Below are 113,487 nucleotides of genomic sequence, written 5' to 3' on the forward strand. Positions count from 1 at the left end.
CCAGCATCGCGGTCGACAAGGGCCTGGCCAAACTCGGCAGCGTCGCGGACTTCTATCGGGAGCTCGAGCCGGACAAGCTGGCCGAGCACCTCGCGAGCATCGCCGACGCGCAGATCAAGGACATCGTCGAGGACATCCTGCGCCGCGAGCATCCGCAGCTCTGGTACAACCTGCCCGCCCAGGTGCGCGACATGGTGCACGCCAGGGTGCGCCAGCAACTGCCGGAGATTCTGCGCGAGCTGACCGAGGAATTGGGCGCGAATATCGATCAGCTGCTCGATGTGAAGCAGATGGTGATCCGCTACTTCCAGGCCCGGCCGCATCTGCTCAACACGCTGTTCCAGGTGCTCGGCGCGAAGGAACTGCGTTTCATGCAGAACTTCGGTTTCTACTTCGGCGCGCCGATGGGTGTGCTGCTGGTCGCCATCCTGCATCTGACCGGTTGGTCCAGCCTGGTCGTGCTGCCGATCGGCGGCGTGATCATCGGCTGGGTGGTCAACTGGATCGGCATCAATATGATCTTCGCGCCCGCGTATCCGAAGTGGTGGGTCCCGTGGCGGCAGGGCCTGCTGATCAAACGCAAGTCCGAAATCACCGACGGATACGCGGAATTGGTTTCCAGCCAGGTGATCACGGTGGCGAATATCGGCGACGAGTTGCTCAACGGCCCCCGATCGGACCGCACCATGCAGATGCTGGAGGACACGCTGCGCCCGGCCGCCGACCGCGCGCTCGGTCCCGCGCGTCCCGCGGTCAAGTTCGTGCTCGGCAGCCGCGAATACGACTCGCTGCAATCGACGTTCACCAGCGAAGCCATGGCCATCGCGCCGATCGCGTTCGCCGACCCGGAATTCAACGTCCGCCAGGGCAGGCAGATCAACGAATACATCGCGAGGCAGATGGCGATGTTGTCGCCGCCGGACTTCGTCGACATGCTGCGCGCGGCCATCAAGCAGGATGAATGGCTCCTTTTCGTCCATGGCGGCGTGTTGGGGCTGTTCGCCGGATACGCTCATATCCTGATCTTCGGAACGGGAGTGGCGACATCATGGCTGTAGCGGGTCCGGACGACGGCGATATCCAGGCCGTCGAGCACCTCGACGCGACGGCGGCGAATGCCGAGCCATCGCAGGAGATCGCCCGGCGGCCGGCTTCGGACATCGCGCACACCGACGAATTACCCAGACGGGTAACGGTTCCCCTCGCCACCGTGCGTGCGGCGACAGGCGTCGCGCGGGTCGCGTGGACCGCGGTCACCGGGGTGACGTCCTGGAGCGTCGGCACCGCGGTCGGCGTCACCTCGACCGTCGTACGGCGCAGCATCGAGGGAGCGCCGCCGCGAGAAGTGCTGGCCGAGGCGGAGTCCGAGGTCCGTGACGCGATGCGCAAGGCGCTCGGGATGCCCGCCGCCACGGAACCGTCCACGCAGGAAGCGGTGCCGACGCTGCGTGAGCAGGGAGCCGCGCTGTTGCGGTTGTCGGCCAGCCCGCACGGCGAGGACGACAACCATCCGGCCTTCGCGGGCATGCTCGCCGAGTTGACCCCGGACGAAGCGCGCATCCTGCGCTTCCTGCATCTGGACGGGCCACAGCCCTCGATCGACATCCGCACCGGCCGCCCGCGCGCGCTCGGCTCCGAACGCCTGGGCTCGATGCTCACGCTGATCGGCGAGCACGCGGGCCTGCGCTTTCCGAACCGGATCCAGCAGTACCTGACCAACCTGCGCAGGCTCGGTTTGATCGAGCACGCGCGCGAGCCGGTCGGCAATCCGAACCGGTACCAGCTGCTGGAGGCGCAGTCACCGGTGCGGGAGATGCTGAAGCGCTCCGGCTTCGGCACCAAGGTGATCTACCGCAGCGTGGTGCTCACCGACTTCGGCGCGGACTTCGTGCGCACCTGCCTGCCGGTGGTCGTGCAGGACGGACGCGCCTCGGGCCACTAGGGCCCCCAGCCGCGCAGCGCCATCTCGGCCACCCGCTCCAATTCGGCCCGGCCTGCTCCGTCGCGCGCCGCCTGGGACATGCCCTGCATCACCGTGCCGACGTAGCGGGCCAGCGTGCGCGCGTCGAGGTGGCTCGGCAGGACGCCCGCGTCGATGTCGGCCTGGATGCGCGCGGCGAACGTGTCGATGTTCCGATTGCGCATATCGCGCAGGAGATCGGCGATCTCGGCGCTGGTGGTGTTGACGCCCGCGCTGATCACCAGACAGCCGTGCGGGCATTCCGGCCGGGTATATTCCGTCGCCGCCTCGCGCAGAATCCGCCGTACCGCCGCCTCCGCGGTGTCCTCCTCGGCCAGCGCCCTCGCGACGAATCCGCCGTAGCGGTCGCCGAATTTCGCGACGACCTCGCCGAACAACGTCTTCTTGTCCCCAAACGCCGCGTACAGGCTGGGTGCGCCGATGCCAATGGCCGCGGTCAGGTCCCCGATCGAGGTGGCCTCGTACCCCCGGGCCCAGAACAGCCGCATGGCCTTGTCCAGCGCCGCGTCCCGATCGAAGGATCGCGGCCGCCCTCGGGTCGTCGTGCTCATGGCGCAATTTTATAGCGATCACTAGAGAATGTGCTACCTTTCTTTCTGTAGCGGTCGCTAGAGAAAGGGGCGCGCCATGGGCGCACTGACGGGCAAGACGGCACTGGTCACCGGGAGCAGCCGGGGCATCGGGCGATCGATCGCCGAACGACTGGCGCGTGACGGCGCACGCGTCGCGGTCCACTACAACCGCGACGAACAGGCGGCGAAGGCGACCGTGGCCGCGATCGAGGCTTCGGGCGGCGCGGCGTTCGCGATCCGCGCCGAACTGGGCGTGCCAGGCGACGCCGAGACGCTGTGGGCGGCCTTCGACGCGCACGCCGACGGGCTGGACATCCTGGTGAACAACGCGGGCACCGACGGGATCAGGGAGCCGATCGCCGGAACCGACGAGGCGGCGTTCGACCGGGTCTTCGCGATCAACGCCAAGGCTCCCTTCTTCATCACCCGCCTCGGCTTGGACCGGTTGCGCACAGGCGGGCGGATCGTCAACATCTCCACCGGACTGACCCACGGCGCGTACATGCCGCAACTGATCGCCTACACCATGACCAAGGCCGCGCTCGACAGTTTCACCAGCGTGCTCGCGAAGGAGGTCGGCGCGCGCGGCATCACCGTGAACGCGGTCGGGCCGGGGATCATCGACACCGACATGAACGCGAACTGGCTGCGCAACGCCGAAGCCCAGGCGTCGGTGGCGACGATGTCCCCGCTCCACCGCGTGGCGCAGGCCGACGACGTCGCCGACGTCGTCGGGTTCCTCGCCTCCGACGACGCCCGGTGGGTGACCGGGCAGTGGATCGATGCCACCGGCGGCGCGCTGCTGTAAGCGCCTTTCTCGCGCGCGAGCTGCGGACCCGCATGGCCCGGCCGCTCCCATCAGGCGTACCTCCGCCTTCGCTGCGGCCATGCGCAGGCTGAGGACGGACTCCGCCCGACTGCACCTATTAGGCTTTAGCACCGTGCTGTCAGTTGTGCCGAGTCCCGTCACCGTGCGGGCGCCGTCGAAGGTGAACCTCCATCTCGGAGTGGGCGACCTGCGGGCCGATGGCTACCACGACCTGACCACGGTGTTCCAAGCACTGTCCCTCAGCGACGATCTGGAGATCGCGCCGTCGGCTTCGCTGGCCGTCCGGGTCACGGGTGAGGGCGCCGCGGAGGTGCCGACCGACCGGACGAATCTGGTATGGAAAGCCGCCGTCCGGCTGGCGCACCTCGGCGGCCGCGCTCCCCTGGTGGAAATCGCCATCGCCAAAGGCATTCCGGTGGCAGGGGGCATGGCGGGCGGCAGCGCCGACGCCGCCGCCGCGCTGGTCGGGCTGAACGAACTGTGGGACCTGGGACTGTCCAGGGAGGAACTCACCGCGGTGGCGGCCGAACTCGGCAGCGACGTGCCGTTCGCCCTGCACGGCGGCACCGCGCTGGGCACCGGCCGCGGCGAGCGCCTGTTGCCGGTGCTGTCCCGCAATACATTTCACTGGGTGCTCGCGTTCGCCAAAGGCGGCTTGTCCACTCCCGCGGTGTTCGCCGAACTCGACCGGTTGCGCGAGCACGGCGAACCGCCCCGGCTCGGCGAGCCGCAGCAACTGATGCAGGCGTTGGCCTCCGGCGATGCGCGGCAGCTCGCACCCCTGCTCGGCAACGATCTCCAGGCGGCGGCGGTGTCGCTGAAGCCGGAACTGCGCCGTACGTTGCGCGCGGGCATCACCGCGGGCGCGCTGGCCGGATTGGTCTCCGGTTCCGGGCCCACCTGCGCGTTCCTCTGCGAGAGCGAGGAGTCGGCGATCTCGGTGGCCGCCGAACTCGCGGGCGCGGGCGTCTGCCGCAGCGTGCGGACCGCCAGCGGACCCGTGCCGGGCGCGCGCGTCCTCAGCGGCGACGCACCCGGTAAGCACTGACCGCCATTGGCCGCGACCGGACGCGGCGGCTTGCGGCCGACGCCGCAAGCCGCCGAGCGGGCACTTCAGGCACGGTTCCTGCCGAACCGTCCGTAGCTCCGGCGGGGTGTCCACTGCGAGGTGGTGATGCCGACGACACTGCGGCGAGCACGAAACCCTATGTGGCCTGCCGTACGTGCGGGAACGCTCAGCATGACGGCCCTGCGCGCGACCGTTGCGGTACGCAGGTCGGCGAGCCGATCAAGCGGGAACGCTCGGCATCGCCGCATCCGTGTGACCGATGCGCGGCCTCGCTCAGGGCAGCAGGTCGGCGAGCCGATCGACCTGATCGGCGTCGCGGCCGTAGCAGTAGAACATCACCTCGTCCGCGCCGAGATCGCCGAATTGCGCCATGGCGGTGCGGATCCGCGCGGGCGTGGTGAGCATGCCTTCGAGCATGCCTTCGGCGCGGCCGGTGAACGCGTAGTAGGCGCCCATCGACGCGCGTGCGTCTTCGATGACGTCGTCCGGACCGAGGGCGACGTTGACCTGGGCGACGATCCGCGGCGCGCCCGGTCGGCCGTGGTCGGTCCAGGAACGGCGCACGGTGTCGAACAGCCCGCCCGCCCACGACGGCGGTGCGGCGGCGAGAAAGCCACCGCCCCAACGGCCGACGCGCTCGAGTGCGGCGGGCTGGAAGCCGCCGAACAGGATCTCGGGCCCTTCCGGGCGCAGTGGCGCGGGGCCGATCGGCCCGCACTCGTCGCCGTAGGGCTCACCGGCCCACAGGCGGCGCATGAGCGCGACTTGCTCGTCGAGGCGGCGGCCCCGGGTGCGCAGGTCGGTGCCCGAGGCGAGGTGGTCGTCGGCGCGGCCGCCGACGCCGAGGCCGAGCACCAGCCGCCCGCCGGACATCCGGTCCAGCGTGGCGGCCTGTTTGGCGAGCAGCACCGGGTCGCGCAACGGCGCGAGCAGTACTTCGGTTTGCACTCGGACGCGGCTGGTCGCGCCGGCGATCGTGGCCAGCGCGATCAGCGGTTCGGGATTGTCGTAGACCAGCCGGTCGAGCAGGCCGAGCGTGCGGAACGGGCCCGCGTCGGCGCGCCGAGCCCAGTCGAGCAACGCGGCGGGATCGGAGATGGGCAGGCCGAGGCCGACGTGCATGAGAATCCTCCAGAGAGCATGCGGAATGGGAATAGTGCCGCCCGCCGACGCCTTCGGATAGGAGGCGGGCGTCCCACTCTGCGGCTGTACTTCTGGGGAGCGCCGATTCGGTTGCATGAGGACGAACAGCGTTCGTTCGCGATCAATCTAAACGAACATTGTTCGTACCGCAAGCTCCCCGCCGTTCGCCGGGACGACAGGCGGTCCGCCCACATCGGTACGCTGGCCCGGGGCCCCAGGGCCGCGACAGGTAGGTCTCATCGGACCGCCCCCGCAAGACACGGAAGGATCCATGTCCAACCTGATCAATCTCGAACAGGTCCACAAGAGCTTCGGGATCAAGCCGCTGCTGGACAACGTCTCGCTCGGCGTGCACGCGGGCGAACGGATCGGAGTCGTCGGCCTCAACGGCGGCGGCAAGACCACCCTGCTCGAGGTGCTCACCGGCATCGAGGAACCCGACAGCGGCCGGGTCAGCAGACTCGGCGGCCTGCGCATGGCTGTGGTGACGCAGCGCGGTGTGCTGCCCGCGGGCGCGACGGTCGGATCGGTGGTGCTGGCCGGGCTGGCCGACGACGCCATGACCGACGAGGTCGCCGAACACGAATGGGCCGCCGACCCGCGCATCCGCTCGGTGATGGACGGCATCGGCATCGCCGGCCTCGGCATGGACACCCTGGTGGACAACCTCTCCGGCGGCGAGCGCCGCCGGGTCGCGCTCGCCGCCGCGCTGGTGCGCGAACTCGACCTGCTCGTGCTCGACGAGCCGACCAACCACCTGGATGTCGAGGGTGTGCAGTGGCTGGCCGCGCACCTGCTCGGCCGCCGCAGCGCGCTGGTCGTGGTGACCCACGATCGCTGGTTCCTCGACACCGTCGCCACCAACACCTGGGAAGTGGTCGGCGGCAAGGTCGAAAGCTACGAGGGCGGTTACGGCGACTGGATCTTCGCCCGCGCCGAGCGCGCCCGCCAGGCCGATGCCTCCGAGGCCCGGCGGCGCAATCTGGCCCGCAAGGAACTGGCGTGGCTGCGGCGCGGCCCGCAGGCGCGCACGTCCAAGCCGCGCTACCGGGTCGAGGCCGCCGAAGCCCTGATCGCCGACGTGCCGCCGCCGCGCGACAGCGTCTCGCTGGCCGCCTTCGCGCGCAAACGCCTCGGCCGCGTGGTCGTCGAGCTGGAGGACGTCACGCTCACCACGCCGGACGACCGGGAATTGGTGCGCGACCTGACCTGGCGGCTGGCGCCGGGCGAGCGCGTCGGCCTGGTCGGCGTCAACGGCTCGGGCAAGACGACGCTGCTGCGCGCCCTTGCGGGCGACACCGACGCGACCTTGGCCGCGGGCAAGCGCATCCAAGGCCAGACCGTCCAGATCGGCTGGCTGCGCCAGGAACTCGACGACCTGCCCACCGACCTACGCGTGCTGGAGGCGGTGCAGCAGGTGGCGCAGCGAATCATGCTGGGCGACAAGGAGATCTCGGCGGGACAGCTGGCCGAGCGACTCGGTTTCACCCCCGCCCGCCAGCGCACGCCGGTCGGCGACCTGTCCGGCGGCGAGCGGCGACGCCTGCAGCTGACCCGCATCCTCATGTCCGAACCGAACGTGCTGCTGCTCGACGAGCCGACCAACGACCTGGACATCGACACCCTGCAACAGCTGGAGGACCTGCTCGACAACTGGGCCGGCACGCTGGTCGTGATCAGCCACGACCGGTACCTCATCGAACGGATCTGCGACTCGACCTGGGCGTTGTTCGGCGACGGAAAGCTCACCAACCTTCCGGGCGGCATCGAGGAGTACCTGACCAAGCGCGCGGCCCTCGCGGCGGACCAGACCCGCACCGCCGCACCCGATGCCAAGCCCGCCGACGCCCCGGCCACCGATTCCGCGGCCTACCGCGCGGCCCGCAAGGAGCTGACCCGGTTGGAACGCGCCATCGACAAGCTGTCCGAGCGCGAGCAGCGCTTGCACGTCGCGCTGGCCGACGCCGCCACCGACCCGGACAAGCTGGTCAACCTGGGCGCGGAGCTCAAGCAGGTGCTCGCGGAGAAGGAAACGGCCGAAGAGCGCTGGATGGAACTGGCCGAAGGCGTGTGAGGCCCGGCCGCCTCTTGCGGACATATACCCGGAGGGGGTATCTTTCTGATGTCGGGGTACCCCCCGCCCGTATGAATGATATGGATGCGAAGGAGTCGGACATGCCCACCACCACCTACACCGTCACCGGGATGACCTGCGGGCACTGCGTCAGCTCCGTCAAGACCGAGATCGGCAAGATCGACGGCGTGACCGGCGTCGATGTGGATCTCGCCAGCGGCGCCGTCCGCGTCGACAGCACCGCGCAGATCGCCGACGCCGACATTGTCGCCGCCGTGGACGAAGCAGGCTACGAAGTCGCCGTCTGACCGGTCGCCACCAGTGGTTCCGCGCACCGGCCGACGCCGGTAGCGGAGCCACTGTTCTGTGCGACGCGCTACGCCTGGGCCGCCAGCCGGACGAAGGCGGCGGTGTCGAGGGTTTCGCCGCGAGCGGTGGGAGCGATGCCCGCGGCGAGCAGACGGCGCTCGGCTTCGGCAGGCGAACCGGCCCAGGCGGCGAGGGCGGCGCGCAGCGTTTTGCGCCGCTGCGCGAATGCGGCGTCGACGACTTCGAAGACGCGGCGGCGGTGCTCGTCGTCCATCGGCCACGGCGGCTCGGCGAAGCGGTCGATCCGGACCAGGCCCGACTCGACCCGCGGCACCGGCCAGAACACTTGCGTGCCCACCGCCCCCGCACGCCGGACGGTCCCGAAGAAGCCCGCTTTCACGCTGGGCACGCCATAGATGCGGCCGCCGGGCTCGGCGGCCAAGCGATCGGCCACCTCGGCCTGCACCATCACCAGAGCGACCGCGATGCCGGGCAGTTCGGCGAGCAGATGCAACAGCACCGGGACGGCCACGTTGTACGGGAGATTGGCTACCAGCGCGGTCGGCGCGGCGGGCAGGTCCGCCGCGGTGACGCGCAGCGCGTCCGCCTCCACCACCGACAGGCGCTCCGCGAGTTCCGGAGCCCGGTCCGCGACGGTCACCGGAAGATGGCGCGCCAGCACGGGATCGATTTCGACGGCGACCACCGAGTCCACCACGTCCAGCAGTGCGAGGGTCAGCGAACCGAGACCGGGCCCGACCTCGAGCACCACGTCCCCGCGCCCCACCCCGGCGGCCGCGACGATCCGCCGCACCGTGTTCGCGTCGTGCACGAAGTTCTGCCCGAGCTGCTTGGTCGGCCGGACCCCGAACCGCTCGGCGAGCACCCGCACTTCGGCGGGCCCGAGCAGCGCCGCACTCCCGCGGGCGGAAATATCAGGTTCGGACACCTCGAGAATCTATCAACCGGCATACCCGGCCTGCCGCGACGTCTCCCCCGCGTCAGCTGATGCCGAGGCGACCGGTGCAAGCGGGCCAGGCGCCCCAACCCTGCCGCTGCCGGGTGATCTCCGCGATGGCGATCTGTTCTTCCCTGGTGGCCAGGTCCGCGCGGGGGGCGTACCGCAGCCCGCCCTGCCGCTCCCAAGTGCCTTGGTCGAACTGCACACCGCCGAAGTAGCCGTTGCCGGTGTTGATCGACCAGTTGCCGGTCGACTCACAGCGGGCCAGCGCGTCCCAGATCGCGCCGTCGCGCACCGGGGGCACCTCGGTGCCAGGCTTGGCGCCCTTGCGGACGGTCTTCGGCTTCGCCGCCACGGTGACGGTCGAAGCGACCGGTTTACGGTCCACTTCCTGGCCGTTGACCATGGTGACCGCGAAGGTGACGTTCTGCACGCCGGGAGCGCCGGGCGACTCCACCACCGTGCGGCTCATGTTCATCTCCGGGTCTTCGATGACGTTCTCCGGCGGGTCCAGCGGCATCGTCTCGGTCTGCTGTTCGACCCGCTTGCGCGTCACGGTGACGTGCAAGCCGTTCGTCAGGGGCGTGGCCGCGGCCGGTTCGACGGAGTCCTGCTCGAGCAGCGGGATGCCGGTTACCTCGAGGAATTTGCCGACGGTGGGCGCGGCGGCGCGCACGTCCACCGGATTGCCGATGCCGTCGACCAGCGAGACCACGCGCGGAGTCGCGATGGTCAGCGTCCCGCCCTGCAGCGGGAGCCGCTCCTCGCGGGCGGGCGAGACGTACACCTCTTTCGGGATCTTCAGCTGTTCGAGCGCCTCCCCCGCGGTCACCCCGGTGGTCCAGACCTTCTGCGTCATACCGTCGACCGACAGGTCGACCTCTTTCGCGCGGTTGAGCGTGATGGTCGCGCCGTCGGCGATGTGCGCGGCCAGTGCGGGCGCCACCTTGTCCCGGTCGGTCACCGCGAAGCCCGCGGCCTTCAACACGCCGCGCACGTCGCGCGACATCGTGGTCTGGAAGAGCTTCTCGCCGTCCACGACGACGGTCACCGTCTTGCGATTCACGATCGCGAGACCGGCGCCGACGATCAGCGTCAGCAGCAGTGCGCCGACCGCGATGTACAGCAGCGGCGAACGCGACTGGTTGATCCGCATGAAGGGGGACATGGTCACAGCACGATAACGAGGGGGCAGGGCGCCGACAACAGCAAGCTCCGGAACAGGGCCTTTTCAATATCACGATCGAATATCGACCCCGCAGGTAAATCACAAAACGGAACGCCGAAAGTGACATAGGACACATTTCGCATACAGCGATGCATTCCGGGCATCCGTGACGCCCTCGGGTACGCGCCCCTTGGCGGGCGCCCCCGCTCAGATCCGGTAGACGCGACGCGCGTTGGCGGTGGTGATCTCGGCCAGTTCCAGCGGATCCTGCTCGCGCACCTCGGCCAGTGCCCGCACGGTGTACGGCAGGCAATACGGCTCGTTCGGCGCTCCGCGGAACGGATGCGGGGTCAGATACGGCGCGTCCGTCTCGACCAAAATCTGGTCGTCGGGCACCACCTTGGCCGCCTCGCGCAGTTCGTGCGCGTTCTTGAAGCTCACCGTCCCGGAGAAGCTCAGGATGTAGCCCTCGGCCACGCACGACAGGGCCATGTTCGTGTCCGAGGAGAAGCAGTGGAAGATCACCCGCTCCGGCGGACCCTCGTCCAGCAGCACGGTCAGCAGGTCGTGGTCGGCCTCGCGGTTGTGGATCATCAGCGGCTTGCGCACCCGCTTGGCCAGGTCGATGTGCCAGCGGAAGCCCTCGATCTGGGTCTCGACGTCGGCGCAGCCGTCCAGCTTGCCCGGCCAGTAGTAGTCCAGGCCGGTCTCGCCGACAGCGACCACCCTCGGGTCGTCGGCCAAGCGCTCGAGCTCGGCCTTCGCCTCGTCGTCGAGCGCGTTCGCCCTGGTCGGATGCAGCGCGACGGCGGCGAACACCCGATCGTCCCAGTGCGCGGCCCGCACCGCCCACCGCGCGGCGTCCAGATCGTCGGCGACGGTGACCACCCGGCCGACCCCGACCGAGGCGGCCCGGTCGACGATCGCGACGGTCGACGCCTCATCGGTCGCGCCGCAGGCGTCCAGGTGGGTGTGCGCGTCCACGATCGGCGACAGCGGCTCGGGCAGCTCCGGCGCGGAACGCTTCGCGCTCATCGGCGGCCACCCCGCGGCGCGGACGCGGGAACCCGCGAATCGGCGAGGGGCATATTCACGCGAGCGGAAGAATGCACGCGCATTACAGTAGACACACCATGAGCGAAGTCGACCGCCCCGCCTTCTACATCACCACGGCCATCGCCTATCCGAACGGCGCGCCGCATATCGGGCATGCGTACGAGTACATCTCGGCCGACGCCATCGCCCGTTTCAAGCGCCTCGACGGCTACGACGTCTTCTTCATGACCGGCACCGACGAGCACGGCCAGAAGATGCAGCAGGCCGCGGCCGCCGAGGGCATCCCGGTGGAAGAGCTCGCGGCCCGCAACTCCGACGTGTTCGAGGCGCTGGACAAGACGCTCGACATCTCCTTCGACCGGTTCATCCGCACCACCGACGCCGACCACCAGGCCGCCAGCGTCGCCATCTGGGAGCGGATGCTGGCCAACGGCGACATCTACCTCGGCAACTACTCCGGTTGGTACTCGGTGCGGGACGAGGCGTTCTACACCGACGAGGAGACCACGGTGCTGGAGGACGGCACCCGCATCTCCACCGACTCCAAGACGCCGGTCACCTGGACCGAGGAGTCGAACTACTTCTTCCGGCTGTCGGCCTACCAGGACAAGTTGCTGGCGCTCTACGACGAGCATCCGGAATTCATCGCGCCGGCGACCCGGCGCAACGAGATCGTCAGCTACGTCAAGGCGGGTCTGAAGGACCTGTCCATCTCGCGCACCACCTTCGACTGGGGCGTGCCGGTGCCCGACCATCCCGACCACGTCATGTACGTGTGGGTGGACGCGCTCACCAACTACCTCACCGGCGTCGGCTTCCCGGACACCTCCTCCGCCGCCTTCGGCAAGTATTGGCCCGCCGACGTGCACATCATCGGCAAGGACATCACACGCTTCCACACGGTGTACTGGCCCGCGTTCCTGCTCTCGGCCGGAGTGGAGCTGCCGAAACGCGTATTCGTGCACGGATTCCTGTACAACAAGGGCGAGAAGATGTCCAAGTCGGTCGGCAACGTGGTCGACCCGCTGGAGCTGGTCGACGACTACGGCTTGGACGCGGTGCGGTTCTTCCTGCTGCGTGAGATCTCCTACGGCCAAGACGGCAGCTACAGCCACGAGGCCATCGTGAGCCGGATCAACAGCGACCTGGCCAACGAGTTCGGCAACCTGGTGCAGCGCAGCACCAAGCTGGTCGCGCGCGACTGCGGCGGCGTGGTGCCGACACCCGGCGAGTTCACCGACGACGACCGTGCCCTGCTGGATCTGGCGGGCGGTCTGCTGGAGCGCTGCCGGGCCGAATTCGACGCCCAGCAGATGCATTTGGCGCTGGAGGCGATCTGGCTGACCCTGGGCGAGACGAACCGGTACTTCTCCGCGCAGGCGCCGTGGGCGCTGGCGAAGTCGGGCACCCCGGAGGATCTCGCTCGCGAGGCCACCGTGCTGTACGTGACGCTCGAGGTGCTGCGCATCGTCGCGATCCTGGTGCAGCCGGTGCTGCCGGGGTCGGCGGGCCGCATCCTCGACCAGCTGGGGCAGCGGAGCCGGACGTTCGCGGACATCGCGACGCCGATCGAGCCCGGGTTGGCGTTGCCCGCGCCGGAACCGGTGTTCCCGAAGTACGTCGAACCGAAGGACTGACCGCCTCCGGCCTGCCGTAACGGTAAGGCGCACAACACTTTAGCGGTGTTCCACGGCGACATGCCCACGAGTGGATCCACCTGCCTTCCCGCCGTGGAATGTGTTGTCGGATAATGAAACACCGGTTCGCGGCCTGGCGACGCCCCGGACCGTGTGCGATCGGTACGACGACGTTCCGTTCGGAATCGGTTCCGGCACAGAGAGGGCACACATGGGCCAGCAGCACGCGACGGCATCCGTTCACCGGTCCGGTTTCGCCGAGCGGCATCGGGCGGCACGCGAAGCCGTGCTCACGTCGCAGCGCGGCAGGCTGGTCGAGGCGATGGTGGAGTCCGTCGACAACAAGGGATACCCGGCCACCACCCTCACCGACATCGTTGCCAGGGCGAGGGTTTCGCGGACGACCTTCTACGACCACTTCGCGAACAAAGAGGAGTGCTTCGCCGAGGCGGTGCACACCGGCGTCGACATCATGGCGACCCGGATCGTGGACGAACTCGCCCAGCTGCCGCCGGACGCCGACGCCTACGCGAAGATCGAGTCCATCGTGGTCACCTTCTGCCAGACCGTCGCCACCGAGCCCGATTTCGCCCGATTGGTGCTCGTGGAGTCGTTCAAGGTGAACCAGGAGGCCGTCGGCTACCGCGACTTGGCCGTCGACCGGTTCGCCCAGCTGTACCGGGTGTTCTACGACCAGGCGCGGGCGGCGGACCCGACGCTCCCCGAACTGTCCGACGGGCTGATCGCCCTGATCCCGGACGCGATCGGCGAGCGCACGCGGCGGGTCATCGTCTCGGACGGACCCGCGCGCGTGCCGGATCTGGCGCCGCTGTTCGTCCAGTTCGTCATGAGCGCGCTGGGGCTTCCCGTTCCCTCCTGAAGGCACGGCGACCGTCACCGGGATGGCGTCCTCGCGCTACCCGACGCACCGCCGCCCCACCGGTCACCCGGTGGGGCTCGGGCACCGTCGTCGCGGCGACCGGATACCGCTCACACAGCTGTTCCGCGATGTCACTTCCAGGGGTCGAGCAGGGTATTGATCTCCTTGGTCAGCGCGGCCTGCAGGAACGGACCGAAGGTGATCCGCGCGACGCCCTGGTCGGCGAGGGCGGCCTTGTCGGCCTGATCCGGGAGGACGGTCGCGCTGATCGGCAGCGGCAGCTCGCCGGTCAGGCGGCGCATGTCGGCGTCGGCGTGGCGGCCCACCGGGAACAGCACGTCCGCACCCGCCTCGGCGGCCAGCCGCAGCCGCTCGATGGCGCGGTCCACCCGGTCGGCCTCGTCTCCGTCCTGGCGCAGGAGCAGGTCGGTGCGCGCGTTGATCACCAGGTGCACACCCGTCGCGTCGGCGGCCTTGCGCAGTCCGTGCACGAGGTCGGCGTGTTCCTGGCCCGTGCGCAGGCGCTTGCCCTCGCTGTGCACGGTGTCCTCGATGTTCAGTCCGATCGCCCCTGCCTCGAGCAGGCCCTCGACCAGCCGCGCGGGCTCCTGTCCGTAGCCGGACTCGATGTCGACCGACACCGGGACTTCCACCGCCGCCGTGATCTGCCGTACCCGGGTCAGCGACTCGTCGAACGTCATCCCTTCGCCGTCCGAGCGGCCGATCGAATCGGCCAGCGGATGACTGCCCACCGTCAAGGCCGGAAAGCCCGCCGCCACGGCGACTTTCGCGGACCAGGCATCCCACACCGTCGGGAAGACGCCCGGATCACCCGGCACGTGCAACCCGAGAAACGTCGTGGCCTTGCTCTCCAGAGAAGTCATACCGATGATCATGCCCGCCACCCAGCTTCGGGTCGACCACCCGCGCGGAGCGAACCGCACAGCCGAAGTCGCGGTCGGCTAGGAAGTGCGGCGCGCGGCGAGAACCGCGTCGTAGAGCTCGCGACGCGACACGGCGTGGGCGGCGGCGACCTCGGCGCAGGCGTCTTTGAGGCGCAGGCCCGCCGCGGTTCGGGATTCCACGGCGTCCACCAGGTCCGCTGGATCGGCGGCGGCGGGCTGGGCGCCCGCGAGCACCACGGTGATCTCGCCGCGTGCGCCATCGACGGCCCACTCGGCCAGTTCGGCCAGGGTCCCCCGGATCACTTCCTCGTAGGTCTTGGTCAGCTCCCGGCAGACGGCGGCGCGGCGGTCCGGGCCGAGGATCTCGACCGCGTCGGCCAGGCAGTCGGCGAGCCGATGCGGCGCCTCGAAGAAGACGCAGGCGCGTGGTTCGGTGGCCAAGGTACGCAACCATTCCCGGCGCTGGCCGGATTTGCGCGGCGGGAATCCGTCGAAGCAGAACCGCTCCACCGGCAGGGCCGACAGTGCCAGCGCCGTGGTCACCGCCGAGGGTCCGGGCAGGCAGGTCACCGGCAGATCCCGCTCGACGCACGCCGCCACCATGCGGTAGCCGGGATCGCTCACCGACGGCATGCCCGCGTCGGTCACCAGCAGCACCGTACGGCCGTCGGCGATCTCGTCGAGCAGCATCGGAATCCGGGCGGTCTCGACGTGATCGTAGAAACTCACCACCCGGCCGGAGATCTCGACGCCGAGCGCCTTGGCCAGCGCCCTGGTGCGGCGGGTGTCTTCGGCGGCGACGACATCGGCCGTCGCCAGCGCTTCGCGCAGGCGCTGCGAGGCATCGCCGACATCACCCATCGGCGTCGCCGCGAGCACCAGCCCGCCCGCCGTCTCGTAAGCCACCGCACTCCTGTCCGCATCACGTATCCGGCGACAACCGCCAACCCGCAGCCTATCCACCGACGCCACCGGCCCCAGCAGATACCGGCGGCAACGAGGTTCGGCCGCACCGGCGGAAGCAATCCCGCATGCCTTCGAGACGAATCTCACTCACGCCGGCAGCCGACCGCGAATCCGCCGGGCCCGTTCTCGACACGTACAGCCGATCTCGTGAGCACATGGGTAACTCACCGGGTACGCCCAAAACTACAGCGGCACTCACGCAGGACCTGAACGCGAATCCCGAACCACCCAACTAGTACGGCCTGAAGACCCGGAGAGGCGGAGGAGCATACGATCGGGGCGTGACCCAGGTGACCGACCAGCGCGCGACCGCACGGTTCGGAACCGTGCCATCCTGGTCGAGCCCGGGGCCGCTGCGGCCGCCACGCGACTTCGGGCCGACCGACCGCGCGCGCGGCTGGCTGGTGACCGCGTTCCTCACCGCGATCGCGGCGGTGACGCGCTTCACCATGCTCAACTACCCGACCGACGCGGGCACCCCCGTGTTCGACGAGAAGCACTACGCTCCGCAGGCTTGGCAGATGCTCACCGGCGGCTGGGTGGAGGACAACCCCGGCTACGGGCTGGTGGTGCATCCCCCGGTCGGCAAGCAGTTCATCGCGATCGGCGAGGCGATGTTCGGCTACAACGGCTGGGGCTGGCGTTTCACCGCCGCGCTCGCCGGAACGGTGCTGGTGCTGCTGGTGATCCGGATCACCCGGCGGATGACACGCTCCACCCTGATCGGCGCGATCGCGGGCATCCTGCTGATCGCCGACGGGCTGACCTTCGTCTCCTCGCGCATCGGCATGCTCGACATCTTCATGGCGTTGTTCGTCACCGCCGCCTTCGGCTGCCTGATCGTCGACCGCGACGACGTGCGTGCTCGGTGCGCGCGCGCCGACGCGGAGGGCCGGATCGGCGTGACCGACTGGGGACCGCGCCTCGGGGTGCGCTGGTGGCGCTTCGGCGCGGGCCTGCTGCTCGGGCTGGCCTGCGGAACCAAATGGTCCGGAATCTATTTCATCGCCGCCTTCGGCTTGATGAGCGTCTACTTCGACCTCTCGGCGCGGCGGCTCTACGGGGTACGCCGTCCGTGGCTCGGGGTCGCGCTGCGGGACATCGGGCCCGCGCTGTACGCGCTGGTGCTCGTGCCGCTCGGCATCTATCTGGCCAGCTACTGGGCCTGGTTCGCGAGCGAGACCGGCGTGTACCGGTACATGCCCGGCAATCCGTCCGCGCCGACGGACCCGATCGGCACCGGAGGATTCTGGTCGCATGTGGTGCCGGGCGCGCTGCGTTCGCTCTGGTACTTCAACGCCAGGTCGCTGGAATTCCACACCGAACTGACCAATTCGGCGGGCAACCATCACCCTTGGGAATCCAAGCCGTGGACCTGGCCCATGGGCCTGCGCCCGATGCTGTACTACTACGCAGACAGCGGCGTCACCGGTTGCGGGCAGACCCAGTGCGTGAAGGCCGTGATGCTGATCGGCACGCCCGCCATTTGGTGGGTGGCTTTTCCGGTGCTGGCCTGGATGCTGTGGCGCGCGGTGGTCCGTCGCGACTGGCGCCACGGCGCGGTGCTGGTGGGCTACGGCGCCGCGCTGCTGCCCTGGTTCGCCACCCTCGACCGGCAGATGTACTACTTCTACGCCGTCCCGATGGCTCCGTTCCTGGTGATGGGCGTGGCGCTGGTGCTCGGCGACGTGCTGGGCCCCGCGCACCCCAGCACCATCCCGCGCAGCCCCGCCGGGATCTACCTGCCCACCCCGCCGAACGAACGGCGCAGCCTCGGACTACTCGCGGTCTGCCTCTACCTGGGCCTGGTGATCGCCAACTTCATCTGGCTGTGGCCGATTCTCACCGCGCTACCGATCACCCCGGGCAACTGGCACGACCACCTCTGGCTCCCCAGCTGGAGATAAGAGGTCAGGCCTCGAGTGCCGCCTGCACATAGCGCAGGGCGGTGGCGTCGTCCAAGCCCAATCTGCGCACCGTCGCGACGTAGGCGGTGGCCGCGCGACCTGCCACGTCGCGGGTCGGGTCTCCCGAGGAGGCGATGAACGAACCCTGCCTGCCCCGGGTTTCGACCACGCCGTCCGCCTCCAGCTCGCGGTAGGCGCGTGCCACCGTGTTGGGGGCGAGGCCGAGTTGAGCCGCAAGAGCGCGGACGGTCGGGATCTTGGTTCCTGCGGTCAGTTCGCCGGAACGCACCTGGGCGATGATGCCGAGGCGTAGCTGCTCGTAGGGCGGCACAGTCGAGTCGTGCGAGACGGTGATGGTGAACATGCCCGCGCTCACAACTCGTCGCGGGACAGCGGGCAGGACAGGCAACGCGGGCCGCCCCGGCCGGAGCCGAGTTCGGAGCCGGGGATGCGCAGCACCTCGATGCCTTCGTCCTCCAGCCTGGCGTTGGTCATCTCGTTGCGCTCGTAGGCGACCACCACGCCGGGCGCGAGCGCGAGGGTGTTGTTGCCGTCGTCCCACTGTTCCCGTTCGGCGGTGACGCCGTCCAGGCCCGTGTCGATCACCCGCAGCTTGCCGATGCCCATCGCCTCGGCGGCCGCGGGCAGGAACGGGTCGGGACCGCTGATGCCGACCCGGCCGCTGCCGAGCCGTCCGCCGTAGTCGTCGGCCTTGCGGATGGTGAAGGCGCACAGCGATTCGCGCACCGCCGGATACATCACGACGGCGTCCGCGTCGACCATGGTGCACACCGTGTCCAGGTGCATCGTCGCGCGGGTTTGCGCGATCGGCACGACGAGCACGGTGTGCGCGAGGTCATCGTCGAACAGGCTGCGCGCCAAGGCTTCCGCGCCGGCGGGCGAGGTGCGCTCGCCGACGCCCACCGCGACCACGCCCTCCGAAAGCAGCAGCACGTCGCCCCCTTCGATCGGCGCGGTGTGCGATTCGTACGCCCGGCGCACCCCGAGGAAACGCGGATGGAACGCGTAGATGAGATCGGTCAGCGAGGTCTCCCGGCTGCGGGCGGGCAGCGCGAGGGAGGTGATCGCCACGCGCGGACCGACCCAGAACGAGGAATCCCTGGTGAACAGCAGATTGGGCAGCGGATCGATGACGAAGTCGCCGCCGTGGTGCATGCGGCGCACCAGCGAGGTGGCGTCGGGCCCGAACGGCAACTCGTCGAAGGTCATCCCCGCCATGAGGATGTCGGCCAGTTCCCCTGCGGGCACGCCGCGCAGGAAGGCGGCCAGTTCGTCGGCCAGCGTGTGTCCGAGCCTGCGCGCGTCGACGGCGGCCGAGATGCCCTGGATCCGGGCGGCGCCGCTGACCTGGATGGTCTCGGCGAGCAGGTCCGACAGCAGCAGCACCTCGGTGCCGCGGCCACGCAGCACTTCGGCGAACGCGTCGTGCTCCTGCTGCGCGCGCTCCACCCACGGGATGCCGTCGAACAACAGCTGATCGTTGTTGCGCGGGGTCAGCCTGCGCAGCTCGTTGCCCGGCCGGTGCAGCAGCACCGTACGCAGCGTGCCGACTTCGGACGTCACGGCCAAACGCGCACCCTCCCGCGCGGACACAGCATCTGCTCCCATGATCGAACCGTAGTGCGCCGCGGCCGGAAGAGCACGGAAATCCCGGCTTCGGCGTGCGGATCGGTGCGCGATCGCCGAATCCGGTCCCAGCACACCCTAACCTCAAGTATTGTTGAGGTGATTGGGAGGAGCGTGCATGTCGACAGCAGCCGATTGGCGGGCGAAGGAGCTGACCCCCGGGCAGCTCTCCGAGCGTAGTGGAGTCGCGGTCTCCGCGTTGCACTTCTACGAACGCGAAGGGCTCATCACGAGCAGACGCACCAGCGGGAATCAGCGCAGATATGCCCGCGAGACCTTGCGCCGCGTCGCGTTCATCCGCATCTCCCAGCGCGTCGGCATACCGCTGAGCGAGATCAGGGCGGCCCTCGATCAACTACCGGAAGGCCGCACGCCCACCCGGCGCGATTGGGAGACCTTGTCCACCACGTGGCGCGCCGACCTGGACGACCGGATCACCCAGCTGATCCGATTGCGCGACAGCCTCACCGGCTGCATCGGCTGCGGCTGCCTGTCCCTCGGCACCTGCCGCTTGGTCAACGAGCACGACCGGCTCGGCGCCGAAGGTCCCGGCGCGCGCGTGCTCGACGTGCAGCTCAATTGCCCGTCGAAGCCAGCAGCCTGCTGAACCGGGCACTGGTGCGCCGCATCGCGAACTCGTAGGGAAAGGCGAACTTGCGCTTCCACCAGTAACCGAAGCGGATGTCGAACGAGCTGTAGATCAGGAACCGGTTGCGTTCGATCCCGCGCAGGATCGCCGTCGCCACCCGCTCCGGCGGCACCGCGTGCTCGGTGAACGCGGCGGTGAGCCGCTTGATCTTCGGGTCCTCTTTGTTCACTCCGACCAGCTCGACGCTGCGCACCAGCGGCGTGTTCACCGCGCCGGGCGCCACCAGATGCACCGTGATGCCGTGTTGCGCCAGATCCACCCGCAACACCTCGGATACGCCGCGGATGCCGAATTTGCCCGCGCTGTAAGCCGCGTGCCAGGGCAGCGCGAGCAGGCCCGCCGCCGACGACACGTTCACCAGCGCGCCGCCCTTGCCCGCGCGCACCATGGGCGGCACGAAGGTCTCGATGACGTGGATCGGCCCCATCAGGTTGACCTCCACCATGCGCCGCCAGTGCTGGTGCTCCAGGTTCTCCACGGTCCCCCAGACCGACGTGCCCGCGATGTTCATGACGACGTCCAGGCTGCCGAGTTCGGCGTGCGCCCGGTCGGCGAAGGCGCGCACCGCGTCGTAGTCGGTGATGTCCAGCGCTTGCGCCAGAGCCACACGTCCGCCCGCGGCTCGGATGTCCGTCACCGTGGCGTCCAGGCCCTCGGCATTGACATCGGTGAGCACCAGTTCGGCGCCGTCCGCGGCGGCGGCCAGCGCGGTGGACCGGCCGATGCCGCTCGCCGCGCCCGTGACCAGAACCTTCGCATCGCGCACCGTCGTTCGACCCGCTCGCCCGCGACCTCTACCCAGCACTGCGCATCCCATCTCGAATCGCCGAATCGGTTCCCCGCAGGGTAGTCCAGTCGGCGGCCGCCGACCGGGACGCCGCTAACGACCCAGAACCGCGAGCATGCCCGCGACGGCTCGCGGCCAGGTGAATTGCTCGGCCCGGCTGCGCGCGGCGCTGCGCCTGCGGGCCTGCGGCATGGCCAGCACGTCGCTGACCGCCCGCGCGAACGCGGACGGATGGTCGGCGGCCACCGCGCCGCAGTCGGCGGTCACGATGTCGGCCAGCGCGGAGGATCGGCTCGCCACCACGGGCGTGCCCGCCGCGAGCGCTTCCAGCGCCGCGAGGCCGAAAGTCTCGTGCGGACCGGGCGCCAGCGAGACATCCGCCGTGGCGAGCAGTTTGGCGACCATCGCGCGCTCGGCGATGAAGCCGGTGAAGTGCACGGCGGGCACCCCGCCAGGCAGCGGGGCCAGCGTGCGGGCCCGCCGCTGCAACGCGTCGCGGCGCGGGCCGTCCCCGGCGACGATCAATCGCGCCTCGATACCCGCCGCCCGCAACGCGCCGACCGCCTCGATGCTGCGATCCACCCGCTTCTCGACCGACAACCGGCCGCAGTGCACCAGCAGCGGATGACCCGGCACCCCCAGATCGGCGCGCAGCCTGCGATCGCGCCGGTGCGGGTTGAACAGATCGAGATCGACGCCGAGCGGGACCAGCTCCACGTTCCGCGCGTCGATGCGCAGGAACTCCTCGCGAGCGAAGCTGGTGGTGCACACGACGATGTCGTAGTCGGTGGCGGTGTGCCGGTTGGCCACATCGGCGCAGCGCCGCGCCACCGGGCCGGGCAGTACCTGCCCCAGCAGCCGGTCGAGCCGCTCGTGCGAGATCATCACGCCTGCCACGTCGCGCCGCCGCGCCCAGCGGCCGAATCCGCGCAGCGTCAGCCGGTCGGAGACCTCGAGCACGTCGGGCCGCAATCCGTCCAGGACGTCGGCCACCCGGCGTGGATCCGCGGCACGGTAACCCCCGGTCCACGGAATGGCCAACGCGGGCAGTGTGATCCGTACGACGCCGGTGGGCAGGATCTCCTCGGACCGGCGCGGGCCCGGCACGATCAGTACCACATCGTGTCCCGCGGCGACGTAACCCTCGCCCAGATGGTGCAGCGCCGTGCGCAGCCCACCCGACCGCGGGCCGTAGAAGTTCGCAAGCTGAACTATGCGCACGTGGCCGATCGTGCAGCGGATCGGGTTACCCGCGCCCAACGGTGCGTGAACGGCCGTGAAAGAACCGGATAACCGGCGGCTGTCGCGGTGATCTCAGTGCGCGGGCAGCCCGCGCCCGGCCCGCGGAAGATCGAGATCAAGCGGGATCCGTCCCGCGGTGAGGTGCGTCTCGACCTGCTCGGCGGGCATCGGCTTCGCGATCAGAAAGCCTTGCGCGCGGTAGCAGCCGAGGCCGACCAAGGTGCGCGCGGCGACCGCCGTCTCGACGCCTTCCCCGACGACGCCCAGCCCGAACGAGCCGGCCAGGCCGATGATGGATTTCACGATGGCCAGATCGTCGGTGCTGGCGCCGAGGCGCTGCACGAAACCCCGATCGATCTTCACCGCGTCCACCGGCAGCGCCTTCAGATGCGACAGCGAGCTGTAGCCGGTGCCGAAATCGTCGATGGCGATCTGCACGCCCATCCGCTTGAGTCCGCGCAGCGTGACCTGGGTCCGGGCCAGGTCCTGGACCACGACGTGCTCGGTGATCTCCAGGCACACCGAGCTGCCGTCGATGCCGAACAGGCGCAAAATGTCCTCGATGCGCTCGACGAAATCGAGGCTCACCAACTGCACCGGCGACACGTTGATCCGCATCACGACGTTGCCCGCCAGACCGCGCCTGCGCCATTCGGCGAATTGCGCGCACGCCGACCGGATCACCCAGCGGCCAAGTTCGCCGGCCAGGTTGGTGGCCTCGGCGACGGTGACGAACGCGGCGGGCGGCAGCAATCCCCTGGTCGGGTGCAGCCAGCGAACCAGCGCCTCCAACGCGACGATGCGGCCCGTGCGCAGATCCACCTCGGGTTGGTAGTGCAGCAGCAGCGAGCCGTCCGACACCGCGCCGCGCAGGTTGAGCTCCACGTCGTCTTGGAGTTCGAATTGCGCGCGCATGGTGTCGGTGAACACCGCGACGCCGTTGCCGCCGCCCGATTTCGCCGACAACAACGCGTGATCGGCGCGGCGCAGCACGTCGGCGACCGTCGTCTCACCGGGGAAGCCGAGCGCGACGCCGACGCTGGCGCCCCGGCTGACCGACTCGCCGCCGACGGTGACGCGCCGCGCGATCAACTGCTGGATGCGGTTCGCCTCGTACTCGGCGGCCACCGCGTCCATCGGCTTGGCGGGAACGATGACGAATTCGTCGCCGCCCAGTCGGGCGATCATGTCGTTCGGGTCCAGGTTCTCCCGCAGGCGCGTCGACAAGGTGCGGATGAAGTTGTCCCCTGCGGTGTGACCGAGGAAATCGTTGAGTGCTTTCAAGCGGTCCAGGTCGAGGAAGAAAGCGGCCACCGGGCCGGGGCTTCCCGCGCGTAATCGCTCCTCCATGTGCTCGAGCAGCGCGCGCCGGTTGGCCAGGCCGGTCAAGTCGTCGTGCAGCGCGATGTATCGGAGACGTTCCTCCGCGACCACCCGCGCTTGCAGTTGCGCGAACAGCGCCGCGATGGCTTTGAGCACGTTGAGTTCGCGATTGCTCCACTCCCGATCGCCCGACTTGACGAACCCGAGCACACCGGTCGGCTCGCCACGCGACATCAGCGGTACCGCCGCCGAGGTCACCCCGACGATGCCGGAACCACGGCGCACGGTCTCCTGGTAGTCGGCGAATTCCGGCGTCGGGCGCGCGACCATCGGCTCGGTCGCGTTCTCCAGGGCGCGGAACACCGGGTCGGCGCCGTCGAAGTAGATCACGCCGAGCGGATCGGGATCCGGAATGTTCTGCCGGTGCGGCCACTCGGCGATGAGCACGGTTGCCCGGCGTTCGCGGTCGGTGTGCCGCACGTAGCTGAAATCCACGTCGAAGTACTCGACCAGTTGCGCGAGCACGCGTTCGGTGGCGGCGACCATGGTCGTGGCGTCCACACCCATGAGCTCAGAGGCGACCTGGGTCACCAACGAGTCGAGTGTCCGCCGTGGCACATTGTCTCCGATCGCGCTAACTACTGGTGTCCACACCGAGCACCGGACGCCGCCTGCTGCGTACGGTGGCGGCGGAGGCGTAGCTCAGGCGAAGCACCAACGCCATGGTCTCATGCTCGGGCACTTCCAGCAGGTCCAGGAAACGGCCCTGAAGTGACGTTAGTGTATCCGTGAAGTCGGGGGAAATCGCTGCAAGTTCCGCATGGCGTCGGGCGTAGAGGTATACCGGGGAAATCGGCTGCACGCACAATCCGAGGCGCTCGGCCCGCACCCAAACCCGCGTGACCGCCGCGCCCGCCGCCGCGTAGTCGGTCAATCGAGGGTCGGCCGCGTCGAATGTCACGGCCAGAATGGCGGAGCTGGACCGCACCCGGTCACCGGTGTATTTCCCCAGCGCCGCTCCACCCGACCAGGACCGCAACTGCGCCATGACGTCGGCGCGGGTGGTGATCTGGAATGCCGCCCATTCGTCGTCGGTCAGTTCCAGGCTGCGCGCATCGATTCCGGTCTCCGGCGTGTCGTCCGCCCAACGGACTTCGGCGAGCATTTCCTCGTATAAGCGGGGCGTGAGATAGCGGACCCGATCGGAATCCCCCAGCAACCTCGCAGCTTCCTCAATGTCCTCCCGTTCCACGACGGCGCGCACATGCGCACCGGCTGCTTCGGCGGCCGCCGTGAGCGCGTCGAGTACGCCGTCTGCCAGCGGGGCCCCGGTGCCGACCCTGCGGTTGGTCTCGCGTCGCAGAACGGCGGGATAGTCGGCCGCCAGCTCGGCACTGCGATCGTTCCCCAGCCGCAAGCTGGCGACGAGACGACCGGACCCCGGCGCTCCTTCGACGAACTCGTGCGGGCCGAGGATTCCGTGCGCGGCCGCGGCGACCCGCGCGTTGTAGACGGCCGCGCCGAGTGCGACGGCGCTGCCGCGATAGCCGATGTCCATCGCCGTGCTGCACTCGGGCGCCAGCTCGATGGCGATGTGCTCCGCGCCGGCCCGCAACGACCAAGGCTGCATGTTTCCCCCGGATGGAGCCCGTTGCGCGCAGGCGAGGACGCTTGCGATGGGCCCGGTGACGGGCTCGGGCGGCGCATCGGCCCACACCGGCTCGTCGTTCGGCGGCGGGTCGGCCAGCTCGTCGAGATGCCGTTCCACATCGATCCGGACGCGACCGGAATCCAGCTTCAGCCCCAGTCCGATGCGCCGCACGGCGGCGGCCACGCTCGCGGCGCCGAGGCCGACGTCACCGGCCAGCTGCGGCCAGCTGTTCACCGTCTCGCCGACTTCGACCAGGCTCGCGCCCAGCCGCGGCGACAGCCCGGAGGCGCCGAGCAGCTTCACCACGTACGGCGCCTTCTCCCGCGAGGTCAGTCCCCGCAAATCCCGGGCGCTGACCTCGCCGAGTAATCCGTGGAACGCGGGACGACGGGCTTCGAGATCGAAACGCTCGACGTCCAGCAAACCACGGTCACTGGTTTCCATCAGTACGGGAATGCGATGCCGGGCCGCCGCCTCGCGAATCACGAGTTTCATATCGAGCGAATCGCATTCCTCGACCACGATCGCGAGTCCGTCCAGGAATTCGTCCACCGAATTCTCGTCGACCCCGGCCGCGAAGATCTGCACCGGGAGATAAGGGTCCAACTCGGCGATACGGCGTGCGGTTACCACCGCTTTGTTGACGCCGATGTCGAACAGCGTCCCGGCCACCCGGTTGAGATTCGACAACTCGATATCGTCCAGGTCCGCCAAGCGCAATCCGCCGCAAACGCCCTCCATGGCGAGCAGATGCGCGATCGCGTGCCCGGCGCTTTGTCCCACGATCCCGATCGTGCGTTCGGCCAAAAGGTCCTGTTCGGCTCTGGTCAGTTTGTTCCGATTACGATCCAGCCGGATCATCCGGAAAGTACGCGGCCCCGGCAATCCGACCACCGCGGCGCGCCACGGATAATAGATCCAGCGATCCGCTTCGTGCCCCTCCGGAATATCGGGCGCGGCAACCATTCTGCTGTATTCGGCGCGCAACGACGCACGCAGATCGAGGATTTCGATGCGCGGGTCGGCGCGCAGCGCGGCGAGTATCCGCGCGTCCTCCGGATCGGCGGGGTCGATGATCAGCGGCCGGTGGTCCGCCGCTCGGCTCCGGTCATCGCCCATGTCCGCGCCGGCCCTCCGTCGGCCGCCCGATCCCGCATCGCACATCGGGCGTACGCGCGGTCGACAGGCCGAGCGCGTCCTGTTCGCGCTGGGTCAGGGATCGCTGCGCTTCCTCGGCTGAGGCGGCATAGCTCCGGGTATCCCACCACAGCGGAACCGTTCGGTAGCGCTCGTCCGGATACGGCACCGCGGGAATGCGCTCGGCCGCAACCGCACCGCACGCCTCGTGGCGGGCCACGGTGAAGGAGGCCACCGTCGCGAAGCCGTAGCGGGCGCCGAGCAGGCGCGCGCCGTGCAGCACGGTGCGCGAGATCGCCGCGCTGAGTTCGCCCCGGTTGGCGGCATCGCGAGCGACCCACGCGCCTTTGGCCTCGATCACGCCCTGCGGTATCCGGTCGGCGATCATCTGCCGCAAGTCGTCCGCGCCCGGCTGACCGGCCCATTCGACCAGCGCGTGCGCCTGCCGCGCGTCGGTGTACGGACCTTGCATCCGCACCCCGGCGACCATGTCGCCGTCGGCGTCGAGCGCGGCGAAGAACAGCGCCGATGACGCACCGTCGGCGACCGTTTCGTATTCGAGCGCGTGTTCGACTCCGAAATGCCGGTAAACGGCACACGCCCCGTGCAGATACCGGTCCCAGAGTTCCGGCTGCACGCCCGGTTCGGAGACAAAGAACGCACACTCGGATTGCGCGTCGTAATACCGTCGCACTCCCCGCCCACGGGAGTTCCTCGGCACGACTGCAATCAGATCCACAGTCATGTTGTTCCTACTCCATCGCCGCGCTGCCATGCGCGATAGTCCAGCCCGATGCAGCCCTCCGCGGCCCCGAGCCGAGACGAAGTTGCCCAGGGCAGTATCCGTCATCGGACAGGAATTGACCAGCCGTCCGGTTAATCTTCCGAAAACTCTGTGGTACACGCCATATTTTCGCAGGTCAGAACCGGCGTATTCGAAATCGGAAATAACATGGAGACCAGTCGGTCCGAGGTCAGTTACCGATTAGCAATTTAAACGAGGATTGAAATGAACAACTCGACCGATTCCGGGGCGTGCCAGATCTCGATCTCTTCACGGTAGGCCCGGGTGATCTCGGCGGACGCCGTCGCGTCGTCGACCTGCGCCCAGACGTCCTCTACCGGATCGTGATAGTCGCCGTTCGGCGCGAACCGGGCATAGACGCCTTTCGGGACACGCACCAAGACGTCACCCACCGGCACCGCGTCCGGCGCGGGGTACTCGAAACAGACCACAGCGTTGTAGTTCCCGGCCGGATCCGGCACGTACACCGTGTACATCGGACGGTCCACGCCGTCCCCCCGGTCCCGCAGGCGATCCTTGAGGAACTCGATGAGGTCGCTGTTGCTGACCTTGAAGCTCGGGCGCACGCGCGGGACGACCAGCCCGCCGTAGACCGCCTCGGCACGCACCACGATCGCATAACTCATCGCGCGTCGACCGCCAGGTACAGATCGATCTTGTAGGCGTGCGGGTAGCACTCGAAATCGCCGGTGTAGGTCCGCTTGATCTGGTTGTGTTCCTCGGCGTAGGCGATCTGCGTCCACAGGTCGGTCATCACCTGCGGGAAGTTACCGACCGAGGAGAACCGTGCGTAGGCGCCGCGCGGCAGCCGGGCGACCAGGTGACCGCGGGTGACGTCGGCGAAGGACGCGCACTGATAGCCGACGATCTGGGTGTTGTACGTGCCCAGCTCACCGGTGTAGTCGGTGTAGGCGCTGGCCAACGGGCCGCCGAGTTCCTGGTGCAACACCGCCGCCCAGGCGGCCTCCAGATCCCGGTCACGCAGTTCCCCGAGCGCACGTTTGGGGCTGCGTACCGGCAGCCCGGCAACCCACGTCTCGTCCCGCTCGACGATCTCAAACTGCATGGAAAGACTCTTTCGAAAGAAGCCGGAGGTGAACCACCGCATCCGGTCGGTCGGAACCGCCATGCTACCAACCCCGACCGGGTGGTACCGATCACATATCGCACCCGGCGGCCGCTCGATCACCCCGCTGAACTGGACAGATGTCCGAAGCGGTACCGTCCGGACGGGACCGATCAACGATCGACGGCACCGGCCGGTCGCGTCGGCGCACCGTGGGCACGATCGCCCGGTTCGTCCCTCCCCTGGGACCACCGAAGGGAGTTCTGATGCACGAGACACCGATCTCCGACCGACGCTGCCACGCCCTCGGGCGCCGCACGGTATGGGCGGTCTACGCCACCGCCTCGTACGGCCGGTGCTGACGTGTGCCGGACCATCGCCGAACTCGACGCGGCGGTCGCCGACTGCTTCGCCTGCCCGCGTCTGGTCGCCTGGCGCGAGCTCGTCGCGCGACAGAAACGCGCCGCCTTCCGCGACCAGACGTATTGGGGCCGTCCCGTGCCCGGCTTCGGTCCGGCGGACGCGCGGATGCTGCTCGTCGGACTCGCGCCCGCGGCGCACGGCGGCAACCGGACCGGCCGCATGTTCACCGGCGACCGCAGCGGCGACGTGCTCTTCGCGGCGCTGCACGCGGTCGGTCTGGCCAACCAGCCGACCGCGGTCAGCGTCGACGACGGCCTGCGGCTGCACGGCGTGCGGGTCACCGCTCCCGTGCACTGCGCACCGCCGGACAACAAGCCGACGCCGGAGGAGCGAGATCGCTGCGGACACTGGCTGGCGACCGAACTGCGACTGCTGACGCCCACCGTCCGCTCGGTGGTGGTGCTCGGCGCGTTCGGCTGGCAGGCACTGCTTCCGGTGCTGGCCGAAGCGGGCTGGGCCGTGCCGCGCCCGCGACCGAGATTCGGCCACGGCGCGCACGTCGAACTGGCCGCCGCCGAGGAGGGCCGCGGTCCGCTGCACTTGTTCGGCTGCTACCACGTCAGCCAGCAGAACACCTTCACCGGACGACTCACTCCGGCCATGCTCGAAGCGGTGCTGGCCGAAGCAGCGCGGGTCGCGGGGCTCGAGGTGCGGCGAAGCCACGCGCCGCGCGGGTGATCGGTCGCGCATCGCCGCTCGGCAGCGGGTTCAGACGTGATCGACCAGGGCCGGATGACCCGCTTCGTGGGCGCAATGCGCGCAGCAGAAGTAGTCTCCACGCGCCTCCACACCGTGCCCGACGATCCGGCAGGAACAGTGCGTGCAGGTCGGGGCCATGGCGGTAATCGCGCATTCGAAGCTGTCGAAGGTGGCGGACTGGCCGTCGCGGGTGATGGTGAACGTCTTGTCGTACTCGTTTCCGCACGTATCGCAGGTGGCCATGAGATGTGGTCCTCTCGCGTCGATGGGCTCGAATATCGCAGTTCGCGGTACCCAGCGCCGAGGACGCGAAACGAGCCGGGAGACCTCAGCTCAGCCGCAGCGCCGCGACCGGGCAGCTGTCGACGACGAGCTCGAGCAGCTCCCGGTCGCTCGTGACGGTGTCGGGCGGCACGACGATCCCGTCCGCGCCGACCCGGAACAGGTCGGGCGCCAGCGCTTCGCACATGCCGTGCCCCGCGCAGACGATTCGGTCGGCGATGATCCTCATCGGACGATCCGCTCCAGCCGGATGGGCAAACCATCGGCGGGCACCGGTCCGGTTCCGGCGACCAGGGGCAGCTGGTAGCCGTCCGGCACGCTCCAGCGATACCGCAACAGCATTTGATGCACTACGGCTTTCACGGTCATGCCGCCGAAGTAGAGGCCGATGCACTTGTGCGCCCCGCCACCGAAAGGCGCCCAGGCGAAGCGGTGCGATCTGTCCTCACGACGGTGCTCGGCGAAACGTTCCGGGTCGAAGGTATCGGGATCGTGCCAGTACTCCTCGTTGCGCATCAGCCCGTACGTGCCACAGAGGATGAACGTCCCCTTCGGCAGGTAGTAGCCGAGGATGTCGGCGTCGGCGATGGTTTCGCGGACCTGCTGGGCCACCGGCGAGTAGACCCGCAGCGCTTCCTTGAACGCGAGATCGAGCGAGGGCAGGCGGTCGAGATCGTCGTAGTCCAGCGCCGGCTTGCCCAGCGCGACGGATTCGGCGCGCAGCCGCTCCTGCCATTCGGGGTGCCTGCCGAGTTCGTAGACCAGCATGGACGCGGCGATGGTGCTGGTGTCGTGGGCCGCCATCATCACGAAGATCATGTGCTCGATGACCTCGGCGTCGGTGAAGGTATCGCCGTCGGCGGTGCGGGCCCGGCACAGCACGCTGAACAGATCGCTGCCGCCGCCCGCGCGCTTCGCGGGCAACTCGCGGCGGAAGTGCTCCTCGAGCACCCGGCGGCCGCGCACGCCGCGGGCCCACACACCGCCCGGCACGTTCGCCCGGATCAAGGCGGCCCCGCCGCGCACCGCGTCCTCGAAGGCGCGCTCCAATCGTGCCGAGCCCGCGCCGGATTCGGCGCCCGCGAAGACTTCGGTGGCCTGCTGGAGCAGCAGTTTCTTGATCGACCGGTAGACCGGGAAATCGTCGGCGGGCTCCCACTGCGCGATGCCGCGGGTGATCCGAGGCGTGGTCAGGTCGAGGTACCCGATCAACCGCGGCCGCGTGAAGGCCTGCTGCATCACGCGCCGATGGAAGAGGTGGTCGTCGAAATCGCGCAGTAGCAGACCCCCGCGGAAGAACGGGCCGATCAGCCACTCCCAGCCGCGCTGCGCCGACAACACCTTGTCGCGGTCCAGCATCACCGCCTCGTAGCCCTCCGGACTGCCGAAGGTGACCATGCGCCGACCGAGCATGCCGAACCACTGCACCGGGCCGAAGCGGTCGAAACGCTTCCGCGCGAATTGGATCGGGTCGGCCAACGCGTGCAAGGTGTATCCGATGCCGGGGAGCCCGAAGTCACCGAGCACCGGTTTCAGTCCGCTGCCCGGCGGCGGATCGGCCAGCGGCCGCACCTGCGCCGGGTAATGCGCGACCGCTCGCGCGGCCGCGCGCTGCGCGTGCCACGCCCAGGTGGTCCGCGCCTGGCGGATCGTGCCGGAGATCTCATCGAACGACTGGGGCACAAGCAGACTCATGACCGTCTTCCCTTCGCGACACTGCGATAGTCCGACGATAGAGGAAACCATCGTTTCCGTAAACGGTTGTTTCCCAATTTTGGCTGTGCCAAGCTGGCGGGGTGACCCGTACCGTCAGCGGCACCTACCGCGGAGCCTCCACGGCCGAGCGCCGCGAGGACCGGCGCAGGCGGTTGCTCGACGCCGCCCTCGACATCATCGGCACACAGGGACTGTCGGCGTTGACCGTGCGCGGGGTGTGCGAACAGGCCAAGGTCGGCCCGCGCTTCTTCTACGAGGCGTTCCCCGACCGCGACGCGCTGGCCTCCGGGGTGCTGGTGGAGATCCAGCAGGCGGCGCTGGACCGGGCGAAGGCCGCCATCGCCGAGACCACGGGCACGCCCGCCGACCGGATCCGCGCCGGAGTGGCGGCCCTCATCGTCGAACTCACCGACGATCCGCGACGCGCGAAAGTGGCGTTCGCCCAGACCTACGGCGACGAGGCGCTCATGCGCAGCCGGTTCGCGGGCATGCGCCAGGTCGCCGACGTCATCATCGAGCAGACCCGCCTGGTGCTCGAGCTGCCCGAAGGGCAGGACACCGCGATCGCCGCGACTTCCCAGCTGATCACCGGCGGCGCGGCGGAACTGGTTCTCGTCTGGCTGGACGGGGGGCTCGACGTCGACCGCGACGGGCTGATCACGCTGCTGGCCGATTTCACCGTGGCGATGCTGGATCGGCTGCCCGCGGTCGCCGGACGACTGTCCGGCCGCACACCAGATTCCTGATCAGCGACGACATCAGCGGCTCGCGCAACCCGGCCAGCGCGGCGAAGTCCCCTGCGACGACGCGGTTGGTCGCCAGCGAGACGACCGCGCCGATCACCGCCTCGCCCGCCAGCTGCTGATGCGGGCGCGTCGCGCCGAGCGCCTCGGCGAAACCGTCCACCAAAGCCGCCTGGGTCGCCAACCGCCGCTCCAGCACCGGCCTTCCCGCCGCGTACACCTCCACCAAGAAGACCTTCGCCACCTGTGGTTCTTGCGCGAGGGTGGAGAAGTAGGCGTCGAGTGCCCGATCGATCCGCTCGAGCGACGTGCCGTCAGCGGCGAGCGCGCCCGTGATCCTGGTCATCACGATCTCCACGGCCATGTCGTAGGCGGCGAGGAAGCACGCCTCCTTGTTCGCGAAGTGCTGGTAGAAGGTCATCCTGGACACCTCGGCCCGCTTCAGCACGTCCGCCACCGTCGCCGCCGCGTAGCCCTTGTCCGCGGCCGCTTCGATCATCGCCACCAGCATGCGGGCCCGCTGCGCGGCCACCACCTCTTCCGGCGCGATCCCGTGATTGCCGCCGTGCAGTTTCCCGCCGGCCCGAGCCTTCAGCAACGATCCTCGCTCCACAATCCGATGCTATGCGTGCGTGCGCCGCTCGCGTGCCGGGTCGACACGCGACGCCGTGCCGCGCGATCGAACCGCGAACGCCGACGAACGGGGCACAATGACCGTCCGAGAGTGCTCGATTCGACGAAGAAGGAGCGTGATCGGCAGTGCGAAACAGGCAGTTGGTCGGACGAAGCGCCCTGATCGCGGCGCTGTGCGTCGGCGGGTTCGCGGCGTCGGCGGGTCCCGCGACCGCGGACGAACCCGCATTCGTGAACATCGGAGTCATCCGCACCTTCGGCGACACCTGCTACGGCGAAGGCAGAGCAGGCGTCTCCTCGCCCGCCGGAATGCCCGGGGCGGCCCGTTTCGGCATCAGCTTCGTCAGCGACACGCCGATGGGCATGCCGTGCACCTTCACGGCGTTCGCCAATTGGCGCAACCTCGACACCGGCGCGGCAGGCACGGTGGCCGTGCCCGTCAGCGACAAGACCGCTCGGAATCAGCCGGCCGCGACCGTCTTCGCCGCCTTGCCCACCGGCCCGGGTCGAGTGCGGGTCGACGTGACCACCGACTATCCGCACGTAGCGGCTCCGCCGGTCGAGATACGGATCAGCTGAGCGGCGGTTGCGCCCGCCACGTCCCCGCTTCACCGCCGCGTCCGATATCGCGACAAGATCAGCCTCGGAGCCCTGCACAGCAAGACCCTCGGACTCTGCCGTCTGCCCGGCTGATCATCACCCTGCGCCCGCTTTTCCTGCCTCCATCTTCCGTGAACCGAGGCGGAAGATGCCGATGCGCGGGCGGTGCCCGGCTCCTAGACTGGGGAACTGCGGCACGGTCGACCGTAGAAGCGCCAGGGCGATTCCGCGATCGGCACACCACGAAGTCCCGATCCAGCAAAGGGCCGTCTACTCACGGCCCGTCCCGATGGAGGAGGGCCGCATGTCCGATTCGTTCCACATGCGTGTCTGTCTGCTCGGCCAGGGCTGCGTCTGCCCGACGGTCACCCTGTTCCTCGCCCCGGAGCCACTGATTCCCGGCGGCAACATGCTGCACCTGCTCGAACAAACCCCGATCGCCGAGGACACCGGAACACCGAGCGTCGATCCCGAACTGATCGACGTGGTCGAGAGCGAGCCCGCCGGTCCAGCGCTGCGCGCCGAAGTCCACCGATTCCGCTCCGGCCGCCCCGACCCGCACCGGATCCACGACATCCTGCACGACCACCACATCACCGACGCCGCACCGATGGGCCTGGAAGTCACCGATCCCACCGAACTCACCCGCCTGGAGCTGCTGCCCGAGCACCCGATCGGGTACCGCCGCATCGACGACTTCCAGCAGGAAGCGACCGCCCGCGCCATGCTCGCGGTCTATCGCCTCTTCGAAGTCGATCAGCGAGTGCGCCTGATGTACCACGGTTACGCCGACCCCGGCACGGGATGGTTCGCACTGCGAACCGCCACCGCCTGAGAGGGCAGGCAGGCGCGGGATTCCTCGGCGCCTTCGCCTACGCGAGCGGGCTGCCCGGTATCAGAACCACCTCGACCATGAGCGCGCCTTCTTGGGCGCTTCCCTCGGCCGACTCACGGCGGAAGGTCGTTCGCGCGGCGGGCGGCGGGTCACCAACTGGTCCAAGTCGGCGCTGATCGAGTCGCAGAAGCCGCCGGGCGCGACCGGGTCATACCCGCGATGACCCCGTTCCATCGCCACCACCTGATCGACGGACTCGACTCTGTTGCACGAGGTCAGCATGCCTTCGTTCCACACCGTGAATTCCCAGCCGCGTCCTCGGACAAGTGGTCCCTGGCCGTTTCCAACGACTTCCGCAACACTCCGGCCTGCACGACAACGGTTCCCGCGACGCGATCGACCAGGGAGCGGCGACTCGAACCGAAGACGCACACCGCGTTGATCACCAAGACCACGATCGCGATCAGCCACAGCACGAAGGACAGAAGGAACCGGCCCGCCAATAGCGCGATGCACGCGCACGAGTACAGCCCGACGTCGGTCATCGTGCCCACGAAAGCGCGCCGCGCCGCCTGCCCCCGCCCCAGTCGGTCCTCGCCGCCGCGCACCGACCCCACTCGGAGATCGAGCAGGGCTTTGCCCAAAGTCCGTCCTTGCCAAGCCAATCCAGCGAACTGATAAGCGAACGTTGCCACGATCAACGCGCCGAATGCTTCGATGATGAAGACGAGCACCGTATGCACGACTTCCATACCGAACGTCTTGCCTGCCCCACCCCAGTTCCCATTCGACTGAATCACATCCCACACGCCGGTCCCAGCGAGATCCGCCCAGCCCGAAAGGTAATCGGCGGTCCGATAGTGCGTCACCGCTCCCAACAACACCGCCAACCCCAGCACGAGACCGAAATCCACCCACCAAGCCGCCGCCCGCCGCCCTGCCGGAACCAGGTCCCCAGCCCCCTGCCCGTCGGCCATCCCGAGCACCTCCATCCCGAATCGACACGGCACCCGCTCCGGGGCGACTCCGGCACGAATCGTCGCAGCTCACAACGTTGTTCCGGTATCCATCGTTCGACCGACGGTCAGCGAGCCGCCCCGGTTCGATCGCGTTTCGACCTGCCGCCCATGGGGCCCGACGGCGGCTCCCGACGCACTGCGCATCTCCGAGAACGACAAGCGCCGAACGTTATTCGTGCGCAGACTGTCGGCCGACCTCGGTGAGTGATCTCGACTCCGACGCCGGTGAGACCTGCGGACGACACTTTGTGGAGCGGATCACCAAGGCCCGTCCCGAGTGGTACCCCGACGTACCCCTTGGTAGGTTTCGGCTTGTTCGCGCAGCGTCGCGCACCACCTCCAGCCTTTGACTCGCGGAACCTTCCTTCGATCCACAGTTCGCACGCCTCTTCCGTCATGGAAGGAGGCGGGAATCGTCATCCCCACGGCATCCCGTCATGCCTGCCACCCTGCCCCGCAGGCGTGGCCGTCCGTCCCATCAAGCCTTGGAGCACCGGTGATTACTGCACTACCGCACCAGTCCGTGGAACTCGACGCGGTCATCTTCGACTACAACGGCGTCATCGGCCTGCAGCCCACTGTTCCCATGTGGAGCGAGCTCGCCGAACTCGCCGGATGGCACGCAGACCAGCTCGAGCTCTTCCAAAATGTCTTCTGGAGCGCCCGCGAACCCTACGATTCCGGCGACTTCGACGACGCGGACTTCTGGACCACCGTGCTCGGCCATCGCCCGGACCCGGAACTGCTCACCCGGTTGCGCGCCGTCGACACCGCGCTGTGGACCCGGACCGACGACCGCGTCGTAGCCCTCCTCCACCATGCCCGTCGGGCAGATCTCCCGATGGTGCTGCTCTCCAACGCACCCCACCCGGTCGGCGACGCCCTCGACGCCTCCGACTGGCGCACCCTGATGACCGACGCCCTCTACTCGGCCCGCCTCGGCATGAACAAACCCCACCCCGACACCTACCGAAAGGCCCTCGCCGCGACCGGAGTTCGCGACCCCAGCCGCGTCCTGTTCGTCGACGACCGCGCCGACAACTGCCAAGCCGCCGCAAGCCTCGGCCTACGCACCCTCCACTACACCGGCTCCCCCACCGATATCGCGGCGCACCTCCGCGTCACCACCATCGCCGCGTAGGTCCTGCGGGTTCACACAGCATCGCCGGGATCGGCACAACACCGATGCCGCTCGGTGGTGGACACGAGCCCGGCCAGACGCCACACAGAAACAAAAAGGCGAGTGCTCTGCCCGAGCACTCGCCTTTGGTGGGCCTAATGCTGCACAACCCGACCTGCTGACGGTCGCAGGGCCGGCTATTCGAATCACACCGGTAGGTACTCGGCGAATGTGAGCGGTCGTGTGCCAGGGGCGCGCCGCGGGCCAGGTCGTAGGCGGCAAGAAAGCACGCCATCGACCCATCAGACCTTCACCAACCGCATTCGACGCACGATACCTCGCATCGGCTGCTGCCGATGCGGCGCGGAACGAGTGGCACGAAATCCCCTTGGAAAGTACGCTTCTCGAAGTTGCAGCAATGGTTCGGCGACCGAAAACAGGGATGCGCCGAAGACCGCGTCCCCAAAACAGCACACACGAACATCTGGAGCACCATTCTTGAGTACGCCACGGTCCCGACTGGAAACCCCCGCCTGTCCAGTCGTCCACGGCTCGCCGATGGCTACCGAAGGTCCGAGGGTGTCGCTGTACTCGTCGGAATTCGCCGCGGATCCGCACCGTGTTTACGACGAAATGCGAGCACAATACGGCTCTTTGGCTCCGGTTGAGCTGGCGCCGGGCGTGCCGGCCACGTTGGTGGTCGGGTATGACACCGCGCTGCGGATCCTCAACGATCCCGAGCACTTCCCTGTCGATCCGCGCACCTGGCAGCAGAACATCCCGGCCGACTGCCCCGTCCTGCCGCTTATGGAGTGGCGCCCCACCGGGAGTCGAAGCGACGGAGCGGCCCTACAGCGCTACCGGCAGGCAATCACCACGAGTATCAACGCGGTGGATCTGTACGCTCTCGATGCCACGGTGGAGAAGATCGCCCTCCCGCTGATCAACACCTTTTGCCAGGCCGGTACAGCCGATCTGATCAGTCAGTACGCGTTGCCGCTCGCATTCGCGGTCACCGATGCTCTGCTGGGCTGCCCGCCGGAAATCGGACAGCGGGTCGCCGCGGGCATGGCCGCGATGTTCGAGGGGATCGATGCCGAGGACGGCAACAAGATGATCATCGAGGCGCTGCTGGAACTGCTGGCCCTCAAACGGACCCATCCTGGCAACGACATCACCTCGCTACTACTGCGGCATCCGGCCGAACTCGATGAACTGGAGATGATCCACCAACTGAACAGCGTCTACGGCGCCGGGATCGAACTGCAACAGAACCTGATCGGCAACACCCTGCTGCTGATCCTTACCGACGAACGCTTCGGCGGAAGTGTCGTCGGCGGGAACCTGTCCACCCGAGACGCCTTGGACGAAGTCTTGTTCAAGAACCCGCCGCTGGCGAACCTCCTCACCACCTACCCCCGTCAGCCGATCCTCATCGACGACGTCTGGCTGCCCGCGCACCAGCCGATCCTCATCAGCATGGCCGGCTGCAACAACGACCCCAAGATCCGGACCGAGACTCACACAGGCAATCGCTCCCATCTGGCGTGGGGCATCGGCCCACATGCCTGCCCCGCGCAGTCGGTGGCCTACCTGCTCGCTCAAAACGCCATCGATCAGCTTCTCGATGCGCTGCCCGAGATCCAGCTGGCCATACCGGCCGACGCACCGACCTGGCGGCCTGGCCCCTTCCACCGGTCCTTGGCGGCTCTACCGGTCACCTTTCCCCCCTCTGCTCCGTTGAACGAGTACTGAGAATCTCGCAATCTCCCACGCGCGTCGGAAGCGACTGAGCGACCGTCTCGATGGCCCGCAGTGATACCCGCCGCAGGCCAGCGACCTGAATTCCGTGGAGCGCAGTTGGAAACGACTCGTCCTGCCGCGGCTCGGTGCGGTGATCCACCACTGATCCGTGTGGAGGACGGCCGATGACTGAACCGCCGCAGGGTGTTCGCACAATGCCCAAAAACAGCGAAGCCACAGGCCAATGACCTGCGGCTTCGCCATTCAGTGGAGCTAAGGGGAATCGAACCCCTGACCTTCTCGATGCGAACGAGACGCGCTACCAACTGCGCTATAGCCCCGTGCGGTTCCGGGGAACCGCGCTGTGACACTGTATCAGGCCAGCCCCCTAGACTCCGAATCGGTATCCTGACCTGCGGAAATGCGATGCACTACGCGCCCGCCGCGCGGCGGATGTCGCCGCTGGTGCGGGTGCGCAGGGCGCGGGCGGTGGCCGGGTCGAAGGGGTCGAGGTGGGCGAACATGGGGTCTTCGTCGTCGGGCTCGATCAGGGTGGAGCGGCGACGGATGGCGCGGGCGGTGTCGCGGTCCATGGTGCCGCGCCCGGCGCGGCCCCGGCGCGCGCGTGGATCGGCTTCGTCTTGGTGGCCGCGGTTGAGGCGGGCCGCCCGGTTACGGCGGATCTCCTCCTCCATCCGCACCTGCTTGCGAAGGTAGGCCAGATAGGTCGCCAACACCGTGAGGGCGAGTCCGCAACCCCACCACAGCATGGGGGTGAACACGAACGCGAGGGCGCCGAAGAGGATGGCGGTGAGCAGCAGGCCGAGCACGGCGCGCTGCCGGAAGGTGTAGCGGGCCGCGCGGGCGATGGCGTCGGCCTCGGGATCGTAGCCGCCACGACCACGGCGGCTGGGGACGAAATCCGGCTCGTCCGGGCCCGCGTCGTCGTAGTCGTCGTACTCGTCGTAGTCCACGATGGCGGGCGCGGTGGAGCGCGCAGGCGGGATTCTGGCCGCGACCGGCTCGGGGTGGTGTGCGCCCACGCGGTCATCATCGGTCCCCGCGTCGATCTTCGCAGCGACTTCGGCGGCTTCGTCGTCGTCCGGCTCGTCGTAACGCGTCTCGCGGTCCTCCGCTTCGTCCTCCTCCGGTGTGGCGGAGGCGAAGTCGTCGATCTCGATGTCGTCCGTTTCGGCGGCAGCGATGTCGGATGCCACGGCGTCGTCGGCCGCGGGTGTGTTCTCCTCGTCGGTCTCGGTGACGGGCTCATCGGCCGGTGTCGTCATCCGGTCCTCCGCATCATCGCTGTGGGGATACTCTCTCGGTACGCGGCGTCCATCGTGTCGCCCACGGGGCCGCCAGTTCGGATCGGTTTCGTGCCCGGCGGCCGGGCCTTTCTTGAGACGCCGTTTGCCGCCGCCGCGGTGCAGGACCCTGGTTGCCAGCGCGGCGTCGGTGGTCCGGCGGATTCTGGGGTGACGGTCGGCGAGGATCGGGAACAGGACGAAGACCCAGAGCACGACCAGACCGATCCACAGGATCGAATTCGGCATCGCGTCAACACCTCCGTCCCGCCTGGATTTCCTCCGGCTCGGCCCGCCAGCGGCGCGTCACACGCCCCGCGCTCGGCCGGCCCCCGTCCGACGCGACGGCGCGGACGCCGATCCCCTCGCAGGCTCACTGCCGATGGCACAAGACGCACCATCGACGTCCGTAGGCTAATTCCGGGTAGCACCAAGTTCCGGCAGGCGCGCCGTGCACATCCGCCACACCTGTCACATTCCCACCAATGTCACCGCGATCCGGTGGCCGGTTCTACAGCAGGGTGACGCGCCCCTCTCGCACCAGCCGGTCCAGGACCGTTCCGGCGAGTTCCTCGACGGTCATGCCGACCAGCAGGTGATCCCGCCAGGCGCCGTCCACGTCGAGGTAGCGCCGCAGCAGCCCCTCTTCCCGGAAACCGACATTGCGCAACACCGCCTGGCTGGCCAGATTCTCGGGTCGAACGGTCGCCTCCACCCGATGCAGGCCGACCGGCCCGAAGCAGTGGTCGAGACCGAGCGCCAGCGCCGCCGTCGCGACGCCTTGCCCACTGAGATCCTTGGCCACCCAATAGCCGATCCAGGCCGAGCGCAGTGCGCCGCGCACGATATTGCCAACGGTCAGCTGCCCGCCGAACGCGCCGTCGACTTCGATCACCAACGGGATCATCGCGCCGCGCCTGGCCTCCGCCTTCAGGCTCGACCACAGCGACGGCCAGTTGGAGGCGTGGTTGCGCGCCTCCCACGCCCCGCGGCCGGTGGGCTCCCACGGCTCGAGATGCGCTCTGTCCCGCAACCGGATCCGGCTCCAGGCCGCCGCGTCGCGCAGCCGCACCGGACGCAAGGTCACCTGCCCCGCCGCCACCCGAACCGGGCCGAGTCGCGCGGGCCAACCCGGATGCTGCGTGGCCCGGAAAACGTTCATAGCTTCCACGTCTCAGCCGCGCTGTGCGAGAAAGGCGACCTGGACTTCGTCACCGGTGCGGATGTCGGTGTCGTCCGGGTCTATCACGATCAGGCTGTTCGCTTCGGCGAGCGTGGCGAGCAGGTGCGAGGACGAGTTCCCGTTGCCGAGCGGCTGCACGAGGTATTCGCCGGTGGCTTCGTCTCGCATGAGCTGCGCGCGCAGGTACCCCTTGCGCCCCTCCATGGAACTGATCGGCGTGATGGTTCGCGCGCTGATGATCCGGCGCATGGGATGCCTGCGCCCCAACGCGATTCGGATCAAAGGCCGCACCATCACCTCGAACACCACCAGCGCACCCACCGGGTTGGAGGGCAGCAGGAACGTCGGCACCTCGTCGCGGCCGAGCCGCCCGAAGCCCTGCACCGAGCCGGGATGCATGGCCACGCGGGTGATTTCGAGCTCGCCGAGGCCTTCCAGCGCCTCTCGGACCTGTTCGGAAGCCCAGCCGCCGACCGCGCCCGCGATGACGACCACCTCGGAGCGCACCAGCTGCCCCTCGACCACGTCGCGCAGCCTGCGCGGATCGGAACTCACGATGCCCACACGGTTGACGTCCGCGCCCGCATCCCGCGCGGCCGCGGCCAGCGCGTAGGAGTTCACGTCGTAGACCTGGCCGGGGCCCGGGGTGCGGTCGATATCGATCAGCTCGCCGCCCACGGAGAGCACCGATAGTCGCGGACGCGGGTGCACCAGCACTTTGTCTTGACCGACCGCGGCGAGCAGCCCGACCTGCGCTGCGCCGATGATGGTTCCCGCACGCACCGCCACATCGCCCGGCTGGACGTCGTCACCGATCCGCCGCACGTAGTCGCCGGAGCGCACCGGCTCGTACACCTTGATCCTGGCCCGCCCGCCATCGGTGAAATCCAGCGGGAGCACGGCGTCGGCGAGCGTCGGCATCGGCGCGCCGGTGTCCACCCGGACGGTCTGGCGAGGCTGCAAGCGGATCGGCTGACGTGAACCGGCGACCACCTCGCCGACCACCGGAAGGGTCAGGTCGACGAGTTCGCCTTCTTCGTCCCGAATGTCGGCCCCCGCGGAGGCCACGTCCACACTGCGCACGGCATAACCGTCGATGGCCGCCTGGTCGAAGCCCGGCAACGGCCGTTCGGTGACGACGTCCTCGGCACACAGCAGGCCCTGGGCCTCGGAGATCGCGACCCGGACCGGCCGGGGCGCGACCGCCGCGGCGGTCACCTTGATCTGCTGATCCTCAACCGAGCGCATCCAGCCCTTCCTGATCCTCTCCGCACTCCATCCGATCTCGCCCGCACGCGCGATCCCGCCGCGGCGCAAGCGCATTCGCGCGCACCGCGGTGACCATCATTCGTACCCGACGGTCCACTCTCGGCGAAACCCCCGGCCGGGTCCGTCAGTCGTCGGTCGTCAGCTGCGGATCCCAGTCCGGACCGAGGCGGTGCTGCAGCCACTCCCGCAGAGCGGGGCCGTATTCCTCTCGTTCCAGTGCGAAATCGACCGCAGCACGAAGATAACCGCCCGGGTTGCCCAAATCGTGGCGCGACCCACGGTGCACCACCACATGAACCGGATGCCCCTCGGCGATCAACAGTGCGATGGCGTCGGTGAGTTGCAGTTCGCCGCCGGCGCCGGGCTCGATGCGGCGCAGCGCGTCGAAGATCGCGCGATCGAGCAGGTACCGGCCCGCGGCGGCGAACGTCGACGGCGCGTCGGCGAGCGCGGGCTTCTCCACCATGCCCTTGACGCGCAGCACATTCGGGTTCACCGCGTCGGGCACGGGCGCGACGTCGAAGACACCGTAGGCGCTGACCTCGTCCTTGGGGACGTCGATGGCGCACAGCACCGTTCCACCGCGCTTGCGGCGCACCCGGCACATCACATCCAGCACGCCGCGGGGCAGCACGAGGTCGTCGGGCAGCAGGACGGCGATGACGTCCTCGTCGGCGTCGAGGGCCCGCTCGGCCTGGGCCACGGCGTGCCCGAGCCCGAGCGGCTCCTCCTGCACCACCGAGGTGACATCGAGCAGTCCCGGCGCTTTGCGGACCTTCTCCAGCAGCTTGAACTTGCCGCGCTCCTCCAGCGTGCTCTCCAGCACCAGGTCCTCGACGAAGTGCGCGACGACGCCGTCCTTGCCCGGAGACGTGACGATCACCAGCCGCTCCGCGCCGGAACCGGCCGCCTCGGCGGCGACCAACTCGATGCCGGGTGTGTCCACCACAGGAAGAAGTTCCTTGGGCACCGTCTTGGTCGCGGGCAGGAACCGCGTTCCGAGCCCGGCAGCGGGCACCACGGCCGTGCGGAAGCACGACACCACTGCGGCGTCACCGGGCTGTCCGGCCTTTGCTGTCATACGCATACCCTATCCATCCATCACGCCGCCGGATCGGCGTCGCGCCGACCGGTCCCGGGGTGAGCCTATGGTGATCACTGTGAAGATGCCCGGCGAGCGCGACAAACATGCATGGCGCACCGAACTCCTCGCCCGCCGAGCTGTGATACCTGCCACGGAACGCGAAAAGGAAGCGTTCGCCCTGGCCGCAGCGGTCGAAGCGGTCAGCGCTCGCGGGTGGGTCTGCGCGTATGTACCGGTGGCGGGCGAACCGGGATCGACCGCGATGCTGGACGCGCTGCTGGCCGGTGGTGCGCGGGTACTGCTGCCGGTCACCGGGCCGCCGGGACCGCTGAGCTGGGCCGAATACACCGGAGCGAGCGCCATGCGCCGCGCCCGCTACGGATTGCTGGAACCCACCGGCGCCGTGCTGCCGCCGGAGACCGTCACCCGCGCCGAACTGATCCTCGTCCCCGCTCTCGCCGTGGACCTGCGCGGCGTGCGGCTCGGCCGCGGCGCCGGTTACTACGACCGCACGCTACCCGCCGCACGGCCGGACGCGCGCCTGGTCGCGGTGGTCCGGGACGACGAACTGGTCGACCGATTGCCGGAGGAACCGCACGACCTGCGCATGGGCTGGGCGCTCACGCCGCGCGGTGGCCTGCGCCGGCTGGGCGACGATTACCCTGGGGAATGAAACACCGATTGGCGGTGTTGGCACTGTCGGCTGTAGAGTGCCAGATCGACGAACACCGCGGAGGATCCTGTGCCTACTTACTCGTATGCGTGCACCCAGTGTGACAACCGCTTCGACATCGTTCAGTCGTTCACGGACGAAGCGCTGACCGTGTGCTCGGAGTGCTCCGGGAAGCTGCGCAAGCTGTTCAACTCGGTCGGCATCGTCTTCAAGGGCAGCGGCTTCTACCGCACCGACAGCCGCGGTGGCTCCTCCACCGCCAGCGAGCCCGCCAAGTCCGACAGCAGCTCGAGTTCGTCTTCCACTTCTTCCGACTCCGGCTCGTCGAGCGGGTCGACCGCGTCCACCAGCACGGCCGTAGCCAGCTGATTCGACGGTTTTCCACAGCCGGTCACCTATCCACAGCCCACCTTGATCCTGGCCGGGCGAGCGCACGTCCGGCCATAGGATCCGGCCATGACTCGCGCACTCGCCGATCTCGGCCGCGGCTGGAATGTCTCCGGGTGGCAGCGCCCGCCCTGGGCCGACGCCGTCCTCGCCCGACGATCGCTGGCCGCCGTTCTCGCCGCGCTCGCGGCGTTCCTCTTCCTTCGTGGTGATCCCGGCGCCGAACGCACCACGGTGCTCGTCGCGGGCCGGGACCTCGCGCCAGGACGACTTCTCGAGGCAGATGACCTGCGCGCCGTCCCGCGCGAGGCGGGCACGCTACCGGCGGGCGCGGTCACCGATCCCGGCGCGCTCGTCGGCGCGACGCTGACCGGCGCCATGCGCCGAGGCGAGGTATTCACCGACCTGCGCGTCGTCGGCCCGCGCTTGGCCGCGGCGGCGGCCGGTTCCCGCGAGGCGCGGATCGTGCCCGTCCGCCTCGCCGATACGGCGGTCGCCGACATCTTGCGCGCGGGCGATCGCGTCGACGTGATCGGCGCCGAAGACGCGGGTGGGCCCGGCGCCCGTCCCGCCCGCACGCTCGCCACCGATGCCGCCGTAGTGCTCGTCTCAGGCGCCGGCGCGGGGAGGGGAGCCGCCGAACGCGTGGTCTTGGTCGCGATGGACGCCGAGCACGCCACCGCCGTCGCGGGCGCGTCCCTGCGCACCGCACTCACCGTCGTCTTTCACTGACCCGCCGATCATGCTTCGCCGAATATTCGCCGATGGCTCATTAGCATCGGGCCTACCGGCGCGCGGGTACCGCCGAGCAGGACTGCCCAGCTCCACGGAAAAGAGGAGACACCGGCCATGCTCAAAGAGTTCAGAGATTTTCTGTTCCGCGGGAATGTGATCGACCTGGCGGTCGCCGTGGTCATCGGTACGGCGTTCGTCGCGATCATCACCGCGATCAGCAACGGAATCATCAATCCGCTGCTCGCCGTCATCGGCGGGCCCGGCGATATCGGCCTGGGTTTCCGATTGGTGGCCGACAAGCCGGCGACCTTTGTCCAGGTCGGTCCCATCATCACGGCCGTGATCAATTTCCTGATCATCGCCGCGGTGCTGTTCTTCGTGCTGGTGCTGCCCGCCGCGCGATTGAAGAAGCGCTTCCGGCCCGACGACACCACACTCACCGATTCGGAGGTGCTGATCCAGATCCGCGACCTGCTCGCCGAGGGCCAGACCAGCTCGGGCGGGCGGCACGAATTCTGAGTTCGACTGTGCCGCATGCGAAACGGGCCCGTCGGCGACGGGCCCGTTCGCGTGAGTATCCGCGCTCAGCCGAGGCTGAAGGGCTGCCCCCACAACGTCACCCACGTGATGACATTGTCGGTCTCGACCTCGACGCTGACAAAGGCCCGCGCCTGGGCATAGCCCCCGCAGCCGTTCAAGCCGATGGTCTCATCAGCCCACGTCACCGAACCACTCGTGCCCTTGAAGGCATTACGGGTCTTGTGCGTCTCGTTACCGAAATCGTCGGCCTGCTCCAAATCGAGCACATAGAACGACTTCGCCTGACCCGGACCCAACGACAAGTTGCCACCGGAGTTGGCACCCACGCCACCGGTGACATTCTGGCCGTCGCTCCAGTCCAGATTGCCATCCACACCACCGGTGGCACCGCCACCAGCGATATTCACCTGGCAGCCCACGGTGTAACCCGGGAAGATCTTGCCCCCGGCCGTACCCGACAGGTCCACTTGCGCGCTACCGGACACCCACGCGTTGCGGTGCAACGGCGTCGCGCCCATGGACGGACTGATGTTGGCCGATTCGCCGACCAGACGGATGGTCACAACGGTGCCATCGGACAACGTCTTGGTCAGCTCCCCACCCGGCAGCGGAACGAAGGTGTCGGCATTCGCCGCACCCGTGGAGAGCAGGCCTACCGCGATGGCCGCGGACGCGCACAGCCCGGCCGCGCGTGCCGACATTTTACGATCGAACATGACGGTGATTCCCCTAAAGATTCGAGTTCGCTTCAGCGAAAAGAGATTGATGGATCCGACCGGCGTCAGCCGATGCTGAACGGCATCCCGTAGAGGGTGGTCTTCGAGTAGTGATCGCCGATGATCTCGACGACCGTGTACGAACGCGCCTGCGCGTAACCCGCGCAGCCCTGGATCTGGATCTCGGCATCCTGATACTCCACCGAGTACACACCCGGCTTCAGGATGTCCTTGTAATCGATCTGAACGAACTTGACCTCGCCGGGACCGAGGTTGACGCCGATCGAACCACCCGCGCTCGCGCCGCTGAGATTCACGCTGCCCGACACACCGGCGGAGATCGCGTCGTCGGCGATGCTGACCTGGCAGCCGACGACGTAACCGGTGCTCAACTGCGAGGCACCGTGAGTGGACGAATTATTCGTTCCCGGATTCCCGGTCGGACCGTTGTTCGGCCCGATCGTTCCTTCGGGGGTGACGGCTACATCGGCGATGGCGTTCCCCGAAACCCACACGACACGGCCGGCACCGTTCGCGGCAAGGGATGGGGAGATCAGGGCGCGCTCACCGGTGCGAGCGATGTTCACGCCAGGTCCTGCCTTGTGACCGTCCGGCAACGGCACGAAGGTATCGGCATTGGCAGCGCCGGTCGACAACAGACCGGTAGCTACGGCCGCCACGGCGGCGGCGCCCGCGACGCGGACGCCTCGAGACAGACCGTTGATGCGGTACTTGCTCATGTTTTTCCTCATCAGGTTGCATCCGCCCACCCCAGGGTGTCGAGGCGGGACGTGTCCCTCCAAAGCCGACGGCACGCAGTGGAATGTGTTGTCCACCAGACGTTCCGCCGGCCCATCGCGTCATCGAGCGATCTCGGACGAAACAATGCTATTCGGTATCAACCAGACTTTTCCGGAAATTCAGGCAATTCGTCTCGCGAAGTAACGGATCCGACTAGGATCGCGCAGCCCTTGCGGCACATTCGAATTCATGACGAAATGGACCCGCCGCGCTGCGAGGGGTCCATTTCATCTGTCGCTATGGGTTTTTCACCCGCCGTTCACTCAGCCGAGGCTGAAAGGCTGCCCCCACAACGTCACCCACGTGATGACATTGTCGGTCTCGACCTCGACGCTGACAAAGGCCCGCGCCTGGGCATAGCCCCCGCAGCCGTTCAAGCCGATGGTCTCATCAGCCCACGTCACCGAACCACTCGTGCCCTTGAAGGCATTACGGGTCTTGTGCGTCTCGTTACCGAAATCGTCGGCCTGCTCCAGGTCCAAGACGTAGAACGACTTCGCCTGGCCGGGGCCGAGCGAGAGGTTGCCGCCGGAGTTGGCACCGACGCCACCGGTGACGTTCTGGCCGTCGCTCCAATCGACATTGCCGTCCACACCACCGGTCGCACCGCCACCGGCGATATTCACCTGGCAGCCCACGGTGTAACCCGGGAAGATCTTGCCCCCGGCCGCGCCGGAGAGCTCGACCTGCGCGCTGCCCGAGACCCATGCGTTGCGGTGCAACGGCGTCGCGCCCATGGACGGACTGATGTTGGCCGATTCGCCGACCAGACGGATGGTCACAACGGTGCCATCGGACAACGTCTTGGTCAGCTCCCCACCCGGCAGCGGAACGAAGGTGTCGGCATTCGCCGCACCCGTGGAGAACAGGCCCATGGCGATGGTGGCAGCGGCGCCGAGGCCGGCCATCCGCGCCAGGTTCTTACGGTTGATCATGGTTTGGTATCCCTCGAGGGTTGAGTCCGCTTCAGCGGGAAGATGGTTCGTTGGATTCGACAGACGTCAGCCGATGCTGAACGGCATCCCGTAGAGGGTGGTCTTCGAGTAGTGATCGCCGATGATCTCGACGACCGTGTACGAACGCGCCTGCGCGTAACCCGCGCAGCCCTGAATCTGGATCTCGGCATCCTGGTATTCGACGGAGTAGACACCGGCCTTGAGGATGTCCTTGTAGTCGATCTGAACGAACTTCACTTCGCCGGGACCGAGGTTGACGCCGATCGAACCACCGGCGCTCGCGCCGCTGAGGTTCACGCTGCCCGACACACCGGCGGAGATCGCGTCGTCGGCGATGCTGACCTGGCAGCCGACGATGTAACCGGTGCTCAACTGCGACGAACCATGCGTCGAGGAGTTGTTGGTTCCGGGGTTGCCCGTCGGACCGTTGTTGGGGCCGACGGTGCCTTCCGGCGTCTCGGCGACATCGGCGACGGCGTTGCCCGACACCCAGACCACCCGGCCTGCGCCGTTGGCGGCCAGCGACGGCGAAATCAGGGCCCGCTCTCCGTTCCGGGTGATCGTCACGCCGGGCCCTACCTTCTGGCCGTCCGGCAACGGCACGAAGGTATCGGCATTGGCGGCACCGGTCGAAAGCAGGCCCATGGCAACAGCCGCGGCAGCGCCTACGCCCGCGACGCGGGCACCGCGGCGCAGACCTTTGGTGCGGTTCTCGCTCATACTTCCCCTCATCAGGTTCAAACAGTCAACCTCGACCATCGAGGCTGGACAGTGGTCCTCTCAGGCCCAGCTCAGTGTGTCGCCCCTTTGTTGCCGATGTGTAACCGGTTGTTATTTCGGCGCAACGGGCAGGGAGGCAACGGAACCGAGCCGGGTTCCGCCGAGTGGGCTTTCACGCGTGCCGGCACCCACGACTGCGGGTCCCATTGTGAATGGCTCGATGGGAGATTAAACGGTTCGTAACGACCGCCGCAACGAAAAGTTTCGTAAAGTTCAAGGTGACCCGCATCACACTTGCGCACATCCGAATATGGCTTGACGTGCATAAATACCGGTTCGCTACAGCCGGTTCAGGTGAGAAAACCGAGATGGCGGCACAGAAGGGCCAGCGTACGGATACGGGACACGACCGCAAGGATCTCGTCCGGATTACTTCCGGTCAGAAATGATCACTGGCGTGTTTCGAAGCCGGGACAAGGACTACGTAGCTACTACGTAGATAACGGACTCAGCCGTGATGTGGGGGGACCTGGGCGCGCAGCCAGTCGTCAGCGGACCGGACGTCGTCGCGTTCGTCGCGCTCGTCGGCGGTGGTGTCGGGCAGCGCGTCGCCGAAGACCTTCGCCAAGCGCGCGGCATCCCTCGCCCGGCGAGCCGCCGGGCGAGGGTGTTCAGAAGGCGTGGGGGCGGTGATTACTCGACCAATCCGGAGAGTTCACCGATCACCCGGCTGGCGAGCGGGCCGAGCGTCGCCATGCCGTCGCGAACGGCGGAACGGGTGCCGGGCAGGTTGACCACCAAGGTGCTTCCGGACACGCCGGCCACACCGCGGGAGAGGCCCGCGTCCAGCGAGCCTGCCACCCGGCCGGAGGAACGAAGGGCTTCGCTGATCCCCGGCAACTCGCGGTCGAGCACCTGCGAGGTGGCCTCCGGCGTCACGTCGCGCGGGGACATGCCCGTACCGCCGACGGAGATCACCAGATCGACGCCGCCGATCACCGCCGTATTGAGCGCGTTGCGGATCTCGACCTCGTCGGCCTGCACCGACACCGACGCGTCCACGAGGAAACCCGCTTCGGTGAGCAGCTCGGTGACCAGCGGGCCGAGCGAGTCAACACCTCCATGCGCCGTCCGATCGTCCACGACCACCACCAGAGCACGCCCCGCCACAGGAGCATCGATTTCCATGGTGCTCACCGTAGCGCCTGCGTCCAGCAACTCGGCGGCCGCACCGAGAACGTCGGCGTCCACATCGATCATCGGCCCAGGCCCGCCGGGCACCGCGCGCATCACCGGCCGCCGTCCGCCGGCGCGCCGGAGAGGGTCACCTCGACGGTCTTGGCATTGTTGCCTTGATCATCGGTGTAGGTGACTTTCACCTTGTCTCCCGGTTGATGCGAGCGCACCGCGGCGACGAGCGCGTTCCCGGAATCGATCGGGCGGTCGTCGACCTTCGTCACGACCGCCCCCGGCGGGATGCTCGCGCGCGCGGCGGGGCCGTCCGCCGTGACGTCGCGAACCTTCGCGCCGGAAACCTGCTGTGCCGGGTCCTGCTGCCGCGACACCGTGATCCCGATCTGCGCGTAGGTGGCCTTGCCGGTCTTGATCAGTTCGTCGGCCACCCGGCGCGCCTGATCGACGGGGATCGCGAACCCGAGTCCGATCGATCCGGTCTGGCCGCCCGCCGTCTCGGCGGGCCCGAGCGTCGCGATGGCGGTGTTGATGCCGATCAGCTTGCCGCTGCCGTCCACCAGCGCGCCACCCGAGTTGCCCGGGTTGATCGCGGCATCGGTCTGGATGGCGTCGATCACCGGGCTGACCGCGGCGCCCGCCTCGCTTCCGTCGCCGGTGGTCATGACGGGCCGGTTCAGCGCCGACACGATGCCCGTGGTGACCGTGCCCGCAAGGCCGAGCGGCGACCCGATCGCGACGACCGGCTGGCCGACTTGCAGATTCGCCGAGCCACCCAGCTCGATGGGAGTGAGGCCGGTCTTCCCGGATACCTTGATGACGGCCAGGTCGGAAACCGGATCGGCGCCGACCAGCGTGGCGGGCGCACTGCTGCCGTCGGAGAACACGACCTCCATCTTGGCGCTGGGCCCGCCGCCCGCGGCGACGTGGTTGTTGGTCAGGATCAGGCCGTCGGAGGACAGGATCACCCCGGAACCCTCCCCCTCGGCCTTACTGCTGGCCACCTTGATCATCACGACGCTGGGCAGCACCTTCTGCGCGACCGCCTGGGTGGAACCGGCCGGAGCGTTCACGGCGTTGCTCACGTTCGGCTTCGGAGCGTCCAGCGCGTTGGTCACCGGTGCCCGACCGTCGTCGCCGTGCGTGACCAGCGCACCGACCGCACCGCCGATACCGCCGCTGACCAGCGCGAGCGCGACCGCGCCCGCGGCGAGGCCCGCGCGGAACGGACGCCGGGCCGGTGCGGGCGGCGCGCCGTAGGGGCCGTGCGGTTGCGTGGCGTCGGCCGGTGGACCGAAGGACGCCGGATACCCGGGGAACGGCGCGGCCGGATGGTGCTGCGGAGGGAACTGCGCGGTGGGATGCTGCGCTGTCTGCGGGCCGTAACCGGGGGCGTGCGCCTCCCCCGGCCCGAACGCGCTCGCGTCCGGCGCTGCCGGCTCCCGGCGATCCTTCGAATCCTCGGTCATGGACTCCTCGTTTCTGCTCACGTCTCGTCCAGGTTGGCCGCGGGGACTGAGAGCGGACTGAGACCGCGCTTTCAGTTTTCCGAGAGCTGCCAAGGAGCCGGTGCTAAATAGAATCACCAGCAACTTGATGTCTCAAATCCTGCCGCAAACCAATCGGAGCATTGTCCGAAATACCTCACCGACGACGAATATTCCGCACAGAACTCGAGATTGTGTCGGAAATGGAGTTCCGCCGCTCGCTATTGCGTCAATCGGATACCGGCGCGCCCGGCTCGCCGGGCAACACGATGCGAACGACGGCGCCGCCGCGTTGCGAGGTATCAATGGCGATCGTACCGCCGTGTTTCGTCACCACCTGTTTGACGATCGCCAGGCCGAGGCCCGAGCCCGGCATCGATCGCGACGACATGACCCGATAGAAACGCTCGAACACCAGCTCGCGTTCCCCCGCCGGAATACCGGGACCGGCGTCGTCGATGGACAGCTCCAGCAACCCCGGGCCGCTCTCCCGCATCAGAATGCGCACCTGCGCGCCCGCCGGGCTCCACTTGGCCGCGTTGTCGAGCACGTTCAGCACCGCACGCTCCAAGCCCGCCTCGTGCCCGTAGACGAACCACGGCCGTAGGTCGGCGATGAACTCGATGCCGGTGCGGCGACGGCGGGCGCGCTCGAGCGCGCGTTCCACGACCTCGCCCAGATCCACGCGCTCGTAGACGGTCTCCGGCGCGTCCTCCCGCGCGAGATCGACCAGGTCGCCCACGAGCGTGGACAACTCCTCGATCTGCGCCATCACGTCGGCGCGCAGTCCGGCCATGTCCTCGTCCGGGATGCGCGGAGCGCCGGGACGGCTCGACGCGATGAGCAGTTCCATGTTGGTCCGCAGGGACGTCAGCGGCGTGCGCAGCTCGTGCCCGGCGTCGGCGACGAGCCTGCGCTGCCGGTCGCGCGACTCCGTGAGCGCGCGCAGCATCGTGTTGAAACTCTCTGTGAGCCTTGCCAGTTCGTCGTCACCGGTCACCGGGATCGGGGTCAGGTCGTCGGTCCGGGCGATGCGCTCGGTGGCCGCCGTCAGCCGCGCGATGGGCCGCAGGCCCGTGCGGCCGACCGCCGTGCCCGCCGCGGCGGCCAGTATGACGCCGCAGCCGCCGACCACGAACAACAGCCAGGCGAGCCGGTCGAGCACCTCCCTGGTGCGGTCCAGGCGCTGGGAGATGACCAGCGTCGCACCGGAGTTGGTATAGACCGCGAGCACGCGCTGATCGCCGTCGGTGCGCAGCGACGAACTGCGTTCCCCGCGGGCCACGGCCACCTCCTGCGGCCCCACCGGCGGATCGGTGGACTGCGGCGGCAGCCAGCGCCGCAGATCGGGATAGATCAGCGCGATGCCGGTGTCGTCGTAGAAGGCGGCGGCGACCATCAGATTCAGGTTGTTGAACCCGTACGGGTTGCTGGCGATCACCGCCGTGGACCGGCTGCGCAACTGGGCGTCCACGTCGGCGTACAACGCGCGCGCCACCAGCGCGTACGCCGCGATCGAGGTGACCGCCACCGCGATCGCCACCACGGAGGCGGCCAGCAGCGTCACCCGCCACCGCAGAGAGACCGACCGCGTCAACGGCATGGGCGGCCGCATGTCCACGGACTCGGACGGACGCTGGCCGAGTGCGGCGACGGCGGGACGCTTGGGAGGTGTTCGTGCCATGACCGAGGACCTACGGCGGCGTTTCACGCAGCACATAGCCGACGCCGCGCACCGTGTGGATCAGCCGCGGCTCGCCCTCGGCCTCGGTTTTGCGGCGCAGATAACCGATGTAGACCTCGAGCGCGTTTCCCGAGGTCGGGAAATCGTAGCCCCAGACTTCCTCGAGAATGCGGCTACGGGTGAGGACGCGGCGCGGGTTCGCCATCAGCATTTCCAGCAGTGAGAACTCGGTACGAGTGAGACTGATCTGCCTGGCGCCGCGGGACACCTCGCGGGTCACCGGATCCAGCGACAGGTCGGCGAACTTCATCGCCTCCGACGCGTCCCCCGGGCCCGCGGCCGTGCGCCGCAACAGCGCGCGCAACCTGGCCAGCAGTTCCTCCAGCGCGAACGGCTTCGGCAAATAGTCGTCCGCCCCGGCATCGAGCCCGGCGACCCGCTCCGATACCGAATCCCGCGCGGTGAGAACCAGTATCGGCAAATCATCGCCCGTGCTCCGGAGACGGCGGCAGACCTCGAGCCCGTCCAACCGGGGCATCATCACGTCCAGGACGAGCGCGTCGGGTCGCTGGACAGTTGCCTTCTCCAGCGCGTCCACACCGTCCACCGCGAGATCGACGGAGTAGCCGTTGAAGGTGAGCGACCGGCGCAGCGATTCCCGGACCGCCCGATCGTCATCGACCACCAGAATGCGCATGCCACCAGTTTGACCGCACCGACTGAGAGGTAACTGAGAGGGCGCTCCCGACACGCCGTGGTGAGCAGCCACGACACGCCACGGCGCGTCGCACCCGTCAACCGGGGGTGACCAGGGTCTTCCACGGCCCCGCGGAGAAGTTGACGCGTCCCTTACGCATTCCACCGCGAAACTCGTTCTCTATAGCCATATTCGGTAATTTGCGCGGCGGCTCCCCCGGATTGCCGATGACCACTCTGCACGGTATGTTCCGTGCGGTAAAAAGAAGACCTCTAGTTGGTTCTTTGCGGGTTGAATCAATACCGAACAGCCACGCGCGCCCGAGGTCACTGGTGAAGCGGAGGCGACGGAAGCGGATGGAAGCTGCACCGCGGTCCTGGCAATTCAGCCTGTCGAACTGGTCGGTCACCCGCAAGGTTGGCGTGGTGCTGGTGCTTCCGGTGCTGCTGGCGACGGTCTTCGCCGTGCTCCGAATCAACAACGAACTGCGCACCATGTCGCAGTTGGACGCGGCGACCGAACAAGCCATCATCATCCGGCCGATCGTCAAGTTCGGTTCGGCCACCGAGCAACTCGGCGTCACCGCGACCGCCACCTGGGGCAACGCCGCGGACCCGCAGACCGACGCCGCGCTGACGAAGTTCGACCAGGCACTGGCCGAACTGGAAGCCGCCTTGCAGACCACCAAGGTCAGCGGCCGGGTCACCTCCGAACTCGCCTCGGCCATCGCCACCGGCACCACGATGCGCAACAGCCTGCGCAACGGCTCACCCGCCATGGTCGGCGAGCAGTCCGACGAGATCATGGTCCGCATCGGCAACGCGCTCGCGCTCTCGCCGTCGGTGGACGACCTGGTCATCCAGCGGTACTTCCTGCAGCTGGCTTCGGTGCAGACCGCGCGGCGCGTGCTCACCCAGCAGCGCATGCTGATCGGCTCGCCGGACGCGGGCCGCAACCCGAGCGTGCGGCCCCGCGTGCTGGTCGCCGCGGGCGCCGAGATCACGATGATCTACCAGTACGCGCAGATCCTGCCGGACTACGCGGGCAACATGCGCCCGCTGCTGGACGCGGTGCAGACGCGTCTCGGCACCTTCAGCCAGAACGCCGCCGATCCGGCGACCAATCCCGCCGTCGTCGATTCGCTGCTGATCAGCTCGGACACCTATGAGAAGACCACCGCGCAGCTGATCGACACCATCGACAGCGCCTTGGCCGCGCGCACCACCGAAGCGCAGGCCGGTGCGCTGCGCGAGACGACGATCGTCATCGGCATGCTGCTCGCCGGTCTCGCCCTGGCGCTCTCGGTCGCTCGTACCCTGGTCGTCCCGGTCCGCCGCCTGCGGCGGGACGCGCTCGAGGTCGCGCACATCAAGCTGCCCGACGAACTCGCCGTGGTGCGCGCGGGCGGCACCACGCCCGAGATCACCCCGGTCGCGGTGCACTCCACCGACGAGATCGGCCAGCTGGCCCGCGCCGTGGACGAGATCCACGAGCAGGCGCTCAACCTCGCCGCCGACCAGGCCCGGCTGCGCCTGCAGATCGGGAACATGTTCGAGACCCTCTCGCGCCGCAGCCAATCGCTGGTCGAGCAGCAGCTGGCGCTGATCGAGGATCTCGAGCACGACGAGGACGACACCGACCGGTTGCAGAGCCTGTTCCGCCTCGACCACCTGGCCACCCGCATGCGCCGTAACGGCGACAACCTGCTGGTGCTCGCCGGTACCGCCTTGCGCCGCGGCCAGCTGCACCCGGTGCCGCTGTCGGACATGCTGTGGAGCGCGGTTTCCCAGGTGGAGGACTACCAGCGCGTCGAGATCGGCGCGGTGCCCGACGGCATCGTCGCGGGCGAGCCGGCCGTCGACATCGAGCACCTGCTCGCCGAGTTGATCGACAACGCGCTGCGGTACTCGCCGCCGACCACGCCGGTCACCGTGATGGTTTCGCGCGCGGTGGACGGCGGCTACCTGATCGAGATCACCGACCGCGGCCTCGGCATGTCCCTGGAAGACCTGCAGACGACCAACGACCGGCTCGCCTCCGGTGGTGAGGTCACCGTCGAGACCGCGCGCCGCATGGGCCTGTTCGTCGTGGGCCGCCTGGCCAAGCGGCACACCATCACGGTCAGCCTGCGCCGCACGTCCACGATGGCGCAGCAGCCGGGCATCACCGCAAGCGTGCACCTACCCGGCGCGCTGGTCGCGCCGCCGATGGACGTCACCGATCCGGCGGGCAAGCCGCTCGATATCACCGCCGAGCACCAGCTGCCCTCCCTGGTCACGCCGCCCACCGGCGCGCAGCCGCGCAACCTGGTTCCGGTGCCGAGCCTGCCCCAGCGCGACACCGCGCGTTTCGGCGTGACGAGTTCCGGCCTGCCGCAGCGCCGTCCGGCCATCCGCGTCGCCGACACTCCCGACCAGCCCACGGTCTCCACACCGGTCGGGCGAGCGGTCAACCCGGCGGATCAGCCCGCCACCCAGCCGTGGCCGGTGCTCACGCCGCGCGCGGACGACCGCACACCCACCGGTCCGTTCGCCGCGGTGACGCCCACCGCGGGAGAGCACGCCGTCGAGCAGCAGCCCACCCGCACCGATCTGTGGACCGAGGTCAAGGACGACGAGCCGGCGACCGGTCCCACACCCACCGTGCCGAGCCAGCCGCCCGCGCCGCAGACCACCGCCCGCTCCGGTCTGCCCATCCGGAAGCCGGCCGCGCCCGTCGAGCCACCGCAGGAGGCGGCGCCGGAACCCGCGACGGTGACTTCCTCCCGGTTGCAGCCGGTCGCGGGCGCCTCCCCGACCCCTATCTATCAACGCATGGTCTCGGAATGGCTGGTCGAGCCCTCGACCTCGCAATCGCCGGAAAGCTCGTGGTCCTCGCCTGGTGACGCGGGCTGGCTGGCCGCCGAGGATGCCAGCCATCCGACCACCACCGCGCGCACTGTCGGCGGGCTGCCGATTCGCAGGCCGGGCGCCCAGTTGGTGCCCGGCGGCCTGGCGCCCGCGGACGACGCGGGCCCGCGCGATCCGGAAGAAATCCGCAACAATTTGACCAGGCATCTCAGTGGGGTCCGCAGCGGGCGGGCCAATGCGCAGTACAACGACGGAGGGCTTGCATGACCAACGCGAAAAACAGCACCACGGACGAGAATCTGAACTGGCTGGTCGCCCGCTTCACCCGCGATGTGCCCGGCGTGTCCCATGCGGTGCTCGTATCGGCGGACGGCTTGTTGCAGGCCACCAGTCCGCACCTGCCCAGCGACCGTGCCGAACAGCTCTCCGCCGTCACCGCCGGACTCGCCAGCCTTTCCATGGGCGCGGCGTCGCTGTTCGACGGCGGCAAGGTGATGCAGTCCATCGTGGAGATGCAGCGCGGCTACCTGCTGGTGATGAGCGTCGGAAACGGCTCGCATCTGGCCGTGCTGGCGAACAAGACGCACGACATCGGCCGGATCGGCTACGAGATGGCACTGCTGGTCGATCGGGTGGGCTCGGTGGTCACCGCCACCGCGCGCACCGCTGTCTGAGCGTGAGATGTCCAACCCATACGGTCCCGGACCACGACCCACCACGCGCGTCCGGCCTTACGCCCTGACCTCGGGGCGCACCGAACCCGCGATCGACCTGCCGTTGGAGGCGGTCATCGAAACCTTGTCGTACACTGCACATCTCGACTGGCCGACCGGCGACATCCGTACCGAGATACTGCGACTCGGCACGCATCGGTTGTCGGTCGCGGAGATCGCGGCACATCTGGACCGGCCGCTCGGCATGGTCCGTGTGGTGATCGGCGACCTGGTCGTCGACGGCACCATGCGCGTGCATTCGACCCTGACCGAAGAGGCGAGCTATGACGAGCGCCGTTCCCTGATGGAAAGGACATTGCGTGGACTCCGCGCCCTATAGGAATCCGGGGCCCAGTGGACACCCCGGGCCAAGTGGAAATCTCGGATCGGGCAACGCCCCCGGCCCGGATGGCTTCGAGAACCGGGTCGCCTCGACGAAGATCGTCGTCGCGGGTGGCTTCGGCGCGGGCAAGACCACGTTCGTCGGCGCGGTCTCGGAAATCGTTCCGCTGCGCACCGAGGCGATGGTGACCCGCTACTCCGACGGCATCGATGATCTCGCCGAGACGCCGGAGAAGGAGACCACCACGGTCGCCATGGACTTCGGCCGGATCATCCTGCCCGGCAACCTGGTGCTCTACCTGTTCGGCACGCCGGGCCAGCGGCGGTTCTGGTTCATGTGGGACGACCTGATCCGCGGCGCGATCGGCGCCGTGGTGCTGATCGACACCAGGCGGCTGGAGGACAGCTTCGCCGCGGTCGACTTCTTCGAGGCGCGCAAGCTGCCGTTCCTGATCGCGGTCAACCGCTTCCCCGACGCACCGCGTTTCCCCATCGCGGAACTGCGCGAGGCGCTCTCGGTGCGCGAGGGCGTCCCGATCGTGGACATCGACGCGCGCAACGCGATCGAGGTGCGCCAGGCGCTCGCCGCGGTCACCGAGTACGCGATCGCCCAGCTGAAGGCCAGCGAACTGGAAGGAACGGCCCGCCATGCGTGAGGTCGCGGTGCTGGCCGCGGGTAGTGCCGCCACCACGTCCGTCGACCAGTTCGCGCTCGGCTATTGGCTGGTCGGGCTGTCGGTGGGCATTTCCGTCCTCGGCGCGGTGGTCGGCCTCGCCTGCATCGTGCACGGCGCGCGCTCGGTCCAGTTCCGGCTGGTGTGGCTGGTTTCGGCGGCGATATCGCTGGGCGGCGTCGGTGCGTGGCTGGCCACCTCGGTGGCCATGCTGGGCCTGAAAGTGCCCGGCAGCGCGATGCGTTACGACCCGGGCAGGCTGGTCGCGGCGCTGGTGGTGTCCATCGTGGCCGTCTTCGCGGCACTGCTGATCATCGGGCGCACGCCCCGGCTCGCGCTGCTGCTGCCCGGCGGCTTGGTACTTGGCCTCGGCATCGGCGTCACGCACTACCTCGGCATCGGCTCACTGGAGATCCAGGGTTCGGTGGGCGTGACGACCTGGCTGGCCGTCGTCTCCGCCGTGATCGGGGTGATCACCGCGACGGCGACGTTGTGGCTGTTCCAGACCTTGCGCTTCCCGATGGCCCGCGCCGCGACGGTGCTGTTGTTCGGCGTCGGCGTGGCCGCCACCTACTACACGGCGGTGGCCGCGTTGCATTTCGACGTCAATCGGTCGGCGAAGGTGCCCGACGGCGTGGAGCTGTTCGACTTCGTGTTCCCGATGTTCGTCATCGGCTTGCTCGCGCTGACCGTGCCGATCTCCGCGGTGCTGATCGCACCGGATCGCCGCGAGTTGGCCGCACCACCGAAGCCGCGCAGGCCGAAGCTGGAGCCAGCCCGCTGATCCGGTTTCGCGGCGCGATTCGGGGCGGATCGACCGTTTTTCGCTGACCGATCCCCGTGGGCGGGCTGGATTCGGCGATGCCACGGATTCACCCGCCCGGCCCACTTACAGTGGAAGCCATGCGTTTCGGTCTCGATTACGCCGCGGGTCGTCCAGGGGGCGCGGCGATTCGGGCGGCAGGGTACGACTTCGTGGTGCGGTATCTGTCCGACGGCGGCCCGAGTCTGCCCGGCAAGCTGCTCACTCCGTCCGAAGCGAACGATCTGCGGGCGCATGGTATCTCGCTCGTCTCGAACTGGGAGACCACGGCCGCGCGGATGCTGGACGGCTACGGCGCTGGCATCGTCGACGCGCGTGCGGCCCTCGCCCAGGTGCTGCGCTGCGGCGGCCGGGTGGACCGGCCGATCTATTTCTCCGCGGATTTCGACGCGACGCAACAGGACCAGTTGCGCGTCAACGCCTATCTGGACGGTGCCGCGACCGTGCTCGGCCGCGCGAACGTCGGTATCTACGGCGGGTATTGGGTGGTCAGCCGCGCACTGGACGCCGGGTACGCGACCTGGGCGTGGCAGACCGACGCCTGGTCCGGCACGAACGTGGAGACCAGGCGTGCCATTCATCAGACGCGCCGCCAGGTGACGGTCGGCGGCGTGCGCTGTGACGTGAACGAGGCCGAGACGATCGATTTCGGCCAGTGGGATTTCGTGGAACAGGAGGAGCCGGACGTGACGCCGGAACAAGAGGCAGTGCTGCGCGACATCCAGATTCAGCTGCGCGGACCCGACTTGTCCGGCTGGCCGCAGCTGGGCGCCGACGCGGACGGCCGGAATCGGACGCTGGTGGACGGACTGGCCGCGGCGCTGACCCGAATAGCCGCGCTGGAGCGCGAATCCGTCGAGTTGCGAACGCAAGTAGGCGAATTGCGCACCGAGATCAGCGAACTGGAGGCGACGACGGCCGAGCTGACCGAGCAGGTGGAGCGCTGGAACGGACGACACTGGCCGTGGCCGCTGTCGCTGATCGAGGGTCCCGCGGCGCTTGTCGGTGAACAGCTGGCCCGCCTCGAGGCTCTGCTGCCGGACTTTCCCGGCCTGCCCGGGCACGACGGCGAGCGGCGCGCACCGGGCGGCGACGCCGGGCCTACGGCGTTGACCTCGAAAGACCGAACCCACACCGGCGCGATCGACGAACGCGCGCGGCTCGGTGAGCGGGAGTGACGGGGCGAGCGAAACCGGCTGAACGGCCCCGAAATTGGCGATGAGCGGGTTCTCTCGGAAACCAAGAGAACCCGCCCTCGACGACGAGGGTACCGGTATCGGGCTGCGCGCGCATCATTTTCGGCGAACTTTTCCTCGGCCGAAAACCGACCGATAGTCCGGGATTCCGCGTTTGGCTATCCAGCCGCAATCACTTCTGGCGCAATAGTGCGACGTGATGCGGGCCACATTGATAGCTAGAAGATAGCTACGCTGACAATAACCGACCGGAAATTTTTTTCCGAAGGGCACCGACGTGCCCGTTTCCGGACAGTAGACCAGCATCCGGCCCGTTCGAGGCGAAGTCGGCATCGGTCGAGCAATCGGCCGTCGCTCGGGGCCTCGGGCACGGAAGCTCCTACGATCTCCGTGCGGGCCTACCGCTCAGAGTTTCTCGACGTCGATCAAGCCGCGCCGCACGGCCGCGACCAACCTGCGCGGCACCCGACGCACGACGCCTCCGACGGTCACCGCCACCAGATCCACCGGTGCGGCCTTCCAGTTCGACCGGCGGCTACGGGTGTTCGACCGCGACATCTTCCGCTTCGGTACCGCCATCTCAGGCCTCCTTCCGCACGCGCTTGCCGTATTTGCGTTCGAACTTCTCCACCCGCCCCTGGGCGTCCAGCACGCGGTGCGCACCGGTCCAGAACGGGTGCGAATCGGCGGTGACGTCCACCGTCAGCAACGGATAGGTGTTGCCGTCGGCCCACTCCACGGTGCGCGTACCGGTTGCCGTGGACCGGGTGAGAAACCGCTTGCCGGTGCTCACGTCCTCGAAGACCACCGGGTGGTAGTCCGGATGGATGCCCTTCTTCATTTCGCCTCTCCTTTAGGGGTTTTCAGGTCCTGCACGGGCTGCTGCGCCTCCCCGTCACTCGCGCACGGATCGGCGTGCCACTCGCCGAACGGGTCCTCCCACCGGGCAACCCGCTCCGGCGCGCGCTCGACCAGGCGCAGTTCGTCGTCGTCCACCAGCGCCCAGTGCAGCGCCTCCCGGATCTGTGCCGGATCGGCGTCGTGGACCAGGATCGACAGCGAGACGTCCCGGTCGCCGAATCGCTCGTCCCAGCGCAGGGCGGCCATGGCGAGACGCTCCGGGTCCGCCTCGGCCCGTTCCGCTTCCGGCATCGCGGCCAGCCAGCGCCCCGCACCGCCCACCCGCAGGCCACCGCCAGCGGATTCGAGCCACACCACCTCGTCGGGCTGGGTGGCCAGCCACAGGCGGCCGCGCGCGGTCACGACGCCGTCGAACAATACGTCGAGCGCCTCGTGCAGGCGGGCGGGATGGAACGGCCGCGCCGCGGCGAACTCCACGAGTTCGATGCCGTAGTCACTGGTCAAGGGCGGTCGGCCACGCAGAAGCGGTGCGTGCGCGTCGAAGACCCGCCCACGGCGCGAATCGGCGGGGACGCGCGCGAGCAGCGTTTCGACCAGCGCGGGCGTGACGGAACCCGGCTCGTCCACCCAGGCGATCGGCGCGCCGGGAACCAGCCTGGCCAGGACCGCGGCGAGCTTGCCTCGCTCGACCGCCGCGTCGACGAGCAGCGCTCCGTCCGCGGCGGCGCCGAGGACGAGGACGGCATCGGCGAAATCGACCTGCCCGACCGCGACCTGCGCCACCGTCCGGTCGTCCTCGGCGGCCGCGAGACCGCGTTCGGCGAGCGTCTCGTCGCCGGTCGCGTCGGCGAGCCAGACGCCGGCGTCCAGGCAGGTCAGGACCGCGTCCACCCGGACGTCGCGCCCGGCCGGGCCGTCGATGCGACCGTGCACGCCGGTGACCACTACGTGCTCGATGGCTCGGCACACCGCCTCGGCCTCGAACGCGGGGTCGAGCGCGAGCACGATGCGATCCACCGACTGCCGCTGGGAAAGGGTGCACAGCAGCGGAAGCAGATCCATCCGCAGGGTGCAGGAGACACAGCCGTGCGCGAGCTCGAGCACGGCCGAGGTCTCCTGCGTCGCGGTGCGCACCGTGCGACGCACGACGCCCTCCCGCAGCTGGGTCAGATCGTGGCGGACCACGACGGTGCCCGCGGCCGCACCCAGCACCGCGGCCGCGCGATCCACGCCCGCCGCGGCGAGTCCGGCGAAACCGGCGAGCACCAGCACGGGCGTTCTGCGGTCGCGGCCGGGTGGGACCAGGGTGGAATCCGCAGCCACCGGGAACCCCTTTCAGTAACGATTTTCATTTGCTGTACGGCAACGGTACATTGTCGAGCAGTCGTTGTCGAAAATGATTATCATCTACTGGAGGGAGTCCGGATGTCGGCCCATTGCCAGGTCACCGGGCGCAAGCCCGGATTCGGCAAGTCCGTGTCGCACTCGCACAAGCGGACCAGCCGCCGCTGGAACCCGAACGTCCAGCGCAAGACCTACTACCTGCCCAGCGAAGACCGGCGCATCACGCTGACCGTCTCCGCCAAGGGCATCAAGACCATCGATCGGGACGGGATCGAGGCCGTGGTGGCACGGCTCCGTGCCCGTGGCGACAAGATCTGAGGAGCGACCCATGGCGTCGAAATCGACCGACATCCGCCCGATCGTCAAGCTGAAGTCCACGGCGGGCACCGGGTACACCTACGTGACCCGCAAGAATCGCCGCAACGACCCCGACCGCCTCGTGCTGCGCAAATACGATCCGGTGGTGCGCAGGCACGTCGACTTCCGTGAGGAGCGCTGAGATGGCCAAGAAGTCGAAGATCGCGCGCGATCAGCAGCGCCGGACGATCGTGGCGCGATACGCGGGCCGCCGCGCCGAACTCGAGGAGCTCATCCGGAAGCCGGGTACACCGGAGGCCGAACGCACGGCCGCCCAGGCCGAACTGCGGCGGCAGCCGCGCGACGCCAGTCCGGTACGATTGCGCAATCGGGACGCCGCCGACGGACGACCGCGCGGTCACCTCCGGAAGTTCGGACTCTCCCGTGTGCGTGTGCGCGAGATGGCCCACCGGGGCGAGTTGCCCGGTGTGCACAAATCGAGCTGGTAGACAACCACTGATCTCGTGAGAAGGAACTCGTCATATGGCAGTCAAGCGAGCACCGTCGAAGAAGGTTCGCGCAGAGCAGGCCCGCCGTCCGAAGAAGAACCCGCTCATCGCCGCCGGCATCGAGACGGTCGACTACAAAGACGTGAACCTGCTGCGTACGTTCATCTCCGATCGCGGCAAGATCCGCAGCCGCCGGGTCACCGGGCTCACCCCGCAGCAGCAGCGCCAGGTCGCCGTCGCGGTGAAGAACGCCCGTGAGATGGCGCTGCTGCCGTTCACCAGCCGCTAGGCGCACTCCGCGACACGAGCGAACCGGAAAGACCCCCGATGCGCGAGCACCGGGGGTCTTTGTCGTCGTCGCTACCGAACCGGCCGGGTCACGGGATGGTCAGGACCTGGCCGGGGTTGATCGCGTCCGGGTTCGGGATGCCACTGGCGTCCGCGATCTCCTGGTAGCGGTTGCCGTCGCCGTAGAAACGCTCGGCGATGGCCCACAGGGTGTCGCCCGGCTCGACGGTGTAGGTGCGCGGCTCCGGCGCGGGCGGCGGAGGCGGCACCTCCTCGGCGGCGGGAGTCGCGACCTGCTCTTGCACCGGTTCCGCTTCCGGCTCCGGGGCGGGCAGCGGAGTGTCGGTGTCGGTGCCGGAAGCCCACAGCGCGCTGCCGTCGGTGCCGTACAGCACGACATTGCGATCCGCTTGCACGACCAGCCGATCGGCGGCCTGGTCGTTGGTCTCCGTCGCCCAGACCGCGCCGTCGCTCTTGTAGAGGACGAAGTTGCCGTCGTGCTGCAGCACGGCCCGCTCCACGCCTTGGTCGTGCGTCTGGGTGGCCCACACGACATTCCCGCCCGGCTCGGACAGCACTAGATTGCCGTCGTCCTGGAGGGTGAGGGTGTAAGCCCCGCCCTGGAGGGACTGCCCTCGCCCGAGTTCTTCGCCTACGCGCAGCGTGTCGACCACGATACTTCCTTTCCGGAAAAAGCTGGTAGAGCATCCGACATGATGAGCGCCGCAACGGCTCCGGCGCGCATCCCCGCAGAACTTACTGCCCCCGAACGACTTTGGGAGCTATTACGCGCAGGGTTCGCGGAACGTTCACTGTGGGGTTCGTCCCAGTGCACGACGCACCCGCTGTGCGGTAGGTGAACCGACGCCGGGACTAGGGTGTCGGTATGGATCGGATCCAGGCCGGACGCGCCGCCACAGCTGTCGCCGTAGTGCTCGCCTGTCTTGCCGCCGCGGGCTGCGGCGGCTCGGACGACGAAGGGAAAACGCCGAGCACGAGCGCCTCTTCGAGCGCGGCGGCGCGCACGCCCACCGAGGACCCGCGCGGGAACCAGGGCAACGAATTCACCGCCGACCCGTCCATCGTCGGCGCGCATCCGATCCCATTCCAATCGTGGACACGATTGGGAGACAACAAGATAGCCGTGAACTTCGAAACCGGTTCGCCGGAGTGCTACGGCGTGGACGCGACGGTCACCGAGACCGCGTCGACGGTCACGGTCGAACTGCGCTCCGGCAGCCGCGCCGAGGCGGTGGGCCGGATGTGCGCGATGATCGCGATCTTCGGCACCCTCGAGGTACCGCTGAAAGAGCCACTCGGAAACCGCACGGTGCTCAGCGCGGTCTAGCGCTCGATGCGCACGACAGGCTGGTCCAGCACTGTTCACTCGTAACCGAATAGCTGCCGGCTTGCGACGGGCCGCCTCGCACGACTCCTGATGCGCCCGAGCACAGTTCTCGGAGGGGACCACCGAAACCCTTGCCCGACCGCGCGATACGGGCGGGAATCGAACGAAGAACGCCGCGCCGGATCCTCGATCCGACGCGGCGTCGCGGAACCATCGAACTCAGTGGGCGAAGTGGCGGGCCCCGGTGAGATAGAGAGTGACGCCCGCCTCGCGGGCGACGTCGATGGTCTCCCGGTCGCGCACCGAACCGCCGGGCTGCACGATGGCGCGGACACCGGCCGCGATCAAGGTCTGCGGACCGTCCGGGAACGGGAAGTAGGCGTCGGAGGCCGCCACCGACCCCTTGGCCCGGTCCCCGGCCCGCTGGACCGCGAGACCCACCGCGTCCACGCGGTTGACCTGGCCCATGCCGACACCGACCGAAGCGCCGTCGTGCGCGAGCAGAATGGCGTTGGACTTCACGGCCCGGCAAGCGCGCCAGGCGAACGCCAGATCGGCGAGCGTTTCCGCGTCGGCGGCCTCGCCAGCGGCCAAGGTCCAATGAGCCGGGTCGTCGCCCGGCGCGTCCAGCACGTCACGCTGTTGCAGCAGGGCGCCGCCGCTGATCGGACGCAGTTCGGCGCCCGCGCGCGTCGGCGGCTCGGCCACGAGGATGCGCACGTTCTTCTTGCGCTGCAACACCTCCACCGCGCCGTCGGCGTAGGACGGCGCGACGATCACCTCGGTGAAGATCTCGGCGACCTGCTCGGCCAGTTCCACGGTGACCTCGCGGTTCGCCGCGATCACCCCGCCGTACGCGCTCACCGGATCGCAGGCGTGCGCCTTGCGGTGCGCCTCCGCGATGTCGGCGCCGAGCGCGATGCCGCACGGGTTGGCGTGCTTGATGATCGCCACGGCCGGAGCCTCGTGGTCGTAGGCGGCGCGCCAGGCCGCGTCGGCGTCGACGTAGTTGTTGTACGACATCTCCTTGCCGTGCAACTGCCGCGCCTGCGCCAGCCCAGGGCTGCCGTCGCCGTTGGTGTACAGGGCCGCGGACTGATGCGGGTTCTCGCCGTAACGCAGCACCGCCGACCGCTCCCAGGTGCCGCCGAGCCACTCGGGGAACCGGACCGCCGTGTCCTCGGCCGCGTCGCCCGCGCTCAGCACGTTGGTCATCCAGCTCGCGACCGCCACGTCATAACTCGCGGTGTGCTGGAAAGCCTTGGCCGCCAGAGCTGTGCGTTCGGCCAAGGTGAAGCCGCCGGACTTCACCGCGGCCAGCACGTCGTCGTAGTCGCCGCTGTCCACGACCACCGCCACCGACGGGTGGTTCTTCGCCGCGGCGCGCACCATGGACGGGCCACCGATATCGATCTGCTCCACGCACTCGTCCGGCGTCGCACCACTGGCCACGGTCTGCGTGAACGGGTAGAGGTTCACCACCACCAGCTGGAACGCCTCGACACCGAGCTCGACCAGCTGATCGACGTGCTCCTGCTTGCGCGAGTCCGCCAGGATGCCCGCGTGCACCCGCGGGTGCAGGGTTTTGACCCGGCCGTCGAGGGTCTCCGGGAACCCGGTCAGGTCCTCGACCTTGGTCACCGGGATGCCCGCGTCCGCGATCCTGCCCGCGGTGGACCCGGTCGAGACCAGCTCGATGCCCGCCGCGTGCAGACCGGTCGCGAGCTCCACGAGACCCGTCTTGTCGTAGACGCTCACCAGCGCCCTGCTGATCGGCTTGCGTTCACTCACCGGAGAACTCGCTCATCTGGGATAACTGCCTTTCGTCCATCGGAGACAATGCCTCGCGTCGCGACGGCGGCGACGACCTCCGCCAGCAACCGTCGCTCGACGATCTTGATGCGCTCGTGCAGGGTGGCCTCGTCGTCACCCGGCAGCACCGGCACCGCCTCCTGCGCGAGGATCGGCCCGGTGTCCACGCCCTCGTCGACCAGGTGCACGGTGCAGCCGGTGACCCGCGCACCGTAGGCGAGCGCGTCCCGCACGCCGTGCGCGCCGGGGAACGCGGGCAGCAGGGCGGGGTGGGTGTTGATGATCCGTCCGCCGAACCGGTCCAGGAAAGTGGGACCGAGCAACTTCATGAAGCCCGCCGACACCACCAGATCCGGCTGGTGCTCGGCGACCGCCTCGGTGAGCTCGGCATCCCACGCGGCGCGGTCCGGAAAGTCCTTCAGCGCCACCCGGAAATGCGGTACGCCCGCGGCGTCCGCATGGGTGGTGGCCGCGCACAGCCGGTCGACGCCGACCGCGACGACCTTCGCCGGATAGCCGGGCGCGGCCGCGGCGTCCAGCAGGGCGTGCAGCAGCGAACCGGTGCCCGACGCCAGGACGACGACGGTGGCCGGCGTCGTCACGGGCTTCCACGAGGCATACGGGGACGTCAGCGCTCTACTCCCTGATCGATCGGATAGCGGACGGAATCGGCACCGCCGGGTTAGAGCCTAACGACCGTCCACCCGGTCACTATCCGGCAGGTCCGCCTCGACCACTTCGGCGTCGACGATGTCGCCCGCGGCGTGGTCGTGAGACCGACCGACGGTCTCGATCGCGGGCGGCTCGTCGACGAGTTCGGCGTCCAGCGGGGCCTCCAGCTCGGGCCGGTCGTAGTCGTCGTAGTAGTCGTCGTCCTCGTAGTAGTCGTCGGTCTCGTAGTAGTCGTCGTAGTCGTCGTCGGGGTAATCGTCGTACGGATCGGTGTAGTCCGCCGGTGGGACGCCGACCGGCACGAGGAACCAGCGGGCGAACACCAGGCCCGCGTAGCCGGGGATCGCCAGCCAGGCGAACGTGACCGAGGCGAAGATCGGCAGGTGCAGGCCGACCCGGCCCACCTCGCCGAGTTCGCCGCCCGCGACCGCGCCCGCCACGGTCAGCCCGAGCGCGGCGAGCGCGGCGGAGACGAGCGTGGCCCACGGCGCGCTGATCCGGTCGGTGGAAGTGCGCGCGATGTCCAGCCCGCCGAGCACGCCGACCGCCGCGGGGATCAGCAGCACCACCGGCCACCAACCCGCCGCCGGACCGGTCGGCACCGCCGCGAGCAACGGAAACGCCGGTATCGGTCCGCCGACGACGGAGAACACCCCGAACGAGGCGACGCCGATCTGCGCGCTGGAACCGACCAGCACACCGACGGTGTGGATCACCAGGTTCGGCAGATACGCCAGCGAGAGCAGCGTCAGGCCGAGGACGCCGCCGACATTGCCCGCCGACTGATACATGTCACCGAACCGCGAAATGTGGGCGAGGAACGAAACCACCACCACAGCGCTCGCGCAACCCAGCAGGCGCAGGACGGACCGGCCCGCGCCGTAGAGGCCGGAGACCGCCCAATCGGGCAGCCGCAGCAGCACGAACAGCTCGCGCCGGAGACGGACGGCGATGCCGATGGCGGCGGCGAACAGATACAACGCGGCGACCCACACGAAGGCGGCGAGGGTGTTCGGCGGTTGCAGCGCGATGACACCGGAAGCGTCTTCGGTGACCGCGAGGCAGACGATGGTGACCAGCAGCGGACCGCCCACCGCGGCGCCGACGATCCACCCGAGATCCGCTCGAGTGCATTGCGGCTCCACGGCGCGCGCGCATTCCCGCGCGGCCAGCCAGACCAGCAGGGCGGTCGGCAACAGCGGAAGCAAGCCGAGCGAGGTCTTGCCGATCACCAGCGGAACCTGGTGCACGCCCAACCAGGAGGCGGCGATCGCGCCGGAGGCGCCGTCCAGATCGCTGCCCGCCGCCAGGAGCGTGGCGAGCACGAGGACGACGAGGGTGGTCAGCCCGAAGGCGGACGGGCGGCCCGCTACGGCGATGAGCACCCTGGACCGCTCAGGGGTGAGGGACAGAAACCCGGCTTCGTCCGCGTCGGGGTGCGGCTGCGACGAGCGCGGCCCGCCGATCCGGCGGGCCGAGGAGTTTCTGGAGGAGCTCATGGCATTTCAGCGTGGCATCCTCCCCGGCGCGAACGGGTCAGGCGCGCCGCAGGCACGCGATCGCCGCACCGGGGAGGACGCCGCTGAGTTCTCTACTTGTTCTTGTCGTCCGAAGGACGGAATGCCTGGGTGGCGTCCGAGGATGGGTCGCCGCTCTGCTCGCCGCCGAACGGACCGCTCTGCTGGCTCGGCTGGCTCGGCTGGCTGGTCTGAGCCTGCTGCTGGCCGTAGCTCGGGGAACCGTAGGGCGACTGCTGACCGGACTGCTGCTGGCCGCCGAAGTGCTGAGTCACGCTCTCGTCGGGGCGCGGCTGCGCGCCGTACGGCGAACCCGGCTGCTGGGGCGCGCCGTAGGCCGTGGTCGGCTGGCTCTGCCCGTAAGGCGACTGCGGCTGTCCGTACGCCTGGCCCTGCTGGCTCTGTCCGTAGCTCGGCTGGCTCTGCCCGTAAGGCGACGGCTGCCCCTGCTGGGACGGGAACTGCGGCGGCGCGGACTGCGCGCCGTACCCGGCTTGCCCGTAGGGGCTCGCGCCGTAGCCGGGCTGCTGCCCCGGCTGCCCGTAGGACTGCTGACCCGGTCCGTACGACGGCTGCTGGCCGTAGCCGCCCTGACCGAACCCGCTCGGCGCGGCAGCGGGGCGCGGCGCGGGCGCCTTGAGGATGCCCACCTCGAACAGCGTCGCGGCGATCGCCACCGCTGCCTGCACGAAGGACAGCACGAGCAGGACGAACGCACCGACCTTCAGCTCGCTGCCCGAACCGAAGTTGAACGACTGGAACAGCAACGCGACGAAGCCGGCGGTCGAAGCCGCCGCGGCCGCACCGGTCCAGTTCTGCTTGGGCAGCAGCGACAGTCCGGCGAGCAGACCGCCGAGCAGCAGCAGGCCGAGCAGCGGCGAGCCGGACGCGACCTCGAAGAGGTTGGCCGTCTCCGTCGTGCTGACCGTGCGGCCGCCGATATCGATCGGTTTCCTGCCCAGGAACGGCAGGAAGCCGAGCAGGAAGTTGATCACGCCGAGCGCCGCTACGCCGACCACCAGGAAGAACGGCAGACCTTTGGCATCGGAACCGGTAGCGCTCGAACCTGAAGTGGCACCACCCGCGGCCGAACTCTGGCTGGATGGCGCTGAGGGCGAGGGTGTGTTGTACCCAGAGCCCCCGGTCGGGTAGGACATGTCGTCGTCTCCTAAATCGAGTCGTACATGGTCTTCACGGCTGGATTACTTCTGACGCTACTGCACTCCCTCGCCGAGGTCATCCCGCCGCGACGGCCGCGGCGAGCGGATTCGCCCGCATCACGGCAGGTCGCGGCGGTGTCCGGCGCGAAGCTCCTAGCGAGACCACCTACCGCTCCTTGAAACTGTTGCCCGCGATGGCGCTTTTCACACCACACGGATTCTCAATAGCGGGGAATTCCCGGTGACAACGAGATGAACCATCCGCCCGGCTGCCTCGTGATGGATAGCGAGGAGAACCGCGAGTGGCTGGACCGGACGCTCGGCTTCTGCCCAAGCCTGAGCCCCCGCCACACATGACGAAGGCCGCCCCCCGAATTCGGAGGCGGCCTTCGTGCACGGCGTGGAGATCAGGCGCTGATGCTGGCCTTCTCCAGGATCTCGCGAGCCAGCGCGGCGGTCTCGGACGGCGTCTTGCCGACCTTCACGCCCGCGGCCTCCAGCGCGTCCTTCTTCGCCTGGGCGGTGCCCGAGGAGCCGGACACGATGGCGCCCGCGTGGCCCATCGTCTTGCCCTCGGGGGCGGTGAAGCCTGCCACGTAGCCGACGACCGGCTTGGTGACGTTGGCCTTGATGTAGGCCGCGGCCCGCTCCTCGGCGTCGCCGCCGATCTCGCCGATCATCACGATCAGCTTGGTCTCCGGGTCCTTCTCGAACGCCTCGATGGCGTCGATGTGGGTGGTGCCGATGACCGGGTCGCCGCCGATGCCGATGGAGGTCGAGAAGCCGAAGTCGCGCAGCTCGTACATCATCTGGTAGGTCAGCGTGCCCGACTTGGACACCAGGCCGATCGGGCCCTTGCCGGTGATGTTGGCCGGGGTGATGCCGACCAGCGACTCGCCGGGGGTGATGATGCCGGGGCAGTTCGGGCCGATGATCCGGGTCTTGCCGCCCTTCTCCACGTTGTAGGCCCACGCGTAGGCGGTGTCCTGCACCGGGATGCCCTCGGTGATGACCACCAGCAGCGGGATCTCCGCGTCGATGGCCTCGATGATGGCGTCCTTGGCGAACTTCGGCGGCACGAACGCGATGGACACGTCGGCGCCGGTCTCCTTGATGGCCTCGGCGACGGTGCCGAACACCGGCAGCTCGACCGCGTTGCCGTCCTTGTCGGTGTGCGCGACGGTGGTGCCCGCCTTGCGCGCGTTCACACCGCCGACGATCTGGGTGCCCGCCTTCAGCATCAGCGCGGTGTGCTTGGTGCCCTCGCCGCCGGTGATGCCCTGGACGATGACCTTGGAGTCCTTGTTCAGGAAGATAGACATTTCTTTTCGTCCTTACTCGGCCGTCGTTATCGGGCGGCTGCCAGTTCGGCGGCCTTGTCGGCGCCTTCGTCCATTGTCTGCGCCAGCGTCACCAGCGGGTGGTCGGCGTCGGCCAGGATCTTGCGGCCCTCTTCGACGCGGTTGCCGTCCAGGCGGACGACCAGCGGCTTGTTGGCCTCGTCGCCCAGGATCTCCAGCGCCTTCACGATGCCGTTGGCGACCGCGTCACACGCGGTGATGCCGCCGAACACGTTGACGAACACGCTCTTGACCTGGCTGTCGTTCAGGATGACGTCCAGACCCGCTGCCATCACCTCGGCCGAGGCGCCGCCGCCGATGTCCAGGAAGTTGGCCGGCTTCACGCCGCCGTGGCCCTCGCCCGCGTAGGCGACGACGTCCAGGGTGGACATGACCAGGCCTGCGCCGTTGCCGATGATGCCGACCTCGCCGTCGAGCTTGACGTAGTTGAGGTCGTTCTCCTTGGCCTTGAGCTCGAGCGGGTCGGTCGCGTCCTTGTCCGCGAACGCCTCGTGCTCCGGGTGGCGGAATCCGGCGTTCTCGTCGAGGGTGACCTTGCCGTCCAGCGCGAGGATCTCGTCCTGCGGGGTGCGCACCAGCGGGTTGACCTCGACCAGGGTGGCGTCCTCCGCGACGAACACCTCCCACAGCTTCTGGATGGTCACGGCCGCGGCGTCCAGCACGTCGGCGGGCAGGTGGCCCTGCTCGGCGATCGAGCGCGCGAACGCCAGGTCGACGCCCTTGACCGCGTCGACCGGAACCTTCGCCAGCCGCTCCGGCTTGGTCGCGGCGACCTCTTCGATCTCCATGCCGCCCTCGACCGAGCACATGGCCAGGTAGGTCCGGTTGGCCCGGTCCAGCAGGAAGGAGATGTAGTACTCCTCCGCGATGTCCTTGGCCTCGGCCACCAGGATCTTCTTGGTGATGTGGCCCTTGATGTCCAGGCCGATGATGTTCTGCGCGTGCGTGAGCGCGTCGTCCGGGGTCGCGGCGTACTTGACGCCACCGGCCTTGCCACGGCCACCGGCCTTCACCTGGGCCTTGATCATCACCGGCTTGCCGATTTCCTCCGCGATGGCGCGGGCGTCCTCGGCCGTGTCCGTGACGCGGCCCTCGGACGAAGGCACTCCGTGCTTAACGAAGAGCTCCTTCGCCTGATATTCGAAGAGATCCATGTACTCACCGTCTCGTCTGCGTTGTGATGACAACGTCTTTGTTGGCGGCCCGACGTCGGAAGCGGGTCGGGTCGGACTCTAACCAGTCACATGGAGGGCCAATCGGCCACGTTCATCCTAAGTGGCGCAGGTCACCCGGCGTCGTTCGGAGCGGCAAAACCGCTGGCCAACACTACTGGCGAGTAGGTTGCTGACACCGCGCCAGGTAGAGGACGGAACCCGGGAGCGCGCCGGAATCTACTACAACTTGTCGTTGAACGACCTCTCAGGGGTGCCCATACCGCAGTGAGATATTCCGCGGGCCGAGCGTGATGAATCTCACATGTTTGTTACGGAAGCGGCGCACCGCTTGTCGCGGCTCAATCGTTTCGTTACCGTCAATGCGGTCGATGTCACAACACGGTCACGACTAGGAGGACGGCAAGCTTTGACGCAGCACAGCGCTCCGCAGACGGAGAGCCGCTCCGCATTCGACCGATCGACGCCGCTGGTCAAGCGGCTTTCGAGTTCCACCAGCTTCACGATGTGGCACCGCCGATGAACCACAGTTCCACCTTCGCTCCCACTGATCGCTCGCGGACGGGACATCGTTACCGCCCCGACGACGAGTCCTTCGCCCCGGCGAGCTACGCCGAGCCATCGTTCGACCCGCACTACGCCGGGTACGAGGCTCCGCAGGGCGAGTACGACTTGCAGGCCGCCGGCGCCGGATACGGCTTCGAGACCGAGTCGCCCGTCCACGACGGGGGCTACGACCAGCCGGTCCACGCGAACGCGGCCTCCGACAACTCCTGGGCCACGAACAACGCCTGGCCGCAACAAGATTGGGCCCAGCAAGAGGCCTGGTCCGATGGTGCGGCATGGAACTCCGGCCAGGCGTGGAACTCCGGCCAGGCGTGGAACTCCGGCCAGGCGTGGAACTCCGGCCAGGCGTGGAACTCCGGCGAGGCGTGGGCCGAAGAGGAGACCTGGGCGCCCGACGAGCGAGCCTGGGTGTCCGACACCGGCTGCTGGGCTCCCGAGGAGTCCTGGGCGACCGAGACCGCCGAGCCCGAACCCGAGTCCGACGAGGAGCCGGGCGCACGTGCTCTTCCGACCGTCATCCCGGGGCGCCGTGCCACGAACAAGCGCGGTGGCGCGCACCGGGTGGCCGCGCCGCCCGCCGCGCTCAAGGGACGCGCCGCGGTGGCGGCCGTCGCCGCTGGCGCTGTCGTAGCGGCCGGACAGGCCGCGTTCGCCTCGCCCGACCAGCCCTCGCAGGCGGTCGACTACGAAGCCGCCGGACAGATCCACGAGATCGCCGCGCAGTCGATGAACGTTGCCGACCCGACGGCGGCGCCGGACTCACCGCAGGTGCTGAGCGTCTCCGCGCCGGCCAACCTCGATCAGTTCAACGACATCCTGCAAAAGGGCCAGAAGTACGCCGAGGACCTCGCCGCCCAGGAGGCCTCGAAGCTTCGGCCCCTGTTCACCAGGTTCGCCGCGGGCACTTTCACCTCCGGCTTCGGCGCCCGCTGGGGCGTGCAACACCTCGGCATCGACATCGCGGGCCCGATCGGCACCCCGATCTACGCCGTCGCCGACGCCACCGTGATCGAGGCCGGTCCCGCGTCGGGCTTCGGCATGTGGGTCCGCCTGCTGCACGACGACGGCACCGTCACCATCTACGGCCACATCGACACCGCCACGGTGTCGGCGGGCCAGCGTGTGCTCGCCGGTGACCAGATCGCCACGATCGGCAACCGCGGGTTCTCCACCGGCCCGCACTGCCACTTCGAGGTCTGGTTGAACGGCACCGACAAGGTCGACCCGCTGCCCTGGCTGGCCACCCGTGGCATCAGCCTCGGCCCGCAGCGCGACTGAGCGACGCCTTGACGCGTGCCTGACGCGCCTTCCCAGTCGGCTGGCAGCAACCCGGCGGACCATGGATCGCACAAGCCAGAGATGGATGTACGCTCCTCCGCTGTGTTCGCGCACGATGAATGCGGGTGCGAAACCGGTTACAGCACATAGCTGCTCGCAGCAGTCCGGCCAGCCCGTGCTCGCCCATCGCAGCGGGCTGCTCACCATGAACGCGGGCGTGCGGCCCGGCTTCGGGTGCGAAACTTCGCCGCGTGCGCGGTCGCCTCATCCGCTCGGTAATTGCAAGTCGCGAATCCGTAATGGCCCGGCGCGACCCCCTCTAGCGCGAGACTTCGCCCGCGCAGCCTGGCCAGCGCATTCTCGTTGAGTCGAGGTGTGTCGCGGTACATGACGATGCACACGATTCCCCCGCGGCAGACATCGGGTTAGCGTCGAGCCCATGGCACGACGTACAACGACGTACACACAATTCATCGCGTTGCCTGCTGAACGGATCTGGGAGGTACTCGCCGATCCGCCGCGATGGCCGGAATGGAACCCGGGGATCGCGTCGGTGCGGCTCGACAGTCCGATCGCAGTGGGCAGTACGGGAAGCTATGTGCCGCAGGGGCAGGCGCACCGCGCTTTGCACGGGCGCGCCGTGCTGCCGTTCATCGTCGCCGCTGTCCGGCCGGAACGGGAGCTGCGGATCGAGCAACCCGAACCGCTCGGGCGGATGCGGCTGACCTGGACGCTGACGCCGCGCGACGGCGGCGCCGAAATCACCCAGCGGTTGACCTTCCTCGGCGCGTCGGCCGGTATGGCCCGGCTGCTCGACGCCGCGTTCCTGGAAACCGATGTGCGGGTGTGTTTCGCCCGCTTGGCCCGCTCAGCCGGACTCGAGCCCGCCGCCGACGCGCTCACGGTGGTCATCCCGGGCGGCACCGGCGGGCTGGGCAGGCATGTCGCCGCCGACCTCACCTGTCGTGGGCATCGCGCCGTCATACTCACCCGCCGTCGCGATCCCCAGCTGCCGTTCGATCAAGCGGAGTGGGACGGCAAGTCGGTCGGCGAATGGGTTGCGGCACTCCGTAATCCAGGACGGACCGCGATCGTCAACCTCGCCGGGAAGCTGGTCGACTGCCGACCGACGCCGGAGAACATCGCCGAATTACGGGCCAGCCGAGTGGATTCCACCCGCGCTCTGGTTGCCGCCGCCGCGACGCTGGACGCGCCGATCGACTACTGGGTGCAGGCGAGCACTACCGCGATCTGGTCCGATGCGGGCGAAACCCATTGCACCGAAAGCACTCCCCTGCCGATCGGGCTGCCGCAGATGACCGGCGTCGCCGAACCGTGGGAGCGCGCCTTCGACTCCGCCCGCGCGGCGCACTGGACGATTCTGCGCACCTCGATCGTGCTCGACGCACAAGCGCCCGCCCTGAAACGTCTCACTCAACTCACCAGAGCCGGGCTCGGCGGTCGAGTCGGGCCCGGCCAACAATGGTTCAGCTGGATCCACATCGAGGACTGGCTCGCGATCGTTCGCGCCGCACTCGGCCTCGATCCGGCGCTCGAACTGCCGAACGGAATCCTGGTAGCCGCCACCGATACGCCGGTCCGCAACCGCGAGCTGATGCGCGTCCTCCGCAAGCGCCTGCACCGGCCGCCCGCGCCGCCGACCCCGGAATTCGTGCTGAAGCTAGGCGCGCTCCTCCTGCGCTCCGATCCGGCCCTCGGTCTGACCGGCCGTCACGCCAGGTCGGAGGTACTGAAGAAGGCAGGTTTCACCTTCCGCTACCCCACCCTCGACAAGGCGTTGGCAGACCTGCTGCCGCATTGACACCGCAAACCTGACGCTATCGAACGAGTGTTCGATAACATTTCTCAATGCTTCTCAAAGTGCCCATTAGCCGCATAGATGCCAGATTGCGATCCCTCAACCCTTCCCGCTGAATCTCAGAAGATCTGGGTGAATCCGTGTCGTTTCCGTGTCGTTCGTCGAGTGAGTGCAGCGATCGGCAGGATTCCCGACTCGGGCTACAGACAGGTCGGCCAGTAACGGGCGAGTCGGCGTGTCACTATGCGGCGCGCCGACAATTTCCACAGCAGCTATCCGTTGGCAACCAATACGAGTGTCGGGATCTGCGGCCGAGTTCCCTCTCGCACATAGCATGTGCTTTGCAGTAGACGCCGTAGTCGTCGCCGGCTGGGTGTACGCCTAGATCATCACCGCATGGCACGCCTCCAAATCACAGCGGGCCGCCGGCCAAACCACGTGAATCCGAATGACCATGGTCAGACTCTCCCCCACACTCCAACACCTCGCCTTGTCGACAAGCCAATGCGGTGCCCATGATTGAGTCGTCGGAACTCGTAAGCTTCGCCGGGGTCAATCCGAGGCAGCATCAAACAAAGTCCGCAACGCCTCCATCCCCAGGTACGCGAGCAAGCCACGCCTCTATGCGCACACGCTCCGACGCGGCAAGCCGTTCAGAGCGAACCTCGCAACTCGGCCGTATCAACGTGAGTTCATACACCCCGTAGTCCGCGAGCAGGTCCGCCGCGATCCTCATAGCGACAGAACGGAGCTGGGCGGAATCGGTTGCCAAAGCCTCCAAGTACCCGACGTGGTGGCACGGCTCGCCGGCGTCGCTACTTATCGGCACACCCGGCACATACCGCGCGCTGCCGTTCAACGGCGAGCGATCCAGATGAACCGTGGGTGGCGAGCTTGTGCAGGCCATCACGTCTACATCACCATAGGCGCCCGCCCATTCCGCATAGCTGCAAGCGAGGTGCAGCGCGCACAGTATATGGTACTCAAGTCGCGTCAGGTTGAGCACCGGGACATCCGCGGAGTGGTTATCCGGGGCGCTGAGGTCGACTTGAGCAGTAACGCCTCCGTCGGCATGCCACACCACATCGATTCCAAAGCCCTCGACCTTCATCCGGCCCCGGCGGATGTGGGGCGGACTGGACAGCAGCGCGCGCGGCAGCTTGGCCGATGGCGACTCCTCGGAGTTAGCGAGCGCACCCAGAAAGGTCCGGAGCTCCCCGATGAACATCCTATCGATCCGGCGTTCCGCTCCAACCCCGGGAACCAACGAGAGAGTGAGCGACAGCCGAGAATCACTCGATTCTGCGAGCCATCCAGAGTCGTTTTGCAGTTGCCGATGTACTCGTGCGACGTGTTGCTCTGCCTGCTGGAATCGATCTCGGTACATGGCCGCAACCTCCGACTCGTCGAGCCAACCCGTGACACGGCCGATACGACGCGCAAATCCGAAGCGGTGCAACCCTTTGCCGCCGACCCCACGCACAACATGGGGGGCCATCGGGCTGCGCGGAATGCCGATCAGCAAGTAGCCGAGTCCGGGGTCTGCAGGGTCGTCCACGACAGTTCGGATCTCAAAATCATTTGGCAGCAATGGGGATACCCTGCGTCGCAACGCTTCGTTGAGCTTGTTGCAGTCCGCGTCGGAGATCACGATCGGCTTCAAACTCGCCGCGCTGCCCTGCGCGTCGTCCTCGACTCCCACGATGATGAGCCCGCCTCTGCCATTCGCCATCGCGGTGACATCCTTGGCTAGTTCGTCGAGCCCGTCATTGTCCTTCACATAGGCGTTCTCCTTCTTGAAGTCCAGATCTGCGCCTTCGGCGACCGACTGAGAACACAAGGCGGACAGATGCACTCGCTCGATCTGATGGAAGTCTGCGCCCAGTAGCTGTGCTAGCCGGTGGATTCGGAGAGCCACGGAAGCATGGTACGTCTTCTCGCTCTGCTCGGGCACCAGATATGCTGGGCTGCTTTTTAATTCACCTCAACAGACAAGCCCGCGGCAGCGCATGTACGATCGGCGCGTCGTGACCAAACGTCCCGTCAGGGCGATTTGCAAGGGGGTACACGCGGGTGGCCGTGTTCGATCCGCAGCAGCTGACGGAGGGGGCACGCGTGCGTGTGCCCGGGCATCCCGATCCGGAAACCGTGGTGCAGTGCCTACCAGGTGCCTACTGGGAGTTCTTGCTTGAGGCAGAGCCCGGCAACTTCCGTAGAATAAGCCTGCCCGAAGACGAAGTGCCGGGAATCGAAATCATCAACGACGGCCGCAGTTGCTCCTTCGACGCCAACGCCAGGGCGTTCCGACTGGGCATTGAGGCCCGCAGAATTCGAACTCGGTTCCAGCACGATATGGGCGCCCTAGCAGTGTCGAGCATCGACCCGCTCCCGCACCAGCTTGAGGCCGTGTACGGAAAACTGTTGCAGGAGCCCCGCCTCCGCTTCCTGCTAGCTGATGATCCGGGCGCGGGCAAGACCATCATGACCGGGCTGTACATCAAAGAACTTCAGCTACGCAGTGTCGCCGACCGGGTGCTGATCGTCGCGCCTGCGAACCTAAGTTTCCAATGGCAGCGCGAGTTGGATGAGCGTTTTCAGATCGCCGCGCGCCGGATCACCAGGGAGACCCTCGATTCGGACCCTATGAGCAATCCGTGGGAACAGGACGGTGTGTTCATTATCTCCCGCGATCTACTCAAGGCGAAGACCGTGCTGGAATCCTTTAGCGCAGCCCATAGGCCTTGGGATTTAGCTGTTCTCGATGAGGCGCATGGCTACACCCTCAAGATCAAACGCCGGGGGACCATTGATCACCGCACCGAACGCTATAAGGCCGCCGAATGGGTCGCCAACCGTGCCGATCGCCTCTTGCTGCTGACCGCGACGCCGCACTCCGGGCGCGAGGAGTCTCTATGGGGACTGATGCGGCTACTCGACCCCGACGCGTACGGCGACCGCTGTCCTGACCAAGTCGACATCATGCCGCACCACTATTCGAGAACTACCAAGGAACTGATGGTCGACCTGCGGGGGCGCCCGCTGTTTCGACCACGTATCGCACACACTGTCACCTACGACCTCGTTGGCGCGGAATTGAATCTCTACGAACAGGTTTCCAGGTTCATCACGCAGGGCCTCGCGGATATCCAACGAGAGCAAGCCGAGGGTGGATCACCCTCGGTATCCGGTTTTGCCCTGACAACGATGCAGCGCCGCCTCGCCTCCTCGATGCGAGCGATCACCAGGACGCTACATCGGCGAGTCGAGCGACTAGAGCGGGAACTCGACCAACCCGGAACCGGAGCGGCAGCCATCACCGATATAGATCCGGACGCGAATAGCGACCGCCCCGAGGGCGAAAAGTGGGAACTGGAAGAGCAAGCGCTAAACCAGGTTCCACTATTCAGATCGCGCGAACAGATCCTCGCCGAACTCGACCTGCTGCGCCCCCTGCTCACGCAAGCCGAGGAGACTGGGCTGCTTGGGTCCGAGACGAAACTGAACGAGCTGTGGAAGATCCTTGACACATATGGCATCGGCGATGACGCCGGCAAGAAGTTGCTCATCTTTACCGAGCACCGGGACACCCTCGACTTCCTCGTGGAGGAACTCCGGACCAGATTTACCGTGACAGCGATCCATGGCGGAATGCGACCCACCGACCGAGTCGACGCCGAACGCAACTTCCGAGAGCACGCACAGATCATGGTCGCAACCGAGGCCGCGGGTGAAGGCATCAACCTGCAGTTCTGCCACCTCATGGTCAATTACGACATCCCCTGGAACCCCAACCGGCTTGAGCAGCGGATGGGACGCATCCATCGCATCGGCCAGACCGAGGATGTGCATATCTTCAATTTCGTCGCAGCCAATACCCGGGAGGGTCAGGTGTTGGCGACCGTTCTGCAGAAGATCGAGAACATGCGTCGCAACGAGGTTTTGGGCGATCAGATCTTCGACGTCATCGGCGAGATTCTTTCTGGTTTCCGGCTGCGGGATCTATTGGAATCGGTGATCGCGGAGGAACGGACGCCGGAGGAAGCTCTCACCGTGCTGGGCGCCGGGGATGGTGCGTTCGATGAGGGAATTGTCGACCGCATGCGGGAGCTCTCGGAGAAGGCCCTGGCAACTGGAAGCATTGACTGGCAGCTACACCGGCGAGCGACCAATCGTGCCGAGGAACGACGTCTCGCACCTGAGTATCTGGAGCGGTTCTTTATAGACGGGATCGAATTCCTGGATGGACAGGTGGATCAGCGACTCGACCGTGCCAGCGTTCGAGTGCGCCGAACGCCCGACATACTCGTTGCTCGCGATCGCGATCGCGGCACGCTACGCCAGCTGCAGCCGACCTACGAGCGAATCACCTTCGACAAGGCCGTCGCCATTGTGCCGATGTCGATGGACACCGAGTTGGGTGCGCCGCGCCCGGAGCTCTGCGGACCAGGACATGCCCTGTTCGACGCGATGCTGGACTATCTCATCGAACACACCGAACAGGATCTTCGACGCGGTGCGGTCTTTCGCGACCCAGAACTGACCTCGCCAGCACTGCTGCACATGATCGAAGGCGACATCGTCGACGGCCATCGCAGCACCATCGACCGCAGTATGGCGTGTGTTCTCCAACACGGCAGAGAATTGCGTGCGGTCGGCGGCGCTTTGTACGACGTTGCCTTGGGTACACACGCCGAGATTTCCGATCGGCCTGTAGCAACGCTGCCCGAGTCCGAACTGATCAATTGGGCGCGCGCCAACGTCTACGAGCAACACCTACAGAACGTGCGCGACCGCCGCAAGCGAACCGCGGATATCCAGGAAGAATTCTTGCGCAGCTCGTTCACCGCACTCTTGGCTCGTTATGACAGTGAACTGAGCGACCTCGATCAGGAGGTGGAGGATGGCGTCACCGGGGCAGATGGCCGTCGCCGAAAAACCGAATTATTGCGGCGCACGGCGGCTGAACGCCGCGACCGACGTATCGCTGACACTGCCCGTACCCGGCAGGTTGACCGCGGACCGGTGACCATCGTCGCGCAAGCCCTGATACTGCCATCGGCAAGCGGACAAGCCGCGGAACTGACCGGAACGGCCGACACGAACTCGGCCCGCGATCAGGAGGTCACGCGCATTGCTCACGAAGTCGTGCTCAGGCATGAATATGGTTGCGGCACAGAGGATCTACGGCTCGCGGAGACGGAGCACATTGGCTTCGACCTTATTTCGGAGCGTCCGGAGGGCACTCGCTACATCCTGGTGCGAGGTCTCGCGGGCATCGGCGAGGTTGAGATGGCCTGGTCGGAATACATAGCCGCCGGAAAGTTCGGTACTACGTTCTGGCTCTATGTCGTCCTCGATTGCGTCACCCCGAGTCCGCGGCTCTATCGCGTGCGGAGTCCAGTCACCACGTTGGCCGGCAACATCCAACCGGTCCGCGAGGTCCGGTACTCGATCCCTCTTGGTCCGATCATCGACCGGGCTGAGCCAACAGGACAGGACAACAGGTGAGACGGGCGCTGATCGAGGAAAAGCTACCGCTAGCCGCAGTGAACGCAGCCTCCCTGCGTGAGAAACACCTCCGACACGGGCATATCTCTACGCTGCATCTGTGGTGGGCGCGTCGACCGCTCGCTATGGCGCGCACGGTGGTTGCAGCAAGCCTCCTCCCTGACCCTGGTCCGGGAGAGCTGCCCACCCGAAGCACCTTGCTCACCGACATTGGGAATGCTGCTCCCTTTGAATCCAGCAACGGCGTTATCAGTTCGGTGCGCGAATCGGTCAGCAGGGCTTGGCCACTGCGACCCCCGAAAGTGCTCGACTGTTTCGCTGGGGGTGGCGCTATTCCACTTGAAGCGGCGCGACTGGGCTGCGATACGACGGCGATCGACATCAACCCAGTAGCACACCTCGTTCAACGATGCACGCTCGAATTTCCCGCCAGGTTCGGAGACACCGTCAACGGCAACCTGTCCTTTGTCGAGGAGCTAAATTTCTGGGCGGATTGGGTTCGCAAGACTGCGGACGACGAGCTACAGGAGGTGCTGCCGCGAGTCGCAGATGGTCACCGTCCGGCTGTGTACTTCTGGGCACGCACGATAGTCTGCGCTGATCCACATTGTAAACGAACGTTTCCGCTGCTGTCGTCACGCGTGCTCGCCGACTCAAGCCGACACCGAAAACGTCTGGACTACAGAATTTTTGACGATCGGATTGAGATCGACCTAGCGGATGGTAAGCCAACCGATGGCAGCGACTGGCAACTCGGAACCAAGACAAGCCGCGGCTCGCATGTGACAGTTACCTGCCCGGCGTGCGGGACTTCTCGCCCCGACAAGGAACTACGAGCGTATGCGCGGGAAAGCGGTTTCGGCACCTACCTGTACGCCGTCCTCGATATTGATTCGAAGGGATTTCGGCGTTACCGGACACCGTCGGCCGAGGATCGCGAAGCGGTGGAACGAGCAACCATCATGGCTACAAACCTCGCGGACCTGCCGGACGGGACCACTGCGATCCCAGACGAGCATGTGACCAAGTCCCAGTACCGCACACTGCGCAACCTTACATTCGGAATCGATACTTGGGCCGAGATGTTCACCCCCCGTCAGCGCCTAGTGATCGCCGTCCTTGTCAGAGCCGTGCGAGACGCTCATGCCGCAATGATCGGGGAACAAGTCGATCCAGGAAGGGCGCGGGCGCTGGCGACCTACCTTGCGCTCGCGGTGGATCGGATCGCTGACTACAATTCGTCGTTCACAACGTGGGCCGCCAAACGCGAGACTCTGCGAAGCACGTTCCCGCAGCAATCAATTCGAATGGCATGGGACTTCACCGAAATCGATCCTTTCGGAGAAGGCCCGGGCAGTTGGGTTGGCGCAATGGCGTGGATCACTAAAGTGGTCCGTCATTGCGCAACCGCCACACGCGGCAATCCTGTTCGTGTACAACGCGCAAATGCCCAACAGCTGCCGTTCACTGACGGTGAATTTGACGCCGTCATTATAGATCCGCCGTACTACGATGCCTTCCAGTACGGCGATCTATCCGACTTCTTTTACGTCTGGCTCAAACGATCAGTCGGCCATTTATACCCAGAACTATTCGCGACGACACTGACGCCGAAGAAGGCCGAAGTGATTCAGAACCGGGCAAAAACGGATTCCACTGAATATATTTCGCGCACGGAGTTCGAATTCCGCTTGCAGCGTGCTCTCAATGAGGTTGCTCGTGTCGTCGCCGATGACGGGATCGTTTCCCTCGTCTTCGCCCACACCGACACCAAGGCGTGGGAACACCTGCTGCGCACCCTACGACTGTCCGGTCTGGTCGTCACTACCTCATGGCCAATGCAATCCGAGCGCACCGGCCGCACCACCGACAACGTTGGCTCGGTGCTGGCGTCCTCGGTGGTCCTTGTCTGCCGCAAGGTTTCGGCGGCAGTTGACGGGTTCTATGACGATGTCGTGCGTGATCTCGACGCCAGAATTGCCGAACGCCTCGAAGTCTTCGACGACATGAAACTCTCGGGTGCCGACTACTTCGTCTCTGCCATCGGCCCTGCATTCGAGATCTTCGCAAGATACTCGCGCGTGCTCCGACTGTCAGGTGAAGAAGTCAAAGTCGACGAGCTAATGGTGCTTGCGCGCCAAGCCGTCGCCCGCCATGCGACCCGAGCACTAACGCGCGGTGAATCTCTCGATCGTCTCGACGATGCTTCCCTGTTCTATCTGACCTGGCGCTGGGCATACAAAGGCAACGCCATACCCGCAGATGAGGCCTACATGTTGTGTCGCGCGTTCGATCTCCGGCTCGACTCCCTCACCACGCGCGGCGGTTTGGTCAAGAAGACTGGCGGCGTTTACAAACTCTTGGGGCCACACGAACGCGGCGCGATCAGCTTCAGCACACGACCTACCTGGATTGATGTCATGCATCAGGCCGGATTGCTCCATGACCAAGGGCGCCGACAGGAACTAGATGCCTTACTCAGCACCAGTGGCACCGGCACGGATCCCGCCTTCTGGGCGCTGGTCACCGCCTTGACCGAACTGCTGCCCGACGGAGCCCGCGAGCGGACCCTGCTACTTGGGCTCGGGGGCAGCCGAGAGGTGCTGGAAGAACGCGCCGCCCGATATGTACCGCAGCCGGACGAACTCACTCTCTTCGGCCTGTAGCCATCGATTCCGGCCCGTTTGTTCGTGAAAGGACTATCTGTGGCACTGCTGCCCAACTGGACCGAAACCGCTCCACCACACGACGATATTATCGCAGGCACCTTCGATGATGCCCTGTTCGCGGCCGATCTGGGCCGAGTGAGTAAAGGGGAAGGACCGAGAGACTATCTCGACGCTGAGCTCTTCGCGAGGAAGACCTACCTCACCGAAAACCTTCGTGCCGCGCTCACCGAAATCGGTAACCGGCTCGCTGGCGAGCCCGACGCCAAAGCCGTACACCGAATGCAGACCGAATTCGGTGGCGGAAAGACACATACACTGCTTGCTGCGTATCACCTGTTCGGTAACGCGAGGGCGGTCCGGCGCACACCGTTGGCCAAGCAACTCGCCGGATTACTGAAAGGCGGTGCACTGCCGCACGCCACCGTGGTCGTCCTCGACGGCTCCGATCTCACCCCTGATCGTAACGAGAAAGCAAACCGCTCGCCCGGTCGAACGCTGCTCGGGCACTTGGCCTATCAATTGGGAGGCGACACGGCTTATGAGAGTGTCCGCGAATCCGACGAGGCATATGCGGCGACATCGGTAAGTCAGCTTGTCGGGCTACTCCAGCCGCACACCCCCTGCCTTATCCTAATGGATGAGACGCTTGAGTATCTCGCGAAGACGTTTGATGCAGACAGCAAGAACGGCATGCGGACCACGACGTCGCTGGTACTTATCAAAGAACTTACCTCGGCGATTACCCAAGTACCCGGTGCCTGCCTCGTAGCGACGTTGACGGCATCCCATCTCGAGGATTTCGCCGAGGTGAATCACGAGGATCTTCTGGAACGTCTCATGAAGATCTTTGGTCGCACCGAGAACGTCGTGACACCAGTGGAGGGCGACGACATCTTCCCGGTGCTCCACACCAGACTGTTCCGGAACAACGGAACCCCATCCCAGCGGCGCGCGGTCGCCGACGCCTACGGCGCCTACTACGTCGATCAGTTCGGTGACGCGCTTCCTGCGGAATTCCGAGATCCGACCTACCGAGACCGAATCGAGGCCGCATACCCATTTCATCCAGAGCTCATCGATGTGCTGACCAATCGTTGGGGATCGCTGTCGGGCTTCCAACGGACCCGTGGCGCGCTGCGCACCCTTGCCCACACCGTCAAAGCGCTGCATCGCGCCTCACCACAGTCCGCTCTGATTCACCCCGGCGATCTGCCTCTCCACGATGCCGGAGTGCGCGCCGAGGTGCTCAAGATCGCTGGCGAGTCTTACAAGTCCGCCCTTAATGCCGACATCATCCGTGATGACTCACGCTCAAGGCTGGAAGACAAGCGACGAGGCGGCGAGGTGGAAAGAGCAAGCCTGGCAACCGGACTCGCATCGACCGCCTTCATCCATTCCTTCAGCTCCGACAAGGTACTCGGCGCCTCCGACGCACAGATGATACTGGGAGTCGGCAGACCGGGTATCTCCCGCGGCACTCTCGAAGACGTACGAGACACGATCAAGAACGCCGCCTGGTACATGCGGTATGAGGGCGGCCGATATCGTTTCACCACCGAGCCTAACTTAAACAAGGTCATCGTCGAGCGCGAGAGCGCGGTAGCCGAGCCCGTGATATCGCAACTGCTCGAAGATGCGACGGCCACAGTGGCGCCCACCGCTCCACCATGGAGAACGCAGCCTGGTGTCCTCACCTCGGCGGACGTGCGAGACGAGCCTCGGTTGTGCCTTGCGCTGCTGCATCCGGATCACCGAGTGGAGGCTTCCGATCCGGTCAGCCTGGCCCCAGTTGCCGCAAAGATCCTCAACGAGTTCGATCAGTCCGGTCGCACCAACAAGAACTCCGTCGTAGTGGTTGCCCCGGACGCGGGAGCCTTCGGTCGCGCGCGAACACTGGCTCGAACTTTGGCAGCAATGCGAGACCTACAAAGCGACGGACCTAGGATCCGCAAGTTCAACAAGGAGCAACAAAACGACCTTCGGCAGCGCATCGCCCTCGCCGAGCAACGGGTGCCCGCACTTCTTGTAATGGCCTACCGCTACGTGTATCTACTCGCGAACGGCATCGACGGCGGCGCCCCCACTGTTGCCCACCTGGACCTCGGTGCCGCCCGCGCAAGCGAAACCATCACCTCCCGTGTCACCGAACGGCTGAGATCAACAGATGGCCTGCTCGATAAGCTTGCCCCCGCCGCACTACTGTCGCATCGGTTCGGGCTGATGCTCGACGATGTCGATGCAGTGGAGATCGAGGGCGTACTCAAGGCCTTTCAGCGTTTTCCTCGGCTCCCAAAGCTAGCCTCGAACGATGTCCTTCGCGACTGCCTAGTGGAAGGCGTCCGCCGAGAGGTGTTCGGTCTCATTTCCGGATCCCATTGGAATGATCCAGACGCGGTAGTTCGCATCGGCGATGACATCCAACCTGATGAGATCGACTTCCAACCAGGAACATGGCTCACGAGGGCCACGATGGCGAGAGATCGTCGGAGCTCCCGTGGCCCGGCGGAACCCGCGACAGTTGCCCCGCCGAGTCTAGTGCCGGACCGGCCGCAACCGCACACCAATGCGCCGGGTCCACCACGGTCGGTGAAAGCCACTGGGCGGACGCAGTTGCGGCTCCGCATCGCCGATATCCCTGCCGACAAACTGAGGGAAGCCGTCAAAGTCGCCGCATTACAATTCGCTGCGCAAGGCGCGGAAGTTCTGGTGAGTATGGAGGTTTCGGTAAGCTCCAGTAAGCCGATACCCGCGCATATCGTCGATCTGGTGGTGGAGGAGGGCTTGGGTCAACTAGGACTCCAGGCTGATATCACAGACTAGACCGATAGAGATCTCTCTCGGTGTGACGTGATCTGGACCTGCTCACCCGGCCGCCGACCGGTTGTCGATCGGGGGGCACGTTCGGTTGGCGGTGGCGCGGCCACAGCTGTGACGGGACCCCGTCGATCGGTCCAGATCACCCGGACCCAACCACAGGGGTCAGGTCACACCCAGTTCCGAGGAAGCCACGCCACTGAACTGGCTAGAGAGCGTCGAGCAATTGGAGCATGGACCACTGTCAACTCAGCGTGTGCTGTCACGTTGTGGTGTCGGCAAACAATTCCGGAGCGACCTTCCGCACCTTCCGCACAACCTTCGATGCGCGGTCCGAGGACACGGTGGACAGAATCGGCAGTGCGGGACGCCATAGCTTCGCCGCGTCCTCATGCCGTCCGAGACGCCACCGGATCAGCCCCGTCTCCGCGGCGGAAAGCGCGTGGATTCGCGTGTGCGTAACAGCGCTCCACATCGAATGCGACAGGAACAGGTACCGCTCGGCTTCAGCGTGGTCGCCCAAAGCGGCGAACGCTTTCGATGTCTGCCTGGCTACGCTCGCCTTATTCGGGCACCAGAGGGCTGCCCAGCGAGGCAACTCGGTGGTGATTTCCGCATCTATCCACGGCTCGGCCTCCCGCAACGTATTCCGCGCTGCTCGATGCTGCCCCGTTTCGGCATAGCAGCGCGCCAGCCCGACCAGGAACAAGGACATGGTGTCCGGGCCTACTTTGTCGCGCGCCACTGCCACTCCACGTTCGGCAAGCTCAGCGGCGTGCTGCGGCTGTCGTACATCGGTGGCATGTAACCCGAGCATGCGGAAGCAGAAACCGTCCTGCCCCGGAACTCCGGATTCCTCCGCGAGCCGCAACGCCGCGAGGAAATAGCGCTGCGCGATGCCGTCCTCACCGGCATCGTGCGCCTTGAAGCCTGCCAGGTAGGCCAACTCGGCGGCGGAACTGAACGCGGCGGAACGGACTGTCGAATCGGCGAACCTCGATCGCAGCAGGGACGCGACGTCGGTGCTCAGGAACTCCGCGACGGCGGTTCGGCCGATGCCGCCGCCCTTGACTTCGTCCATGCGCAAGAAGGCATCCGTGATTCCCTGGACGGCACGGACTTCCGGCATGCCTACGTGCGCGGATTCGTCGATGCGCATCAACCGGGCCACATCGGACTGTGACACCAGCGCGGTCGCGGACAGCGCGGCGCTGTAGACGGATGTGCGCAGGAACGACCGCCGGTCGACGTCCGCTCGGCCCAACATACTGACCAGTGTGACAGGGTCGCATGTCATTTCGCCGCATGCGCGCAGGTAGGCGGCGACCACATCGGCTGAGGCGGCGCGCGTTCCGGTCTCCACATGACCCAGGTAGCTGCGCGAGAACGGTATGCGGGCAGCCAGTTCGGCCAGTGAGAGCCCCGCCGCCTGCCTGGCTGCTCGCAGACGTTCCCCGATGTCAGGAGCAAATCCCCCGTCCGTCCCCATGCGTGGATCGTATGCGGATCGGTAGACGCGCTGTAGCCATTTTCCCAGTCCAGAGCGAAGTTTTTCGCGCGACGCTGGCAGCCGCACCCACCCGGCGGGCGCGTCCCTCCGTTCCGAACGGACGCATCGCGAGCTGTGGGCGGCTCCGCGGTGACCATCACCCCGCCGGGTGGCGTGCGTCCACATGACGAACGAGAACAGCAGGGGTGAACGCGATGGGGTTCAACTGGTGGCGAGACGGCGAGCAAGACGACATGTCGGCGCAAGCGATCATCGATCGCGTAGCCGCCGAGTGGCGCGCCGCACGCGAACGCGAACGGATCAGCGCCGAGCGGCCCGACGCCGGGCTGTGGCCTACCGGTTGGCCGCACGAAGCTCCCGAAACGCCGTTGAGCGTTCCGGAAGCGCATCAGACCATGCAACGGCACAGGGCATGCCGAGCCGATCAATGCCCGCGTAAGGCAGCGGCCCGGCAGACGCTCATCGAGGCCGGGCGGATGAAGCCGGACACCTCGCGAGAGCCGCGCTGACACGATCTCGAGGCGGGTCGTGCGAAGCTGTCGGGCTGGCGAATTTCGGCTGACTGGTGCGCGCTCCGCTCATCCCACGAGGAGCGCGGTATGGACGGAATGCCCGGACCACGGCGACGACAAGCGAAGTCCCTGGCTGAGCTACGGCGGCGGAAATCGACGCACCTGCTCCGTCGATGATCGGCGTTGCCTACGGCGCCGCCGTGATCGCGAGGGCGACCAACGCGACGACCTTGACGACCTCCAGGCCGATGTACCAATAGTGCGCGTGGGAGCGCGGCAGTTCCTCGCCCGCCAGCACGCGATCGGAGCGGCGTGAGAGCGGCGGGCGCACCACCACGATTTGAACGGCCAGCACTGCCCCGGCGACGCCCAGCCACGCCCACGTCGCCGCGCCGGGGCCGACGATCACTGCGGCGAGCACCAGCAGCACCGCGAGCACAGCCTCCACGGTGTTCAGCGCGCGGAACACGAGGCGGCCGATGCCGAGCCCCAGCGGCAGCGTGACCCCTGGGGCGCGGAACTTCAGCGGCGCTTCCAGGAACGAGATGGCCAGCACCATGCCGAGCCAGAGCATGGGCAGGAACCACAGGAGATGCTGTGCGATCGTATCCACGCGGCGGACGCTACCGGCGCGACACCGGCAAGGGCAGGGTCGAAAGGCCTACGCGGCTCATAGCTTGACCAACGTCCGGCTGTACTGCGGGATCAACCGGATCTTGCCCGCGGTGCCGAAGTCGATGGTCACCGTGGCCAGTGGGCCGAAGCCCTCCGCCGCGATCACGCGGCCGAGACCGTACTTGTCGTCGCTGACCCGATCCCCCACGGCGAGGACCAAATTCGTGTTGTTGCGGGTCGCGCCGCCGGGAGCGGGCCTGCGCGGACCGCGATCACGCAAGCCTGGACGCGGCTCCGCCCAGCCGTCGCCGCGGGTCCAGTCCCGATCCAGCCCGTCGTCGTCCCCGCCACGCCGCCGCAGACCCCTCGTCGCGGGTGAACCGGCGGGCTCGAGCCGACGCCAATCGATGAGATGACCCGGAATTTCCTGCAGAAAACGCGATTCCGGGTTCGACACCGGCTGGCCCCAGCCGGAACGCACCACCGCCCGCGTCAGATACAGCCGCCGCCGGGCCCTGGTGATGCCGACGTAGGCGAGGCGGCGTTCCTCGGCCAGCTCGGTCGGATCACCGAGTGCGCGCATGTGCGGGAACTGCCCGTCTTCCCAACCCGTCACGAACACCACCGGGAATTCCAGCCCCTTGGCGGTGTGCAGCGTCATCATCGTGACCACCCCGGAGCCCTCGTCCGGAATCTGGTCGGTATCGGCCACCAGCGAGACCCGCTCGAGGAACGCGGCGAGCGAACCGGGATCCGGCTCGCCTTCGCCCACCTCGGGCAACAGCCCCTCCTGCCGGGCGGCCTCCGCGTTGTTGTGCGCCTCGGAGCTGAACTCGCGCGCGACGCTGACCAACTCGTTGAGGTTGTCCAGCCGGGCGCCGTCCTGCGGGTCGTCGGACGCCTCCAGCTCGGCGCGATAACCGGTGCGCTCGAGCACCGCGTCGACGACGTTGCCCAGGTCGGGGAAGTCGGACTCCGCTTGTTCGCCCGCGGCCCTGATGTCGTCGAGCAATTCCAGGAAGCCGGCGATGGCGCGCTGAGCGCGCGTGTTCAGCAGCGCCACTTTGCCTTCGGCGGCGTCGCGCAGGGCGGCGGCGAAACCGATCCCGCGTTGTTCGGCATGGACAGCCACGCAGGCTTCGGCTCGGTCACCGATGCCGCGGCGGGGCGTATTGAGGATGCGGCGCATGCTCACCGCGTCCTCCGGGTTCTCCAGCACGCGCAGGTAGGCGACCACGTCACGCACCTCTTTGCGCTCGTAGAAGCGGACACCGCCGACCACCTTGTAGGGCAGGCCCATCCGGATGAAGATCTCTTCCAGCGCGCGAGAGTTGTTGTTGGTGCGGTAGAACACCGCGACGTCGCCGTAGTTGGCCTCGCCCTGGTCGACCAGCCGGTCGATCTCGCGGGCGACGAAGGACGCCTCGTCGTGCTCGTTGTCGGCGACGTAACCGGTGATCAGGTCGCCTTCGCCGGAATCGGTCCACAGCTTCTTCTCGCGCCGGTTCTCGTTGCGCGAGATCACCGCGTTGGCGGCGGAGAGGATGTGCTGGGTGGAGCGGTAGTTCTGCTCCAGCAGAATGGTTTCGGCGTCGGGGAAGTCGCGCTCGAACTCCTCGATATTGCGGATCGTCGCACCGCGGAAGGCGTAGATGGACTGATCGGCGTCACCCACCACACACAGTTCGCTCGGCGGCACCCGGTCCTCGTCGCCGCCTTCCACGTGGTGGCCGACCAGCTCGCGGACCAAGACGTACTGCGCGTGGTTGGTGTCCTGGTACTCGTCCACCAGCACGTGCCGGAACCGGCGGCGGTAGTACTCGGCGACCTGCGGGTGGTGCTGCAGCAGCGCCACGGTCTCGCCGATCAGGTCGTCGAAGTCCAGCGCGTTCGCCGAGCGCAGCCTGCGCTGATATTCGGTGTAGACCTTGGCCACCAGGCCGGGCAGCTCCGTGTCGTCCGATTCCGCGTCGGCGGTGGCGCGGGCCGGGTCGATGAGTTCGTTCTTGAGGTTCGAGATCGCCGTCGCGAGCAGGCGCGCCGAGTACTTCTTGGCGTCGATGTCCAGGTCGCGGCTGATCATGGTGAGCAGGCGCCGGGAATCGTCCGCGTCGTAGATCGAGAAGTTCGAGTTCAGGCCGGGCAGCAGCGCCGCCTGGGTCCGCAGGATGCGGACGCAACTGGAGTGGAACGTCGACACCCACATGGCGTTCGCCCGCGGGCCGACCAGCCCGGTCACCCGCTCCCGCATCTCCGCGGCGGCTTTGTTGGTGAATGTGATGGCCAGCACCTGGCCCGGCGTGACACCGCGGGCGGCCAGCAGGTAGGCGATGCGGCGGGTGAGCACGGCCGTCTTGCCCGAGCCCGCGCCCGCCACGATGAGCAGCGGGGATCCGGTGTGCACCACCGCCGCGCGCTGCTGTGGATTGAGGCTGTCGAGCAGGCGCTCGGCCTCCTCGGCGCGCCGCTGTTCCCGCTCGACGCGCTGCCGTTCGCGCTCGGCGTCCGTTGGCGGCGCCTCGGGAACGGAGGCAGGCTGCCGCCCCCCCGCCGCGTTACCGCCGGCGAGCTGCGGTTTCGATGTCGGATCCGGGTGCACGACCCGACCGCCCTGCGTCTTGGGAGCCACCGTGATGTCCATCGTCCATCCACGCTACCGGCGGGCACCGACAGAGATGAAGCCCCGGGTGACATCGGTATCGGTTCGGCGCCGGTCGACTGAACGGCGGGTGAACTCCCCCTGGTGGGAAGGGCGGGCGAAACGACCTGCGTTTCTCGCGACATTGCCAAACGTATACGTTTTGCATACCCCCCTACCCGTGGCACACTGGCGACATGCTCAGCGCTTTCGCAAGACATCCGATTCGGCTGCCAGCCGAACGCCGGGATCGCGGAGCCTGTACCTGAGCACGCCTTCTGGGGGGACAATACAAGGCCCCACCAGGTCTGTTTCACGGTGAAAGAACTGATCGGTAACGAGCCTTCGGCACCCGCCGATCCATGTTCTGACACGAGGAGATGAATGATGAGCACCCCTGCCACGACGACCGGGTCCGAATCCGCGCTGCCGCAGACCGAGGCCGAGATCGACAAGCTCCGCAAGGAGATCGACCGTCTCGACGCGGAGATCCTGGCCGCGATCAAGCGCCGGACGGAGATCTCCCGGATCATCGGCCGGACGCGCATGGCGTCAGGCGGGCCGCGCCTCGTGCACAGTCGCGAGATGAAGGTGCTGGAGCGCTTCAGCGAGCTCGGCCAAGAGGGCCACACCCTCGCCATGCTGCTGCTTCGCCTCGGCCGCGGTCGTCTCGGCCACTGATCTGACCCCAACGCGGCGCTCGCGAGACCGTCGCTTTCGAATAGACCGCCCCGGGCTATGCCACCCGGGGCGGTCACTTCATGTCCGCCCCCAGAGGAGCGCGGAAGGTTTTCAGACCGTCGGCTTGGTGGAAGGCGTCCACCGACGCTATCCGGGTTCGGCGGCCGGTCCATCACCTGAGGTGGAATCGTTCAGCGCCCGCAGGTCGGCCCTCAGCTCTGCTTCGAGCGGTTCGGCATGCGAGCGCATAACGGGATGCACATGGCGAAGATGCTCGAGGTCTTGACTCGTCCGTTCGATCGCGGCCGCTCGTTCCGCGGGGCTGCCCTCCGCCGCGATCGTGCGATTGGTCAGGACACGCCAATCCACTCCGGATTGGTCCAGCGCCTGTCGCAACGCCGGACTGGGTGACTGGTGCAACCCGATGAAATCTATGTCCGCGGTTGTGAGATCGAACATCTGGGCTTCGATGAAATGGCTGGCGCGAAAATCTGCTCCGAGATAGTCGCGGCCGATAGGAGCGAGATCGCGCACTCCGACGCCATAGGAATATTCCGACGGGTTGTCCAGGGGGGAGGGTATCGCCCGTTCCCTTTCCACCAGCGAGTCACCGAACGTGATGGTCGTTCGTGACCGGACCTCCGGCTTCAGGTAGATCTGATTGTCGCCGTAGTTCAGCTCCGACAACCCATCGATCATGCCGTCTTGGGAAGGACGCACTCCGTCCACGGCAACGTAGCCGTAGACGGGCGGGTTGTCGTGGACGTGCGGGCCGAACCACTCTTCTTCGGCATGAGCGCGAACGCCCACGGGGTTGCGGCTGCCCCTGATTCGCCCTTCCTCGAGAAGTGCCACGAGTTTGTCGTCGCGGACGCGGATGGCGAGCGGTTTCCCGTCGAGCGCGTCCTTCAGTTCACGCCGCATCTGCTCGCGTAGGTCGGCGCTGTCCCGGCCGAGAGAAGCCGCTGTTTCCTCGATTCTCCGGTCGATGATGGCGTATTGCTCCAGCCGGGACAGCCGACGGTTGGCTATGAAGTCATACAGGTCCTCGTCGGTCGGTCCGTTCTCGCCGAAACGTCGATTCAGTTCGGCTTCGAGTCTCTGTCCGGCCCGGCTCAGCGACGCTCGGTCCGGCGGCGGGGGGCACAGATCCCGCAAGGGACCGGCATCGCCACCTGCCGCGCGTCGGATCGCGAGCGCACCGTCGGCGTCACCGTGCGTGTGCACATCGACGACTTCCCGGGAAGCGCGGGCCGCGCCTGTTTTCATGTCCGCGAGGCCCTCGGCTTCCCTCTTGGTCAGCCGTTTCAGATCGTCCACGGCCCGCAAGAAGGCTCTGACGATGCCGTTGCTCAATCAGGCGTCACCGGCACCCGCACCTTCTCACAATCAGCCCCTTCGCCGCCTCCTCGGACCTCAGGTAGAGGCTAGTGTCGATGATCGACGAAGTCGTCCCCCGGAAAGCAGGGGGGCTGCGCGGGTCGGCGCCGACAGGCCGGATTCGACCCTCAGGTGCGCGATCGATCGCCTTCAGTGGCGCGGAATCCGCGGCACGCTCTCACGTGAGCGCGATGTATTTGGTGGAGAGGTATTCCTCGATGCCCTCGGTGCCGCCCTCCCGGCCGAAGCCGGACTCCTTGACGCCGCCGAAGGGGGCGGCGGGGTCGGAGATGACGCCGCGGTTGACGCCCACCATGCCGGATTCCAAACCCTCGGCGATCCGCAGCGCGCGATCGAGGTCGCGGGTGTAGACGTAGCTGACCAGCCCGAATTCGGTGTCGTTGGCGGCGGCGAGCCCCTCTTCCTCGGTGTCGAAGCCGACGATCGGCGCGACCGGGCCGAAGACCTCCTCGCGCAGGATCCTGGCTTGCGGCGGGACGTCGCGCAGCACGGTGGCCGGGTAGTACCAGCCGGGGCCGTCGGGCGCCTTGCCGCCGATCAGCACCTGTGCGCCCTTCGCGACGGCGTCGTCGACCAATTCGCCGACCGTGCGCAGTTGCTCCTCGTTGATCAGCGGGCCCAGCGTCGTGTCCGGGTCGGCGCCCGGCCCGAGCCGCACACTGCTGGATATCGCCTCGACCAGCTTGGTGGTGAACTCCTCGAGCACGCTGTTGTGCACGTGGAAGCGATTGGCGGCGGTGCACGCCTCGCCGCCGTTGCGCAGTTTCGCCAACATCGCGCCCTGCACCGCGGCATCGACGTCGGCGTCGGCGAACACCACGAACGGCGCGTTCCCGCCGAGTTCCATCGAGGTGCGCAGCAACCGGTTCGCGGATTTCTCCACCAGCTTCTTGCCCACCTCGGTGGAGCCGGTGAAGGTGAGTTTGCGCAGCCGGGCGTCGTCGATCAACGGTTGGGTCACCGCGCCGGAGTGGCTGGAGGTGAGCACCGAAAGCACGCCGTCGGGCAGTCCCGCCTCGCTGCACAGCTTGCCGAGCAGCAGCATGGTCAGCGGCGTCGCCGAGGCGGGCTTGACGATCATCGTGCAGCCCGCCGCCAGCGCGGGGCCGATCTTGCGCGTCCCCATCGCGAGCGGAAAATTCCACGGCGTGATCGCCAGACATGGGCCGACCGGCTGCTTGTGCACCATGATCCGGCCGGTGCCCGAAGGCGCGTGCAGATAGCGCCCGTGCACGCGGGCGGCCTCCTCGCTGAACCAGCGGAAGAATTCGGCGCCGTAGCGCACCTCGTTGCGGCTCTCCGGCAGCGCCTTGCCCATTTCCAGGGTCATCAGCAGGGCGAACTCCTCCGCGCTGGCGGTGATCCGCTCGAACACCGCGCGCAGGACCTCCCCGCGCTCCCTGGCGGGCGTGGCCGCCCACTCGTCCTGCACCGCGACGGCCGCGTCGAGCGCGCGCAGCGCGTCCTCCGGCGTCGCGTCCGCGACGTTCGCCAGCACCTCCCCGGTCGCCGGATTGTGCACCGGGAAGGTACCCGCACCGGTGGCGTCGACGGCCCGCCCTCCGATCCACAACTGCGTCGGCACGGATTCGAGAAGTTCACGTTCGGACACCATGCGGCCAGCCTATGCCGCGAGACCTCATCCTGGAACGGACGCGGACCCCGGATCGGACCCACGTCCACCGCATGGGCTCGCGCGTTGCGCCCTCGTGTGCACGGTCGGGGTAAGTCCGGTGTGGCAACGGGTGTCCACCTTCGACGCCGATTCGACCGACTTCCGCGCCCGCAGCCGTGCGCGCGGCGGTGCCTGCTTGTAGTCTCGGCGAACGTGAGCAGCGACATCACCGCGACGGCGGCATGGCGGAAACTGCACGATCACCACGGCACCGTCGCGGGACGACACCTGAGGGAGTTCTTCGCCGACGACCCGGCCCGGGGCAGCGAGCTGACCGTCCAGGTGGCGGACCTGCGCATCGACTACAGCAAGCACCGCGTGAACCGCGAAACACTGCATCTGCTGGTGGAATTGGCGCGCGAGGCGGGCGTGCCCGATCGTCGCGACGCGATGTTCCGTGGCGAGCACATCAACACCTCCGAGGACCGCGCGGTCGGCCACGTCGCGCTGCGGTTGCCCGAAGGCGAGACCATGGTCATCGACGGCGTCGACGCGGGCGCCGAGGTGCACGAGGTGCTGCGGCGGATGGGCGAGTTCACCGACGCGCTGCGCTCCGGCGCGTGGCGGGGAGCGACCGGCGAGCGCATCACGACGGTGGTCAACATCGGCATCGGCGGATCGGATCTGGGTCCGGTCATGGTGCACCAGGCGCTGCGGCACTACGAGGACGCGGGCATCGGCGCCAGGTTCGTCTCCAACGTCGATCCCGCCGACCTGGTCGCGAAGCTGGCCGGGCTCGACCCGGCCACCACCCTGTTCATCGTCGCGTCCAAGACCTTCTCCACCCTGGAGACGCTCACCAACGCGACCGCGGCCCGGCGCTGGCTGGTCGCCGCGCTCGGTGAGGACGCCGTGGCCAAGCACTTCGTCGCGGTGTCCACCAATGCCGAGCGGGTCGCGAGGTTCGGGATCGACACCGCGAACATGTTCGGTTTCTGGGACTGGGTCGGCGGCCGCTACTCGGTGGACTCCGCGATCGGCCTGTCGGTGATGGCGACCGTCGGCAAGGAGCGCTTCGCGGAGTTCCTCGCCGGTATGCACGCGGTGGATCGGCACTTCGCCCAGGCGCCGCTGGAGGCGAACGCTCCGGTGCTGCTCGGCCTGCTCGGTGTCTGGTACTCGAATTTCTTCGGGGCGGAATCGCATGCGGTGCTGCCGTACTCGAACGATCTGGCCCGCTTTCCCGCCTACCTCCAGCAGTTGACCATGGAGTCGAACGGGAAGTCGGTCCGCGCCGACGGCACCCCGGTCTCCACCTCCACCGGCGAGATCTTCTGGGGCGAGCCGGGCACCAACGGCCAGCACGCCTTCTACCAATTGCTGCACCAGGGCACCCGCCTCATTCCGGCGGATTTCATCGGATTCGCCCAGCCCACCGACGATCTGGCGACCAGCGACGGCACCGGCAGCATGCACGACATCCTGATGAGCAATCTGTTCGCGCAGACCAAAGTGCTCGCCTTCGGGAAGACCGCTGAGGAGATCGCCGCCGAGGGCACCGATCCGGCGATCGTGCCGCACAAGGTGATGCCGGGCAACCGTCCCTCCACCACCATCCTCGCGCCGCGACTCACCCCGTCGGTCGTCGGTCAGCTGATCGCGCTCTACGAGCATCAGGTGTTCGTGGAGGGCACGATCTGGGGCATCGACAGTTTCGACCAGTGGGGTGTCGAACTCGGCAAACAGCAGGCGCTCGCCTTGGCGCCGCTGCTCACGTCGGCGGAAGACCCCGAACCGCAGGACGACTCGTCGACCGATTCGCTCATTCGCTGGTACCGCGCCAACCGCTGATCGCGTGCGACGCTCGGCGCTAGTCGCCGCCGCCCGTCGGACGGTTGCGCTGCGCCTCGTTCAACTGCTGGATGATGTGTGAGGTCGATATCGCGATCAGGATGCCGATGACGCCCAGGTCGAAGGCGACCTGCACCATGGTGGCCACCTTCGCGGCGTCCCCCACCGCGTGCACGTCGCCGTAGCCGATCGTGCCCAGCGTGACCACCGTGTAGTAGAGCGCGTCGGTCCGCGTGTGCAGGCCCTCGAACTGGCCGGGTGCGCGCGATTCCAGCACGTAGTAGTACAGGGCGAAGAACGTGACGACGACACAGACCACGAGCAGCACGTCGTTGATGCGCCCGACGGTCGCGCGCGGATCCATGATGTACCGCCGGATGCGCCACCGGGCCAGCCAGATCAAGCCCGCGACGCCGACGACGAACGCGAGCAGCGCCGACACGCCGGACAACCGGCCCAGATGCAAAGCCTTCAGCGGCAGGAAGTAGTAGAACAGCAGAGCGCACACCACGGCCAGCAGGTTGTGCAAGGCACGCGACAACCTGCCGACTGCGCGATTCTCCGTCATTCCTCCATCATCGGCCCAGGTGGAGCGCAAGAGACGCCGCACGCGCCGGACGATGCGCGTTGCGATCCCAGGGATGCGTCGGCTACGAGATGCTCGGATCGACTGCTGATGCCCGGGGCGGACCGGCCACCGCATAGCCTCCCGCATGCCAGCGCAGCAAGAGGTCGGCGCGCTCGCGGGTGGTCGCGACCAGGTCAGCGTTGCGCAAGTCGCTGTGGTGCACTTTGTCGTGTGCCGCCGCGGGGGTGCGGCCACCGCGAATGTGCCGGTCCAGCAGGCGATTCGCGATCACGTCGCGCGCGGCGTCCAGGTACCAGCACTCGTCCAGCAATGGGCGAACCGCGGACCACCGCCGCGTCCCGAAGTCATCGAGCAGTAGGTAGTTGCCCTCGGTGAGGACGATGGACTGCCGGTCGAACACCACGCCACCGGGAACCGGGGCATCAATGGACCGGTCGAAGGTGGGCCACGGCACCGGCTCGCCTACCGGCGTGGTGCGCAGGCGGCGCAGCTCCGAAACGTAACCGTCGACGTCGAAGGTGTCCGGCTCACCTTTGCGCGCAAGGCTTCCTGCCGCCCGCAGGACGTCGTTGGACAGGTGGAATCCGTCCATGGGCGCGATTTCGGCGACCGCTCCGCCCGCCTCGGTATTGATCGCGTCGCGCAACGCGATCGACAAGGCGGATTTGCCCGCGCCGGGCGGCCCCGTGATGCCGAGCAGATACCTTCCCCGCGCGGCCCGATCCAGCACCCGCCGGACCAGCCAGCTCAACGGTCTGTCGACGAACTGCCCTGCCACCGCCGCCACACTACCGGCGGTCCACCGCTTCGGATCGCCACTTCCGCTGACCGGCGCTCGCGCCTCGCAAAGGTATCCACACTCGTCCACAGAGTGACGCCGCGCGCGCTTGCCCGGCTCCAGCTGGGCAAGGCGCGGATCACGCTCCAGGAGGGCGGGAGCGGAAGCGTATGCGGCGCGGGCTTGTCGCCGTGTCCGTTCGTGGCGCTGCCCCCGTGGTTCCGGTCCACGAGAACAACGCGGCGATCAGCGAAGGCGCTGGCGTACCTGGGCGGACAAGTCGGCCGCTCGGTCGCGCAGCGCTTCGGCGAACGCACCGCGCGAATCGGCGGCTCCGCGGTCGGCACGATGCGCGATGACCGTGCGCCGAACCGCGGCGGGGTGGTCGATGCGCAGCAGCGCGACGGTCGGCGGCAGCACGGGGACGGCGATGCCGGGGACCACCGTGATACCGAGTCCGGCCGCGACGAGACCGAGTTTGGCGAACCAATCACGCGCGACGAACGCGATGTCCGGCTCCCAGTCCGGATCGCGCCAAGCACCGAGGAGGGTGGCGGACGGCTCCTGGCTGCCCGCGATCCATCGCTCATCGCGCAATACCTCGGGGGTCGCGCTGGTGGCGCCCGCGAGCGGATGCGTGGGCGGGACCGCGACCAGCAACGGATCGTCCACCAGGGGTTCGATCTCCACGCCGGAGGGCAAGGGGTCCGGCGCGGTCACCACGGCGAGGTCGAGGCGTCCGCGCGAGACGGCGGTGAGCAGTCTGGGACTGAGCCCCTCGCGCAGCGAGATCCGCACCTGCCGGTCACGGGTCGCGGAGATCGCCCCGGGCACCAAGGCGGCCATCGCGGTGGAGAACGCACCGACGCGCAGGCGGCCCGCCGGGCGCGCCGTGAGATGACGGATGTCGTGCCGGGCCTGCTCCAGTTCGCCGAGGATCACGTCCGCGTGCCGCAGCACGATCCGCCCCGCCTCGGTGGGCTGCACGCCGCGGGCGTGTCGCTCGAACAGCGCGCGGCCCGCCGCCCGCTCCATGAGCGCGATCTGCCTGGACACCGCGGACTGGGTGTAACCGAGGTTCTCCGCGGCCGTCGAGAAGGACCCGCAGGCAGCGGCTTCCCGCACCACGCGGAGACCGGAGACGGTGAACTCATCCATGCGCAATTCTCATACCACATATGCAAGACAGTCGCTTGTCGCATACCGTGGGCGGCCCTAGCGTCGTGGGCATGACCGCGCTCGACAACAAGAAGCTGCTCACCGAGATCTTCGAGCAGATGTCCCTCGGCAACACCCGCGCACTCAGCGACGCCATGGCCGACGACTTCCGCTGGGTCTTCCCCGGCGACTGGTCCTGGAGCGGTACGTGGCAGCCGAAATCAGCTGTGCTGGAAGGACTCCTGCGTCCGCTGATGGCTCAGTTCACCGCATACCGCTCGGCCGCGGACACGATCGTCGCAGCCGACGACCGCGTCGTCGTGCAGGCCCGCGCCGAGGCCGTGACCACGCGCGGGGAGACCTACAACCAGACCTATTGCTTCGTCTTTCGGGTCGCCGACGGGAAGCTGCGCGAGGTGGTCGAGTACTGCGACACCGCGTTGGTCGAACGCGTGCTGACCCGCCCCGCCTGAGAGGCAGGACTCAGCCTCGCCAACCCGCGATGAGCAGGTCGGTGAGCCGGCCCAGATAGTCCGGCTCGATCGGAATTCCCACGATCATCAGCCGCCAATAAAGCGGTCCGGCGAGCATGTCCAGCGCCAGATCGAGGTTCAGATCCACGGGCAGCTCGCCACGGGCGATAGCCCGCCGCAGCATATCGGCGGCCCGCTCGCGCCGCGTGTCCCGCGCACCGACCAGAAGCGACTGCGCCAGTGTCGGATTGCGCGATGCCTCCGCCAACAGATCGGGAATGACCCTGGCCGCCAACGGATGGGACAGCATGCCCGCCGCCGACTCCAGATAGGCCCGGACATCACCGCGCAGGGTGCCGGTGTCCGGAGTCTCGGCGGCCGCGACCGCCAGAGTCGAGGCGAGAGCGGTCACCATCTCCTCCTTCGATCGCCAACGCCGGTAGACCGTCGGCTTGCTGACGCCGGCCCGCCGCGCCACCGCCTCCATCGAGAGCCGGCCGTAGCCGACCTCCGCCAATTCGGCGAGCACCGCTTCGGTGATGGCCTCCGTCACCTGCGGTTGCATTACGGCGGCCCCGGCGGGACGGCGTCGTTCGGCTGTCATGCCCCCATCATGCCACGACGATACGGTTGCGTTTACACGTAGTTGTAATCTACGGTTTCAACGTCGATACGCCATCGTGTTGACGTAGTCGGATAGACGTAGGAGATTCCGGTGAAGTTCCTGTTCGATGACGAGTCCTTTGCCTTCGAGGCGCTGCGGACCGCCTGCTTCGCCGAGTTCGGCGGCGCCGATCTCGGCGAGGTGCTGGCTGTCGCACGCGCCGTTCCCGACGGTGACGAGGAGGCATGGTGCACACAGTGGACCGTCGCGGGAGACCGGGCGCGCGCGCTCGGAGGTAGACAGGCGCTGCTGCGCGCCTCGAACTACTACCGCACCGCCGAGTTCTTCCGCCGCGACGATCCGTTCGACGATCCCGTCGCGAAGGACCTGTTCGCACGGGCCCAGGACACCTTCGCCGAAGCCGCCCAACTCATGGACACGCCCGTTGAGGCAGTCGAGATCCCTTACCAGGACACCCATCTGCCCGGCCTGCTGTTCCTGGCCGACGACTCCGGCGCACCCCGGCCGACCATCATTCTCACCAGCGGCTTCGATTCCCCGGCCGAGGAGGCGTACTTCGCCCTCGCGGCCGCGGCACTGCCGCGCGGCTACAACGTCCTCGCCTACGACGGCCCCGGCCAGGGTGCCGCGTTGCGGCATCAGCGATTGTTCTTCCGCCCCGACTGGGAAGCGGTCCTCACCCCGGTCGTGGACTACGCGTTGACGCGGGCAGAAGTGGACGCCGAGCACGTCTACCTGTACGGCTACAGCCTGGGCGGCTTCCTGACCCCGCGGGCCGCCGCCTTCGAACACCGCGTCGCCGGGCTGATTCTCGACGGCGGCATCTACAGCTACTACGACGTGAACTTCGCGAGCATCCCGGCCGTCGCCGCCGAGTGGGTCATGGCAGGCCGCGATGACGTCGCGGATCCGGTCGCGCATCTGATGATGGCCAACCACACCGGCACACGGTGGGCGCTGCGCAACGGCCCGTGGTCCTTCGGCACCGCCACCATTTCCGAATACCTGCGCCGCACAAGGGAATACACCCTCGACGGCCTCGCCGATCGCATCACGGCGCCCACCCTCATCTTCGCCCCGGACAACGACCACTTCTTCGCGGGCCAGCCCGAGCGCCTACACCGCGAATTGACCTGCCCCACAACGTTGGTTCCCCTGCATAGTGTCGATGGCGCCGGGGAGCACTGCGCCTATGGCGCCCGTTCCACCCTGCTCCACCACATGTTCACCTGGCTCGACGCCCTCTGAGATCTGCGGCGCGGGGACTCCTGGGCCGATTCGGACACCTCGCCTCCGGGGACCGCTTCACCCGAACCGGTCCCCGGTTGCTCGGCAAGCTCAGACGAATGCCCGTTCGATGATCGCGCCGGTGTCGACGCCGGTGGGCAGCGTGCCGAACGCGATGCCCCAGTCGTCGCCGAGCCGGGTCGCGCAGAACGCGTCGGCGACGGCGGGATGACCGTGCCGGACCAGCTGCGCGCCTTGCAGCACCAGCGCCATCAGCTCGACGACGCGCCTCGCGCGGTACTCGATGTCGTTGAGATCCGACAACTCCTTGCCGACCCGGGCGATCGCGTCGTCCAGGCGCGGATTCTCGCCCTTGGCGAGCGACACTTCGTTGAAGTACGCCTCGACCGTCTCCGGCTGACGCCCCATGGCACGCAGCGCGTCCAGCGCGGCGACATTGCCCGACCCCTCCCAGATCGACATCAGCGGCGCCTCCCGGTACAGCCGTGGCATACCGGATTCCTCGGCATATCCGTTGCCGCCGAAGCATTCCAGCGCCTCGGCCGCATGCGCGGGCGCCCGCTTGCACACCCAGTACTTGGTGACCGCGAGCGCGATGCGCCGCAGTGCCGCCTCGGCCGGATCGCCGCCCGCCCGGTCGGTGGCCCCGGCCAGCCGCATCATGACGGTGGTCGCGGCGTCGGACTCGATCACCAGGTCGGCCAGCACGTTGCGCATGGCGGGCTGGTCGATCAGCTCGGCGCCGAACACTTTCCGGTGCCGCGCGTGGTGCACGGCGTACACCGCGCCCGCCCGCATACCGGTCGCGGAGCCGATCACGCAGTCCAGCCTGGTCATGTTCACCATCTCGATGATGGTCTTGACGCCCGCGCCCTCAGCGCCGACCAGCCAGCCCGAGGCGTTCTCGTACTCGATCTCCGAAGAGGCATTGGACTTGTTGCCCAGCTTGTCCTTCAGTCGCTGGATGCGGATCGGGTTGCGGGTGCCGTCCGGCAGCACCCGGGGCAGCAGGAAACAGGACAGGCCGCCGGGCGCCTGCGCCAGGGTGAGGAACATGTCCGACATCGGCGCGGAGGTGAACCACTTGTGGCCGACGATCCGGTAGGAGCCGTCCGGCTGCGGCGTCGCGGTGGTCGTGTTGGCGCGCACGTCCGAGCCGCCCTGCTTCTCGGTCATCGACATGCCCGCGATCAGCCCGGCCTTGGTGGACGGCTCACGCAACCCGAATTCGTAGACGCGGGAGCCGAGCAGCGGCTCGTATTTCGCCGCCAGTTCCCGGTTGTGCCGCAACGCGGGGACCACCGCGTAGGTCATCGAGATCGGGCACATGTGGCCCGCGTCGGCGGTGCCCCAGGTGTAGAACTTCGCCGCACGCGCCACGTGCGCGCCCGGCCGGTCGTCCAGCCACGGGGCGCCGTGCAGGCCGTGCTCGACGGCCACGCGCATCAGGTCGTGCCAGTGCGGATGGAACTCGACCTCGTCGATGCGGTGCCCGTAACGGTCGTGCGTGCGCAGCACCGGCGGGTATTCGTTGGCCAGCCTGCCCCACTCCTGCGCCTGCGCGCCGCCTGCGAGCGCGCCCAGTTCTCGCACTTCGGCTTCCGCCCAGCCCGCCCCTTCCCGGTGCAGGCCCTCGAGCAGCGCCGGATTTCGCGACACGTCGAACGGCACGATGTCGGGCACCTGGTTGAAGACTTCATGCGTCTGCATCTGACACTCCTGTTTCCAGCCGGGCGCCACCCGCGCCCGGGTCGTCGCGCACGCCGAGTGCGCGCATCGCGAAAGCGGTGAGTTCGGGGACGACGGATTCGCCGTGCGGCGCGTCGGCGAGCGGCCCGACCAGCACCTCGCCGATCGCGCCGACCAACGCGGCCGCGCTGATCCTCGGGTCCTGCGGCGGGATCTCGCCCCGCGCGATGCCCTCGGCCACCGCCGATTCGAAGGTCTCGGCGAACGCCCGCCGGAAGTGCAGGCGTTCACTGTCCACGGCCGCGTCGACCGGCTCGGCGAGCAGCACGTAGGCCAGGTTCGGGTTCTTCAGCGCGCGGCCCGCGAAGGTCTCCACGGCCGCGGTGACCCGCTCGACGGCCGTTCCGAGCGCGCCCGCCGCGGCCACGGCGGCGACCTCGCGGGCGACCACCTTCCGGAACACCGCCCGCACCAACGCGGACTTGCCGTCGAAGTTCTTGTAGACGGTGCCGGTGGCCAAGCCCGCCTCGGTCGCGACCGCCGCCATGGACAGCGCGGCGTAGCCGCCGCGCGAAAGCACCTTCGTCGCGGCCTGCACGATCAGCCCCGCCTGAGCGTCCAGGCGGGCCTGCACAGCGGGAGTTCTGCGGTAGGCCACCCAAGAAGTGAAGCATGAATTCATTTCTTCACACAAGGGTGCTTTTACGGCGTATGGTCGAGCGCGTGACGGTACTCATCGAACGCAACGGCCCCGTGACGACCGTGATCCTGCACCGGCCCGAAGCACGCAACGCCGTGGACGGGCCGACCGCCGCGGCGCTGGCCGACGCCTTCCGTGAGTTCGACGCCGACCCCGATGCGGCGGTCGCGGTGCTGTGGGGCGACGGCGGCACCTTCTGCGCGGGAGCCGACCTGAAGGCACTCGGTACCGAGCGCTCCAACCGGGCCGCCGAGGACGGTGACGGCCCGATGGGACCGACCAGGATGCGGCTGTCCAAGCCGGTGATCGCCGCGGTCTCCGGCTACGCGGTGGCGGGCGGGCTCGAGCTCGCGTTGTGGTGCGATCTGCGGGTCGCCGAACAGGACAGCACGTTCGGCGTCTTCTGCCGCCGCTGGGGCGTCCCGCTGATCGACGGCGGCACTGTCCGGCTGCCGCAGATCATCGGCGCGGGCCGCGCCATGGACCTGGTGCTCACCGGCCGCGCGGTCGCCGCCGAGGAGGCGCTGCGAATCGGGCTGGTGAATCGCGTGGTGCCCACCGGCGAAGCCCGCCGCGCGGCGGAGGCGCTTGCCGCCGAACTGGCCGCGCTGCCGCAGACCTGCCTGCGCTCGGACCGGATGTCGATGCTGGAGCAGGAGGGGATGACCGAGGAGTCCGCGCTGCGCAACGAGTTCCGCCACGGGCTGACGGCGCTGGCCGACGGCGCGCTGGACGGCGCGCAGCGCTTCGCGGCCGGCGCGGGCCGGCACGGCGCTCGCGCCTGAGCCTCATGGGCCGGCTGAGCGTCGTCGACGAGATCTTCCTGCGTGGCCACCGGGGGCTCGGCACGCCGATCGCCTTGCAGGGGCTGTGGCGGACAGCCGACCGGGTGGACCCCGCACTGCTGGTGCGGGTGCACGAGGCGTTGCGGTCGGGCCCGTTGGGACGCAGAGTGGTTCGCCCGCGCGTGCCGGGAGCTCGCCGGGCCTGGCGGCCGAATGTCCGGGCGTATCCGATACGCCGCGCCGAGGGCGTCCTCCCGGTCACGAACCTGCTCGACTGGGCCGACGCGCAGGGCGCCGGGCTCGATCCGGAATACGGCCCTGGGTGGCGGCTTTCGACCGCGGCGCTGGATGACGGTGGTTCGGTCGTCTCCCTCACGTGCTCGCACGTGCTGGCCGACGGGCGCGCGCTGGTGCTCGCGGTGGACGACGCCCTGGGCGGCGCTCGGGTACGTCCGGCGGATCTCTCCGCACGGGAATCGGACTGGGCCGACGCCCGCCGCCAGTGGTCGATCGTCCTGCGCGGTACCGCGGCGGCGCTACGGCACGGAGTTCCGCGGCAACCCGCCGCGCCGAGCCGGGACGAGCGGACGCGCAGGGCCGACAACGCGACGCACAGCGCGATCCTGCAATGCCCGGCCGCGGAGTGGGATCGCGTGGCGGCGCGCGACGGCGGCACGGCCAACAGCCTGTTCATCCACCTCGTCGCGAGCGTGCTCTGGGACAGCGGGTTTCCCGGCGACACGATCGAGACCAGTCTGCCCGTCGACACCCGCGACGAACCCCGCGTCGACAACGATCTCGCCATGACGCGCATCGCGATCACCCGCGCCGACACCCCGGCGACAATCCGCGCGCTGGCCCGTTCCGCCTATGAGCACCGCATGTCCGCGCCGAACGACATGCCCGAAGAACTCCTCCAGGTGATTCCGGACCGCTGGGCCTACGCACTGTCCAAAGGTGCGGGCGAACGGGACGTTCTGTGCTCCAATATCGGCACGCTCCCGGCCTCGTTGCTCGAACTCGGCCCACACCGCTGCACCGGCGTCGCCGCTCGCGCCATCCATCCCGGCCTCACCAGTTCGCGACTGCCCCGCACCCGACTCTCGGGCTACCTCTGCCGTATCGGCGACGATTACGTGCTGAGCTTGGTCTCGCTCGACCCGGAGCGGATCGAGTCCGCCGGTGTGCTGCGCGAACTGGCGGTGCGCGCGGCGAAATCCGCGGGCTTGCACGCATCCGCGTGGTGAATCCCGCGAACTGACGCGCCGAGCCACGGGCGCGCCCGCCGAGGGCGGGCATATCCACGGGCGCGCAGCCGACTCACGGATTTTCGCGCGGTGAGTTCAAACGACACGCGCAAAATTTCGGCGAACAGCGGTGAGTTTTGTCGACCTGGTATGAAATCCGATAGTTTCGCTCGCCGGTCACGGCGATTCGCGCGAATGCCGACGACCGCGATCGGTCGGGTCGGCCGACTCGCCGTGTCGGCAGGATCACCGTCGTCGGCGGCACTGCCCGATAAAGTCTGCGGCGTATGCCGAGCGAGGGCCGCGACGACCCATTTGCCGTGCAAGTCCGTTTCGCGCAAGAAGTTCCGATTCCATCGATACTCGACTGGAGCATGATGAACCGAAGGCATTCGCGTACTCTCGCCGCGATCATCGCGGTGGTGGTGACCGCTACCGGCGCTTTCGCTGTTTCCGATTCCGCAGCGGGCGCCGCGCCAGGAGAGATCAACGCCGGTGGACTGCATCTGATCGCGTCGGCGAACGCCAACAACTTCGCGGCCGCCGGTGACATCGCGCCGGGAATTCCGTTCGTGCACTCGGTGCGGGTATCCGGAGACTTCTCGGTGTCTCTCGACGGCCCCACGGCGCTGCGCGGCGGAGAGATCGCCGTCGGATATCTGGTCGGCTGCGCGGTCGACATCTCCAACGGCATCTCGATCGGTATCTCACCCAGCGTCGGAATCAACGCCGGGATCGCGCCCTCCTTCGGCCTGGAGGGGTCCCTTACCTGGGAGGCGCCCTCCTTGCAGATGAACATGCCCGATCAGCACATGATGATGCCCTCCCTGCAACTGATGGCGCCGCCGAGCGTCAGCGTCGGCGCCGCCGTCGCCATCCAGCCCAGTATCGGCGTCGAGGCGGGCGTCGCCGGCGAACTCGCGGTGAATCTGGCCCCCGGTTCGGTCACGGCGGCGGTGGTCGGCGCGGCGGAAATCGACGGGGAATCCGAATTCCCTTACACTTTCGCGCACACGAATACCCCGTTGAATGTCAGCGGTTGCCTTTCACCGGCCTCGGCCATGCCTTTTGTCACCGTACGGGCCGATTCGAAAAGGGCAACCGCGCAAACGACCGGCTATGGTGCCCCGTTCTGGTTCTGACCGTCGCGCCGCACCAATCCGTCCAGCAGCGCGCGCAGTCCCCAGTCGAACTGCGCGTCCGAGATCCATTGCGCCAGTACGGCTGCACTCGCCCGGGTGCGCGGCCAACGATCACCGTCGACGGTGTCGAACGCGGCCGCGCGACCGGCGATCCGCTCGGATTCCGGCGCCAGCGGTGGTCTTCCGTCGGTTTCCGCGACTTCCATGGCGAGCGAGCCGATGACCTGGACCATCACGGCGTAGGCCGCGCGGGCGCAGTCCTCCTCGGAGAGGCCGGTTCTGGCCAGACAGTTCAGCAACGCCTCCCCGACGTCTCGTGCGGCGTCGCCGTCCATGGGCGCGCTCATCATCAACCCCGCCACCGCGGGATGTCTCCGCACCTCGGTTCGTAGTCCACGGGCGAATTCCAGGACGGCCGCGCGGGGTTCGACGCCCGGGTCGGCGAGCACGGCGACCGGCACCGCTCCGAGCACCCGTTCGACCACCGCGCGCTCCAGGTCGGCCCGGCTCGCGACGTAGGTGTAGACCGCGTTCGGATTCACGCCCAGCCGAGTCGCGACCGATCGGATCGACACCGCGGCGACACCGCCCTCGTCCATGAGTTCCATGGCGGCATCGACGATCTGCGTGTCGCTGAACGCCCGTCGCTCGGGCCTGGTCCTGCGTTCTCCTGGTGTTGACTTCGCCGTTGCCACGCGGTTGACTGTACCCCGTACAGCTACCTGTACCCCGTACAGTCAGAATTGAGACGCCATGCCCGCACGCCCCTGGCCCGCCATCGCCCTGCTGGTGGCCGCGCCGATCACCCTGAACGTCGCCTTCGCCGGACTCGGCTCGGCCTTCGACTATCCGCACGTGTTACGCGAACCCGCGGCCGAAGTGCTCACCCTGTTCCGGCACAACCAAAGCGCCGTCGTCGCCTGGTTCGTCGTGCTGGCCGTCGCAGCCGCCGCACTGGCGCCGCTGGCGGTGCTGATCGGCAAGCTGGACCGCACACCGGCCATGCGCGCCGCCGTCGCGGCGGGCGTCGCGGCCGCCGCCGTGCAGGCGATCGGCTTGCTGCGCTGGCCCGTCGCGGTTCCGGCGCTGGCGGCGCGGGCCGCCGAGGAAGGCCCCGGCTCCTCGGCCGTGCGCACTTTCGAGGTGCTGGGCGCGGCGCTCGGCACCGGCCTCGGCGAGACGGCCGGATACACCCTCACCGCCGCGTGGACGGCCCTGGTCGCCATCGCGTTGCGGCACAGAATGCCCGCGGCGTGGAGCGTGCTCGGTTACGTCTGCGCCGTCCTGGTGCTCAGCGGAGTACTCGTCCCGCTGGACATCCCGCTCATGGCGCAGACCAACTTCGTGGGCTATGTGCTGTGGAGCATCTGGCTGCTGGCCTTCGCGGCGCTGCTCGCCTGCCGTCCAGCCGCCTCGGCGGTCCGCCACGAGTCCACGCCCGCGCAGCCGATCGACGCGCCGCACCCGCTGTGACGCGCACGAAAACTCGAGCGGCCGTTCACGCTCAGCGGTCGATCTCGCCGCCACCTCCGGACTCGTGCTCGTCGTCCACACCCCACAAGTGGTCAGCGGGAGGCCGAGCGCCCCAGGACGTCGGCGGGGACCGGGACGCCGGGGTCCAGGTCCGCGGAGTCGATCGGGGTGTCCCACATTTGGCGCAGCGGGAGGACACCGGCCCACACGCCGCCGTTGTCGATGTCCGACGGGTCGTCCTTCGGGCCGCCCGCACGGACCTTCACCGATGCCTCGGTGAGGTCGAGAGCGAGCACCTTCGTGGCGGCGAGTTCCTTCTTGCTCGGGGGCCGCACGCGCGACCACGCGCCCGGTGCGGCGTGCTCGACGATCACGCGCAGCCCGTGCAGGCGTTCGTCGTGCTCGGTCACCTCCCGCGCCCGGCCGAGCACGACCGCGGAGCGGTAGTTCATCGAGAAATGCATGGCCGAACGCGCGTAGACCACGCCGTCGACCAAGGTCACCGCCACCGAGATGTCGGCGGCGAGCGCCGCGCGCAGGTTTCCCGCGCCGGTGGAGCCGTGCAGGTAGAGCGTGTCGCCGTCGCGGCCGTAGGCGGTCGGCAACACGACCGGCGTGCCGCCGAGCAGCACACCGAAGTGGCAGATCAGCCCGGCGTCGAGCACCGCGTCCAAGTCGGCGCGATCGGTGCGGGCACGGTCGGTCAGCCGGGTCGGCGTGCTGCGCGGCGTCGGCGAGAGGGGAGCCCGTGGGCTGACTGTTTCGGTCATGAACCCAGCATCGATCCGCTAATGGCATTATCAAAGTGCCAATTCAAATGATTCTCAGCAGTCCACTTCGAGGAGGAGCCGTGCTGGACGACCTTCCCCTCGACCTCGATCGCGACCTGGCGCGACCGCTGTCGGTGCAGATCGCCGACCAACTGCGCCGCGCGGCGACCAGCGGGCCGCTGCGCGGCGGCGACCGGTTGCCGTCCACTCGCGCGCTGGCCGGGCGGCTCGGCGTGAGCCGCACAGTGGTCGCCGCCGCCTACGACCAATTGCACGCGGAGGGCTGGCTCGACGGCAGACGCGGCTCCGGAACCTACTTGACGACCGCACCGGCCGCCGCGCCCGCGCGCACCGACCCCGTGGACGACACCGACGCCGCGCCGCAGCTATTCGACCTAGCCCCCGGTGCGCCGTGCGTCGACGCCATCGATCCCGCCGCATGGCGCCGCGCCTGGCGCGCCGCGGCGGACCACTCCCCGCTCGTGCGCAAGGACCGCGCGGGCGAACCGGAGTTCCGCACGGCGGTCACCGAGCATCTGCTGCGCCACCGCGGGATCGGCGCGGGCAGCGACACCGTGCTGCTCGCGACGGCGGGAACCAGTTCCGCCGTAGGCGAATTGGCCGTGGCGCTGCTGCGGCCGGGCGATGCCGTCGCCATGGAGGATCCCGGCTATCAGCGCGCCGCAGGGGCATTCGCGGCGGCCGGTCTCGAGGTCGTCCCGGTTCCCGTCGACGCGCACGGACTGCGCGTGGACGCGCTGCCGTCCCGGATCAAAGCGGTGTACTGCACTCCGGCGCATCAATTCCCACTCGGCGCGCGGATGCCCGCCGCGCGACGGGTCGAGCTGGTGGAGCATGCGCGCCGCTCCGGGATCTTGGTCATCGAGGACGACTACGACGGCGAATTGCGCTACGACACCGCGCCGCTGCCGCTGCTGGCCACCATGGCTCCGGACGTCGTCGTCCACCTGGGCACGACTAGCAAGATCCTGTCCCCCAGTCTCGGTGTCGGCTGGTTGCTCGCCGCTCCGGAGATAGCCGGGGCGGTGCTCGCCCACCGCGAGCGCACCGGCACCGGCCCGAGCACGGCGGGCCAGCGCGTGCTCGCCGCTTTCGCCGCACACGGTGATCTGGCCAGGCACCTGCGCAGGCTGCGCCGCATGCTGCCGCCGCGCCGGGCGCTGGCGGTGACCGAACTGCGCCGCCGCGGACTCGGCGTGCTCGGCGACGACGCGGGTTCGCACGTCGTCGTGCCGGTGGAGTCGGCCGAGGACGAGCTGCGCGTGGTCGCGGAAGGCCTGGCGCACGGTGTCGCGCTGGACGGGTTGGCCAGACATCACCTCGGATCGCGCCGGGACCACTTCGGCGTCGCGCTCGGCTACACGGCGCTGTCCTGGCCGGAACTCGCCGCGGCCGTCCCGAAGGCCGCCGCGTGCCTCGCCCGGCCGTAGCATGGTCGGGGTCAGCGAACAGGCCCGGAGGCGGCAGCGCAGCGTGATCACGCGGAGCCCCGCACCTGCCGGAAAGGACGGACCATGAGCGAACAGGACATCTTGGCGCGGATCAAGGAACTGGTCGACCAGGAGCACCAGCTGCGCTCGCAGGCGACTCGCGGCGAATTGGACCCGAGGACCGAACGCCAGCGCCTGGCCGAACTGGAAGTGATGCTGGATCAGGCCTGGGACCTGCTCCGTCACCGCCGGGCGCGGATCGATCAGGGCCAATCCCCGGACGCGGTCCAAGCCAATACGGTCTCGCAGGTCGAGGGCTACCTGCAGTAGGCGCGGCGATGTCGAGCACACCAGCCGACTACGACGTCATCGTGATCGGTGGCGGACCGGCGGGCGAGAACGCCGCCGCCTACGCCGTCGCGGGCAGCGACCGCACGGCCGCCATCGTGGAGCGTGAACTCATCGGTGGCGAATGTTCCTATTGGGCCTGCATCCCGAGCAAAGCGCTGTTGCGACCGGGCCACGTCCTGGCGGCCGCGCGGGCGATGCCGGGCGTTTCGGCCACCGGCCTCGACGTCGAGGCGGTGCTGCGGCGGCGCGACGCCTTCGTGCACGACCATGACGATTCCGCCCAGGTCGACTGGGCGCGCGGCAACCACATCGACGTCGTTCGCGGCACCGGCCGCCTGACCGGCACGCGCTCGGTCGAGGTCGACGGGCGGCAGTTGCGCGCCCGGCATGCCGTGGTGCTCGCCACCGGCACCACCGCGAACGTGCCCGATGTGCCCGGCCTGCGCGCCGCGCTGCCGTGGACCTCCCGCGACGCCACCAATCTGCACGAGGTCCCGCGCCGGGTCGCCGTGGTCGGCGGCGGCGTGGTGGCCAGTGAGGCGGCGACCTGGCTGGCCGCGCTCGGGGCCGAGGTCACCCTGCTGGTGCGCGGCTCGGCGCTGCTGGCCGCCAACGAGCCGTTCGCGGGCGAACGGGTGGCGGCGGCGCTGACCGACGCGGGCGTGCGAGTGCGTTTCCGCACCGAGCCCACCTCCGTCGAGCGCCCGGTCGCGAAGGACACCGGTGAAGGCCGGATCCACGGCGGTTCCGTCACGGTCCGGTTGCGGGGTCCCGAAGGCGAGTCGGCGCTGGAGGTGGACGAGATCGTGGTGGCGGCCGGGCGCGCACCGGCCACGAAAGGGCTGGGCTTGGACGCGGTCGGGCTGTCCGACGGTTACATCGCGGTCGACGACCACCTCACCGCGCGCGATGTCGAGGGCGAGTGGCTGTATGTGGTCGGCGACCTCAACCACCGCGCCGCGCTCACCCACATGGGCAAGTACCAGGGCCGGGTGTGCGGCGACGTGATCGCCGCGCGGGCCGAGGGCAAGCCGCTGGAGGATCCGCGGTTCGTGGCGAGTTCCGATCACGGCAAGGTGCCGCAAGTGGTGTTCACCGCGCCGGAGGTCGCGGCGGTCGGCCTGACCGAGGCGGCGGCCAGGGACGCGGGGCACTCGGTGGAGACCGTCGAACTCGACATCGAGGTGGCCGGGTCGGCGTTGTCCCGGGACGACTACGCGGGCCACGCGAAACTGGTGATCGACCGCGCCACCGACACGCTGCTCGGCGCCACCTTCGTGGGCCCCGACGTGGGCGAGCAATTGCACGCGGCGACGATCGCCGTGGTCGGCGGGGTGCCGCTGTCCACCCTCTGGCACGCCGTGCCAGCTTTCCCGGCGGTCAGCGAGTTCTGGCTGCGCCTGTTGGAGGCGCGGCGCGCGTAGCTACCATTTCTAAATGGTGGCAACAACGGATATCGCGACCGCCGACGGAGTCGTCCGCGGTCGCAGGGGCCGCCGCGTCCTGCGCTGGCGGTCCATTCCCTACGCGGCTCCTCCCATCGAAGACCTGCGGTTTCGCGCTCCGCAGCCGGTCGAACCCTGGTCCG

106 protein-coding genes, 1 tRNA gene and 1 pseudogene (2 of these 108 cut by a window edge) are annotated in these 113,487 nt (G+C 68.0%); 50 read left to right on the top strand and 58 right to left on the bottom strand.

The features are described 5' to 3' along the window. Positions 1-1,058, top strand: the 3' portion of a protein-coding gene (locus ACWESM_RS04690) for a hypothetical protein (RefSeq protein ID WP_397278507.1). 217 nt of this gene lie to the left of the window's left edge; 1,058 of the gene's 1,275 nt are visible here — the last part of the coding sequence; its start codon lies beyond the left edge, outside the window; it ends in the stop codon at positions 1,056-1,058. Further along, on the top strand, positions 1,049-1,942 hold the full coding sequence (locus ACWESM_RS04695) for an Abi-alpha family protein (protein ID WP_355074533.1): 894 nt from the start codon (positions 1,049-1,051) through the stop codon (positions 1,940-1,942). The genes ACWESM_RS04690 and ACWESM_RS04695 overlap by 10 nt, the downstream gene beginning before the upstream one ends. Here ACWESM_RS04695 and ACWESM_RS04700 read toward each other — a convergent pair. Beyond that, positions 1,939-2,532: a TetR/AcrR family transcriptional regulator gene (locus ACWESM_RS04700; RefSeq protein ID WP_364428905.1), complete on the bottom strand. Its 594-nt coding sequence runs from the start codon at positions 2,530-2,532 to the stop codon at positions 1,939-1,941. The two genes, ACWESM_RS04695 and ACWESM_RS04700, sit on opposite strands and share 4 nt — an antisense overlap. A gap of 76 nt (positions 2,533-2,608) precedes the next feature. Here ACWESM_RS04700 and ACWESM_RS04705 point away from each other — a divergent pair, with 76 nt between their 5' ends. Both ACWESM_RS04705 and ACWESM_RS04710 read left to right on the top strand, forming a co-directional pair. After that, a complete protein-coding gene (locus ACWESM_RS04705; protein ID WP_364428902.1) occupies positions 2,609-3,361 on the top strand; it encodes an SDR family oxidoreductase in 753 nt (250 codons plus the stop codon). A gap of 133 nt (positions 3,362-3,494) precedes the next feature. Continuing rightward, positions 3,495-4,430: a 4-(cytidine 5'-diphospho)-2-C-methyl-D-erythritol kinase gene (locus tag ACWESM_RS04710; protein WP_397278512.1), complete on the top strand. Its 936-nt coding sequence runs from the start codon at positions 3,495-3,497 to the stop codon at positions 4,428-4,430. A gap of 294 nt (positions 4,431-4,724) precedes the next feature. Here the strand turns inward: ACWESM_RS04710 and ACWESM_RS04715 are convergent, their stop codons facing one another. Beyond that, complete coding sequence (locus tag ACWESM_RS04715; RefSeq protein WP_397278514.1) at positions 4,725-5,573, bottom strand: LLM class flavin-dependent oxidoreductase; 849 nt, start codon at positions 5,571-5,573, stop codon at positions 4,725-4,727. A 292-nt stretch (positions 5,574-5,865) separates the two neighbouring features. Here ACWESM_RS04715 and ACWESM_RS04720 point away from each other — a divergent pair, with 292 nt between their 5' ends. Beyond that, positions 5,866-7,668 (top strand): ABC-F family ATP-binding cassette domain-containing protein, encoded by a 1,803-nt coding sequence (locus ACWESM_RS04720; protein WP_452490972.1) that lies wholly within the window; start codon positions 5,866-5,868, stop codon positions 7,666-7,668. Positions 7,669-7,769: 101 nt separating this feature from the next. Further along, positions 7,770-7,976 carry a heavy-metal-associated domain-containing protein gene (locus tag ACWESM_RS04725; protein WP_364428892.1) on the top strand — a complete coding sequence of 69 codons (207 nt, stop codon included), beginning with the start codon at positions 7,770-7,772 and terminating at the stop codon, positions 7,974-7,976. Positions 7,977-8,044: 68 nt separating this feature from the next. Here the strand turns inward: ACWESM_RS04725 and rsmA are convergent, their stop codons facing one another. The 3 genes from rsmA to ACWESM_RS04740 all read right to left on the bottom strand — a co-directional run bounded on the left by rsmA (position 8,045) and on the right by ACWESM_RS04740 (position 11,141). Then, positions 8,045-8,926, bottom strand: a complete 882-nt coding sequence (gene rsmA / locus ACWESM_RS04730) for a 16S rRNA (adenine(1518)-N(6)/adenine(1519)-N(6))-dimethyltransferase RsmA (protein ID WP_364428889.1) — start codon at positions 8,924-8,926, stop codon at positions 8,045-8,047. A gap of 52 nt (positions 8,927-8,978) precedes the next feature. Beyond that, a complete protein-coding gene (locus tag ACWESM_RS04735) occupies positions 8,979-10,106 on the bottom strand; it encodes a transglycosylase family protein (protein WP_397278519.1) in 1,128 nt (375 codons plus the stop codon). Positions 10,107-10,313: 207 nt separating this feature from the next. Next, positions 10,314-11,141: a TatD family hydrolase gene (locus tag ACWESM_RS04740; RefSeq protein WP_452490973.1), complete on the bottom strand. Its 828-nt coding sequence runs from the start codon at positions 11,139-11,141 to the stop codon at positions 10,314-10,316. Positions 11,142-11,212: 71 nt separating this feature from the next. On the opposite strand from ACWESM_RS04740, the gene metG reads away from it, so the two are divergent. Continuing rightward, on the top strand, positions 11,213-12,799 hold the full coding sequence (gene metG / locus ACWESM_RS04745) for a methionine--tRNA ligase (RefSeq protein WP_355074551.1): 1,587 nt from the start codon (positions 11,213-11,215) through the stop codon (positions 12,797-12,799). Positions 12,800-13,010: 211 nt separating this feature from the next. Continuing rightward, a complete protein-coding gene (locus ACWESM_RS04750; protein ID WP_355074553.1) occupies positions 13,011-13,679 on the top strand; it encodes a TetR/AcrR family transcriptional regulator in 669 nt (222 codons plus the stop codon). Between the two features lie 131 nt (positions 13,680-13,810). Here ACWESM_RS04750 and ACWESM_RS04755 read toward each other — a convergent pair whose 3' ends face one another. Continuing rightward, positions 13,811-14,563, bottom strand: coding sequence for an isocitrate lyase/PEP mutase family protein (locus ACWESM_RS04755; RefSeq protein WP_364428878.1), 753 nt, complete (start codon positions 14,561-14,563; stop codon positions 13,811-13,813). A 78-nt stretch (positions 14,564-14,641) separates the two neighbouring features. Beyond that, positions 14,642-15,490 (bottom strand): 16S rRNA (cytidine(1402)-2'-O)-methyltransferase, encoded by an 849-nt coding sequence (gene rsmI / locus ACWESM_RS04760; RefSeq protein WP_379250804.1) that lies wholly within the window; start codon positions 15,488-15,490, stop codon positions 14,642-14,644. A 341-nt stretch (positions 15,491-15,831) separates the two neighbouring features. On the opposite strand from rsmI, the gene ACWESM_RS04765 reads away from it, so the two are divergent. Further along, positions 15,832-17,457, top strand: coding sequence for a dolichyl-phosphate-mannose--protein mannosyltransferase (locus ACWESM_RS04765; RefSeq protein ID WP_452490974.1), 1,626 nt, complete (start codon positions 15,832-15,834; stop codon positions 17,455-17,457). A 4-nt stretch (positions 17,458-17,461) separates the two neighbouring features. Here ACWESM_RS04765 and ACWESM_RS04770 read toward each other — a convergent pair whose 3' ends face one another. Together ACWESM_RS04770 and arcA are read right to left on the bottom strand one after the other, a co-directional pair. Next, positions 17,462-17,821 (bottom strand): GntR family transcriptional regulator, encoded by a 360-nt coding sequence (locus ACWESM_RS04770; RefSeq protein ID WP_355074559.1) that lies wholly within the window; start codon positions 17,819-17,821, stop codon positions 17,462-17,464. An 8-nt stretch (positions 17,822-17,829) separates the two neighbouring features. Continuing rightward, on the bottom strand, positions 17,830-19,086 hold the full coding sequence (arcA, locus tag ACWESM_RS04775; protein WP_355074561.1) for an arginine deiminase: 1,257 nt from the start codon (positions 19,084-19,086) through the stop codon (positions 17,830-17,832). A 136-nt stretch (positions 19,087-19,222) separates the two neighbouring features. Here arcA and soxR point away from each other — a divergent pair, with 136 nt between their 5' ends. Next, complete coding sequence (soxR, locus tag ACWESM_RS04780; RefSeq protein WP_067795363.1) at positions 19,223-19,711, top strand: redox-sensitive transcriptional activator SoxR; 489 nt, start codon at positions 19,223-19,225, stop codon at positions 19,709-19,711. Here soxR and ACWESM_RS04785 read toward each other — a convergent pair. The 7 genes from ACWESM_RS04785 to ACWESM_RS04815 form a co-directional block, all read right to left on the bottom strand. Beyond that, positions 19,680-20,570: an SDR family oxidoreductase gene (locus ACWESM_RS04785; RefSeq protein WP_356963855.1), complete on the bottom strand. Its 891-nt coding sequence runs from the start codon at positions 20,568-20,570 to the stop codon at positions 19,680-19,682. The genes soxR and ACWESM_RS04785 overlap by 32 nt on opposite strands. A gap of 63 nt (positions 20,571-20,633) precedes the next feature. Continuing rightward, the gene (locus tag ACWESM_RS04790) at positions 20,634-21,761 is read right to left on the bottom strand and encodes a glycosyltransferase (protein ID WP_364428865.1); all 1,128 of its coding nucleotides are present in this window, start codon (positions 21,759-21,761) and stop codon (positions 20,634-20,636) included. 93 nt (positions 21,762-21,854) lie between these two features. Then, a complete protein-coding gene (locus tag ACWESM_RS04795) occupies positions 21,855-23,672 on the bottom strand; it encodes a putative bifunctional diguanylate cyclase/phosphodiesterase (RefSeq protein ID WP_355075033.1) in 1,818 nt (605 codons plus the stop codon). Positions 23,673-23,739: 67 nt separating this feature from the next. Further along, positions 23,740-25,875 (bottom strand): Rv1355c family protein, encoded by a 2,136-nt coding sequence (locus tag ACWESM_RS04800; RefSeq protein ID WP_452490975.1) that lies wholly within the window; start codon positions 25,873-25,875, stop codon positions 23,740-23,742. Beyond that, a complete protein-coding gene (locus ACWESM_RS04805; RefSeq protein ID WP_355074568.1) occupies positions 25,865-26,638 on the bottom strand; it encodes a hypothetical protein in 774 nt (257 codons plus the stop codon). The genes ACWESM_RS04800 and ACWESM_RS04805 overlap by 11 nt, the downstream gene beginning before the upstream one ends. Positions 26,639-26,886: 248 nt before the next feature. Beyond that, positions 26,887-27,324, bottom strand: coding sequence for an effector binding domain-containing protein (locus ACWESM_RS04810; RefSeq protein ID WP_355074570.1), 438 nt, complete (start codon positions 27,322-27,324; stop codon positions 26,887-26,889). Further along, positions 27,321-27,764 (bottom strand): GyrI-like domain-containing protein, encoded by a 444-nt coding sequence (locus ACWESM_RS04815; protein WP_355074571.1) that lies wholly within the window; start codon positions 27,762-27,764, stop codon positions 27,321-27,323. The genes ACWESM_RS04810 and ACWESM_RS04815 overlap by 4 nt, the downstream gene beginning before the upstream one ends. A 363-nt stretch (positions 27,765-28,127) precedes the next feature. Here ACWESM_RS04815 and ACWESM_RS04820 point away from each other — a divergent pair, with 363 nt between their 5' ends. Continuing rightward, the gene (locus ACWESM_RS04820; RefSeq protein WP_364428854.1) at positions 28,128-28,865 is read left to right on the top strand and encodes a uracil-DNA glycosylase; all 738 of its coding nucleotides are present in this window, start codon (positions 28,128-28,130) and stop codon (positions 28,863-28,865) included. A 30-nt stretch (positions 28,866-28,895) separates the two neighbouring features. On the opposite strand, the gene ACWESM_RS04825 is transcribed toward ACWESM_RS04820, so the two are convergent. The 3 genes from ACWESM_RS04825 to ACWESM_RS04835 form a co-directional block, all read right to left on the bottom strand. Continuing rightward, on the bottom strand, positions 28,896-29,129 hold the full coding sequence (locus tag ACWESM_RS04825; RefSeq protein WP_039801014.1) for a hypothetical protein: 234 nt from the start codon (positions 29,127-29,129) through the stop codon (positions 28,896-28,898). Between the two features lie 85 nt (positions 29,130-29,214). Beyond that, the gene (locus ACWESM_RS04830) at positions 29,215-29,397 is read right to left on the bottom strand and encodes a ferredoxin (RefSeq protein WP_355074575.1); all 183 of its coding nucleotides are present in this window, start codon (positions 29,395-29,397) and stop codon (positions 29,215-29,217) included. Next, positions 29,394-30,863 carry a cytochrome P450 gene (locus ACWESM_RS04835; RefSeq protein ID WP_364428849.1) on the bottom strand — a complete coding sequence of 490 codons (1,470 nt, stop codon included), beginning with the start codon at positions 30,861-30,863 and terminating at the stop codon, positions 29,394-29,396. Before ACWESM_RS04835 ends, ACWESM_RS04830 begins: the two co-directional genes overlap by 4 nt. Positions 30,864-30,964: 101 nt before the next feature. Here ACWESM_RS04835 and ACWESM_RS04840 point away from each other — a divergent pair, with 101 nt between their 5' ends. Beyond that, entirely contained in the window at positions 30,965-31,630 is a 666-nt protein-coding gene (locus tag ACWESM_RS04840) for a TetR/AcrR family transcriptional regulator (RefSeq protein WP_452490976.1), read from the top strand. Here ACWESM_RS04840 and ACWESM_RS04845 read toward each other — a convergent pair. Then, positions 31,560-32,240 (bottom strand): TetR/AcrR family transcriptional regulator, encoded by a 681-nt coding sequence (locus tag ACWESM_RS04845; RefSeq protein WP_452490977.1) that lies wholly within the window; start codon positions 32,238-32,240, stop codon positions 31,560-31,562. The two genes, ACWESM_RS04840 and ACWESM_RS04845, sit on opposite strands and share 71 nt — an antisense overlap. Before the next feature lie 146 nt (positions 32,241-32,386). Between ACWESM_RS04845 and ACWESM_RS04850 the strand changes: the two genes are divergently transcribed. Beyond that, on the top strand, positions 32,387-32,839 hold the full coding sequence (locus tag ACWESM_RS04850; protein ID WP_355074583.1) for a hypothetical protein: 453 nt from the start codon (positions 32,387-32,389) through the stop codon (positions 32,837-32,839). Positions 32,840-33,164: 325 nt separating this feature from the next. Next, a complete protein-coding gene (locus tag ACWESM_RS04855; RefSeq protein ID WP_452490978.1) occupies positions 33,165-33,695 on the top strand; it encodes a hypothetical protein in 531 nt (176 codons plus the stop codon). A 275-nt stretch (positions 33,696-33,970) separates the two neighbouring features. Here the strand turns inward: ACWESM_RS04855 and ACWESM_RS04860 are convergent, their stop codons facing one another. Beyond that, positions 33,971-34,672 (bottom strand): RDD family protein, encoded by a 702-nt coding sequence (locus tag ACWESM_RS04860; protein WP_452490979.1) that lies wholly within the window; start codon positions 34,670-34,672, stop codon positions 33,971-33,973. Between the two features lie 538 nt (positions 34,673-35,210). On the opposite strand from ACWESM_RS04860, the gene ACWESM_RS04865 reads away from it, so the two are divergent. Both ACWESM_RS04865 and ACWESM_RS04870 read left to right on the top strand, forming a co-directional pair. Next, on the top strand, positions 35,211-35,855 hold the full coding sequence (locus ACWESM_RS04865; RefSeq protein WP_452490980.1) for an HAD family hydrolase: 645 nt from the start codon (positions 35,211-35,213) through the stop codon (positions 35,853-35,855). A gap of 537 nt (positions 35,856-36,392) precedes the next feature. Next, positions 36,393-37,589, top strand: a complete 1,197-nt coding sequence (locus ACWESM_RS04870; RefSeq protein ID WP_364429111.1) for a cytochrome P450 family protein — start codon at positions 36,393-36,395, stop codon at positions 37,587-37,589. Between the two features lie 256 nt (positions 37,590-37,845). Here the strand turns inward: ACWESM_RS04870 and ACWESM_RS04875 are convergent. From ACWESM_RS04875 to ACWESM_RS04895, 5 genes are all read right to left on the bottom strand, one after another. Continuing rightward, a tRNA-Ala gene (locus ACWESM_RS04875) sits at positions 37,846-37,918 on the bottom strand. A gap of 90 nt (positions 37,919-38,008) precedes the next feature. Then, a complete protein-coding gene (gene sepX / locus ACWESM_RS04880) occupies positions 38,009-39,130 on the bottom strand; it encodes a divisome protein SepX/GlpR (RefSeq protein WP_364428829.1) in 1,122 nt (373 codons plus the stop codon). 262 nt (positions 39,131-39,392) lie between these two features. Further along, positions 39,393-40,043, bottom strand: a complete 651-nt coding sequence (locus ACWESM_RS04885) for a GNAT family N-acetyltransferase (RefSeq protein WP_355074593.1) — start codon at positions 40,041-40,043, stop codon at positions 39,393-39,395. A gap of 12 nt (positions 40,044-40,055) precedes the next feature. Then, positions 40,056-41,312 carry a molybdotransferase-like divisome protein Glp gene (gene glp / locus ACWESM_RS04890; protein WP_356963844.1) on the bottom strand — a complete coding sequence of 419 codons (1,257 nt, stop codon included), beginning with the start codon at positions 41,310-41,312 and terminating at the stop codon, positions 40,056-40,058. A gap of 145 nt (positions 41,313-41,457) precedes the next feature. Then, positions 41,458-42,414, bottom strand: a complete 957-nt coding sequence (locus ACWESM_RS04895; protein WP_355074597.1) for a UTP--glucose-1-phosphate uridylyltransferase — start codon at positions 42,412-42,414, stop codon at positions 41,458-41,460. A 67-nt stretch (positions 42,415-42,481) separates the two neighbouring features. Between ACWESM_RS04895 and ACWESM_RS04900 the strand changes: the two genes are divergently transcribed. The 4 genes from ACWESM_RS04900 to mscL all read left to right on the top strand — a co-directional run bounded on the left by ACWESM_RS04900 (position 42,482) and on the right by mscL (position 44,731). Continuing rightward, positions 42,482-43,090, top strand: a complete 609-nt coding sequence (locus ACWESM_RS04900; RefSeq protein ID WP_364428823.1) for a 5-formyltetrahydrofolate cyclo-ligase — start codon at positions 42,482-42,484, stop codon at positions 43,088-43,090. A gap of 69 nt (positions 43,091-43,159) precedes the next feature. Continuing rightward, positions 43,160-43,459: an FmdB family zinc ribbon protein gene (locus ACWESM_RS04905; RefSeq protein ID WP_355074600.1), complete on the top strand. Its 300-nt coding sequence runs from the start codon at positions 43,160-43,162 to the stop codon at positions 43,457-43,459. A gap of 87 nt (positions 43,460-43,546) precedes the next feature. After that, positions 43,547-44,209, top strand: coding sequence for an SAF domain-containing protein (locus tag ACWESM_RS04910; RefSeq protein ID WP_355074602.1), 663 nt, complete (start codon positions 43,547-43,549; stop codon positions 44,207-44,209). Positions 44,210-44,326: 117 nt separating this feature from the next. Continuing rightward, positions 44,327-44,731, top strand: coding sequence for a large conductance mechanosensitive channel protein MscL (gene mscL, locus ACWESM_RS04915; protein ID WP_355074604.1), 405 nt, complete (start codon positions 44,327-44,329; stop codon positions 44,729-44,731). A 65-nt stretch (positions 44,732-44,796) separates the two neighbouring features. Here the strand turns inward: mscL and ACWESM_RS04920 are convergent, their stop codons facing one another. The 8 genes from ACWESM_RS04920 to ACWESM_RS04955 all read right to left on the bottom strand — a co-directional run bounded on the left by ACWESM_RS04920 (position 44,797) and on the right by ACWESM_RS04955 (position 53,004). Further along, complete coding sequence (locus tag ACWESM_RS04920; protein ID WP_356963840.1) at positions 44,797-45,468, bottom strand: MspA family porin; 672 nt, start codon at positions 45,466-45,468, stop codon at positions 44,797-44,799. Positions 45,469-45,533: 65 nt separating this feature from the next. Further along, a complete protein-coding gene (locus ACWESM_RS04925) occupies positions 45,534-46,208 on the bottom strand; it encodes an MspA family porin (RefSeq protein ID WP_355074608.1) in 675 nt (224 codons plus the stop codon). A 324-nt stretch (positions 46,209-46,532) separates the two neighbouring features. Next, positions 46,533-47,204, bottom strand: a complete 672-nt coding sequence (locus ACWESM_RS04930; protein ID WP_364428815.1) for an MspA family porin — start codon at positions 47,202-47,204, stop codon at positions 46,533-46,535. Between the two features lie 66 nt (positions 47,205-47,270). Further along, a complete protein-coding gene (locus ACWESM_RS04935) occupies positions 47,271-47,945 on the bottom strand; it encodes an MspA family porin (RefSeq protein ID WP_355074612.1) in 675 nt (224 codons plus the stop codon). A gap of 693 nt (positions 47,946-48,638) precedes the next feature. Continuing rightward, positions 48,639-49,205 (bottom strand): MogA/MoaB family molybdenum cofactor biosynthesis protein, encoded by a 567-nt coding sequence (locus ACWESM_RS04940; protein ID WP_355074614.1) that lies wholly within the window; start codon positions 49,203-49,205, stop codon positions 48,639-48,641. Between the two features lie 29 nt (positions 49,206-49,234). After that, entirely contained in the window at positions 49,235-50,605 is a 1,371-nt protein-coding gene (locus tag ACWESM_RS04945; protein WP_452490981.1) for a trypsin-like peptidase domain-containing protein, read from the bottom strand. 247 nt (positions 50,606-50,852) lie between these two features. Then, positions 50,853-52,238: a HAMP domain-containing sensor histidine kinase gene (locus tag ACWESM_RS04950; RefSeq protein WP_355075036.1), complete on the bottom strand. Its 1,386-nt coding sequence runs from the start codon at positions 52,236-52,238 to the stop codon at positions 50,853-50,855. 79 nt (positions 52,239-52,317) lie between these two features. Further along, complete coding sequence (locus ACWESM_RS04955) at positions 52,318-53,004, bottom strand: response regulator transcription factor (RefSeq protein WP_355074618.1); 687 nt, start codon at positions 53,002-53,004, stop codon at positions 52,318-52,320. 356 nt (positions 53,005-53,360) lie between these two features. Here ACWESM_RS04955 and ACWESM_RS04960 point away from each other — a divergent pair, with 356 nt between their 5' ends. The 6 genes from ACWESM_RS04960 to ACWESM_RS04985 all read left to right on the top strand — a co-directional run bounded on the left by ACWESM_RS04960 (position 53,361) and on the right by ACWESM_RS04985 (position 59,583). Further along, positions 53,361-56,120, top strand: a complete 2,760-nt coding sequence (locus ACWESM_RS04960) for a sensor histidine kinase (RefSeq protein WP_397278545.1) — start codon at positions 53,361-53,363, stop codon at positions 56,118-56,120. After that, positions 56,117-56,527 (top strand): roadblock/LC7 domain-containing protein, encoded by a 411-nt coding sequence (locus tag ACWESM_RS04965; protein WP_355074622.1) that lies wholly within the window; start codon positions 56,117-56,119, stop codon positions 56,525-56,527. Before ACWESM_RS04960 ends, ACWESM_RS04965 begins: the two co-directional genes overlap by 4 nt. 7 nt (positions 56,528-56,534) lie before the next feature. After that, positions 56,535-56,906, top strand: coding sequence for a DUF742 domain-containing protein (locus tag ACWESM_RS04970; RefSeq protein WP_040782732.1), 372 nt, complete (start codon positions 56,535-56,537; stop codon positions 56,904-56,906). 100 nt (positions 56,907-57,006) lie between these two features. Then, the gene (locus ACWESM_RS04975) at positions 57,007-57,564 is read left to right on the top strand and encodes a GTP-binding protein (protein WP_039801302.1); all 558 of its coding nucleotides are present in this window, start codon (positions 57,007-57,009) and stop codon (positions 57,562-57,564) included. After that, positions 57,557-58,366, top strand: a complete 810-nt coding sequence (locus ACWESM_RS04980; RefSeq protein WP_355074624.1) for an MHYT domain-containing protein — start codon at positions 57,557-57,559, stop codon at positions 58,364-58,366. Before ACWESM_RS04975 ends, ACWESM_RS04980 begins: the two co-directional genes overlap by 8 nt. Positions 58,367-58,485: 119 nt before the next feature. After that, positions 58,486-59,583: a glycoside hydrolase domain-containing protein gene (locus ACWESM_RS04985; RefSeq protein ID WP_355074626.1), complete on the top strand. Its 1,098-nt coding sequence runs from the start codon at positions 58,486-58,488 to the stop codon at positions 59,581-59,583. A gap of 423 nt (positions 59,584-60,006) precedes the next feature. Here ACWESM_RS04985 and rpmF read toward each other — a convergent pair whose 3' ends face one another. From rpmF to mrf, 3 genes are read right to left on the bottom strand one after another with little or no spacing between them, the layout of a single operon-like run. Further along, positions 60,007-60,180, bottom strand: coding sequence for a 50S ribosomal protein L32 (rpmF, locus tag ACWESM_RS04990; RefSeq protein WP_355074628.1), 174 nt, complete (start codon positions 60,178-60,180; stop codon positions 60,007-60,009). A gap of 1 nt (position 60,181) precedes the next feature. Next, entirely contained in the window at positions 60,182-60,442 is a 261-nt protein-coding gene (locus ACWESM_RS04995) for a type B 50S ribosomal protein L31 (RefSeq protein WP_356963833.1), read from the bottom strand. Beyond that, a complete protein-coding gene (mrf, locus tag ACWESM_RS05000; RefSeq protein WP_452490982.1) occupies positions 60,439-61,785 on the bottom strand; it encodes a ribosome hibernation factor-recruiting GTPase MRF in 1,347 nt (448 codons plus the stop codon). The genes ACWESM_RS04995 and mrf overlap by 4 nt, the downstream gene beginning before the upstream one ends. 102 nt (positions 61,786-61,887) lie before the next feature. On the opposite strand from mrf, the gene rpmB reads away from it, so the two are divergent. The 4 genes from rpmB to rpsR are packed head-to-tail and all read left to right on the top strand — an operon-like array spanning position 61,888 to position 62,901. Further along, positions 61,888-62,124, top strand: a complete 237-nt coding sequence (gene rpmB, locus ACWESM_RS05005; RefSeq protein ID WP_379250752.1) for a 50S ribosomal protein L28 — start codon at positions 61,888-61,890, stop codon at positions 62,122-62,124. 10 nt (positions 62,125-62,134) lie between these two features. Beyond that, on the top strand, positions 62,135-62,305 hold the full coding sequence (gene rpmG / locus ACWESM_RS05010) for a 50S ribosomal protein L33 (protein ID WP_327110225.1): 171 nt from the start codon (positions 62,135-62,137) through the stop codon (positions 62,303-62,305). 1 nt (position 62,306) lies between these two features. Then, on the top strand, positions 62,307-62,612 hold the full coding sequence (gene rpsN, locus ACWESM_RS05015) for a 30S ribosomal protein S14 (RefSeq protein WP_364428788.1): 306 nt from the start codon (positions 62,307-62,309) through the stop codon (positions 62,610-62,612). Positions 62,613-62,646: 34 nt separating this feature from the next. Next, a complete protein-coding gene (gene rpsR, locus ACWESM_RS05020) occupies positions 62,647-62,901 on the top strand; it encodes a 30S ribosomal protein S18 (protein ID WP_011211513.1) in 255 nt (84 codons plus the stop codon). Positions 62,902-62,989: 88 nt separating this feature from the next. Here the strand turns inward: rpsR and ACWESM_RS05025 are convergent, their stop codons facing one another. Next, entirely contained in the window at positions 62,990-63,574 is a 585-nt protein-coding gene (locus ACWESM_RS05025; protein WP_355074638.1) for a LysM peptidoglycan-binding domain-containing protein, read from the bottom strand. 212 nt (positions 63,575-63,786) lie between these two features. Here ACWESM_RS05025 and ACWESM_RS05030 point away from each other — a divergent pair, with 212 nt between their 5' ends. Then, positions 63,787-64,248 carry a hypothetical protein gene (locus ACWESM_RS05030; RefSeq protein ID WP_356963830.1) on the top strand — a complete coding sequence of 154 codons (462 nt, stop codon included), beginning with the start codon at positions 63,787-63,789 and terminating at the stop codon, positions 64,246-64,248. 219 nt (positions 64,249-64,467) lie between these two features. Here the strand turns inward: ACWESM_RS05030 and purH are convergent, their stop codons facing one another. The 6 genes from purH to sucC all read right to left on the bottom strand — a co-directional run bounded on the left by purH (position 64,468) and on the right by sucC (position 71,924). Beyond that, positions 64,468-66,039: a bifunctional phosphoribosylaminoimidazolecarboxamide formyltransferase/IMP cyclohydrolase gene (purH, locus tag ACWESM_RS05035; protein WP_364428783.1), complete on the bottom strand. Its 1,572-nt coding sequence runs from the start codon at positions 66,037-66,039 to the stop codon at positions 64,468-64,470. Beyond that, entirely contained in the window at positions 66,036-66,662 is a 627-nt protein-coding gene (purN, locus tag ACWESM_RS05040; protein WP_355074644.1) for a phosphoribosylglycinamide formyltransferase, read from the bottom strand. Before purN ends, purH begins: the two co-directional genes overlap by 4 nt. 87 nt (positions 66,663-66,749) lie before the next feature. Beyond that, positions 66,750-68,231, bottom strand: a complete 1,482-nt coding sequence (locus ACWESM_RS05045) for a cell division protein PerM (RefSeq protein ID WP_397278552.1) — start codon at positions 68,229-68,231, stop codon at positions 66,750-66,752. A 92-nt stretch (positions 68,232-68,323) separates the two neighbouring features. After that, positions 68,324-69,406, bottom strand: a complete 1,083-nt coding sequence (locus ACWESM_RS05050) for a DUF5336 domain-containing protein (RefSeq protein WP_355074648.1) — start codon at positions 69,404-69,406, stop codon at positions 68,324-68,326. Positions 69,407-69,816: 410 nt separating this feature from the next. Beyond that, complete coding sequence (sucD, locus tag ACWESM_RS05055) at positions 69,817-70,731, bottom strand: succinate--CoA ligase subunit alpha (RefSeq protein WP_355074650.1); 915 nt, start codon at positions 70,729-70,731, stop codon at positions 69,817-69,819. Between the two features lie 26 nt (positions 70,732-70,757). Next, on the bottom strand, positions 70,758-71,924 hold the full coding sequence (gene sucC / locus ACWESM_RS05060; protein WP_355074652.1) for an ADP-forming succinate--CoA ligase subunit beta: 1,167 nt from the start codon (positions 71,922-71,924) through the stop codon (positions 70,758-70,760). A gap of 537 nt (positions 71,925-72,461) precedes the next feature. Here sucC and ACWESM_RS05065 point away from each other — a divergent pair. After that, positions 72,462-73,787 (top strand): M23 family metallopeptidase, encoded by a 1,326-nt coding sequence (locus tag ACWESM_RS05065; protein WP_452490983.1) that lies wholly within the window; start codon positions 72,462-72,464, stop codon positions 73,785-73,787. A gap of 439 nt (positions 73,788-74,226) precedes the next feature. Beyond that, positions 74,227-75,609, top strand: a complete 1,383-nt coding sequence (locus tag ACWESM_RS05070; RefSeq protein ID WP_452490984.1) for a DUF1731 domain-containing protein — start codon at positions 74,227-74,229, stop codon at positions 75,607-75,609. 565 nt (positions 75,610-76,174) lie between these two features. Here ACWESM_RS05070 and ACWESM_RS05075 read toward each other — a convergent pair. Beyond that, positions 76,175-77,524 carry an AlbA family DNA-binding domain-containing protein gene (locus ACWESM_RS05075; RefSeq protein WP_452490985.1) on the bottom strand — a complete coding sequence of 450 codons (1,350 nt, stop codon included), beginning with the start codon at positions 77,522-77,524 and terminating at the stop codon, positions 76,175-76,177. Between the two features lie 155 nt (positions 77,525-77,679). On the opposite strand from ACWESM_RS05075, the gene ACWESM_RS05080 reads away from it, so the two are divergent. From ACWESM_RS05080 to ACWESM_RS05095, 4 genes and pseudogenes are all read left to right on the top strand, one after another. Then, positions 77,680-81,114: a helicase-related protein gene (locus ACWESM_RS05080; protein WP_452490986.1), complete on the top strand. Its 3,435-nt coding sequence runs from the start codon at positions 77,680-77,682 to the stop codon at positions 81,112-81,114. After that, positions 81,111-81,275, top strand: a pseudogene (locus ACWESM_RS05085) (DUF1156 domain-containing protein); the annotation flags it as partial. The gene ACWESM_RS05080 and the pseudogene ACWESM_RS05085, both read left to right, overlap by 4 nt. Before the next feature lie 36 nt (positions 81,276-81,311). Continuing rightward, entirely contained in the window at positions 81,312-83,780 is a 2,469-nt protein-coding gene (locus ACWESM_RS05090; protein WP_452491135.1) for a DUF1156 domain-containing protein, read from the top strand. Positions 83,781-83,819: 39 nt separating this feature from the next. Continuing rightward, positions 83,820-86,603, top strand: a complete 2,784-nt coding sequence (locus ACWESM_RS05095) for an ATP-binding protein (protein ID WP_452490987.1) — start codon at positions 83,820-83,822, stop codon at positions 86,601-86,603. 256 nt (positions 86,604-86,859) lie between these two features. Here ACWESM_RS05095 and ACWESM_RS05100 read toward each other — a convergent pair whose 3' ends face one another. Continuing rightward, entirely contained in the window at positions 86,860-88,173 is a 1,314-nt protein-coding gene (locus ACWESM_RS05100; RefSeq protein WP_452490988.1) for a helix-turn-helix domain-containing protein, read from the bottom strand. Positions 88,174-88,301: 128 nt separating this feature from the next. Here ACWESM_RS05100 and ACWESM_RS05105 point away from each other — a divergent pair, with 128 nt between their 5' ends. Further along, positions 88,302-88,616: a hypothetical protein gene (locus ACWESM_RS05105; RefSeq protein ID WP_364428761.1), complete on the top strand. Its 315-nt coding sequence runs from the start codon at positions 88,302-88,304 to the stop codon at positions 88,614-88,616. 190 nt (positions 88,617-88,806) lie between these two features. On the opposite strand, the gene ACWESM_RS05110 is transcribed toward ACWESM_RS05105, so the two are convergent. Continuing rightward, positions 88,807-89,193: a hypothetical protein gene (locus tag ACWESM_RS05110; RefSeq protein WP_452491125.1), complete on the bottom strand. Its 387-nt coding sequence runs from the start codon at positions 89,191-89,193 to the stop codon at positions 88,807-88,809. Positions 89,194-89,289: 96 nt separating this feature from the next. After that, positions 89,290-91,875: a DNA helicase PcrA gene (gene pcrA / locus ACWESM_RS05115; RefSeq protein ID WP_452490989.1), complete on the bottom strand. Its 2,586-nt coding sequence runs from the start codon at positions 91,873-91,875 to the stop codon at positions 89,290-89,292. 384 nt (positions 91,876-92,259) lie between these two features. Between pcrA and ACWESM_RS05120 the strand changes: the two genes are divergently transcribed. Then, positions 92,260-92,553, top strand: coding sequence for a chorismate mutase (locus tag ACWESM_RS05120; protein ID WP_062977356.1), 294 nt, complete (start codon positions 92,260-92,262; stop codon positions 92,551-92,553). Between the two features lie 147 nt (positions 92,554-92,700). On the opposite strand, the gene ACWESM_RS05125 is transcribed toward ACWESM_RS05120, so the two are convergent. Together ACWESM_RS05125 and ACWESM_RS05130 are read right to left on the bottom strand one after the other, a co-directional pair. Then, positions 92,701-93,909, bottom strand: coding sequence for a hypothetical protein (locus ACWESM_RS05125; RefSeq protein ID WP_364428752.1), 1,209 nt, complete (start codon positions 93,907-93,909; stop codon positions 92,701-92,703). A gap of 202 nt (positions 93,910-94,111) precedes the next feature. Then, entirely contained in the window at positions 94,112-95,569 is a 1,458-nt protein-coding gene (locus ACWESM_RS05130) for an NAD-dependent succinate-semialdehyde dehydrogenase (protein WP_364428749.1), read from the bottom strand. Positions 95,570-95,782: 213 nt separating this feature from the next. On the opposite strand from ACWESM_RS05130, the gene pgi reads away from it, so the two are divergent. Then, complete coding sequence (pgi, locus tag ACWESM_RS05135) at positions 95,783-97,420, top strand: glucose-6-phosphate isomerase (protein ID WP_364428746.1); 1,638 nt, start codon at positions 95,783-95,785, stop codon at positions 97,418-97,420. A gap of 19 nt (positions 97,421-97,439) precedes the next feature. Here pgi and ACWESM_RS05140 read toward each other — a convergent pair whose 3' ends face one another. From ACWESM_RS05140 to ACWESM_RS05150, 3 genes are all read right to left on the bottom strand, one after another. Next, positions 97,440-97,988: a potassium channel family protein gene (locus ACWESM_RS05140; RefSeq protein ID WP_364428743.1), complete on the bottom strand. Its 549-nt coding sequence runs from the start codon at positions 97,986-97,988 to the stop codon at positions 97,440-97,442. Between the two features lie 82 nt (positions 97,989-98,070). Next, positions 98,071-98,787: a nucleoside/nucleotide kinase family protein gene (locus ACWESM_RS05145; RefSeq protein WP_452490990.1), complete on the bottom strand. Its 717-nt coding sequence runs from the start codon at positions 98,785-98,787 to the stop codon at positions 98,071-98,073. Between the two features lie 246 nt (positions 98,788-99,033). Then, positions 99,034-99,945, bottom strand: coding sequence for a LysR family transcriptional regulator (locus ACWESM_RS05150; RefSeq protein ID WP_452490991.1), 912 nt, complete (start codon positions 99,943-99,945; stop codon positions 99,034-99,036). Positions 99,946-100,016: 71 nt separating this feature from the next. Between ACWESM_RS05150 and ACWESM_RS05155 the strand changes: the two genes are divergently transcribed. Beyond that, positions 100,017-100,418 (top strand): nuclear transport factor 2 family protein, encoded by a 402-nt coding sequence (locus ACWESM_RS05155; RefSeq protein ID WP_452490992.1) that lies wholly within the window; start codon positions 100,017-100,019, stop codon positions 100,416-100,418. A 10-nt stretch (positions 100,419-100,428) separates the two neighbouring features. On the opposite strand, the gene ACWESM_RS05160 is transcribed toward ACWESM_RS05155, so the two are convergent. Continuing rightward, on the bottom strand, positions 100,429-101,022 hold the full coding sequence (locus ACWESM_RS05160) for a TetR/AcrR family transcriptional regulator (protein WP_397278569.1): 594 nt from the start codon (positions 101,020-101,022) through the stop codon (positions 100,429-100,431). A 111-nt stretch (positions 101,023-101,133) separates the two neighbouring features. On the opposite strand from ACWESM_RS05160, the gene ACWESM_RS05165 reads away from it, so the two are divergent. Then, a complete protein-coding gene (locus ACWESM_RS05165) occupies positions 101,134-102,291 on the top strand; it encodes an alpha/beta hydrolase family protein (RefSeq protein ID WP_355074679.1) in 1,158 nt (385 codons plus the stop codon). A 90-nt stretch (positions 102,292-102,381) separates the two neighbouring features. Here ACWESM_RS05165 and ACWESM_RS05170 read toward each other — a convergent pair whose 3' ends face one another. Together ACWESM_RS05170 and ACWESM_RS05175 are read right to left on the bottom strand one after the other, a co-directional pair. Then, positions 102,382-104,001, bottom strand: a complete 1,620-nt coding sequence (locus tag ACWESM_RS05170; protein WP_364428727.1) for an acyl-CoA dehydrogenase family protein — start codon at positions 103,999-104,001, stop codon at positions 102,382-102,384. After that, a complete protein-coding gene (locus tag ACWESM_RS05175) occupies positions 103,988-104,638 on the bottom strand; it encodes a TetR/AcrR family transcriptional regulator (RefSeq protein WP_356963809.1) in 651 nt (216 codons plus the stop codon). The genes ACWESM_RS05170 and ACWESM_RS05175 overlap by 14 nt, the downstream gene beginning before the upstream one ends. Before the next feature lie 53 nt (positions 104,639-104,691). On the opposite strand from ACWESM_RS05175, the gene ACWESM_RS05180 reads away from it, so the two are divergent. From ACWESM_RS05180 to ACWESM_RS05190, 3 genes are all read left to right on the top strand, one after another. Continuing rightward, positions 104,692-105,465 carry a crotonase/enoyl-CoA hydratase family protein gene (locus ACWESM_RS05180; RefSeq protein WP_397278571.1) on the top strand — a complete coding sequence of 258 codons (774 nt, stop codon included), beginning with the start codon at positions 104,692-104,694 and terminating at the stop codon, positions 105,463-105,465. 5 nt (positions 105,466-105,470) lie between these two features. Next, the gene (locus ACWESM_RS05185; RefSeq protein WP_397278573.1) at positions 105,471-106,712 is read left to right on the top strand and encodes a hypothetical protein; all 1,242 of its coding nucleotides are present in this window, start codon (positions 105,471-105,473) and stop codon (positions 106,710-106,712) included. Positions 106,713-107,086: 374 nt separating this feature from the next. Continuing rightward, a complete protein-coding gene (locus ACWESM_RS05190) occupies positions 107,087-107,854 on the top strand; it encodes an MspA family porin (RefSeq protein WP_452490993.1) in 768 nt (255 codons plus the stop codon). On the opposite strand, the gene ACWESM_RS05195 is transcribed toward ACWESM_RS05190, so the two are convergent. Beyond that, positions 107,830-108,549: a TetR/AcrR family transcriptional regulator gene (locus ACWESM_RS05195; protein WP_397278575.1), complete on the bottom strand. Its 720-nt coding sequence runs from the start codon at positions 108,547-108,549 to the stop codon at positions 107,830-107,832. The genes ACWESM_RS05190 and ACWESM_RS05195 overlap by 25 nt on opposite strands. A gap of 58 nt (positions 108,550-108,607) precedes the next feature. Between ACWESM_RS05195 and ACWESM_RS05200 the strand changes: the two genes are divergently transcribed. Further along, complete coding sequence (locus tag ACWESM_RS05200; RefSeq protein WP_452490994.1) at positions 108,608-109,327, top strand: DUF4386 family protein; 720 nt, start codon at positions 108,608-108,610, stop codon at positions 109,325-109,327. A gap of 92 nt (positions 109,328-109,419) precedes the next feature. On the opposite strand, the gene ACWESM_RS05205 is transcribed toward ACWESM_RS05200, so the two are convergent. After that, positions 109,420-110,097 (bottom strand): pyridoxamine 5'-phosphate oxidase family protein, encoded by a 678-nt coding sequence (locus tag ACWESM_RS05205; protein ID WP_452490995.1) that lies wholly within the window; start codon positions 110,095-110,097, stop codon positions 109,420-109,422. An 80-nt stretch (positions 110,098-110,177) separates the two neighbouring features. Between ACWESM_RS05205 and pdxR the strand changes: the two genes are divergently transcribed. The 4 genes from pdxR to ACWESM_RS05225 all read left to right on the top strand — a co-directional run. Continuing rightward, positions 110,178-111,548 (top strand): MocR-like pyridoxine biosynthesis transcription factor PdxR, encoded by a 1,371-nt coding sequence (pdxR, locus tag ACWESM_RS05210; protein WP_452490996.1) that lies wholly within the window; start codon positions 110,178-110,180, stop codon positions 111,546-111,548. Between the two features lie 84 nt (positions 111,549-111,632). After that, positions 111,633-111,878, top strand: coding sequence for a DUF2630 family protein (locus ACWESM_RS05215; protein ID WP_355074698.1), 246 nt, complete (start codon positions 111,633-111,635; stop codon positions 111,876-111,878). 8 nt (positions 111,879-111,886) lie between these two features. Further along, positions 111,887-113,323, top strand: coding sequence for a dihydrolipoyl dehydrogenase family protein (locus tag ACWESM_RS05220; protein WP_397278583.1), 1,437 nt, complete (start codon positions 111,887-111,889; stop codon positions 113,321-113,323). 13 nt (positions 113,324-113,336) lie between these two features. Next, positions 113,337-113,487: the 5' end (the start) of a carboxylesterase/lipase family protein gene (locus ACWESM_RS05225; protein ID WP_452490997.1), read on the top strand. Its footprint extends 1,358 nt past the window's final position; only the first 151 of its 1,509 coding nucleotides appear in the window; the start codon lies at positions 113,337-113,339; its stop codon lies beyond the right edge, outside the window.

The organism is Nocardia sp. NPDC003999, from assembly GCF_053604885.1.

Excerpts from the sequence above, each read along its gene's own strand:
- ACWESM_RS04695 (WP_355074533.1), top strand. The coding sequence starts at position 1,049 with ATGGCTGTAGCGGGTCCGGACGACGGCGATATCCAGGCCGTCGAGCAC.
- ACWESM_RS04700 (WP_364428905.1), bottom strand. The coding sequence starts at position 2,532 with ATGAGCACGACGACCCGAGGGCGGCCGCGATCCTTCGATCGGGACGCG.
- ACWESM_RS04705 (WP_364428902.1), top strand. The coding sequence starts at position 2,609 with ATGGGCGCACTGACGGGCAAGACGGCACTGGTCACCGGGAGCAGCCGG.
- ACWESM_RS04715 (WP_397278514.1), bottom strand. The coding sequence starts at position 5,573 with ATGCACGTCGGCCTCGGCCTGCCCATCTCCGATCCCGCCGCGTTGCTC.
- ACWESM_RS04720 (WP_452490972.1), top strand. The coding sequence starts at position 5,866 with ATGTCCAACCTGATCAATCTCGAACAGGTCCACAAGAGCTTCGGGATC.
- ACWESM_RS04725 (WP_364428892.1), top strand. The coding sequence starts at position 7,770 with ATGCCCACCACCACCTACACCGTCACCGGGATGACCTGCGGGCACTGC.
- ACWESM_RS04735 (WP_397278519.1), bottom strand. The coding sequence starts at position 10,106 with ATGTCCCCCTTCATGCGGATCAACCAGTCGCGTTCGCCGCTGCTGTAC.
- ACWESM_RS04740 (WP_452490973.1), bottom strand. The coding sequence starts at position 11,141 with ATGAGCGCGAAGCGTTCCGCGCCGGAGCTGCCCGAGCCGCTGTCGCCG.
- metG (WP_355074551.1), top strand. The coding sequence starts at position 11,213 with ATGCACGCGCATTACAGTAGACACACCATGAGCGAAGTCGACCGCCCC.
- ACWESM_RS04750 (WP_355074553.1), top strand. The coding sequence starts at position 13,011 with ATGGGCCAGCAGCACGCGACGGCATCCGTTCACCGGTCCGGTTTCGCC.
- ACWESM_RS04755 (WP_364428878.1), bottom strand. The coding sequence starts at position 14,563 with ATGACTTCTCTGGAGAGCAAGGCCACGACGTTTCTCGGGTTGCACGTG.
- ACWESM_RS04770 (WP_355074559.1), bottom strand. The coding sequence starts at position 17,821 with ATGTTCACCATCACCGTCTCGCACGACTCGACTGTGCCGCCCTACGAG.
- arcA (WP_355074561.1), bottom strand. The coding sequence starts at position 19,086 with ATGGGAGCAGATGCTGTGTCCGCGCGGGAGGGTGCGCGTTTGGCCGTG.
- soxR (WP_067795363.1), top strand. The coding sequence starts at position 19,223 with ATGTCGACAGCAGCCGATTGGCGGGCGAAGGAGCTGACCCCCGGGCAG.
- ACWESM_RS04785 (WP_356963855.1), bottom strand. The coding sequence starts at position 20,570 with ATGGGATGCGCAGTGCTGGGTAGAGGTCGCGGGCGAGCGGGTCGAACG.
- ACWESM_RS04795 (WP_355075033.1), bottom strand. The coding sequence starts at position 23,672 with ATGGGTGTGGACGCCACGACCATGGTCGCCGCCACCGAACGCGTGCTC.
- ACWESM_RS04800 (WP_452490975.1), bottom strand. The coding sequence starts at position 25,875 with ATGGGCGATGACCGGAGCCGAGCGGCGGACCACCGGCCGCTGATCATC.
- ACWESM_RS04805 (WP_355074568.1), bottom strand. The coding sequence starts at position 26,638 with ATGACTGTGGATCTGATTGCAGTCGTGCCGAGGAACTCCCGTGGGCGG.
- ACWESM_RS04810 (WP_355074570.1), bottom strand. The coding sequence starts at position 27,324 with ATGAGTTATGCGATCGTGGTGCGTGCCGAGGCGGTCTACGGCGGGCTG.
- ACWESM_RS04815 (WP_355074571.1), bottom strand. The coding sequence starts at position 27,764 with ATGCAGTTTGAGATCGTCGAGCGGGACGAGACGTGGGTTGCCGGGCTG.
- ACWESM_RS04825 (WP_039801014.1), bottom strand. The coding sequence starts at position 29,129 with ATGGCCACCTGCGATACGTGCGGAAACGAGTACGACAAGACGTTCACC.
- ACWESM_RS04830 (WP_355074575.1), bottom strand. The coding sequence starts at position 29,397 with ATGAGGATCATCGCCGACCGAATCGTCTGCGCGGGGCACGGCATGTGC.
- ACWESM_RS04835 (WP_364428849.1), bottom strand. The coding sequence starts at position 30,863 with ATGAGTCTGCTTGTGCCCCAGTCGTTCGATGAGATCTCCGGCACGATC.
- ACWESM_RS04855 (WP_452490978.1), top strand. The coding sequence starts at position 33,165 with ATGTCCGATTCGTTCCACATGCGTGTCTGTCTGCTCGGCCAGGGCTGC.
- ACWESM_RS04860 (WP_452490979.1), bottom strand. The coding sequence starts at position 34,672 with ATGGCCGACGGGCAGGGGGCTGGGGACCTGGTTCCGGCAGGGCGGCGG.
- ACWESM_RS04870 (WP_364429111.1), top strand. The coding sequence starts at position 36,393 with ATGGCTACCGAAGGTCCGAGGGTGTCGCTGTACTCGTCGGAATTCGCC.
- sepX (WP_364428829.1), bottom strand. The coding sequence starts at position 39,130 with ATGCCGAATTCGATCCTGTGGATCGGTCTGGTCGTGCTCTGGGTCTTC.
- ACWESM_RS04885 (WP_355074593.1), bottom strand. The coding sequence starts at position 40,043 with ATGAACGTTTTCCGGGCCACGCAGCATCCGGGTTGGCCCGCGCGACTC.
- glp (WP_356963844.1), bottom strand. The coding sequence starts at position 41,312 with ATGCGCTCGGTTGAGGATCAGCAGATCAAGGTGACCGCCGCGGCGGTC.
- ACWESM_RS04895 (WP_355074597.1), bottom strand. The coding sequence starts at position 42,414 with ATGACAGCAAAGGCCGGACAGCCCGGTGACGCCGCAGTGGTGTCGTGC.
- ACWESM_RS04900 (WP_364428823.1), top strand. The coding sequence starts at position 42,482 with ATGGTGATCACTGTGAAGATGCCCGGCGAGCGCGACAAACATGCATGG.
- ACWESM_RS04910 (WP_355074602.1), top strand. The coding sequence starts at position 43,547 with ATGACTCGCGCACTCGCCGATCTCGGCCGCGGCTGGAATGTCTCCGGG.
- mscL (WP_355074604.1), top strand. The coding sequence starts at position 44,327 with ATGCTCAAAGAGTTCAGAGATTTTCTGTTCCGCGGGAATGTGATCGAC.
- ACWESM_RS04920 (WP_356963840.1), bottom strand. The coding sequence starts at position 45,468 with ATGTTCGATCGTAAAATGTCGGCACGCGCGGCCGGGCTGTGCGCGTCC.
- ACWESM_RS04925 (WP_355074608.1), bottom strand. The coding sequence starts at position 46,208 with ATGAGCAAGTACCGCATCAACGGTCTGTCTCGAGGCGTCCGCGTCGCG.
- ACWESM_RS04930 (WP_364428815.1), bottom strand. The coding sequence starts at position 47,204 with ATGATCAACCGTAAGAACCTGGCGCGGATGGCCGGCCTCGGCGCCGCT.
- ACWESM_RS04935 (WP_355074612.1), bottom strand. The coding sequence starts at position 47,945 with ATGAGCGAGAACCGCACCAAAGGTCTGCGCCGCGGTGCCCGCGTCGCG.
- ACWESM_RS04940 (WP_355074614.1), bottom strand. The coding sequence starts at position 49,205 with ATGATCGATGTGGACGCCGACGTTCTCGGTGCGGCCGCCGAGTTGCTG.
- ACWESM_RS04945 (WP_452490981.1), bottom strand. The coding sequence starts at position 50,605 with ATGACCGAGGATTCGAAGGATCGCCGGGAGCCGGCAGCGCCGGACGCG.
- ACWESM_RS04950 (WP_355075036.1), bottom strand. The coding sequence starts at position 52,238 with ATGCGGCCGCCCATGCCGTTGACGCGGTCGGTCTCTCTGCGGTGGCGG.
- ACWESM_RS04955 (WP_355074618.1), bottom strand. The coding sequence starts at position 53,004 with ATGCGCATTCTGGTGGTCGATGACGATCGGGCGGTCCGGGAATCGCTG.
- ACWESM_RS04960 (WP_397278545.1), top strand. The coding sequence starts at position 53,361 with ATGGAAGCTGCACCGCGGTCCTGGCAATTCAGCCTGTCGAACTGGTCG.
- ACWESM_RS04965 (WP_355074622.1), top strand. The coding sequence starts at position 56,117 with ATGACCAACGCGAAAAACAGCACCACGGACGAGAATCTGAACTGGCTG.
- ACWESM_RS04970 (WP_040782732.1), top strand. The coding sequence starts at position 56,535 with ATGTCCAACCCATACGGTCCCGGACCACGACCCACCACGCGCGTCCGG.
- ACWESM_RS04980 (WP_355074624.1), top strand. The coding sequence starts at position 57,557 with ATGCGTGAGGTCGCGGTGCTGGCCGCGGGTAGTGCCGCCACCACGTCC.
- ACWESM_RS04985 (WP_355074626.1), top strand. The coding sequence starts at position 58,486 with ATGCGTTTCGGTCTCGATTACGCCGCGGGTCGTCCAGGGGGCGCGGCG.
- rpmF (WP_355074628.1), bottom strand. The coding sequence starts at position 60,180 with ATGGCGGTACCGAAGCGGAAGATGTCGCGGTCGAACACCCGTAGCCGC.
- ACWESM_RS04995 (WP_356963833.1), bottom strand. The coding sequence starts at position 60,442 with ATGAAGAAGGGCATCCATCCGGACTACCACCCGGTGGTCTTCGAGGAC.
- rpmB (WP_379250752.1), top strand. The coding sequence starts at position 61,888 with ATGTCGGCCCATTGCCAGGTCACCGGGCGCAAGCCCGGATTCGGCAAG.
- rpmG (WP_327110225.1), top strand. The coding sequence starts at position 62,135 with ATGGCGTCGAAATCGACCGACATCCGCCCGATCGTCAAGCTGAAGTCC.
- rpsN (WP_364428788.1), top strand. The coding sequence starts at position 62,307 with ATGGCCAAGAAGTCGAAGATCGCGCGCGATCAGCAGCGCCGGACGATC.
- rpsR (WP_011211513.1), top strand. The coding sequence starts at position 62,647 with ATGGCAGTCAAGCGAGCACCGTCGAAGAAGGTTCGCGCAGAGCAGGCC.
- ACWESM_RS05030 (WP_356963830.1), top strand. The coding sequence starts at position 63,787 with ATGGATCGGATCCAGGCCGGACGCGCCGCCACAGCTGTCGCCGTAGTG.
- ACWESM_RS05045 (WP_397278552.1), bottom strand. The coding sequence starts at position 68,231 with ATGAGCTCCTCCAGAAACTCCTCGGCCCGCCGGATCGGCGGGCCGCGC.
- ACWESM_RS05050 (WP_355074648.1), bottom strand. The coding sequence starts at position 69,406 with ATGTCCTACCCGACCGGGGGCTCTGGGTACAACACACCCTCGCCCTCA.
- sucD (WP_355074650.1), bottom strand. The coding sequence starts at position 70,731 with ATGTCTATCTTCCTGAACAAGGACTCCAAGGTCATCGTCCAGGGCATC.
- sucC (WP_355074652.1), bottom strand. The coding sequence starts at position 71,924 with ATGGATCTCTTCGAATATCAGGCGAAGGAGCTCTTCGTTAAGCACGGA.
- ACWESM_RS05065 (WP_452490983.1), top strand. The coding sequence starts at position 72,462 with ATGAACCACAGTTCCACCTTCGCTCCCACTGATCGCTCGCGGACGGGA.
- ACWESM_RS05070 (WP_452490984.1), top strand. The coding sequence starts at position 74,227 with ATGGCACGACGTACAACGACGTACACACAATTCATCGCGTTGCCTGCT.
- ACWESM_RS05105 (WP_364428761.1), top strand. The coding sequence starts at position 88,302 with ATGGGGTTCAACTGGTGGCGAGACGGCGAGCAAGACGACATGTCGGCG.
- ACWESM_RS05110 (WP_452491125.1), bottom strand. The coding sequence starts at position 89,193 with ATGCTCTGGCTCGGCATGGTGCTGGCCATCTCGTTCCTGGAAGCGCCG.
- pcrA (WP_452490989.1), bottom strand. The coding sequence starts at position 91,875 with ATGGACATCACGGTGGCTCCCAAGACGCAGGGCGGTCGGGTCGTGCAC.
- ACWESM_RS05120 (WP_062977356.1), top strand. The coding sequence starts at position 92,260 with ATGAGCACCCCTGCCACGACGACCGGGTCCGAATCCGCGCTGCCGCAG.
- ACWESM_RS05130 (WP_364428749.1), bottom strand. The coding sequence starts at position 95,569 with ATGGTGTCCGAACGTGAACTTCTCGAATCCGTGCCGACGCAGTTGTGG.
- ACWESM_RS05140 (WP_364428743.1), bottom strand. The coding sequence starts at position 97,988 with ATGACGGAGAATCGCGCAGTCGGCAGGTTGTCGCGTGCCTTGCACAAC.
- ACWESM_RS05150 (WP_452490991.1), bottom strand. The coding sequence starts at position 99,945 with ATGGATGAGTTCACCGTCTCCGGTCTCCGCGTGGTGCGGGAAGCCGCT.
- ACWESM_RS05155 (WP_452490992.1), top strand. The coding sequence starts at position 100,017 with ATGACCGCGCTCGACAACAAGAAGCTGCTCACCGAGATCTTCGAGCAG.
- ACWESM_RS05160 (WP_397278569.1), bottom strand. The coding sequence starts at position 101,022 with ATGACAGCCGAACGACGCCGTCCCGCCGGGGCCGCCGTAATGCAACCG.
- ACWESM_RS05170 (WP_364428727.1), bottom strand. The coding sequence starts at position 104,001 with ATGCAGACGCATGAAGTCTTCAACCAGGTGCCCGACATCGTGCCGTTC.
- ACWESM_RS05180 (WP_397278571.1), top strand. The coding sequence starts at position 104,692 with ATGGTCGAGCGCGTGACGGTACTCATCGAACGCAACGGCCCCGTGACG.
- ACWESM_RS05185 (WP_397278573.1), top strand. The coding sequence starts at position 105,471 with ATGGGCCGGCTGAGCGTCGTCGACGAGATCTTCCTGCGTGGCCACCGG.
- ACWESM_RS05190 (WP_452490993.1), top strand. The coding sequence starts at position 107,087 with ATGATGAACCGAAGGCATTCGCGTACTCTCGCCGCGATCATCGCGGTG.
- ACWESM_RS05200 (WP_452490994.1), top strand. The coding sequence starts at position 108,608 with ATGCCCGCACGCCCCTGGCCCGCCATCGCCCTGCTGGTGGCCGCGCCG.
- ACWESM_RS05205 (WP_452490995.1), bottom strand. The coding sequence starts at position 110,097 with ATGACCGAAACAGTCAGCCCACGGGCTCCCCTCTCGCCGACGCCGCGC.
- ACWESM_RS05215 (WP_355074698.1), top strand. The coding sequence starts at position 111,633 with ATGAGCGAACAGGACATCTTGGCGCGGATCAAGGAACTGGTCGACCAG.
- ACWESM_RS05220 (WP_397278583.1), top strand. The coding sequence starts at position 111,887 with ATGTCGAGCACACCAGCCGACTACGACGTCATCGTGATCGGTGGCGGA.